Origin of the sequence: Caballeronia sp. LjRoot29, from assembly GCF_964252755.1 — a bacterium.
GTDB lineage: Bacteria > Pseudomonadota > Gammaproteobacteria > Burkholderiales > Burkholderiaceae > Caballeronia.
Window position 1 is genome coordinate 170,731 of record NZ_CAXUPU020000004.1, and the last position, 115,343, is coordinate 286,073.

Sequence of the window (115,343 nt, forward strand, 5' to 3'; positions counted from 1 at the left end):
CTTGCTCAGGAACGGCGTGACGCCCGCTGCGGCCGCACGATACAGATAGTCATACTCACAACCGTCAATGCACACGATAACCGTCGGCTGGCGCGGCAAGTCATAGCTTCGGCCATTGACCGCAATGCTGGAGAGTGGATTCATGTCGAAGGTCCTTTACGGTCTTTTATAGTCATTTAGGAAAGCGAATGATTAGAACGTGCGCCGGATGAAGTACGTGCAGACAGCGCTGAGCAGCCCCACACAGGCGATGTACAGCGCAATCCACCATGGCTGCAGGTTGCCGTAGTGCAGAAGCGCCATGGCGACGAGCGGCGTGATCGAACTGGAGACAATGCCCGACACCTGGTACACGATGGAGATGCCGCTATAGCGAACCCGCGTATCGAACAATTCGCAGAACATCGCGGCCTCCGGTCCGTAGACAAACGGATAGATCACTCCGAGTACGATCACGATCGTGGCGGTCACGGCGATGAGACTGCTCGTGTAGTGAAAAACCGCGAAAGCCGGCCACGCGCTCAGGCCACAGACCACTGCGCCCCAGCCGAACACCTTGCGGCGGCCGATCCGGTCGGACAGGCGCGAAGCGACCGGAATCATGAACATCAGCACCAATGCGGCAAGCGTCACGGCGACGAGCACCGCCGACTTCGCGTAATGCTGGATGCCAACGAGGTAGCTCAGCGCGAACACGGCGTAAGTATTGAAAATCACGCCATCGATATAACGTGCGCCCCAACCCAGGAACACGTTCTTGCGGTAGTCGGTAAATACCTCTCGCGCCGGCACCTTCGCAACCGCGTGAGTGTCGCGAATCTTCGCAAACGCGGGTGTTTCGACAATGCGCAACCGGATGAACATGCCCACGCCAACGAGGAGGATGCTGGCCATGAAAGCGGCCCGCCAGCCCCATTGCAGGAAGGCCTCGGGAGTCAGCCAGGTCGTGAGTACCGCCACCGCGCCGCTGCTCAGGCACAGGCCAATTGCAAGCCCGATCTGCGGATACGATGCATAGAGGCCGCGATGTTCGCGAGGCGCATACTCAAAAGCCATCAACACGGCGCCGCCCCACTCGCCTCCCAGACCAATGCCCTGCAGCAGCCGCAACAACAGCAGGCAAGCAGGAGCCCAGATGCCGATCGAGGCGTAGGTTGGCAGGACGCCGATCAGGAACGTGGACACGCCCATGATGGAAAGCGTAAGCACCAGCAAAGGCTTGCGTCCGAACCGGTCGCCGAAATGGCCGAAGATCACACCGCCAAGCGGACGGGTGACGAAACCGACCGCGTAGACCGTATAAGCCAGCATGGTGGAAACGAATGCGTTCCCGGTTGGGAAGAACAGCTTGTCGAATACGAGTCCGGTAATCGTGCCGTAGAGGAAGAAGTCATACCACTCGACGGTCGTGCCGATCAGACTGGCTAGGGCAACTGACTTCACAGACCGGACACTGACGGCAGCCGGCATGTCTCCTGCGATTTCCACTGCTTCCATGGCTTGTCTCCTGATAGTTGCCGGGCCCGTGACGCCACTTGACGTCCGCTGCCTCGGCACTTGCCTTTAATGCGGCTTTTTCTTGTGTTGCAAGATGCACCGGTGCGAACCCGGCCTGTGCTTTTCTCCTCGATTTTTATACGCTGATGCTGATTCCAGCCACTGTCCTGCAGCCGCCCCGTCAAACACCCGTGGCGATGAAGTTGCGTCCCCGCGGCCCGCTCAACGCGTGAGCGATCATCCTGTCCGACTCCTCGGCAGTCACGCCATAACTCGAAAACGACGTGCGTACGCCGAGCGATTCAAGAAACCCGGTCAGGTAAGCGGCTGCATCGGCTAGCCGGCATGGGAAGATTTTCGCAAGCACTGCGTCGCGCCCGGCGTTCTTGCCTAGCGCGAGATCCAGCACCATCGGCAGCGTGAACGAACACGCGATTCCATGAGGCAGACCGTGGTGGATTGTCATCTCATACGAAATGGAATGAGCAAGCGCAGTCTTCGTGTTCGAGAATGCGAGCCCGGCTTTAAGCGCTGCTAACGAGGCCCGCTCGCGCAGTGTCCGGTCCTGCAGATTCGCGGCGAGTGCCGGCAGCGTGGCCAGCATGTCGCGCGCGGCCGACACGGCGAATTCGTCGGAGATGGGGTTCGCATTGACATTCCAGATCGCTTCGAGCGCGTGCGACAGCGCGTCGAGACCGCTTTGCACCGTGACCGAAAGCGGCAGCGAAAGCGTGAGTTCCGGATCGACGATCGCGGCCTCCGGCCACGTTTGCGGGAGCTGCAACGAATACTTGCGCTGCTTGATCGTACGGTCCCAGATCGTTGCCCACGGCGTCACTTCGCTACCGGTGCCCGAGGTGGTCGGAACCGTTATCAGCGACTTCACGCGCGGTGGCGTGAACGGCTTCCCTGTGTCGAGTAATGCCAGCAACTCCGCGAAATCGCCGCTTTCGGTGCCCACCATCAGGGTTTTCGCGGTGTCGAGCACGCTGCCGCCTCCGATCGCGACGATGACCGAGCAATGCTCATGACTCTGCCAGTCATATCTCTGCCAAAAATCGCGATACAGCCCGGCGAGATGAGTGACGTCCGGGTTCGGCTGTACATCGTCGATCACCGCGACCACGCTATCGCCGCACAACGCACGCACGCGCTGCACGAGACCGATTTGCGCCGCTTCCGGGAACGTCACGATGACGGCGCGGCGATCTCCGAGAACCTGAGGCAAGCGCTCGATACAACCGAGGCCGAAATGGACCTCTACTGGATTCAAAAAAACACCGTTCATAGTCCCCTCTCTTTTCGTGGTGCATCTGATACGGATGAATTATGGGAAACATCGATGTATAGTAAAAATACAAATATTTTTGTCGATGTATTCAACGAATCTATGCGACTCACTCAATTGCGCTCGTTCTACGCCGTCGGCAAGCACGGCAGCGTGACAGCCGCCGCGCGTGCACTGCACGTCAGCCAGCCGACTGTCACAACGCAGGTGCGGGATCTGGAGGAAAGCTACGGGGTGGAACTGTTCCATCGCAGCGGCCGGCGGATCATCCTGACCGCTGCAGGGGAAACCCTGTTTGCAATCGCCCAGCGGATGTTCGGTAACGAACAGGAGGCCATCGACTTCCTGAAGGAATCGGCGGGCCTGAGTACTGGAATCATCCGGGTGGGCGCAGTCGGTCCGCTACACGCCATGGAAATCATCGCGGCGTTTCATCTTCGCTACCCGGGATTGCATGTATCCATCCGGCTCGGTAACTCAGAGGAAACCGTGCGCGGCCTGCTGTCCTATGAAACGGATGTTGCGGTCCTGGCGCAGTACGGTACCGATACCCGGCTTCACTACGTGCCCTACCGGCAGCATCCGCTGGTTATCATCGTTCCGGCTACGCATCGGCTGGCGCGCCGCCGACGCGTTACCCTGGAAGAACTCCGCAACGAGCAGATGATCATGCGAGAGCCAGGTTCAACGACCCGCAAGGCGCTCGAAGACGCGTTCAGGCAGCACGGCATCAAGCCAAACTTCGAGCTCGAAGTAGGAAGCCGCGAGGCCGTGCGCGAAGCGGTTATTCTTGGACTTGGAATAGCGGCGGTATCTGAGCGCGAGCATGTCGACGACTCGCGTCTGCGCAAGCTTTCGATCGACGGCGAGAGGGTCTTGACTCACGCGCATGTGGCCTGCCTCGCCGAGCGGAAGGCTGCACGACTCGTGCAAGCGTTCCTCGACGTAGTCAACCGGATATTGATCGAAAAAGACGCAGGAGCTGCGGCCGGCTGAGCGGAGACTGGGTCGGCGGATAACCGTTCCACAACGAACAGCGTTCAGCCGAACTCAGCATCCCGCTTTTCTCGAAAGGCTCTCACACCTTCCAGGGCGTCGGGCGTGGCTTTACATACAGACGCGGCGAATTCATGCGCAAGCTCGGCCTGCCCTGATTCGACAATGCGCAATAGCCGCTTGCCGACGGAAAGAGACGCACTGGACCGACGTTGAAGCAGAGCGCAGATTTCGGCCACACGCGCATCAAGCTGCTCTCGCGGCAATGCCTCAGTGACCATCCCCCACACAGCGGCTCGCGCGGCCGTAATCGGCTCACCGAGCAATACGAGCTCTCGCGAACGGCCGGCGCCGACCAGGTCGGAAAGTCGCTGGCATCCCATCCAGCCTGGAATCGCACCGACGGACGCTTCTGGAAATCCGAGCATCGCACTGGTGGACGCGTATCTAAAGTCACACGACAGCGCGAGCTCCAATCCACCGCCAAGCGCACTGCCGGAAAGCACCGAGATAGTCGGGATGTCGAGCTCCGCAATACGCCGGAAGACGCGGTTCCCGGCCCGGATGAAACGGCTCCCCATTCCTTCGGGGTCGATATCCCCCCACTCTTCGATATCGGCGCCGCTGCAAAAAAAGCGCGGACTGGTCGAGCGAAATACTGCCACGCGTACGTCTCTCGCATTCTCGATCTTGGCGAGCGCAAGATCGACATCTGCGAGCATCGCCATCGTCAGAGCGTTGTGCCGTGCCCCGCGGTCAAGCGTGATTGTCGCGACGTGACGGTCAATGCTCAAGAGGATGTTGGAACTGGACATGAGAACGAGCCTTCGGGCCGACGAGTCATAGGGAGATTTTGCCGCGGCGCTAAAACATGCTCGCTAAATCCGACTGTTGCAGCCCTCACCGGGATTGACCACAGCGGCGTCCGCAAGATGAAAGCCGCTCAAAAATCCGAGCGGACGTTGTTATTCGCTGTCCTCATGCGGAAGCCCGAGTTTTGCGTAATCCTGGCCAAGCAATGCGCATAACGCCTCGACGATCAGCTCGTGATCATCGCGCTGCGCCAAACCGGAGACCGTGATCGAACCAATGACTCCGGCGCCTTGCACAGTCAGAGGAAAACCGCCGCCGTGTGAGGCGTAGTCAGCGTTGGACAAGCCAAACTTGTCGGCGAGCGTCGAATTGGACTCTGTCAGACGCAGGCCAACCGCGTATGAGCTGCATCGAAACTGCGCGACGCTGTTACTTTTTCGGCGTACCCAGTCTGCATTGTCAGGAGTCGCGCCGGCGAGAGCACTATAGAAAATAGAATGACCGAAAGTGCGCACGTCGATCGCAATCGGGAGTCCTCGATCTATTGCGAGTTCGTGCAAGTGCGCTCCAACTTCCCAACCGGAATCGGCGTCAAAGCGCGGAACGACGAGCAGCTTTTCCTGTTGTGCGATCTGCTGAAGGTCTCGGGTGATGTCCATATCGATTTAGACGGCGCGCGTCCATCCTCATGTGAAAAGTTAATGGGAAAGCACCGAGGATATCGGGCTTGATCCGCCTGAAGAACACGGGCCGCATAGAGGCCAACAACTGATGCGGCTTGCAATATCGTGCGGGCCATACCGTTGCATAGGAATAGAAGCCGTGGCGCCATATGGCGATCAGTCGATCAGCGGGACGAACTTAAGGATATGTTCGGCGACGCAAACCAGTTCACCGGCTTGATTGACCACCTCCAGCTTGGACACGGCACGTCGCCTCTCCAGATCGACGCTCTGCACGCGATACGTATAAGTCAGCGTGTCACCGATAAGCGCAGCCTTGAGAAAGCGAACCCGGTCATATCCAAGTGAGACGGGCGTCTCGCCTGCGTCGCGCAGTCCCGATAGCCGCTCCACTACCTCTGTCGAGCAATGCGACATCCACGCGACGAGCAGGGCCCCGTGCGCGATACGCGTTTTGTAGGGCGATCTGGACATGATCTCCATGCTCATGTGAGCCGGAGAGAAGTCGCCGCTCAGTCGCGCAAAGTCGTCGATGGCACCCGCCGTGACCTCTTTCGTCAAAACGACTTCGTCACCTACTTCCAGATAAAAAATACTGCCCAAGGAATTGCTCCGATAGAGGCCGATTGATGTTTTTAGAACGCAGCAACAGCCTCGTGTGCCGCGGAATAATTTCCTCCGGCGTCAACTCGATATATCAACCGAAAATTCGACGAAGTCCGCCCCTTCCTTGAGGATCGAATTGTTAGGCGGCTTGCGGCGCCCAAAGGGTTGGGCCTCCCGCCTCTTCATATCCCAGTGGGCCGCTTCGGCTCACCACCTCGAGGAACTGCCCCCACGGAGCGCGCAGGTAAACCCACGTAAGCCCTTTCATCGGTCCGGACTCGACGTACGTCGGCCCCTCCAGCACGTCCACACCTATCTCTCTCAAGTTGTCCGCAGCAGCCACGGCATCGTCGACCTGGAAGGCCATGTGAAATCCGCCCACTTCGCTATTGCGCTTGAGCGCGGATTGCTGCGTCTCACCGGAGTATTCAAAAAGCTCGAGGTTTGCGCCGCTTCCACAGCGCAGCACCTTGATGTTTTCGATGCGGCAATGCTCGGGAACACCCAGGCGCCGAGCCATATACGCGTTATCCGCAACGACCGGGCCCGTTTCCAGGATAGTGACTGCCCCAAAAGCCTTCTCAAAGAAACGGACCGCCTCGTCCAGGTTGGGGACCGTAAAGCCTACGTGCTCCATGCCATATGATTTCATCTCGCATTTCCGTTTGCCGACACCAGTTTGAAGGTCGATCAATTCGACGTCCCTGCTACAAAAGCAGCGCGTAAGTCCCAGGGTCCGAAACTAAAACGCTGGCTTGACCGTGTCGACGTTCTCCTTCGTCACGCGCACCGTCGGCAAAACAATTTTGGGCGGTACCTTTTCGCCTTTCAGAATTTTGAGCGCAACGGCCATGCCTTCAGTGCCGGCCGGCGGATACAGCCATGTCGCCGATTCATCTCCCGCCCGGATTGCGTCGAACTCCTCTTTCTGCCCGTCGAGCCCGGTTACCTTGATCTCCTTGGACCGCCCGCTCTCCTTGATCGCCTGGATCGCGCCAAGCGCCATCTCACCGTTCGCGGCGAACACCATGTCGATCGTGCCTTGCGGATGCGCCTGAAGGATGTTTTGCATGACCTCATACGCTTTGGGCCTGCGGTAATCGCCAGGCTGCGACGCAACGATCTTGATGTCGGGATATTTCTTCACGACGGACAAAAAGCCGCCGACCCGATTAAGTGATGTCTCGTCCCCGGGAATGCCTTCAATAACCACGACATTACCTTTGGGCTTGCCGTACTTCTGAGTCAGGCTGTCGACAAAGAATTGCCCGGCGTCGGCACCCAGCCCGCGGTTATCTCCCGAGACCATGGTGATTGCGCCAGCATTTTCGATTGGCTTGCCAACGAACATGTACGGAATGCCGCGTTCTTTCAGACTCTGCAACTCCTGACGCAGGCCCTCCGCCTTGCCCGCCTGAACCAGCAGCAGCTTGATCCCCTTCGACTGCATATCCTCAATGCCGGCGATCTGAGTCGCGACATTTCCCTGTCCGTCAGTGGCAAGAAGCCTGACGCCAGCAGTATTAGAAGCTGCTTCGATCTGCTTGCGCTGATTTGCGAGCCAGGGGTGGTCCAGACTCTCCTGCGACAGCCCTATTGTGTCCGGCGCGGCCCACGCCGCACCCATGGCACTGAACGAGAGTGTCGCCGCAGTCAAGGCATGCGCAATGGTTGAGTGTTTCATTTCGTCTCCTGTGTGTCGGGTACCTATCGGCCCCTGGAACGGCTGAGCTGAGCGTGAATCAGGACGGCTATCACGATGATTGCGCCCTTCACGATCAACTGTGTGTAAGCCGGGATGTTAAGAAGGTTGAGCAAGTTGTTGAGCACGCCGATCAGCAGCACACCGATGATCGTCCCGCCAATCCCGCCCGCGCCGCCGGCAAGACTCGTCCCGCCAACGACGACCGCCGCGATTGCGTCGAGTTCGAGGCCTTTGCCGAGATTGGCCTCCCCAATGTTCAATTGCGCCGCCATGACGATGCCGCCGAGTCCGGCGAAGAACCCGGACAAGCAGTACGCGATCACCCGTACCCGATCAACGGCGACACCCGAGAGGCGCGCCGCTTCAACGTTGCCGCCCACTGCGTAGACATGCCGCCCGTAGCGTGTCTTCTTCAGGATCACGACCGAGGCCAGCGCCATCAGGATGAACAGGATGGCTTGCACCGGAATACCGCCGAGCCGGCCGCGGCCAATCCATCCGAGTGAAACAGGCACGCCGATCACCGGTTGGCCATCGGAATAAGCCAGACCGACACCAACGAGCGCCGTCATCATGCCGAGGGTGACAATGAACGGCTGGATGCGTCCTTTGGTCGTGATGAAACCGTTCAGCCAGCCGCAGGCCAGAGCGACAGCAAGTCCGCCGGCAAGCGATGCAACAGGCCCGTACGGTTTAAGGCCCGCAACAGCAAGCGTCGTCAACGCGAGGATCGACCCGACCGACAGGTCGATGCCAGCGGTGAGGATGACGAATGTCATGCCCAGGGCAGTCAGACCAACTACCGACACTTGTCTCACTACGTTTAGCAGATTGTCAGGAGTAAGAAAGAACGGTGACGACAACGATGCTGCGACGCAGAGCAACAGAAAAATTGCCAGGATGCCGTACCGCTGAAACAGTTCGATACGATGGTATGCGTTGTTGGAGAAACGCTCGCTGGAATTAACATTCGGTAGTGATTTGGCCAGGGCCATGATTACCTCGCAATCATTTGTAGAACGGACTCTTCGGTTGATCCGAGCGCCATGGCCTCACCCGTGACCACGCCGTCGCGGACGCCGACAATGCGATCCGCCATACCGATCAATTCCGGCAATTCAGAAGAAATCAGGAGTACTGCTTTACCTGATCGTGCAATTTCATCAATGAGCCGATAAAACTCGGTCTTCGCGCCCACGTCTACGCCGCGTGTTGGCTCATCCAGAATCAGCAGCGAAAAGGAACTCGCCATCCATTTGCCGAAGACCACTTTTTGCTGGTTGCCACCGGAAAGCGTCACGACCGGCACTTCCACGCTCGAGGCCGATACCGCTAGTTGCTTGCAGACTTTTGCGACCCGTTCCCGTTCCCTGCGGCTTTCGACAAAACCTAACCGGCAGATGCTGCGCAACGTGGGCAAGATGGCGTTCTCGCGAATGCTCAAGCCCAGCACGAGTCCTTGCAACTTGCGATCTTCCGGAACAAGCGCAATGCCCGCCGCGATAGCCTGCGACGGAGATTGCGGCCGATGGCTTTGGCCCCGGAACGAGATGCGGCCGGCGGCGATGTTCTCGAGGCCGAAGATTGCTCTGGCAACCTCTGTCCTGCCTGCACCAACGAGTCCGGCAAGACCCACCACTTCCCCCGCACGGACGCTAAAGGTCATGTCCCGCACCCGTTCTTCCAGACGCAGACCCTCGACCTCAAGCACGATCTCGCCGGTCGTTACCGGCCGCTTTTCTGGAAAGCGTGTATCGAGTTCACGACCCACCATGAGCCGGATCAACGACTCCCGGTTAAGTTCTGCGACGGGCCGCGTGCACACGGAGCGCCCGTCCTTCATCACCGTGCAGGTGTCACAGAGGTCGAAGATTTCATCCAGCCGATGCGAAACATAGATGATTGTCACGCCCTCGCTAGAGAGCTTTCTGACCACGTTATAAAGCAATGTCATTTCGTGGTCGGATAGCGTTGCCGATGGTTCGTCCATGATCAGCACACGCGCGGAAACGGCTAACGACTTGGCGATTTCCACAAGCTGCTGCTCGGCGACAGACAAGGTACCGACACGCCGGCGGACATCGATTGGCGCGCCAATACGCTCCAGCAGCGCCTGTGCTTCGTGGCGCATGGACTTGCTCTCAAGCAGTCCGCCTCCGACGCGCTCGCGCCCCAGGAAGATGTTTTCTGCGACGTTCAATCCGGGTATCAGATTGAACTCCTGGTAGATGGTCGATACGCCTGCTGCGGCCGCTTTACCAGGTGACTCCGGCGCATAGGGTTCTCCGTCCAGCAGCAATTCACCTTCATCTGGAGCAATGGCGCTACTCAGGATCTTGATGAGCGTCGATTTGCCTGCCCCGTTCTCACCGACCAGTGCATGGACCGACCCCTTGCTGCACGCGAAGGCAATCTGATCAAGGGCGCGGACACCGGGGTAAGCCTTGCTGATTCCTCTTACTTCAAGTGCATTCATGGCGCCCCTCTTGAGTTGGCAACGCGAGAAGATAGGTCGCTCAGGCGACTTGCAACTGGATCTTCAGCACGCTCTTGTCTTCCGCGAGACGTGCGAATGCGTGTTCGACATCGTCGAGCCGATAGATCGTAGTGAGAAACGGCGCTACGTCGATACGCTTGTAGCCGAGTAGAGTCGCTGCCTCGTGCATGTCGTCGCCCATTCCTGCCACACTTGCCTGCACGCCCTGCTCACGCAGAACGAAATCAAGCGCTGAAATTCGGAACGTGTGGCCCGGCTTGGCCAAACCGAATGCGATCACACGCCCGCCCGGGCGGATCAACGCCAGCGCCCTTTCATAGAGATCAGTCGAACCGACGCTCTCAATCGCGACGTCGACACCGCGGCCATCAGTTGCGGCCCGCACGGCGGTTTCCAGTTGCGCAGCGTCGGCCACGACAAAATCCGCGCCGAGGTCTTTCGCGAGTTGCGCGCGCTGCGCGTTAGGCTCGGCCACGATGATCGGTGCCGCGCCCGAACGCAGCGCCAGTTGCAAATGCATCTGGCCGATCGGCCCTGCACCGATGACGAGCACGCTTTCTCCCAGCCGCAAATGACTCTTGCGAAACGCACGCACGATGCATGAGAGCGGTTCGACCATCGCGCCCTCTTCGATCGACATCGCAGCCGGCAACGGAACGACGGCATAGGCCGGCACCCGCACGTATTCAGCCATGCCGCCGTTCACGTGAATACCGAGTTGAACCATCTGCGGACAATTGAGAATTTCATTCTTGCGGCAGTAAAAGCAGCTGCGGCAACCGAGGTTGATATCGGCCGTTACCGGCTGGCCGACGCGCAGTCCTTGCACATCTGAACCCATCTCCGCGATCGTCCCCGAAAATTCATGGCCCGGAATCAATGGCAGGCGATCAGCAGAGTAGTTGCCGTGATAGATGTGCAGGTCGGTGCCGCAGATACCGCAGCGCTCTACCTTGATCAACACATCGGACGCGCCGCATTCAGGAATCGGCACGTCACGCAACTCGAACTGCTTCGGCGCAACGAGTACAGCAGCTTTCATGACTTTCTCTCTGTCGATAAACGCAAGGACGACATCGCCTCTGCCGCATGGCGAACCGCGGCGGTGAGGCTGGAAGGCGGGTGGCGAGCCGGACAGTTCGTTCCAGCCCGGCCAGGTTCTTCAGTCAGGTCTGCTGAGGAGTCGGGGCGTCCTGGCGGATCAGTTCGCGGCGCTTCAGCTCGGCCCAGAACGCGGGTGGAATGTCAGCCCTGAAGGTTTGGAGGTTGTCTTCCAGCTGCGCGACCGTTCGCACGCCGGGAATGTTGGTCGGGATCGCAGGATGACCCAAAACGAATTGCAGCGCCGCCGCTTTGAGCGGCACCGAGTATTCGTGACAAACCTGCTCCATCTTGCGCACGCGTTCGAGGATCGCTTCAGGCGCAGGTGCATAGTTGTACTTCGCACCTGCCACCGCACCCGTTGCCAGAATGCCGCTGTTATAACCGCCCCCGAGAATCACCGAGACTTGCCGCTCCTCGCACAGGGGCAGGAAACCGTCCAGCGCATCCTGTTCGAGCAAGGTGTAGCGGCCCGCCAGCAGCAGGCAGTCGAAATCTTGCCGGCGGATCGCTTCGTGCGCGACTTGCCACTCGTTGACACCAAGACCCACCGCTTTCACGACGCCTTCGTCCCGAAGCTTTAGCAGTGCTTTCGAGGCACCAGCCATGGCAGCCTCGAACATCTCAGGCTGACGCTTGCCATGTGTAAATACGTCGATGTCGTGAATCAGCGCAATGTCGATATGTTCCAGCGCGAGCCGCTGCAGGCTGTCTTCGATCGACCGCATCGTGCCGTCATAGCTGTAGTCGAAAACAGGTTCGAACGGCAACCCGTCAACCCACGGAGCGAAGTTGATCTCGGCGCGCTTGCGCGGCTTCAGAATGCGTCCAACCTTGGTCGACAGTACAAACTCTTCACGCGGATACCAGCGCAGTCCCTGCCCGCAGCGCGCTTCGCTTAGACCGTGGCCGTACATGGGGGCGGTGTCGAAGTAGCGCACGCCTGCGTCCCACGCTGCCTTGAGCAAGGCGGCCGAATCCTCTTCACTGATCGGCCTGAAGATATTGCCGATCGGCGCAGCGCCAAAACCCATCGCAGTGGTTTCGAGCCCTGAGCGCGGCCATTTACGTTTTGCTACTGGATCCATTCCTTGTCTCCTGTGTCGACCAGAGCTGGCGCTTGCCCGGCCTGTGCGAAGTAGTTGTTTCCATGAGTTCAGTTGCCCATCCGATCCAAACTTTAGTAACTCACCAGATGGTTACTTAGAAATGATATTAGGCCGCTGCGAAACATCTATCAAGCGGGTTTTCCCTGACTTCCTGCGGCTTTGTGCAACTTTCGATCAGGTACTCACAGTTGCGTTATTGCAGCGGCCCTGGCGCGTACATGATCAGGGCATAAGCCGCAGAAAAGCGGCCATCACGTCCACCGAGCTTTCGAGTAGATGACGGCCCGGATGCGTAGCGAGGCCGCGCGCCGAGGCGTCTTCAAGCAGGCGCGTTTGTGCGGGTTTCATGATGAGGTCCGCCACCACTGCGTTCGGACTCGCTCCAGTCAAATCGATCGGTAGCGGATCGCTCGTGCGCATCCCGCATGGCGTCGCGTTGACGATCAGATCGTGTGTCGCCTGCGCGACCGGAGCGCTTCGGCGGATCAGCGTAGACGTGCGACGCGAGCGCAGTGCATCTTCCAGGCGTTGCAGCGATTGGGTGTTGCTATCGAACAGATCAAGCGACGCGACTCCCGCATCGACCAGGGCGTGTGCGACTCCCGCGCCTGCGCCGCCGGTTCCAACAAGCAGCACCGACTTGTCGCGCACCACATGGTTGCAGGCATGGAGTCCCTGCACAAAGCCGACGCCATCAAACATGGCGGCCGCCCACGTGTCGTCCGCTTCCCGGCGCAGACAGTTGACGCTGCCGGTCTGCCGGGCCGCCTCGGACAAGTCCGCGGCGTAAGCGGCTGCAGCAATCTTGTGCGGCACGGTAACGACCACGCCCGCCAGGTTGACGATGCTCCGCAAGCCTTCGAGTACAGCACCGAGTTTCGCGGGCGGGACCTGCAGCGGAATCAGTACGGCATTGACGTCGTGCCGCTCGAACAGCGCGTTGAACAGTTCGGGCGATTTCGCCTGCCCGATGGAGTCGCCCACGATAGCGACGATCCTTGTGTCTCCGTCGATCTGCATCAGGATGTGCCCCCGTGCCGAAGCGTGATACGTTCGATCAACCGTTGCACGCGCAGTGCGTCTTCGCCAACAATGGAAGGTGCCCGATCCTCGCGGATAGCCGCGCAAAAATCCTTGATCAACTCACGATGCGCGGTATGAGAAAAGTCCATCGGCTTCGCACTGAAGCCCGAAGAAGACGGATCACGAAATTTATCGGTGCGGCCATCCTGGAAGACCACGCGCAGAGCGCTTCCTTCGAGCACCGCCGTGCCGTTTTTGCCGGCCACTTCAATGCGTTCAGGAAAGCCGGGAAACGCAGCGGTGGTCGCAAGCACATAACCGGACGCGCCACTTTCAAATCTGAGGGCGGCGCTTGCGAAGTCCTCCGCGTCCATCGAATGCAACAAGGTCGTCGCGGTTATGCCCGTCACGGACGACACATCGCCCGCCAGCCACATCAGCAGATCCAGCGAATGGATCGCTTGCGTCATCAGTACGCCGCCGCCATCGCGAGCATAGGTGCCCCTGCCGGGTTCGTCGTAGTAAGACTGCGGACGCCACCAGCGCAGATCGAGTCCCACATAAGCGAGCGGACCGAGCGCGCCGCCGTGAACCAAAGCGGCAAGCCGCTGCACGGCAGGTCGGAAACGGTTCTGAAACACGACACCGAGACGCACGCCAGCGTCGTAGCATGCTTGCACCAGAAGTTCAGCGCGTGAAGTCGAGATGTCCAGCGGCTTTTCAAGCAACACATGTTTGCGCGCTGCCGCAGCTCGCAGGACAAGATCGAGATGCGTGTGCGGCGGCGTCAAGATCAGAACGGCGTCGACACCGGGATCTTTAAGCACACGCTCGTACGATTCACCGAGTGGGAAGCCATACTGATGCGCAAATGGCTCGAGCCGTTCACGCGAGCGGCCCACCACACTAACCACTTCTACTTGGTCGCGCAGGTCGTTGAGCGCGAGCGCGTGGGGTGTGGCGGCGAGGCCGACGCCTACGATTGCAATTCGGGTCTTGTGCATTCTGGCGTCCCTGTTGGGATTAGGGATCGCGTTAGACCGACGCGGTCAGCGCGGGCACCGTGTCGAACAGATCGCCGACAAGACCATAATCGGCAACGCTGAAGATCGGTGCTTCGTCATCCTTATTGATTGCTACGATGACCTTTGAGTCCTTCATGCCCGCCAGATGCTGGATGGCACCCGAGATTCCGATGGCAATGTACAACTGCGGCGCGACGATCTTGCCGGTCTGGCCAACCTGATAGTCGTTCGGCACGAAGCCCGCGTCGACCGCGGCGCGCGATGCCCCCAGTGCTGCGTTCAGCTTGTCGGCTAGCGGTTCCAGAACCTTCTTGTAGTTTTCGCCGTTGCCCAAACCGCGGCCACCCGAAACGATGATCTTCGCCGACGTAAGCTCCGGACGGTCCAGCTTCGTCACTTCACGGTTCACGAACCGTGACAGGCCGGTGTCTGGTGCGGCTTCGATTATCTCGATCGTTGCGCTGCCGCCTTCTGCTGCAACGGCGTCGAAACCGGTTGCGCGCACCGTGATCACCTTGATCGGATCAGTCGATTGAACTGTCGCGATCGCATTGCCTGCATAGATCGGGCGCTCGAAGGTATCGGCGCTGACCACTGCAGTAATGTCGCTGATCTGCGCGACGTCCAGCTTCGCGGCAATGCGCGGCGCGATATTCTTGCCATAGGCGGTGGCCGGCACAAGGATGTGTGTGTAGTCCCTCGCAATCCCGAGCACCGTTGCTTCGATATTTTCCGCCAGACCCGCTTCGAGTTGCGGGGCGTCGGCCAGCAGCACCTTTGAAACACCAGCGATTCTCGCTGCTGCATCCGCTGCAGCCTGCGCGTTGTGACCCGCAACCAGCACGTGAATGTCGTCACCCATCTTTTGAGCGGCTGCAATCGTGTTCAACGTTGCGGGCTTGATCGATAAACCATCGTGTTCAGCAATTACCAGATTCGTCATTTCGTCCATCTCCTCACAACACCTTGGCTTCGCTCTTTAGCTTCTCAACCAGCGTCTTTACATCCGGCACTTTCGCACCAGCCGCGCGTTGCGGCGGCTCGACAACCTTCAGGATCTTCAGGCGCGGTATCACATCAACACCCAGTTCTACGGGTTTGAACGTTTCCAGTGGCTTTTTCTTCGCTTTCATGATGTTGGGCAGCGTCACGTAACGCGGCTCATTCAGACGCAGATCCGTGGTAATCACGGCTGGCAAGCTCAGGGACAGCGTTTCCGACCCGCCATCGACTTCACGCGAAATGATTGCCCGGCCGTCGGCCACCACCACCTTTGACGCAAAGGTGGCTTGTGGCAATCCAGCAAGCGCCGCCAGCATCTGGCCCGTCTGGTTCGAATCGTCGTCAATGGCCTGCTTGCCGAGGATAATCAGCGATGGCTGTTCCTTGTCGATCAGCGCCTTCAGAAGTTTTGCCACCGCGAGCGGCTGCAACTCTTCTGATGACTCGATCAGGATTGCGCGATCCGCGCCGATCGCCAGCGCCGTGCGCAGCGTTTCCTGGCATTGCGTCACGCCGCAAGACACGACAATGACCTCCAACGCTACCCCCGCTTCCTTCAGACGTACCGCCTCTTCCACCGCGATCTCATCGAATGGATTCATGGACATCTTCACGTTCGCGACATCCACGCCGCTACCATCTGATTTCACGCGTACCTTCACGTTGTAGTCAACCACACGCTTGACTGGCACCAGAATTTTCATCTGCAACAACTCCCTCAATAAAAACCGGCTAGAAGCAACCGGATCAGAATTCACTTGATGATCAGTACCTTCGAGCGGTCGAAGGCAACAGTCACTGCAATGATCAGGATCACCCCGAACACGATCTGCTGCGCAAACACGCTGATACCCACAAAGGTCATGCCAACTCGCGCAACCGATACCAGCAACGCGCCGACCAGCGTTCGCGCAATGCCTCCCGATCCGCCGGTTAGCGCAGTCCCGCCGACAATCACCGCGGCAATGGCGGGCAGCAGGAACTGGTTCGCCAGCGTGGGCGATCCGCTACCCAGGCGTCCGGCCATCACAACGCCAGCGAGCCCGGCAAAAAACGACGACGTGGCGAACACCAGGCACTTGGTCCGCGGCACACGCAAGCCCGACGCGATAGCCGCAGGCTCGCCCGCGCCTATGGCATCAACGTGCCGCCCGAACACGGTCGAGCGATGCAGGAACAGGCAAAATGCGAACACCGCGACGCCGAGCAGGATCTCGTGCGGCACGCCGAACGAGGAACCAGTGGTCCAGCCAAGCGACGCGTTGCGCATCTCGTCGCTGATCCCGATCGAGCGCGTACCCGATAGCGTCAGCGCAGCCGCTGATGCGATCCCGCCCACGGCGAGCGTCGCAATAAATGAAGGAATCCTTAGCACGGTCTGTATCACACCGCTCAGCAAGCCAATCCCAAACGACGCGGCGAGCGCAATCACTGCCGCCACGGCGCCATAACGCGGCAGCAACATGGCGACGATCACGCTCGAGAGCGACGCGACCGCCTGCAATGACAGGTCGATGCTGCCGAGCAGCACCACGAACGTCGTGCCGGCCGCCATGATGAACAACGTGGAACTGTCGGCCAGCAAGCCTAGCTGCGTCGACGGCGCAAGGAAACTTGGCTGCGCTATTTCAATCAGCAAATACAGTGCGACCAGGGCGACGAAAGGCGCGTTTTCGCCGAGCTTCGCTTTGAGAGTTGCGTTCAGATGTGGCATGTTGACCTCAGACCATGTGTTCTACGATTTCGACCTGCGAGGGCTTTTGCCCGACAACGCACGGCAGGATGGTTTGGGCGCGCCCGTCGCGCATCACCATCACGCGGTGGCTGAGACCGAGAATTTCTTCGAGGGTGTCGCCGGTGAGCACAACGGCAACGCCCTCCGCGCTCAATTCGCGGATGAGCTGATAGACCTCCTCCTTCGCACCAACATCCAGGCCGCGCGTGGGGTGATCGAGCACGAGAATCCGGCTGCCCGCAAAGCGCCATTTCGCCAGCACCACCTTCTGCTGATTGCCGCCTGACAAGTTGCGGCAGGACGCGTCAGGGCCTGGCGTCTTGATCCGCAGACGTTGGATCCACTCGGCCGCAATCAAGCGTTCGCCCGCCTTCTGCACAATACCGGCGCGGCTGACTGCGCCCAGACGCGGCAACGTGAGGTTTTGAGCCACGCTCATCTGGGTCACGAGCCCTTCCACCTTTCGCTCGCGCGGGACGTATCCGATCCCGAGCGCGACGGCATGAGTCGCCTGCGGCCTGAGACGAGTCGTGCCCACGATCACCTCTCCGCTGTCTAGTTTTTCGAGCCCCGCGATCACGCGGCAGAGTTCTTCGCGACCTGAACCGACCACCCCCGCCACGCCGAACACCTCGCCGTTACAGACCTCGAACGACACATCGTTCAACGCGTGACCAAGCGATGCGTGGCTCACCGAAAGCGCCACCTCGCGGCGACAGGGTTTTTGCAGGTTCTCGCGGTAGTACTCGCCGTGCATCGAACGGCCCACCATCAATTCGTGCAGCTGCGCCACTGACGCACTGGCCGCCGGCATTTCGGCGACCACCTTGCCGTCCTTCATCACGTACACGCGGTCGCTAAGCGACAAGAGTTCGTCCAGCCGATGCGAGACAAACACGAACGAAGCGCGCGACTTGAGTTCGCCCACGAGCCGAAACAGAATCTCGATCTCTGCGGCCTCGAGTACCGAGGTGGGTTCATCGAGAAGAATGACCGGCGTGCCGCCGGTCCGGCTCGCGAGCGAAAGGGCTCGCGCCAGCTCCACCATCTGGCGCTGACCAAACGACAGGTCCTCGCACAGCGTCAGCGGATCGACGTCCAGATGCACCGTCGCAAGCTCTTTGCGCGCAGCGCGCTTGAGCTTCGTCCAGTTCAGGCGCCCGAAGCTAACAAAGTCCTCTTCGCGACCCAGGAACAGATTCTCGGCAACGGTCAGGTTGGGCAGGATCGACTGTTCCTGGTACACCATCGCGATGCCCTTCGAAGTGGCGTCGCGCGGGTTTCGAATCACAAGCGGCTGGCCGTTGAGCATGATCTCGCCGGTGTCCTGGTGGTACGCGCCCGTGAGCAGTTTCATGAGCGTGGACTTGCCCGCGCCGTTCTCGCCGATCAGGCCAACAATCTCGTTCGGCCTGATTTCGATGGATACATCGTCCAGGGCAAGCACGCCGGGAAAGCGTTTGGTGACGTTCTTCAGTACAAGCATGTCTATTCTCCGGCACTTACTTGACGATGCGCCGACGCGAGCGATTAAGCGCTAACGTAACGGCGACGATAATCAGGACTCCCTGGATCCCCTGCTGAACATAGGGAGGCACGCCGAGCAGAACCATGCCGTTGGCGAGCACCACCACCACGAGCGTGCCGATCAGCGTGTTCATCGGACTGCCGTTGCCGCCGGCGAGCGATGTTCCGCCTACGACGATTGCCGTGATGGCGACGAACAATTGACCATTGGCTATGAGCGCATGACCCTGGCCGTATTGCGCGACGGAGAGAATGCCTGCCACCCCGTAAAAGGCGCCGGCCAGCGCGAATATGGCGATGCGCACACGGCTGACCCTCACGCCGCTCAGGCGAGCGAGATCCTCTCCGCCGCCAATAGCCAGGGTGTGACGACCCAACAGCGTATGCCGGTAGATGAACCACGCCACGCCAAGCGACAGCACCGCGATCCACACGGATAACGGCAGGCCGAAGTAGCGCGTGATCGAGATCGAACGCAGCGCCGTGTCGCTGACGCGGATCGTATTGCCTGACAACCATGCCGTTCCGATCCCCGACGCGACAAAACCGACCGCCAGCGTGGTGATGAACGACGGGATGCGCAGGAACACATGCAGCACGCCGTTGGTAAGCCCCAGGACCGCCCCCGCGGCAATCGCCACCGCCAGCACCCACAGCCCGAAGTGATTGTCGTTGTACGAGTTCTCAACGAGCATCGACACGGTAATGGCCGAGACCGCCACAATGCCTTCCGCCGACAAATCAATGCTGCCGAGCTGAATGACGAAGGTTCCACCCAGTGCGATGGTGAGCGGGATAGCGGCGGCGATCGCGATTCTCGACAGGTTCATCGGGTCGAAAAAATCGTGATTGAACGCGCCGATGCATACGCCAAGCGCCAGGAGAACCAGTAGCGGCGAAAATCGTCGTACCAGTGCGCGCGTCGAAACGAACCGGGTCCCGGTTGTTGGTAAGCGTATGGCCTGCCGGGTAGGCGCTGCGGTGAGCTTGTTCATCGATACACCACGGGTCCCGCCACTCGGGCATAAAGGTTGGTCCAGTCAATGCTTGGCGCCGACTCGCGGGCAATCACCGTCTGAACATTGAGCTTCGTCACGAGCGTCGCCTTGCAGAACGACTCGCGCTGGTCCTTGGGCAAGGTCGCGACATCGACCTTTTTGCTCTTCGCCTGAAGACCCATCGACAGGCCAATGCCGCCCAGCCAATAAGGGTCCCAGTCGACCGTTGTCACGAGTTCCCCCACCTTGACGGCCGCGAGGCCGGGCGTGGTGCCATCCATTCCGGACACCGGCAACTGACCCGCGAGTCCTTCGGCACGGAGCGCTTCGATCGCGCCGAGCGCCATGTCGTCGTTGGCTGCCCACACGCCCTTCACCTTCGAGTTGAAGCGAGTCAGCCAGGCCTGCATGATCGGGAAAGCCTTTTGCGAATCCCAGTCGGCAACCTGGAAATCCAGCAACTCGATACCCGGAAACTTCTTCAACGCGGCCATCAGCCCTGCCTTGCGTTCAATGGCCGGCACGTTGCTGAAAATACCGCCGAGCGCCACGACACCGCCCTTGCCGCCCATGGCCTTGAACAGTTCGGTCGCGGTCGCCTCGCCGTATGCCACGCCATCGAATGAAAGATGCGCGACGTAGTTCGGGTTGAAGTCCCACGGATGAAGGTCTTTTGGCTTGTTCCAGATCGTTGTCACGTACGCGCCGGCCTTCTGGCATGTCTCGACGATGACCCTTGCGTCCGCGGAATCGTTCGGGTCGATATTGAGGACGAGATTGCCGCCTGTCTTCTGCAGCAGTGCACGAATGTCAGCAATACCTTTTTCCGAGCTGCCTTCCGTGGTGAGCGGCACATAGGGCAGCCCAACGCTTTTGGCAAAGTTCTGGGCGCCCTTGTTGAATGCGGTGTAGTAGGGGTTGGTCAGTGAGCGAAACGAACAGGCGAGCGTGGTCTGCTCTGCACCGAACGAAAGACCCGACACCCCGCCACCAGCCACGGCGATGGCGGCGCCTGCGCCGAGTTTGATGAAGTCGCGTCGTGAAACGCCTGCGCGCTGGTCTTGTTTGAACATGATGTCTCCTCCGAGCAAAAAACCCTGTCATCAGGGATGGATAAATAACCAGATATTTACTGGAAACGGGAAGGCTGCACTGTGTGCGAGCCTCCTTGTTCCTGTGTGGTGACCGTGTTCAGGCGGCCGCTGTTTCATGCTTCTTGTGACCTGCGGTGCTCGCGAGCCGCCCCGACACGTGGGACGGTTGCGCCACCCGGCCGCGGACCAGGTCAGCGGCCTTCTCGGCAATCATCAACGTGGGAGCGTTCGTGTTCGAGCTGACAATACGCGGCATGACTGACGAATCCGCGATTCGCAAACCCACGATGCCATGTACGCGCAGTTGCGGATCAACGACCGATGCTTCATCGACGCCCATCTTGCACGTACCCACGGGGTGATAGCCGGTGCGCCCGTACTGCTTCGCATACAACTCGTACTCAGCCTGCGAACGAACCTTGCCTCCGGGGAAGTGCTCGCTCTTGATGTACTTGCGCAACGCGCCCTGACTCATGATTTCGCGGCTCTGACGGATACCCTCGACGGCGACCTTGAGATCATAAGGATCACGAATGTAAGCAGGATCGATCACCGGTGCATCGGCCGGATCAGCACTGTGCAACGTGACGCTGCCCCGGCTGTGCGGCCGCAGGAAATATGAATTGAGCGTGCAGCCCGAACCTGACGGCACCGGCGGCACGCCGGCCTCGACACCCGCCCCCGGCAGGAAATGAAACTGCAGATCCGGTGTCGGCACGCTGCTGTCCGAATACCAGAACGCGCCACCTTCAGCTATGTTCGACGTGACCGGCCCTTTGTTGAACAGTTTGTACTCCAGGCCGGCAAGCAGCATCATGTGCTTCTTCGCGTACTTGTCGAGGCTATAAGGACCGTTGAGTTCGTAGACAATATCGATGTCAAAGTGATCTTGCAGATTCTGACCGACACCGCTCAACGCATGCACGGGCTTGATGCCCGCCCGCTCCAGATCCTCCGGACGGCCGATGCCGGAGAGCATCAGCAGCTTCGGCGAACCTATCGCGCCGGCAGTGACGATCACCTCACGTTCGGCGCGCGCGATTTCCACGTTCGCGCGTTCGCCGCGCGGCGCAAACTCAACACCCACTGCGCGGCTGTTCTCGATCACCACGCGTGACACAAGGCAGTCGGTGCGAATCGTGAGATTGGGTCTTGGGCGCGCATCGCGCAGATAGCCCACTGCCGCGCTGCAGCGTTTGCCATTGCGTTGCGTCACCTGATATACGCCGACGCCTGCCTGCTGCGCACCGTTGAAGTCACTGTTGTGCGGCATGCCTGCTTCCTGCCCGGCGAGGACAAAAGCCTTCGTCAACTCGTTGACCGTGATCAGATCCGACACACCGAGCGGGCCGCCCACGCCGTGATACTCGTTACACAAGCGCTCGTTGTCTTCCATGCGGCGCAAGTACGGAAGAACGCCGTCGCGAAAGCCCCAACCGGCGCAGCCATCGCGCTCCCAGCCGTCATAGTCGGCAGCTTGGCCGCGCGTATAGACCATCGCATTGATCGAACCGCCGCCCCCGAGCACGCGGCCCTGGGCGAAGGGAATCTGCCGCTTCTGTGTTTCCGCCACCGCCGCAGTGTGATAACCCCATGTCAACGGGCCGCTGGTCATCTTGAAGAACCCCACCGGCATATGGATGTACGGGTCGGTGTCGGCCGGGCCGGCCTCAAGCAGCAGCACCCGGATGTTTGCGTCCTCGCTCAGGCGAGCCGCCAACGCGCAACCCGCAGCGCCGCCACCTACGATCACATAGTCATACATTGCTGTCTCCGATACTGTATTTTGTGGCCACGCGCTTGTAACGCGGCACTCACGTTTCGCGCGGCTCTGCGCGGCCGCCCGGGTTCAGGCACCACCAGACGGCTCACGCATTTCACGCAATCCAGCGCGGGCGATTGCCGAGCTGGATATGCACCGACTTTAGTTCGGTGTATTCCTCGACGCCGTAACGCCCCGTTTCGCGCCCGATGCCCGACTGCTTGACACCGCCGATCGGCATTTCCGGGCCGCCCGTGATGGTGCAATTCACCCAGATCCGGCCCGCCTGTACCTCACGGAAGCTCTTGATTGCACCTTGCAAGTCGCGCGTCCAGATGCTGGCAGCCAAGCCGAAGGCCACGCCGTTCGCAAGGTGGATTGCGTGCTCGAAAGTGTCGAACGGCGTGACCGCCAGTATCGGCCCGAAAATTTCTTCCTGTGCGAGCGCGCTGCCGGGTTGCACGTTACGAAACACCGTGGGCTGGATAAATAGCTTATCGCCCTCATTGCTGCTGGTGCCCCCGCAAACAAGTTGCGCGCCGTCGCGCCGGCCGGCGTCGATATAGCCACGGATCTTGTCAAACTGGCGTGCTTCGACAATCGCGCCGACATGATTGGACGCGTCGAGCGGATCGCCCACCTTCACCTTTTCGAGCACCGCCTTCACGCGTTCGACGAGTTCCTCTTCAACCGAGCGGTGCACGACGAGACGGCTGCCCGACACACAGCATTGCCCTGCGTTGAAGGAGATTCCGAAGGCAATCGCGTCCGCGGCGTCGTCGAGATCGGCATCGGCGAATACGATCTGCGGATTCTTGCCGCCCAACTCGAGCCCCACCTTTTTCATGTTGCCGCCGGCCGCGGTGAGGACCGAACGTCCTACCGGCGTCGAGCCGGTGAACGAAATCATGTCCACATCCATGTGCTCCGCGAGTGCCTGCCCAATCACCGGCCCCAGCCCCGTTACAACGTTGACCACGCCATCGGGCAGGCCTGCTTCGGTGAGCAAGGCGGCGAGCTTGAGCGTCGTCGTTGGAGTCAGTTCGGCGGGTTTGACCACCACGGTGCAGCCAGCCGCCAGTGCGAACGGCAGACGTTCGGAAAGAATGAAAAATGGGAAATTCCATGGCGTGATGATGCCCACCACGCCGACCGGTTGCCGCACGACAAGACCGAACAGATCGTTTCCCAGCGTGTCATGCGAATCGCCGTGCACGACACGCGCGAGGCCCGCCGCATATTCCCAAATACCCGCAGCTGCGGTGACCTCGCCGCGCGACTGTCCGATCGGCTTACCGCTTTCGAGCGTCTCAAGATAAGCCAGCGTCTCTACGTTCTCACGGATCAGGCTCGCCGTTTTCAACAGTACCGCTGCACGTTGCTCGCCGGACAGCCGGGACCAGCGGCCATCGTCGAAGGCGCGCCGTGCGGCCGCGACGGCCATGTCCAGGTCTCCGCTGGAGGCCCGCGACGTGGCGGTGACCGGCACGCCGTGCCCTGGGCTCTTGCGCGACACCCATTCGCCAGTCGCGCCTGCATAGTCCTTGCCGTCTATGAACATCGGCGTACGGACCGGTTCGGACGGTAAGCGCAGCGAGGCTGCCAGTTCGCTCAAATCTCTCATTCCTGCCTCCAAGTGTGAAATTCCTTCAGTGCCGCTCTAACCATCTCGGATCGACGACAGCGGCGTCGCGCTGTTACCGTCCTGTCGCTGGCCTGATTCGCTCTGTCATTGGCCTGATTTTGCACCATCCGGTTACTTCCTAGCAACCCGCTTCTGGTTTATAGTCACCCCAGATGACGTCAACCGGCAGTCGCCCCGCCCTTCCTACTTTCACGACCCTATGACCGCTGAAACCATCACTCAACGTCGCGCTTCGAAACCTGCTACAGCGACTGTCGAGCGCCAGCCCAGGCAGCGAGATCCGGAGGTCACGCGAGCACGCATTCTCGAAGCCGCGAAAATGGAGTTCGCGAAACTTGGCCTGGCCGGCGCTCGCGTCGAAGCCATCGCGACGCGCTCGAAGGCCAACAAGCGGATGATCTACCACTACTTCGGAAGCAAGGAAGAGCTGTTCGTGGCCGTGCTCGAAGACGCCTATGCCGACATCCGCATGGCGGAACTCAAGCTCGACCTCGATCATCTTTCGCCCCAGGATGCGATCGTCGCGCTCACCACGCATACTTGGAACTACTACCTGAAGCATCCTGAGTTCATGACGCTCGTGAACAGCGAGAACCTTCACAAGGCACGCCATGTGAAGAAGTCCGAACGGTTCAAGGAACTGCATCATGATTTCATTTCCATGTTGCAACGCATACTCGATCGCGGTATTGAAGCCGGAGTCTTTCGCAGCGGTGTCGACGTCCGGCAACTCCACATCACCATGGCTGCAGTCGGTTATTACTACCTGACCAATCGTTACACGAGCGGCCTGATCTTTGACTTCGACTTCATGAGTAAGGACGCATTGAAAGCGAGGCTCGACTTCAACATCGAGACGGTGCTCCGGCTGCTCCGCCCGTGACACACCGCGCCGGACCGGATCGAATCGTGGCGGCGATCACTTTCCTCATCCGGCCTCAAGCCACCTTTGCCACCTTCGACTGCTTCGACTGCTTCGACTGCAAGAGCAGCGCGTCGTCCACCAGCGGACGAAACGCCATGCGCGCGAGCACATCGCGCTCAACATCAATTCCCGGCGCTACTTCAATCAGCCGCACCCCCGCCGCTTCCAGGCGAAACACAGCACGCTCCGTTACATAAAGGACTTCCTGGCCGGCGATGCGCGCCTGTTCACCGCTGAACGTAATGTGCTGCACGCGATCGACGAGTTTGGGCACACTGCCGGGCGACAGGATACTCAGGCGCTCTCCCGCCTGCTCGACCTGAAGGCCTTTTGCCTCGAACGTGCCGCAAAAGACGATCTTTCGTGCGCCCTGAGTAATGTCGATGAAGCCGCCCGGGCCTACCACCGTTGCCCCGAGCTTCGATACGTTGATATTGCCTTGACCATCCATCTCGCCCATGCCGAGAAACGAGATGTCCACTCCGCCGCCACTGTAGAAATCGAACTGATCGACACTCGACAGGATCGCTTCTGCGTTGCGTGCAGAGCCGAACATCGGGCCGTCGAGCATTGCGCCGTTGTGGATGCCCTGCTCAACCGATCCCCAGAATGTGCCAAGCCGCCCCTGTTGCGCCATCAAGCCCGGGATTCCGCCGGGAATGCCGAAACCAAAGTTCGCTGAATGGCCCTCGTGCAGTTCCAGCGCTGCGCGCGCGGCAATGATGCGACGAATACCCGTAGGCACTTCATAGAAGCCGTCGGCGATACTTCCGAGCGATTCGCCACTTAGCGTGGGGTCGTAATCGGCGACGGCGCACTGCGCCTGCGCCGGCGTCTCGACGAGCGTATCGACGAGGATGCCCGGAATGCGAACCAGCCGCGCAGGCACATACCCGGCCGGCTCGCGTTCCCTGACCTGAACGATCACGCGGCCACCGCTGTTGTGCGCCGCCAGCGCTGCAGCGTAGACGTCGAGATCGGCCGGCTCGCGACGCAACGTGACGTTGCCGCCCGCATCCGCGGATGAACCGCGCAAAATCGCAAAGTCGACTTTGAAAGGCTTGTAGCGCAGGTATTCGCGGCCATCAAGCTCGATCAGTTCGACGAGATCTTCCGTCGCGCGCGCATTGATCTTGCCGCCATCGATCCGCGGATCGACGAAGGTACGCAGGCCGACGTGGGTGACCAGGCCCGGACGGCCCGCGCCAATTTCCCGCAACAGGGTGGAAATTGCTCCGGCGGGGAAGCTATAGGCTTCGAACGCGTTGTCCTTTGCCATTTGCTGCATGGCCGGCGACCAGCTCCAGTGGCCGCCGATAACGCGCCGAACCATACCGGGGTGCGCGAAACGTCCCAAGCCGCTGCCCTTGCCGTCGCCAATTCCAAGCGCGTGGACCACCGTCAGATCGCGCGGATGGCCGGTCGCGAGAAACCGTTGCTCGAGTTTCGCGAGCACGGCGTCCGGTTCGAGCAAACCGCCGCCGTTACTGGCCAGCGCAATCGTCGCCCCATCGAAGATCTGTTCAACCGCGTCTTCGGCTTGCATCCAGTTTTTCAATCTACCCTCCAATCAATTCGGACCAAAGCTCGTCGATGCAATCATCTGCCGAACTTAAATAACTATCCAGATGGTTACTTGTTGTCAATGTTGGCACAGGAAATCGTGGAATTCAAGAAGATATGCCTGACGCTCGGGTTTACCTTCACGAGCCGGAACCCGGGATGAAACGGGTCAAGGAATTCGGCCTTAAAGCTCGTTGACATCACTCGTTCATTGGTTTTAAATAACCATCCAGATGGTTACTTGATTCGAATGTTTGCACAGGAAATCACGTAATTCAAGCGGCGTGCGCGACGCGCGGCCTACCTGCGACAGTAGCGCACACCACGCACAAACACGTATCGATCATGAAGACGGAGACAGCATGAGACTCTCAGAAACCCACCAACAGATTCGCGAGACCACCCGACGGTTCGCGCAAGAGGTGATTCGCCCGCTGGCCGAAGCGCTTGATCGCGAAGAGCGCTTCCCCGCAGAGATCTATAGGCAGATGGGCGAACTAGGTCTTTTCGGCATCACGGTGCCCGAGGACTTCGGTGGTGCCGGACTCGACGTCACCGCGTACGCGCTCGTAATGGAAGAGCTCTCGCGAGGCTATGCGTCGGTGGCAGATCAGTGCGGCTTGCTCGAACTGGTCGGCACGCTGCTGAGCGTGCACGGCACCGAAGCCCAGCGCGCGCAGTACATGGCGCCATTGCTGCGCGCCCAGCTCAGACCCGCGTACTGCATCACGGAATCCGATGCAGGCACCGACGTGTCCGGCATTCGTACCACCGCCACGCGCACGGCCGAAGGCTGGGAACTGAGTGGCGCCAAGCTCTGGATCCACAACGCGCCGGTCGCTGACCTGGCGTTCGTGCTGGCACGCACCGATCCATCGGCGGGCAAGCGCGGCATGAGCATCTTTATCGTCGATTGCCATCTGGCGGGTGTTTCGAAAGGCCCGAAGGAACACAAGATGGGCCAGCGCGCCTCACAGGTGGGTGAACTGCATTTCGAGCGCGTAACGCTCCCGCACGATGCGTTGCTCGGGCAGGAAGGCCGCGGCTTTCACATCATGATGAGCGTGCTCGACAAGGGGCGTGTGGGCATTGCCGCGCTCGCCGTCGGCATCGCGCAGGCGGGACTCGAGGCCGCGCTTGACTACGCCCAGACACGCAAGCAGTTCGGCAGCCACATCGCCGACTTTCAGGGAATCCAGTGGATGCTCGCCGACATGGCGAAAGATATTCAAGCCGCGCGCCTGCTGGTGCTCGATGCCGCTGAACGACTCGAAACCGGCGACCGGGCGAGCATCGCCTGCTCGATGGCCAAGTGTTTTGCCGGCGACACGGCGGTCAAGCACAGCGCCAACGCGGTGCAGATTTTTGGCGGCAGCGGCTACATTCGCGGCTATGAAGTCGAACGTCTGTATCGGGACGCCAAAATCACGCAGATCTACGAGGGCACGAACCAGATTCAGCGCACCATCATTGCCCGCGACCTGATCGCCAACGGAGCCTCGATATGAGCGCACGCCCTATCGCATTGGTCACGGGCAGCCGGCGCGGCATCGGCCGGGCGATTGCGATCGAACTTGGCCGCGCCGGATTTGATGTCGCGCTCACCGATGTCGTGGCATCCGATGAACTCGACCAGGCCGTCGCCGAGGTCAGACGGACCGGCGCTCAGGCGATTCCCGTTGTCTCCGATCTCGCCGACATCGGCTCGCATCAGGCCACGCTGCTGGATATTGAAGCGCGGCTCGCCGGTCCGATCGATTGCCTCGTCAATAACGCGGGCGTATCGGTCATGTCGCGCGGCGACCTGCTCGACGTGACGCCCGAGAGCTTCGACCGCTGCATCGCCGTGAACACGCGCGGCACCTTCTTCCTGACCCAGGCATTCGCGAAACACCTGCTGGCCCGCTCGATAACCGGCGTCGCGCCTCATCCAAGCGTCATCACGATCACCTCGTCAAATGCAGTCGCCGCTTCGCCTCTGCGCGGCGAGTATTGCGTGTCAAAGGCGGGGTTGTCGATGGCAAACACGCTGTTCTCATTGCGCCTCGCGGAGCACGGCGTAAGCGTCTACGAAGTACAGCCTGGTCTGATCGAAACCGAAATGACTGCACCATCACGTGCACGCTATGACGCGCAAATCGACCAGGGCCTCACCGCGATCAAACGCTGGGGCACGCCGCAGGAAGTGGCGACCACCGTGCGCACGCTTGCGACCGGCGGCCTCCCCTACAGCGTTGGACAGGCCATCCGTATCGACGGTGGTCTGCTTGTGACCAAATACTGATCCGCACATGAACCTCACACTCAAACTTCCCACTGCGCCCGGCACGATGGAAACGTATCGTGTTGAAGGCGTGCCGCTCGACGTGCGTGCACCCGCGCGGCCTTTCACCCGCATTGCTTATTCGGCTGCCCATGTGGTGGCAGATCCGTTGCGCGCCGGCGAACTGAATGCTGCGCCCGCGATCGACTGGGAGCGCACGCTTGAATACCGGCGTTACCTGTTGCAACAAGGTCTTGGCATTGCTGAAGCCATGGATACCGCGCAACGCGGCATGGGCCTGCCCTGGAGCACCGCACTCGAACTGATCACACGCAGCATTGAAGGAACACGGGACATTCCTGGCGCGTTGATCACATCAGGCTGCGGCACCGATCACGTAGCGCTTGAATCCGTCACGAACTGCGATCAGGTGATCCGGGCATACGCCGATCAACTCGAAGCGGTGCAACGCCTGGGAGGACGCGTCATCCTGATGGCGAGCCGCGCGCTTTCGAGAGTAGCACGTTCTCCTGACGATTATCTTCGCGTATATCGTGAAGTGCTCGCAATGTGCGATCAACCGGTGATCCTGCACTGGCTCGGAGAGATGTTCGACCCTGAGCTTGCGGGCTACTGGGGCACGCCGGACTACGAAAGCGCGGCACAGGTCTGTCTGGACGTGATCGGCGGCAGTGTCGACCACGTCGACGGCATCAAGATCTCGCTGCTCGACGACGCAAAAGAAATCAGCTTCCGGCGAGCCCTGCCTTCCAGCGTGAAGATGTACACCGGCGACGACTTCAACTACCCGGCCCTGATCGCAGGCGACGAGGCCGGCTATTCGCATGCGCTACTTGGCATCTTCGATGCCATCGCGCCCGCCGCATCGCAAGCGCTGGCCGCGCTCGCCGATAACGACCTCGAGACCTACAACGCCTTGCTTGCGCCGACCGTTCCGTTGTCGCGACATATCTTCCGACCGCCAACGCAGTACTACAAAACGGGCGTGGTTTTCCTCGCGTACCTGAACGGCTTCCAGGATCACTTCTTCATGCCGGGCGGTCACCACGGTATGCGTCCGCCGGCTTACCTGGCCGACGTATTCCGCCTGGCCGACCAAGCCGGCCTGCTGTGCGATCCGGACGATGCGATCACTCGCATTCGAAAAGTCATGGCGCCGCTAGGATGCGGAGACTGACAATGGCTCGATCCGGAGGGCCAGTACGGCATATGGTGTTTTGCCGGTTCCGCAGCGAAGTGACGCCGGAACGCCGCCTCGCGTTCTTCGAGCAAATCCGGCGGCTGACGGAAGTGCCTGGGATTGCCTTCACCAATTTCCAGTGCGGACCCAACGTATCGCCGGAAGGCTATGGCATGACGTTCTCTGACGGCTTCACGATGGATTTCGCGAGCCGCGACGACTGCTTCGCTTATCTGGCACATCCGACGCATCAAGCCATTGGGGCCCGCCTTCTTGAGGCACTGGAAGACGGCATGCAAGGGCTGTTCGTCTTCGATATCGATCTGGAAACTCATGAGAAACCTGCAGGGAAGACTCGACCTGTGCTCCATCAATACCGCAACACTGGGCCATCGGGAGCCACTCAGCCATACGATTGACCGCATCGCCCGGGCGGGCTTTGGCGGAATCGCGCCGTGGCGCCGGGAAGTCGAGGGAGGCGACGTCCCGCGGCTTGCCCGCCAGATCAGGGCGCTCGACCTGAGCGTGACAGGCTATTGCCGCTCGACTTATCTACCAGCAGCAACGTCGGCCGAATTCAGCGCGAACGTCGAAGCAAACCGGGCCGCATTGCGCGATGCGGCTGTGCTCGGAGCTCGCTGTTTCGTGTTGGTGGTTGGTGGACTTGTATCCGGTAGCCGCGATCTGGAAGGCGCGCGATCCCAAGCGGCCGATGGGATCTCGATGCTGTTGGAAACCGCACGCGAGTACGGTGTGCCCCTTGCACTTGAGCCGCTTCATCCGATGTATGCAGCAAACCGTGCCGTGGTCAACACCCTCGCGCAGGCATTAAGCATGTGCGAAACGGTGGACCCGGAGCGCTCGGGTTTTATCGGCGTCGCCGTTGATGTTTACCACTGCTGGTGGGATCCGGAATTGACGGCATCCATTGCAAAAACCGGGCTGGCGGACCGCATCCTGGCGTATCACGTGTGCGACTGGCTCCACGAAACAAATGACATGCTGCTCGATCGCGGAATGATGGGCGACGGTGTCATCGACCTGCCGGCAGTGCGGTCATGCGTCGAGCGTGCCGGCTACGACGGCTTGGTGGAAGTCGAGATTTTTTCGGCGCAAAACTGGTGGCAACGCGAGCCGGATGAAGTGCTCGCACTCTGCGCTGATCGTCTGCAGACCGTCTGCTGATGGTGCAGCGTTAAACGACCAAAAACACGGATACAGCAATGACTGACAGGATTCGCTGGGGCATATTAGGCGCTGCAAAAATTGCCGACAACGCTGTAGCACCGGCTATGCAACGCTCGTCGAACGGCCGGGTAACCGTAGTTGCGAGCCGCGACCAGGCCCGCGCACAGGCTTTCGCGACAAGGCATGGAATCGACCGCGTCTTGACCAGTTACGATGAGGTGATCGAGAGCAGCGACGTGGACGCGATCTATATCCCCTTGCCAACGGCCAGCCATGTCGAATGGTGCAAGAAGGCCTTGCTCGGGGGCAAGCATGTGCTGTGCGAGAAACCGATTGCAATGAACGCCAAGGAGGTGCTCGAATTGATCGCCTTGCGCGACCAAACCGGGCTTGTATGCGGTGAAGCATTCATGGTGGCGCATCATCCGCAATGGATTTTTGTTCGCGACAGCCTTGCTCAGGGAATGATCGGTGAACTCACGCTGATTGAAGGATCGTTCACTTACTTCAACGACGATCCCAACGCGCTCAAGAACAATCTTGCGCTAGGCGGAGGTGGAGTTCGCGACATTGGTGTCTACCCGGTCGTGACCACGCGGCTTGCAACGGGCCTCGAACCTTCTCGTGTTCATGCCGAGATTCTGCTCGATCCTCGCTTCGGCACAGACCGGTTCGCCCGTTGCACCGCCCAGTTCCCCGGATTCTCAATGACGTTCTACTGCGGCACACAAATGTCGCGCCGCCAGCACATGATTTTTCACGGAACAAAAGGATGGTTGAGTGTAGATGCCCCCTTCAATCCGGGAATCTACGGTCCTGCACACATTCGCCATCGTTCCGATGAAACAGGTCAGACACACACCATGGAATTTGGCGACGTTGACCAATATCAATTGATGGTGGAGGACTTTGCCGCAACGGTGTTGGGACAAAAGGCAAATCTGGCCTTCGCACTTGAAAATTCGCTCGGCAATCAGCGGGTCATCGATCAAATAGTTCCTGACGGGCAAAGTGTTGGGCGAGGAAGTCATCGAAACGGACAGAACAGCGGCCGATGACACGCCCACCCTGACGTTCGGCTCCAATTCGCTTATAAGCTCGACCCGACGCTGGTCGATCCGCTCACCGTGCTGCCGCCTGGCGTGGCCGGCTCGGGCGCAACAAGCGAAGCGAAGACGCTCGTACACGACAAGCTGGCGGATCCGGACCGTCCTTCCCTCGCGTTGCTGAATCTGCTGCGCGGTAACGCCTACCAGCTCTTGAACGGCCAGACCGTGGCCAAGAAGCTCCAGGCACACGGAAAGGGTCAAGGGCCGCTTGCCGTTGACAGACTTGTCGTCCGGGTAGAAACGGACCAACGGCCGGACAACGATACCGATCCCGCGTCGCAGGCGTTCTAATGGACGCCCATCGATCCCGGCCTTCAGCAGGACACGCCGCTCTGGTTCCATGTTCTGGCCGAAGCGCAGGCGCCCATTCTCGATACTGTGACCGGCGGAGGGGGCCGCATTTTTTCCGAGAACGATCTGCTCAACGGCCCGGGGGCGCTGACTCAGCTCGGCTGGGTCGGCGGACGCATCGTCGCCGAAGTCATTTATGGCATCCTCGACTCGGACACGCAGTCCTTCGTGCGCAGCGCGAAAGGACCGGGCTGGAACCCGCGCTTCGCGGGAAGCGGTCCTGTTCACATGAAAGCTATGCTGGACTTTGTTGTGACGGCCTAGGCGGACAAGCACTCGCTCAATGTGCGGGAGAGTGGACTCATCACGAGAGTGAACCAGGCTGTGGGCGACCATTTTCGTCTACTTGACTGGCGTCCCATCTACCCTACCGTCAGGCCGCCAAGCTGCTTCGAGGCTTTGCAGTTGCTGGCGCTAAGCTGCGGCTTAGCGGTGCATTCTGGGCCCGGATCAGCGGTCTAAATGATTACTTAGGCATGGCCGGATACTTGATCATTGGCGCGTTCCTAATGACGTGGTTCTTGTACGCTGCGGTCTATAGAAGGAAGGGTTCCAATGAAATGGAAATCGCCACGCGTCCGGTGTAACGCCTCACGGACAGCCGCCAACCGAGGCATCGCCGGGTGATTCGATAGGTCCATGGACGGCTCCGCTCAAGGGCGTCCAAATCAAGCGACGCGACATCCGCAAAAGCCGATGGTGTGGCGAGCAGGCGACGACTGTGGCGCCGAACCCTACAACCTTGTGCAAAAGCGGGGCCATAATACCCGCCGCCAAGCGCTTCTTTAGCCGTGTACTAAATATAGCGGGTGTACATTCCTCGAGTCTCGCTAAGAGGACGCAGGCTAACCTCGAAAATAAACACGTGCCCGCTGTTGTCAATAGCGACAATCGATTTCTGCAACCGCGAAGCCAAGGATAACGAAAGCCACCGCCATATGACCAGCCAAGACAATCCGGACAGCAACGCAAGCAACCAAAGCAACGCAAGCAACCTGAAGGCCGCCTTCCTGCCGCACGACGAAACCTCTGCCGCGCCCGCCCGGATTTTCGGCGACGACGACAGCGGCGTCTACCGGACGCTGCTCGAATCCACCAAAGCGATCCCGTGGAAAATCGACTGGGCGACGATGAAATTTGCGTACATCGGCCCGCAGATCGAATCGCTGCTAGGCTGGCCGCCGTCGAGCTGGAAGGACGTCAACGACTGGGCTGAACGCATGCATCCGGATGACCGTGCATCGGTTGTCGACTTCTGCGTCACGCAATCCAAGGCCGGCACCGATCACGAAGCCGATTATCGCGCGCTCACACGCGACGGCGGTTACGTGTGGCTGCGCGACGTCGTGCATGTGGTACGCAACGCGGACGGCGAAGTCGACTCACTGGTCGGATTCATGTTCGATATCAGCGAACGCAAGCGCACCGAAGAAAAGCTCGCGGAGTTGCAAAAGGAACTGGAAAGACTGTCATTCCACGATAGCCTCACAGACGCAGGCAACCGCCGCATGTTCGACGGCGTCATGGCACGTGAATGGGCCGCAGCGAAAGCTTCGGGCACGCCACTTTCCCTGATCATGGTCGACATAGATTTCTTCAAGTCCTACAACGACTACTACGGCCATCTGCAAGGCGACACATGCTTGAAACACGTCGCGCGCATACTGGGCGAAGCGGCAGGATCGGACAGCTTTCTTGCGCGTTTCGGCGGCGAGGAGTTCATTCTGGTCCTCCCCAACACCCCTGCTGAAAACGCCGTGAGAATCGCCGAACGCTGCCGCGCGCTGATAGCGGAAGAAGCCATTGCGCATGTACGTTCGCCGCATAACCAATGCGTGACAGCAAGCTTTGGTGTCGGCACGATCGTGCCAACCGAAAGAATGGACGCAACGGCGTTCATCAATCTCGTCGATGCCCAGTTGTATCAGGCGAAAGATAATGGCCGCAACCGCATTGCAGCGGTCGATCACGCTGGCATCGGCGGCGAGGCGTTCAAGTCGCACTCGCGGTAAAACACCGCACGGAATTCGCGTCGTCGCCATGACGAATGACGACGCGTCGTTCTTATAGATCAGCGAATCTGCTGCGATCGGCAACTGGCTTCTATCCGCAACTCGGACCAAAAAATAGACCAGGACTTGAGCGCAGTAAAATGCTTCCAGGAACGCGGTGCCCTTACTCGCGGCATTCCGCGGACGCCATTTTGCTAAATAATCCTAATTAATTCCGTCAATGAGCCCCCTTAGCGGTTAGCGCGCTGCTTCTTTCGCGGCTGACTGGCATAATGCGCCTTTTCACGGATTGCCTTTCCCCGGATTCATTCCAATTACCGGGTCCGTTAAGTAAAAGGCGCCATGAAGCACTGATCCAATGCAGCAGCTTCCTCCACACTCGTATGCTTTGTACCGCAGCCACGAACCGCACGTGTAGCAACATGGCATTTTGTCTCTCTTATCATTGCCTGACCGGCACATAAACCCTCGATGACCAAAGCGCCGTACCTGCGCCCTGTCGCCGCCTATGCAATCATTGCGCTGACGCTTGGCGTCGTTGCGGGTTCGTTCGCATGGGTTGCCGGCTGGATCTACTGGCCATTCGTTCCTCCTCCGCTGACGGCCGCGCGAATGATAGACGTGTTCGAATCGACAACGCGCAAACACCCCGGCTTCCGGCGCAATCATGCAAAAGGGTTATGCGTGAGCGGCCACTTCGACAGCAACGGCGGGGGCGCGCAACTTTCGCGCGCGAGTGTCTTCAAGCGCGGCTCTTTTCCCTTTATAGGCCGGCTGTCAGCGCCCGGGAGCGATCCGACCCAAGAGGATGCCGATGCGCCGGTCCGCAGCTTCGCACTGAAAATGTCCTTGCCCCAAGGCGAAGAATGGCGCACCGCGATGAACTCCGTGCCAATCTTCGCCGTCAGCACACCCGACGCGCTGTATCAGCAATTGGCCGCATTGCAGCCCGACGCCGCCAGCGGCCGCGTGGACCCGGCGAAGATGGAGAGGTTTCTGGAAAAACATCCTGAAACAAGGGCTTTTCACGAATGGCTGGCGAAACACCCGGCGTCATCGAATTTTTATAACGCGAGTTATTTCAGCATCAACGCGTTCAGGTTCACCGACGCCCAAGGCAACACCCGTTTCGTCCGATGGAGCGTCGTGCCCGAAGCGGCCTACCAGCCTGTCACTGCAATCGACACGCGCGATCCGGACTTCCTTGCGCACGATTTGAGCAAGCGTCTCGTGCGCGGTCCCGTGCGCTGGCACCTGATGATCACGCCGGCCGCGCCCGGCGATCCGACCGCCGACGCCACCCGCCTCTGGCCGCAAGAGCGGGAGCTGCATCGCGTGGATGCGGGCGTGGTGGTGATCGACCAGGCAGAATCGCAGATCGATGGAGCCTGCCGCGATATCAACTTCGATCCGCTGGTGTTGCCGGCTGGAATCGAACCGTCGGACGATCCGCTGCTGGCCGCGCGCTCATCGGCGTATGCTGTTTCTTTCAATCGCCGTACACGCGAAGAAGCGCAGGCAGCGCAGCCAGGAAATTCCCGGCGATAAAACCGTGCGGCATGCCGAACGAGTCTGCGGCGAAATGCCCGATTGCAAGTTAAACTATGCGGTTCGTTTCACGCAGATCTCGCGTGCATGCTGCTGGCAGCATTCGGACAGGACACTGGTACCAGGAGATATTCGTTCGATGAACGGTGCAGACTTACCGAGCATGCTTCCCGACATGCTGCCGCGCTTGTGGGCCTTTGCGCTGCGCATATCGGGCGACCGGCACGACGCCGAGGATCTCGTGCAGCGCGCGTGTTTGCGCGCGCTGGAACGGGCGCACCAGCTGCAGCCCGATACGGCCCCGTTAAGCTGGATGTTTTCGATCGTGCATTCCACCTGGATCAACGAATTGCGGGCGCGAAGCGTGCGCAAACGTTCCAGCATGGAGTGGGACGACGATTTCCTGGAAAACATCGCCGACCCCGTGGATAAAGGCCCGGAAACGCAACTCATGCACGGCCAGATCATCAGCGCCGTGGAACGCCTGCCCGAGCCGCAGCGCGTTGTCATGCTGCTGGTCGCGGTCGAAGGCCTGAGTTATCAGGAAGCTGCAGATGTACTCGAGGTTCCTATCGGAACCGTCATGAGCCGCTTATCGCGCGCCCGGCAAGCCGTCGGCGCGCAGTTCAGCTCGCACGAACCGAAGCCAAAAGCCCCGGCGACGCGAAAGGACTCAATTGCATGAAAACCGATGAAGTAACGTTAATGGCGTATGTCGACGGCGAACTTCCGCCCGGCCAGCGCCACGAGGTCGAGGAACACATACGCGCGTCGGCCGAAGCGGCTGAGCTGGTCGAGATGCTGAAGGCGTCGCGCGTGGATTATCGGGGCGCATTCGCTGCGCAGGATTTGCCGCCCGTGCCTGATTCGCTGACGCAAAAGATTGAAGCCATGGCGCGTGCGCACGCCGCTGCACCCGCAGTCAATGACAATGCCGTGCCCTCACCAGCCGGCGCGCCGGTTCGCTCGCGCATGCGTTCCGTTCCCGCATGGCTCGCTGCTGCGTGCGTGGCGGGTGCGTTTTTCGGCGGAATGTTCCTGCGCCCCGGACCCTTGCTGAACCACGGCGAGTCCAGTTCGATGGCTGCAAGCAACCTGTCGCCGTGGGTGCAGGCCGCCACGGGCTACCAGAAGCTCTACACGCGCGACACGCTGGCCTACGTGAACGAGACGACGGAAACATCGTCGAAAACGGTGGACGACATCCGCCGCGAAGACGGTCTCGCGTTGCGGATTCCGGATTTGCACAGCGCCGGCCTGACGTTCAAGACCGTGCAGCGCCTGCGTTTCAACAACAAGCCGCTGGTGCAGATCGTTTATCAGCCTGAAAAAGGCGAGCCCGTTGCGCTCTGCGTGATGAAGGACGTGAAACCGGACCAAGGGGTTGCAAGTCAGGATGTCGATTCCATGCGTGTGGTGACCTGGCGTCAGGCTGAATTGAGCTATGCGCTGATCGGCAAACCCGATGGCGTGGACATGAATGCGCTCGGCAAACAGATCTCGAACCGCGAGGTGGAGCAGCTTTTCAGCGATGCGGCTTCTGTGATGCATCCCGAACCATTGGCTGGTTGAGTCTCTGCGGTTCACAAGATGTGGTGAGCAAGAAACACCGTAAGAAACATCCATTAAGCGTCTGCCCGAGATCACAGTTACACTTGTTACAGGTCTGTTCTGCGCGATAAAACGCGACGCTCACCAACGTTGATTTAGATGCGGCAGATATGGAATTTCGTTGCTGCCTTGGGTGTTCTTCAATTAGTACCGGTGTAATTTGATGCGCCCAGCTCCTCGCCGGGCTTTGCGGCGAGCGCAACGGGTGGTTGTGCTGGTTGTACGGGTGACCTGACTTGTTTTATAAATTGGCCCTTGGAAACTGTGAAGATTAGTAGAGTCCTCAAAGGTCGATTGCCATTCCAAATGAAAAATTTTCGTTCATTTGGAAAATGCAATTCAGGGCACGAGAGAAATAAAAACATAAATCATCAGCGAAAGCGAACTGCTTAAGTCTTATGAAATCGGACGATATCCTGCTGATGGCTTACGTCGACGGCGAACTGCCGTTGCACGAACGCGAGGAAGTCGAGCGCGAACTGCGCACCTCTCCCGACGTGGCCGAGCGCGTCGCGCTCTTGCAGGCTTCGCGGTTGCCTTATCGCGATGCATTTGCCGGGCAGACATTGCCGCCGGTTCCCGCCAGTCTCACGGCAAAGATCGAGGAAATGGCGCGAGCAGCCAAGGCCAGATCCGACAGCCAGACGACCCATCCCGATGTCAGCGTCAATGATCCCGTAGTGGAACGTGCGCCCGGAAGCCCTGCGTCATCGGCCATTCGTTCACGGCTGCGCATTGCACCAGCGTGGCTTGCCGTGGCGTTTCTTGGCGGCGCATTCGCGTGCGGACTCGTGTTGCGCCTCGGACCGAGTGCAGGGCCCGCATCGAATATGGGGGCTTCCATTGCATCGGTAGGAACGGGCGTGTCGCCATGGGTCACGGCTGCGGCGAGTTACCAGCAACTGTATTCACGCGAGACGGTGGCCAACGTCACCAGCGATACCGACCTGTCCATCAAGACCGTCAACGAAATCCATCAGGACGACGGCCTCGCGCTGCGCATTCCCGATTTGAGCGCGGCAGGGCTGACGTTCAAACGCGTGCAGCGGTTGCGCTTCAATAACAAGCCGCTCGTGCAGATCGTGTATTTGCCCAAGGAAGGCGCCCCCATTGCGCTGTGCGTGATGAAAGAGGTCAAGCCGGACGCTGCGGTGGCAGATCAAAAAGTGGCATCGATGACCGTGGTCACCTGGCGCCAGGCCGAACTCGGCTATGCGCTGATCGGGCAGCCGCAAGGCGTCGACCTGGCCGCGCTCGGCAAGCAGATCGCAAGCAGCCAGTCCCCGGCGCTGTTCAGCCGTGACGACTCGCGCGCTGAGCGCTTCGCTTTTGGCATCGGCGAAAACCTTCTTCGGCAGCCGCCCCGCTATCTGACAGGCGCGCCTGACAAGCCCGTCTAACAAGCGCGGAATAATTTCGTCGCTTCGCTGTTGTGTTTAATGCGCCGGCCATTTCCTGGCTCGCGGCGCATTAACGCACAGCGGAGCGCATGAGATATCGCCTCGAATACTTCCTGTTTCTGTTGCTCTCCCGTCGGCTGGTCAAACGCGTGCTGCGTGGTGTATTGACGTGCGGGTGTTTGCTCGCGGCCTCGCAAGCGCAAGCCGCCTGGACGATCACCAACGCCGACGCACCCGCCACCGTCATTCGCGCAGCCAACGTCTATCAGTTGGGCGTGGGCGAAGCGCTGCGTGACGATGACCTGATCGCATCCCCGCCGCGCGGTGTCGTCCAGCTTCAGGACGATGCAGGCAACCTGCTCGCGCTCGGCGCACAAACGCGCGTGTTGCTGCAGGCGGGCCCGCGCGTAGCCCTGCTCGATGGTTGGCTGAAGGTCGCCCATCCGTGCGCGGCTGCGCCCTGCAAGGCGCTCGATATCGATACCGAACGAGGTTCAATCGAGCTTGGTACGAACACGACGGCGAGCGCCGCGGTTGTGGTTGCAGCGCTGCCCGGCACGGATCGCGACAAGTCGACCATCGCCGTATTCAGCGAAAGCGGCACGCAAACGTTGGCCGTCTCCGCGCGTAAAAGCATGATCACGCCCGGGAGCTTTGCCTATGTGACCGTGAGCGCGCCGCCGCAGATTGCGCCGCGTCCATCGAGCGCTTTTCTCACCGATATGCCCGTCGCTTTCCGCGATGCCCTGCAGCGCCTGCCCGTCGCGCCGGCCGCGCACGACAGTCCCGTCAAGCCGCTGCGCGCCGTTACCTACGACGATGTTTCCGCGTGGCTCGCCAGCGACTTGCCGGCACGTAAGCGCTTCCCCGCGCGTTTTCGCTCGCGCCTGACGGACCAGGCGTTCCGCCGTGCCGTCGATCAAAACCTCAAGGCGCTGCCCGAGTGGCGCGTGCTGCTGTATCCCCCGCCCCCTCGCCCCGATGCCCGCCAACGCGCCTTGCAAGCCCTTCGCGTCAACACCGCCGCGCTGCCTGCGAACTCACTGTATCAACATCCATGAAACGCAAACTCTCTCTTAGCGCCAAGTTCAACCTCGTCTTCCTGATCGTCTTCGCAATCGGCCTGAGCGCGGCGGGCGTGGTCGCGGACCGGCTGTTGCAAAAGCAGGCGCTCGATGAAACCGTCCACGACGCCAACGTGCTGATCAGCGCGGCCGCATCGATGCAAAGCTACACCGCAACCCACGTCACACCGCTGCTCGCCACGCAGATCAAGTACCGGTTCGTGCCCGAGTCCATTCCGGCGTTTTCGGCTATCGAAATGCTGAACCTGCTGCAAAAGGATTTCCCCAATTTTTCGTACAAGTCGACCATGCTCAACCCGACCAATCCGCGTGACCGGCCGACCGACTGGGAGACCGATGTCATCACGCATCTGCACGATCATCCCGACCTGAAACAGATGACAGGTCAGCGTATTTCGTCGGGCAACCCGACGTTGTTCCTCGCGCGGCCGAGCCGCATCACGGACGTTGCGTGCATGCAATGCCACAGCACGCCGAGCGCGGCGCCCGCCACCATGATCGATAAATACGGCTCGGCGAACGGCTTCGGCTGGACCATGAACGATGTGATCGGCGCGGAGGTCGTCTCCGTGCCGATGACCCAACCCATAGAACGTGGCCGCGCTGTCTGGCGCACGTTCATGCTGTCGCTGACGGCTGTGTTCGCCGTGGTGCTGATCGTGATGAACGTGATGGTGAACATCCTGATCACGCGGCCGATCCAGTCACTCTCGCGCGCCGCCCACGAAATGAGTCTCGGCAAGCTCGCCGAAACACCCTTGCCCACCGGCGGATCGGATGAGATTGCTTCGCTGGCGGTATCGTTTGGACGCATGAGGACGAGTTTGATTGAAGCATTCAAGATCCTCGATGAAGGGGCGCACTGATCATGAGCGCATCCGCCGGCACGCCATCCGAACTCGGCCGATACCGCATCGAGCGTGTACTTGGACGCGGCGCGATGGGCGTGGTTTATCTGGCGTTCGATCCGCAGATCGAGCGCCATGTCGCGCTTAAAACCATCCGCAACGAATTGCTGCCGGCGGGTTCCGAAGGCGGATCGATACACGACCTGACCGCGCGATTCCTGAACGAAGCGCGCGCGGCCGGCCGTCTTGCCCATCCGAACATTGTGTCGGTGTACGACTATGGCGAAGCCGGCGATACGGCATACATCACGATGGAATACGTGCGTGGCGAGAGCCTCGCCGCGCGCCTCGCGCAGCATGCCAGAACACAAACCCGCATTGAACCGGCGCGTGCTCTGGGGTGCTTCCTGCAACTGCTCGACGGGCTCGATTACGCGCATCAGGAAGGCGTGATTCATCGCGACATCAAGCCGGCCAACCTGTTGATCACGCAACGCGGCGAATGCAAGATCACGGACTTCGGCATTGCACGGATTGAAGCTTCGCATCTCACGCAACTCGGCACGGTGATCGGCACGCCCAGCTACATGTCGCCGGAACAGTTCACGGGCGAGACTATCGATGCGCGCGCGGATCTTTTCTCCGCAGCGGTCGTGCTCTACGAAATGCTCACCGGTGTGTGCCCGTTCGCGGGTACGCCGACCGTGGTCATGCGCCAAGTGCTGAGCGAGACGCCGATGCTGCCATCGGAACGCGTGCCGGACTTGCCTTGTTATATCGATGCGATGTTGATGAAGGCGCTTTCCAAGCGGCCCGAAGACCGTTACGCCTCAGCACGAGAATGGCGCGATGTGCTGATGGGCGCACTCGGCGCAGCGCAATCCGACGACAGCGACCAGACGGTGATTGCATTTGCAAAACCGGTTGCGTTGCTCGAAGCGCCCGTGTTCACCGAGCCTTCAATGGCGTGGCCGCCTGAATTGATTGCACAACTCGAAGAGCGGCTGGCGAGCCATGTTGGACCGGTCGCGACGATCCTGTTGCGTCGTGCGACGGCGAAATCGTCGGACTTCAATGCGTTGCGCGAGCGGCTTGCCGCGCATTTTCCAACGGAGGCGGCCCGCCGCGATTTCAACGCGTTGTTGACACGGCTGGAAACGCCGGGGGAAGGGTCGCGGGTTGCATCGAGTATCAAACGGACGTCGACGACCGGGAACCAGGCGGCAGTTCAGGTGAGCCTTTCGCCCGAGATATTGCAGGACGCCACGCTCAAGCTCGCCGCTTACCTTGGGCCGATCGCACGGGTCATCGTCGCGCGCGCCGCCTTGAACGTGCCTGATACCGGCACGTTTTACGAGCGTTTGCTCAACGCCGTGCAAGATCCGAAAGACAGTCATGCATTACAGCGCGAATTCGGCATCTCTTCCGATTAACCTTCGAGCAGGCGCAGGAACAGTGCGGCATCAAGCGCTCCTTCATGCTTGTGCTGTCCCTGCGAGCTCGTCCACCAAACGCTTGCCGCACCCTCTTCGCTCAAGAACCGCTTGAACGTATCGCGCCAGACGAGCGTCTCGGCGCCGCTGCCAAGTTGTTCCAGTCCGGCCTCGAACTCCGTCAGCGAGAACGTCGCCTTCAACGTCGATAACGCCAGTCCCGCCGCCTGTTCGTACCAGACCGAACTGCTGCGCAACCAGTCGTGGAAGACGCCATGATCCATCGGCCGCGCAACGACAAATGGAAAATATCGCCCGACTGCGTCGATACCCGGCATCACCACGCCGGCGTATGCAGCGTCATCGATCACGCCTGGTTTCATCGCGAAGCACCATAACGGCATGCCAAGGAAGTCTTGCAACCATGCATCGCCGCGCTGCTTTTGTGCCTTCAACAGCCCGTGTTGCAGCCACGTATCCCACTGCATGACAAACCCGCGGGACAAGCCGCGGCCCACGAAGTCGCCATGCGTGCGCACTTTTCCGTAGAAGCCCGTGCCGGCTTCTTCAGGTTTCCTCATAGTTGCGCCGGGCAACGAAAGCGGTCGAGCACGCCCGCACGAAACGGATTGACCATGCTGCTTGCCGTGAGGTCGACCGAGACCAAACCGTTGTCGAAGACCGCCTTGAAACGGTCCGGCTGACCTGCGGGCGCGATGCGAGCAGTATCTAGCAGATGGAACAACGCCCACGGACCATCCGCGTGCGGCGCTGCAGCCGATGACGGATCGAGCTCCACGTGCGCCTGTCCGGTCCCCTTGCCGCTCGGCCACTGGAACGCGGCGGTCGCGCCCGGCGTGCTATCGGTCGCGACCAGTTGGACGCCGTCTATATCGAGGACGAACCGCTTGACGGATGGATCGATGGAAGCGAGCTTCGCCGAAAACCGCACCGATACATCATGGCCGCCGTCGCGAAACAACGCATCGCGGATCTGCGCGGCGTTCTGAAACTGTGCAAGGACGTCATCGGGAATACCGAGCGAGCGCGCTTCCGGACGCCAGCGCCACACCGCGCCCGACGTATCCACGCGATTCTGCAAGTTCTTCTGGAAGAAGTCATCGATCAGGCCGCCGGGCGCGAGGATGCGGCCGAAGTCATCGGGCGCGGCATCACGCGTGGAGGTGCGCACGAGCGGATAGCGGCCATCGAGCGCTTGCCGGCAAGCCGGCGCGACCGTCGATGCCCACAGTGCCCGAAGCTGGGCCCGCTGGCTTTGAACCTGCACGGTATCGGCGTTATCGGCCACGCCTTGCAGCACCGCGCCCAGCGGCGCGGGTGCGCCTTGCGCGAGCAGTTTCAAGCGGTCAAGCGAACTCGTGGGCGGCAGGGGTAGCGATTGTTTGCGCGCAGAATCGACCGCTTGCAGCGTGGCAGCGGCTTCCTTTAATGCACCGATAGAGTCATCGATCGGCGCACCCGATGTTGCCCCCGGCTTACCCGCCAGATCATGCAGCGCCTGGAAATGCGTGTTGACGAGCGCAGCGTTGTCGGTGCTTGCAACGGGTTGCGTTCGCTCTCCTGCGCCACCCAGGCTCTTGCGTAAAGCATCGAACTTGCCGGCGCCGGCGTCCGTGCCTGCGACAGGCGCGACGAACGTGGTCTCGCTCGACGCCGCTTCAATCAGCGCACGCAAAGGCGAATTCTGCGAGCCCATCAGGTTCGCCACGCGTGCGCCCTGATCGGGTGCGGAGAACGAGACGACACCCACATCGCCGAGCAGCCCGTCCCACTGCCGGATGCTTTCCTCGCAGTACAAACGCGTGAGAGCCGTGCGCAGTTCATCGACACCCGCAGCATCCGGTCTCGTTTCAGCGCGTCCCAGGACCCAGTCGTCTTTCGCGATACTGGCGAGCGTCATCTCCCGCAAGCGCAGGAACTGGGTGAAGCCGGCTTGCGTATAAGCGCCATCGATACCCTGCGTCAACGGCGTCCCGCTCTTGCGCACGAACACCAGCAGACCGCTCGGCCCCGCGGCCTTGGCGATGGAAAAATCCGCCAGATGCAATTGCGTAAGCTGCTGCTGGATGCGGCTGTTCAAGCGCTGCGCAAGCGGCACGCGGCTCAACGTTGCGCGCGCCTGGGCGATGAGGTTTTGATCCAGCGGCAGGTTTGAATCGAACTGTCCCCGGCGGAAGAGCGCCTCGAGATGCTGGTCGATACTCGCGCGTTGCGCGTCGCTTGCGGTTTTCAACGGACCGCGTTGCCAGTCGCGCATGGCCCAGCTTCTCAATGCGTCGGGATCGTAGTGCGCCGGGTCGCCAAGCATCAGGTACGCACGCAGCACTTCATATTGCAGCGCGGCGTTGTTCGCATCGCCTCGGCGCAACTCTTCTTCCATGCGCTGCACGACAATCGGCAACAAGGTCTGGCGCAACAAGCGCTGATAGACACGCTGCGCTTCGGCGCCGAGTTTCTCGCGTTGATCGAGACCGAGTTTCGCCCACCAGACGTCGCCGCGGGTCTCGCGTTCGGCTTCGCCGCCGGGCAGGTCACGGGCGGCATCGATTACGGGGAGGACCGTGAGCGGATCGTCGCCGAGCGTGGTCTGTTGCACTCGCTGCTGAAGCGCTGCGATCTGCTGACGGCTCTCTTCAACGAAACGGCGATTCGCACGATCGCTGACAAACAGTCCGATCAACCCGGCAATCAACACAGCGCCCACCACGCCAATGGCAATCCGCTGGAACCGTGCACGCCTGCGTTCGACACGCGCGTTGCCCCCCGCAAGACCCGCTTCCTCGAAGATCACGTCGCGCAGCAAGCGCTTCACAAAATACGCGCGTCCACTCGATGTATCGGCGAGCAGCACTTCGCGTTGCAACCCGAGCGCCGCGGCCATCGAACTCATCATGCGATCAAGCGGACGGCCGCTCTGCGTGCCGCTTGTGAAGTACACGCCGCGCAGCAAGGCGGCGCGATCAAAGCGCGATTCACTGAAGGCATCGTCGAGAAAACGCTGCAACGGCCCTTCGATACCCGCGAACTGCTGCGGGAACGAATAGATCAACGCGCGACGGCGCACATCGGTTTCCTGCTGCATGCGTTGCAGCACGCGATCCTGAAGCTGCCGATGCAGCAGACGGAATTCGCCGGGGAAACGCTGGAGCGGTTGCTCTCTGTTTTCCGCAGTTTCCGTCTCGTCTTCGGGCGAATGCGGGAAGGTCACGCCCCAGACCTGCTCGCGCTCGTCGCGGCCGAGGTCATCGAAGAATTCGGAGAAACCAGAGAGCATGTCGCTCTTCGTGACCACCACGTACACCGGAAAACGCATGCCAAGCTGCTTGTTCAACTCGCTCAGGCGTTCACGTACCGATGCCGCGTGCGCGGCACGCCGAGCGTCGGTCTGCTGCAGCAAGTCCGCCGCCGATACCACCACCATGACGCCATTGAGCGGCCGGCGCGGACGGTATTTACGCAGCATCGCAAGAAAGCCGAGCCATGCGCCGCGATCCGCTTCGGCGTGACTGTCTTGCGTGGTGAAGCGGCCCGCCGTGTCCAGAAGCACCGCGTCGTCGGTGAACCACCAGTCGCAATGCCGCGTGCCGCCGACGCCGCCAATCGCCTGCGCGCCGAGCCGGTCAGCCAGCGGAAAACGCAAGCCGGAATGAACCAGCGCAGTCGTTTTTCCCGCACCCGGCGCACCCACGAACATGTACCACGGCAAGTCGTAAATGGTCTGGCCGCGCGCGCCGAGCCAGGATTTCCAGCCTTTGTTGCCCTTGCCCGTTGCGCTGGTCCGAAGCGTCTTCAACGCTTCCTCGAAGCGCGTGCGCAGGATGGCGAGATCGGCGTCTGCCGCCTTGCGCGCTTCGCTCGGTTCGCGGTTGGCCGGATTGACCGAATCCGCAATCAGACTGCGCACGAAGTTCGAGCTCGCGAGCCGCGCCTTCAAGGCACGCGCGCTGAAATACGCGGCCCAGCATGCGAACATGAGCGCAATCAGGATCCATCGGCTGGTTGCACTTCCTAGCGGCTCGCTGCCGTTGAAAGCAAGCAACGGTCCTTCGAACCACACGATAAATGCCAGCGCCATCACGCCAAGAAACGACGTGACCACCGGCTTTCTGAATCCGCTTGACCACTTCATGACGCGGCTCCTGGCGAAAGAATCACAATGGCGACGCGACGATTTTTCGCGCGCCCCGCGGGGGTATCGTTTGATGCGATCGGCTCGGTGTCGCCCCGCCCTTCCGCACTCAGGCGTGATGGCGAATTGATACGCGCGGCGATGATCGCGCGCACGGTATCGGCGCGCGCCTGGGAGAGCGCCACGTTCGATGGAAACCGCGCCGAGATGATGCGCTGGTTGTCCGTGTGCCCGATCACGACCACGTTGCCCGGCTTGTCCTGCAATGCGTCCGCGATGCGCTGCATCAGCGGGGCAAAATGAGGATCGAGATCGGCGCTGCCCGATGCAAACAATTGCGTGCCCGTCGCGGTGTTGTTGAGGGTGACCGTCGTGCGGTCCGCCGAATCGCCGACCGTCACCAGCCCTTGCGCAATTTCAGGCGCGAGGAAACCGGCGAGCGTGGCGGCAAGCTTGGGCGCTGCATCGACTTTCGCTGCGAGCACGGGTGCCGGCGCCACGCGTATCGAACGCATGGAGGCAAACACCGGGTCCGAAAAGTCGTTGATGCGAATGCTCAATACAAGGCTTGCGGTGACGAGCACGAACGCAGCAAGCGCAAGCGCGACCCACAACGGCACGAACTGCAGCAAGCGCTTGCGTTCGCGCGGCGCGGGTTGCCAGTGCGGCGACAACGCGCGTTCAACCGGCGTGCGCTGCGCGCGGATCATCTGTTCGAGCCGTTCGCGGATCACGTCGAGTTGCGTCTTGCCGCCTTCCATCAGGCGGTATCGTCCGTCGAAACCTAGTGCGAGCATCACGTAGATCAGCTCGAGCAGATCGATATCGACAGCCGGGGATTGCGCAAGACGCTGCAGGATCACGAACAGGCGCTCGCCGCCCGATGCTTCGTTATGAAACGTCACCAGCAGGCTGCGCCGGCCCCACACGCCCGCGCCCCATGGCGTGGCGGCAATCGATTCATCGATAAACGTGCACAGGCAATAGCGCGCCGGGCCAAGCTGCGCATCGGGCACGCCGAACGCACGGCCGTTGGTTTCGAATGTGCGCACCATCTGGATCAATTGCGTGCGCAGCGCTTCCAGGTCCGGATGGCTCGTGAGGCGTCGCAGCGGCAACGCCAGTTCAAGCAGCGGGTTCGCGGCGCGCAGGAGCGGATTGCGGCCATCGAGCGTGGCGTCGAGCTGCGCCAGCGCCGGCGTTGCAGCGGCGGCCTTCGCCGCGGCCGGGCGCTCGCGCCTGAGGCCGGGTGTCGGCATCATGATCGTGCGCGCGGCGTCGAGGAAATCCGAGTCGTCGAGTGTCGGGTCCGTGTCGTTAGTCATTGCAGTGTCCTTGTTTCATCGACGGATGGCCCAGCATTCCATGGTCAGGCCCGGGAACTCGCCGGCAACGTGCAGCGCCATTCCCGCCGATGCATTGAGCGCTTGCCAGCCGTCGTTTTTGTCGTCGAGTTCGAAGTAAGTGAAGCCCGCATGGAACGGCAACTGGCGCGGCGCGACCGGCAGCGCGCGCAAACCGATGCCCGGCAATTGCAGGTTGACGAGGTCGCGAATCTTTTCGACCGCGCCGATCTTCACCTGACTGCCGAACGCGGACAGCAGCGTTTCGATAGAGACCCGCGCGCGCACCGCAAGCACGAAGGTCGCGTTCGCGAAGAGCGAGCGATCGGCGACCAGGGCAACGCGCAGGCCGTACTTGCGCTCCTCCAGCGGTATCGAAACAACACCCGGATCCGCAACGCGGCTCAATGCAAGACGCAACGCTTCGATCACCGGCGTGAACGTTTCCTTCAACCTGTCGTGTCTGTATACGGGGAAAATCGGCGGCCGGCGATTAGCCTGACTGAAGGTCGCAAGCTCTCCCGCGAGTTGCACAGTGGCCTGGAAAAGGGCCTCGGGATGCAGTCCGGTCATCGATCCAAAATGCGCGACCAAAGGCTGCGCACGATTGACGATCTGCAGCAGCAGGAAGTCGGATATCTCGGCCATACCTGCGGCTTCCGGTTGCGATAAGCGGCCCGCCAGCGCTTCGCCGCGTTGCTGGAGCAAACCGTTGACCTCGGTCGAAAATCGCGCGAGCTTGCCTGCAACAGTGAAGTCCAGGCACGGCGCGCAATACTCTTCGTCCAGCACTACACGCGAATCGCTCAGGCGTTCGATCACGCGCGCCACGCCCACATATGCATGCGCATGCGCGACGTCCGGTTCGAGCGCGAGTTTCAATCGCAGCTTGCCGACTTGCAGCAGCGTGGTGACGGCGTCGGGATCGTTACTGTCGTGGACGTCGAATTCTTCTGCCCGATACCGCGCGAGGTTATCCGCACGCTCGGGTCCGCCCGACTCGGTTGCGCCCGGCCGACGCACCGGTACCGCGAGCACGACGAGCAGGTTCGCCGTGCCTTCGGGGATATCGAGCGGCTCGGGGAGGTCGTCGTCGGCGGGAAGATTGAACGGCGTGCCGTCGGGTAAAACGCCCGCAGCAAAACGCAGCGCGAGCTTGCCGAGCTTGAGCAGCGCTTCATCGATTTCCACCGATGTGAATCCCCATCCGTAAGCACGCAAGCTTGCAACGCGTGCTTCGAGTTGCGTCTGCACGTGGCGATCGTGTTGCTGCAGATGCTGGGGCTGCAGGAACATGCCTTCGGACCATATGACTTTGTTATTCCAGTACATGGCGTTATTCGCTTGGGGTTGGACGGGTGAATGCGGAGCCTGTGAGCGCATCGAGTTGCGCCTGATACGCGCGGCTGAATGGCTCGCCGAAAGTGCGCTGGAAATCGTCGCCAGCGTCACGCGCCACGTGTTCCCATGTGTCGACAAAACGCTGCCAGAGACGCGCGCGGCGATTGCCGAGCAGCGCATCGATACCCTTGGCCTGGTCGACCGATTTGTCGATGGTCACCGGATCGATGCGCGACATCGCGTGTTCAAGCGCCGCGCGCATGCCCGCGACCACGGCGAGTTCATGCGCCTGGATATCGTGAAATGCTTCACGCAACGCGTCCTCGGGCGCGAGATAACCTGCGCCGCGCGCGCCGAGCATTTGCGTGAGCGCCATGTCGACATCGGGGAAGAACTTGAGCGGGTTGTTATCGCGTTCTTCGATCAGCGTCATGGCAATACGCGTCTCGCGTTTTGCCATCGAGCGTGAGCGCAGCGCGGTCATCGTGCCTTGTACTGACACACGCAGCATGCCGCCGACCAGACGCGCGAGGTCATCTGCGGGAATGTGGCGGACGGTGCTTGCGTCGATGCCGAGGCCTTCGAGTAGCGCCGTCAGGGTGGCGTTTTCGCCGGCTGGTTCGATGGGCTTTGGCCGAGGCGCTGGCTTCGTTAGAAACTCCGTCTCCGGGATCAACGGGGCTGTCTCGTCCAATAGTTCGTCATCCTTCATATCAACCGGTGCAATGAACGAGTCGAAGTCCTCGGGCATGAGCGGCGTCGAAGGTTCGTTCGCAACCGGCAACGTAGGCACCGAAGACATCGCGCGTTCCGGCGATACATGCTCGAAACCCTTGCTCGATCCCGACACCGCAAACGGCGATACCGCGTGTCTGGCAGGACCGATTCCAAGCGGACTGTCGCCCGCACCGAGTGCATCGATCAGTTCCTGATTCGCGTTCACGCCGAAACGCGCGGGTTCACGCAAAAGCGGCGTGGCCGCAAGTGGATCGGGCGTGAAAGGGGTATCGGCGCGGCTCTCCTTCGATGCCTCGTGCGGCGCATTCCAGTCATCCGGAATCAATGCTGCGGCGGGCTTCACGTCCCAGTCCGGTTTCTCCGGCAACGGCACGGATGGCGCGGCCATGTCGGGGCGCGTCATCATGGTCATGTCCTGCAGATCGTGTTCGATCGACACGTCAAGCGTGTACGGGCCGATCCGCAAACGATCGCCCTCATGAAGCTGCGTCTCTCGCGAGCCATCGAGGATCTGGTCATTGAGCAACGTGGGATTGCTGCCGGCATCGATCAGGATAAAAGCGCCATCTCGCCAATCGATGCGCGCTTGTACGCGCGAGATCGCGCGTTGCGTGTCAGGGAGGACGACGGTGCATTCAGGCGCACGGCCGAGCGTGCCGCCGGCGGTATCGAATTCGATAACCTGCTTCGTGGCCGTCTCGCCACCGCTCAGCGTCAGCTTCAGTTTCGCTGCGTTGGGATCATTCAATAACATGCGATCTCCTTATTTGGCGACCTTGCGCGAGCCGTCGTCGGCATCGCGGGGCGGGGTCGGCGGCGGTGGCGGCACGCTCACCGGAACGGGCGGAATGCCGGGGCCGATGGGTATCGGGAAGCTCGACATCTCGATGGTGTCGGGACCGATCAGGATGTACGACGCTCCTGCGCGCAACGCGATGGAGGCGGTCGCCTCGATCTCCACGGCCATGCCCGCCTTGATCTGCACGGCCATGCCCGCATTCAGCGAATACGCCTCGCCCACGAACTGGTTATGCGTCGTCATGGTCGCGGCCGTCACGCCGCCCAGCACGTTCGACTTGCTGCTGCCCATCACCGTGTCGTTACGCGTGCCGGTCGTCTTGATGAACTCGCTGCCGCTCACGCTCAAATGCCGGTCGTTCCTGACGTTCATCAATGCGTCGTGCTTGACCCAGGTTTCGTGATCGCGTTCGGCATGGAAGAACAATTGTTCGTCCCCTTTGCGGTCATCGAGCCGCACCTCGTTGTAACCGCTGCCGCCTTTGGTCGAGTTGCTCTTGAGCGTGGAGATGGCCGCGTTCGCAGGCAGTTCGTACGGCGGCATGTTAGTCGAGTTGTAGACCGCGCCCGTGATCACCGGACGATCCGGATCGCCTTCGATGAACTCGACCAGCACCTCTTGCCCGATGCGCGGCAGCTGCATCGATCCCCAGCGTTTGTTCGCCCAGCTCTGCGATACACGTACCCAACATCGATCAAGCTTTTGCGCGCCCGATGAAGCGCCAAGTTGTTCCCAATGAAACTGGACCTTCACGCGGCCGTATTGGTCGGTGAGGATCTCGTCGCCATCGGGACCGACGACCACGGCTGTTTGCGGACCACCCACGCGCGGTTGCGGCGTGGTGCGTGCGGTGCGAAATGTGTTGTCGGCACGGATCGCAGTGAAGCTGCAGTCGAAGAGCGGCAACGTGCCGTCGCTCGTCGATACATACGCGTCAGAGACAATCTCCGCGCGGGTCTGCGTGATCAGGTACTGACGATCCTGCGCGGTCGCGGGGGAAACGCGCAAACGGATCAGGCCGCCCGGAATGAGCCCGCGCGATGTGCTGCGTGCATCGATGGAATCGTTTTGCGTCTGATGGATTTCGACGTTCACCCGTGCAAGGCGATCGCCATCCGCGGCCTTGACGTGGCCCGTCAGATGTTCCTGCATCACGTAACGCGCGGGATCGAAGGGCGCGGCGCGCGTCGCACGTGCCACGAGACCGTGGTTATTGCTCACCGATGCCTTCTCGAAGTCGTACTCGTTGACTTCATACCGGCCGGTCTGCAAGGTCGCGCCCGATACCCAGCGGTACACGCATTCTTCATCCTGCTGCGGCGTGTCCCATGCCTGATACGGAATGGTCTCGTACTGCGCAATGGGCCGGTGTTCGCTATTCGAATCAGTCAGCACGAGCGTATGTTTGCGGCCCGCGTACTCGAAAAAATAGTGAATGCCTTCACGCTCGAGCAAGCGGCTCACGAAGTCGAAATCAGTTTCCCGATACTGCACGCAATGGTCGAGCGCCGGATAACTCGCGCTGCACGCATTGCGAAAATCGATATCGAAGGGTTCGAACACAGCGCTCACGATCTGCGGCACGGTCTTCTGATAGAAGAACCGCCGATGTGACGACTGCGTCAGCAACCACAAGCGCGGGTGCACGACGGCCTCATACCGTGCCATGCGGTTATGGGTGGTATCGCCGGGAACGATCAGCCGCAATGTCGTGACGATGCCATTGAACTGGCGTTCGCCGCCAGCCGGATAATCGAGCGTGACCGAGAGGGTCTGGCCGACCACATCGGCTGGATCGATGTCGTTGCTCGGGCTCAGAAACGCAAGCTGAAATTCACTCATCCGGCCGAGCTCTTCCGTTGTCGACATGCGCATGAACACGGCTGTATCGCCGAGCGCGGCGCATTCCATGCGGACGTGGCGAGTGCTAGTCGAAGGCATAGGTGAACTCCTCCGCTTCAACGCCAACGTGCACCCGTGCAAGCGCTTTTCCATCGATCACGCGCGTCAGGAATTCGGTGCTGATGCGTGGAAGAAGACTGTTCGTCAGGATGGCGTCGATCATGCGTCCGCCGCTTTCAAGCCGCGTGCAGCGCACGGCGATCTGGCCGACCACGTCTTCATCAAAAGTGAACGGCACTTGATGCGTACGCGTGACACGCTGCGCCACACGTCCCAGTTGCAGGCGAATGATCGCGCGCAGCATCTCGTTGCTGAGCGGGTAATACGGGATCGTCACCATCCGGCCCAGCAATGCCGGCGGGAACGTATGCAACAGTTCCGCATGCAATTGCTCCTCGATAATTTCCATCGCAGGCATGTTCTCCGGATCGCGGCACAGATGCGCAATGCATTCCGTTCCCGCGTTCGTGGTGAGCAGGATCAGCGTGTTGCGGAAATCGACGGAGCGCCCTTCGCTATCTTCCATCCAGCCTTTATCGAAGACTTGAAAGAAGAGTTCGTGCACATCGGGATGCGCCTTTTCCACTTCATCGAGCAGCACGACGCTATGCGGTCTCCGACGCACCGCTTCGGTCAACACGCCGCCTTCGCCAAAGCCGACATAACCGGGAGGCGCACCTTTTAGCAGCGAGACCGTATGCGCTTCCTGGTACTCGCTCATGTTGATCGTGATGAGGTTCTGTTCGCCGCCATAAAGCAGTTCGGCAAGCGCGAGCGCGGTCTCGGTCTTGCCCACGCCCGACGTTCCCGCGAGCATGAAGACGCCAAGCGGCTTGTCCGGGTTGTCGAGCCCCGCACGCGATGTGCGAATGCGCCGCGCGATCATCTCGGTCGCATGGCCCTGACCGATGATGCGACGGTCCAACAGTTCGCCAAGGCGCAGCACGGTGTCGATATCGTTCTTCACCATCTTGAGCACGGGCACGCCGGTCCAGTCCTGAACCACCGCTGCCACCGCCTGACGATCCACGCCCGGCAGGATCAACGGCGCATCGCCCTGATGCCCGGCGAGCACTGCCTGTTGGGTCCTGAGGGCGGCGAGGTCTGCGCCCGGTGCGCCATCACGTAGTTGCGCACGGCGCGCAAGGATGTCCTTCACCAGTTCGCTTTCAATGTTCCAGCGGGCCGTGAGGTCCGTCAGCCTCGTGGTCTCTTCTTCAAGCGCCTTTGATGCCACCTCGTGACGTGTGGTTGTATCGATACCGATCAGGCTTTCACGCGCGATCACTTCCAGTTCCGTCTTCAACGCGGCAATGCGCTTCTGCGCGTCGTCCACCGCTGGCGGCGTCGCGTGCTGACTCACTGCGACGCGGGCGCATGCGGTATCGAGCAGGCTGACGGATTTGTCGGGCAACTGACGCGCCGGGATGTATCGATGCGACAAGCGCACGGCCGCTTCTATGGCTTCGTCAAGCACCTGCACGCCGTGATGCTGCTCCAGCGCGCCAGCGATGCCGCGCATCATGGTAATGGCGCGCGCCTCGTCGGGCTCGCGCACTTGCACGACCTGGAAGCGCCTCGTCAGCGCAGGATCTTTTTCGATGTGCCGGCGGTACTCCGACCATGTGGTTGCTGCGATTGTGCGCACCGTGCCGCGCGCCAGCGCGGGTTTCAGCAGGTTCGCGGCGTCGCCGGTTCCGGCCGCGCCGCCCGCACCTACAAGCGTATGCGCTTCATCGATGAAAAGAATCACCGGGTGTTCCGCCGACTGCACTTCTTCAAGCACCTGGCGCAGCCGGGTTTCGAACTCGCCCTTTACGCCGGCGCCTGCCTGGAGCAATGCAACATCGAGCGTGCGCAGCGTGACGCCGCGCAGCATGGGCGGAACGTCGCCGGCCACGATGCGCTGCGCGAGGCCCTCAACAACGGCTGTCTTTCCCACGCCCGCTTCACCCGTCAACAGCGGATTGTTCTGGCGGCGGCGCATCAGAATATCGATCACCTGGCGAATCTCTTCGTCGCGGCCGACGATTGCATCGAGCTTGCCCGAGCGCGCTTGTTCCGTGAGGTCGACGGTGAAGCGTTGCAACGCATCCTGATTGGCCGCAGGCGTAACGACTGCGGTTGACGGTGCATTAGAGACGTCACTATTCTCCGGCGACTCCGCAAGCACAACGTCGAAGTCATCCACGAGGTCATCGAGTTTCACGCGATCGAACTCGCGCGAAATCCCGCGCAGCGCGTTGCGCAATGCTGGCGTCTTCAACGCGCCGACAATCAAATGCGCGCTGCGCACTTTGGGTGCATCGAACAGCAATGAGCCGTACACCCAGCCACGCTCGACGGCTTCTTCCAGTTGCGACGAGATATCCGTGATCGAGGTTGACCCGCGCGGCAAACGATCCAGCGCTTCTGTCAGATCACGCGCAAGCGCGGAAGGCTCCACGCCAAAATGCTTGATGATCCGATGCAGATCCGAGTCGGGTAGATTGAGCAGCTGATGCAGCCAGTGCGTGAGTTCCACATACGGATTGCCCCGCAGACGACAGAACGTCGTGGCACTTTCCATCGCGCGGTAACTGAGTGTGTCGAGTTTGCCGAACATCACGGCGCGGCTGATTTCTGCCATGGTTAATCCTGTGCGAGAGTCTTGACGCGGCCGTTCTGGCCGAGCGGTTTGAGTAGGAGTTGCCTGGCGTCCGATGCAGCGGGACGCGATAACAACCAGGTCGTGTAACCAAGACGCTGCTCGCGTCCGAGAGCGAGACGAGGAACTTCTGCACGTCGTAGTTGGAGGTTCAGATCCCATTCGAGCGGATCGCGCACGTAGTTTCGGATCCAGTCGGCGAGGCGCACGAGGCTCGTGCCGCCGGGCAGGAATCGCTGATAGTCGGCCATCGAAAGCGGACCCAGCGCGACGCGAAACTTGTGCTGCCGGTCCCACGCGCGCGCGCCGAGCATCGTGCCAATTCCCAGACGGCCACTTTCATCAGCGGCGCCAAGACGGCTCAGCGATCGTGCCGGCAAGCCGATCCAATGACCGACGTTCTCCTCCACGTCGACTGGAACGTTGAAAAAGCGCATCAGCACCAGACGCAAGCCGGCCGCGTGACGTGTGGGACCGCTGAGCACGCCGGCAAAGTGAAGCTTCGCGAAATCAGGAATGCTGTCGCGATTGCGCAGCGCCGGTTCGCCAAGGCCGAACGTGCTGCCTACGTACGCTGAAAAACGGTCGCCGTTATTGCGGTCCAGGCTGACCGCCGGTTGCGCCACCGCCCATGATCGATAAAACAGCGACGTCATGCGGTGATGGAACACATCCAGGAAACGCGCGAAGGTCGGGTCGTTTGCGTGACGCATGCGGTCGCGGATATATTCGGTGAGATGTGTCGGCATCGGACCATTCGGGCCCAGCAGTCCGAAGAAATTCACGACCAGCTTCGGCGCTTTCCCACCCTCTGCGTTCAAGCTGAAATTGCGCAGCGTTGTCGGAAAAAAGATGAGGTCGGGATCCTGGCCAAAACGCACGGCATCGTCCCGCGCGCGCAACGACGAACCCACACGCGGCAGTCCCGGATACGCACATTCGAGCAGGCGCACGGCCTGAAAAAAGTCGAAGCTTTTTGCATCGGCCGCGAGCCGGTCGAGAATGGTCACAGCGTTTTGCATAACCCGCTCCCCGGCGCCCAGCGCATGATTTCGCCACGCGTGGCGCTCGTGACCACCGTCTCCGTGAACGAATTAAGCGACACGTATTGCGTGAAAAAGCGCGCGAGCACAGCGCCGAACAGAAACGCGCTTGCACCTTCAAAGCCGGTTTCATCGATCAGCAGGTTGATCTCCAGACCCCGGCCGAACACGATCGGACCGCGTGACGGCAAACGACGCGTCACGGGCTGTGTACTGATCGAACGAAGACCGTCGACTTGCCGCGCCGCGGCAACGTCGCCGGCTGGTGCATAAAGGCCGAGCAGGTCACGCATGGCGCGCGCGCCCTGACCGTCGTCACTGTCCACGAGCGACGCATAGTTCAACGACAAATGACTCAGCAAGCGCCACGCAACCGGACCCTCCGCATACGATGGCAACGGCCGGCTCGGACCGCCGATACACCGCGCGCTGAGCACGGGCACTTCGAGATCGACGGTGAAGTCGGTTGCCGAATTACCTAGCGGCATAGTCAGCGTCAAGTCGCGGTTGGTGCACAACACGCTTAATCCGAGTTGATGCAATTCGCCGGGATACGGCGCGTCCGTTGTATCGACGAGCGCGATGAAGGTCTCGCTGCCAAGGTAGTTGGAGCGCACGCCGCGTTCGCTTTGCCGCGATGACGGCAGACGTTTCTCGCGGCGAACCTGATAGAACGCTCCGTCGACGGCATCGGGAAGACCCATGTCGCGCGCGCGATAAAACGGCTGGAACGGCAACTCGGCACCGCCGCCCGCGCGATATCCGGTCACGCCTTGAATCTGGTAGACCTCGAAGTCCATCGGCCGCGTGCGGTCCACCACGACGTGATGCTCGAACTGTTCGCCGGTCACCGTGATGCGATCCGTCCGGCGCGGAAACAAATTGATGCACGGCGTGCAATGAAGCGCGAAGTGCGATGCATCGACGAGTTGTTCAAGCGTCTGGTCCGCTCGCGAGAGCAACAGGATCAACTCGATTTCATCGCTTGCACAACGGGCCATGTGCGGCTTGAGTCCATCGATTGACACAAACATGAAGCGTTGTGCGAACGCGAAATACTCTTGCAGCAAGCGATATCCGGGAAACGACTGACTGCTGACCGGGAGCAAGGCCTCGTTGTCGGAAAAGCCGAGTGGCCGGATTGAGGAAGCCGGCATCAGCCTGCCTCCTGCAACCACGCCAAGCGTTGAGCCAAGCAAGAGCTCATATAAACGCGCCGGCAATCCTTCACCGCCGCGCAGATGAAGCGCGAGGTTATCGAGCGAAATGTCGCTGATCTTCTGGTTGTTCAGCGCGCGCAAACGCAGACGCAGGCCCGCTTTCACGCCGCGTGGCAAGGACACGTCCACGCCTGCCAGCGTGCCCGTGTGGGTGAACAAGCGCGCTTCCATCAGCTCGATCGGCCACATCGTCATGGCGTGCGCGGTGCGGAATTCACAACGCGTGGAACTGTCGCCATCCAGACGTCCATGCAGGGCCGTGCCGCGCGGAACCTGCACGCCCTCTGCAAGTGACGGATGGGTCATATCCGGCTGCACTTCCACGATCGCCATGGCCGGCGTCGGCGCAAGATAATGCGGATAAACAAGCTCTGCAAGATGCTGCGTGAAGCGCGGAAATTCCGCATCGATCTTCATCTGCACGCGCGCCGAGAGGAAGCTGAAGCCTTCCAGCAAGCGTTCGACATAAGGGTCGGCGCATTCGAAACTTTCAAGCCCGAGCCGTCCCGCGACCTTCGGGAATTCCTTCGCGAATTCCCCGCCCATCTCGCGGACGTGCTGAAGCTCCTGGCTGTAGTACTCGATCAGTTTTGGATTCATGGTTGGGGTCTTGTAGAAAACGTCGCGGATGTTGGGTCAGTCCTCGAGTCAGCCTTCAGCTCGCCCTCGCTTGTTCACTCGCTTGCTCAGATACGTTGACGGTTCCTGCTTCGAGATCGAGTTCGGTCCGCAGATAAAGGCGTTCCGGGACGGGATGCGCATGCAGATCCCCTTCCACAATGAACGCAATGGCGTTGTGCTGACCCGTTGTTTCTCCAGACTGCACGGCACGTACGCGCAATGTTCCGGGAAGAATTCGCGGCTCGAACGCGCGAATGGTGTCGACCATCAGGCGTTCGATCTGCACCACATCCACGTTCGATGCGCTCTTGCCCGCAAGATCGGAGAAGCCCAGATTCAGCACTGAGTCCGCAACATGCGGGTATCGGCGGACGTCTTGCGACGATGAGATACCTCGCGCATTCAGGAGCCAGCCGAGATCGCGCATCACGCTCTGCCGCAACGCACGCGCAGAACTCGTGCGTTGCTCCCGCACCTCGCGGGTGGCCTCGCGGTCGTGATCGGTCAGCCGTTCGAGCAGCGAGGGCTGGATGCGCCCTGCGTTGCGCGCGATCGTCGGCGGCTTCGTCACGATCAGGCCTCCGCGTTAGCGGGGATGTTCCATTTGCTCTCGACCACGCCGCCGAGTGCCGAACCGGAGGTCGGATCTTGCTGCTGATAGCTAACGTGAAATTTTTCGAAGTTGAGCGTCACGGTTTCCGTGAAACGGTCTTCGCCATCCGAACCACCGGTCGAATAATTCGTGACGAGTACCTTTTCCATTTCGATGATGTAGTACTCGAGCGGCTTCGTTCCGCCGGCCTTGCGTACGGTGAGCTTGCCTGTCGGATAGTGCTTGCCGGTCGTGCATGCCGTGACAATGGAAGGTGTCGCGCGGTCGGTGTATTTGGTGACCGACAGGTCATGAACCGCGACTTTGCCGCCGCCACCGCCCGTGCCGAGGTGCATGGTGCCGGACTGGCTCAAGCCCCAGCTCCACGAGAGAATATCGATTTCGTCCTTATGCACCGAGTCCAGCGATTCGCCTTTGACTGTACCGAGATCCAAGAAAATATCGACTGCCATGATTTGGGTTCCTAAATAGATTATTGCGATTGACAAACGTTCGGGTTGAGTCCGGGAACTAAAGAAACTTACGCGGCTTTTGCTGAAGGCAGCTTCGAGACAAGACGCAACGAAACCGTGAGGCCTTCGAGTTGATAGTGCGGACGCAGGAAGAACTTCGATGTGTAGTAACCCGGGTTGCCTTCAACCTCTTCGACCACCACTTCAGCAGCGGCAAGCGGCCTGCGTGCCTTCGTCAACTCCGACGAATTCTCGGGGTCCCCATCCACGTATTGAAGAATCCAGTCCTGCAGCCAGCGCTGCATGTCGTCCTTCTCCTTGAAGCTGCCAACCTTGTCGCGCGCAATGCACTTCAGGTAATGCGCGAAACGGCTGCAAGCGAAGAGGTACGGCAAGCGCGCTGCGAGATTCGCGTTGGCCGTTGCATCCGGATCTTCATATTCGACCGGCTTGTTCAGCGACTGCGCACCAATGAACGCGGCAAAGTCGGAGTTCTTCTTGTGCACGAGCGGCATGAAACCATTCTTCGCGAGTTCGGCTTCGCGACGATCGCTGATCGCAATTTCTGTCGGGCACTTCATGTCGACGCCGCCGTCATCGGTTGGAAAGGCGTGAACCGGCAGGTTCTCCACCGCACCGCCTGACTCAATGCCGCGAATCCGCGAGCACCATCCATAGGTCTTGAACGAACGATTGATGTTCACCGCCATGGCGTAGGCCGCGTTCGCCCATGCATATTTCGATGCATCCGCGCCGGCTGTATCTTCTTCGAAATCGAACTCTTCGACCGGGCTGGTCTTTGCGCCATAGGGCGTGCGCGCAAGGAAACGCGGCATTGCAAGACCGATATAACGCGAGTCGTCCGAGTCACGCAGCGAACGCCATGCAGCATGTTCCGGGGTCTGGAAAATCTTCGTCAGGTCACGCGGGTTGGCAAGCTCTTGCCACGAGTCCATCAGCATCACGGCGGGGTCGGCGCCGGCGATAAACGGTGCATGCGCCGCTGCCGAAATCTTGCCTATCTGCGTGAGGAAATCGACGTCCGGTCCGCTGTTATCGAAGTAATAATCGGCTACCAGTGCGCCATACGGCTCGCCGCCGAACTGGCCATATTCCTCTTCGTAGAGCTTCTTGAAGAGCGGGCTTTGATCCCACGCTACGCCCCTGTATTTACGCAATGAACGATGCAGGTCGTTCTTCGAGATATTGAGTACGCGCAGCTTGAGCGTCTCGTCGCTTTCCGTGTTCGTCACGAGATAATGCAGACCGCGCCATGCGCTTTCGAGCTGCTGGAACTGCTCGGTATGCAGGATCACGTTCACTTGCGCGCTGAGCTTTTCATCGATCTTCGCAATCAGCGATTCGATGGTCGCGAGGGCGTCATCGGACACGAGATGCGTGTCTTGCAACACTTGTTCCGCGAGCGTGCGCACCGCGCTTTCCACGGCTTCCTTGGCTTTGTCGGTGCGCGGCTTGAATGCTTTCTGCAGGAGCCGGCCGAACTCGCCTGGCGCGTCTACTTCAGTTGTTTCCGCTTCTTCCGGGTGGGTCGTTTGCTGCTGTATGTTGTCGCTGGCATCTGCCATGATCGTTCCTCTTGGCTTGCGGGTTGATAGGGAATAGGCGGGCTTCAGGCGTGCAGGATCACGCTTGCGGCTTGGGCGCAGACGCCAGCGCGCTGAGAAGAGCCGGATCTTCCAGCAGCTTGCTGACCAGCTTCTCCGCGTCGGTCTTGCCGTCCATATAGGTCAGCAGGTTCTGCAACTGGCCGCGTGCTTCCAGCAACTTTGCAAGCGGCTCGACCTTGCGGGCGATCGCCGCCGGCGAGAAGTCGTCCATGCTTTCGAACGTCATGTCCACGCCCATCTTGCCGTTGCCCGTCAGCGTGTTCTCGACCTGCATGGCAACACGCGGTTTCATGGAACGCAGGCGTTCGTCAAAATTGTCGATGTCGATTTCGAGGAACTTGCGATCCGCCACCGGCTGCAGCGACTCTTCGGGCGTTCCCGAGAGATCGGATAAAACGCCCATCACGAAGGGCAGATTGACCTTCTTCTCCGAGCCGTAAACTTCGACGTCATATTCAATCTGTACGCGCGGTGCACGATTGCGTGCGATGAATTTCTGACTGCTTTCCTTGGCCATCTTCCTCTTCTCCAGTGAATGAATCGAACGAGCTATTCGGGTGCCGACATGCCGGCCGTTCCAACTACGCTGGTCAGTTGAGCCAGCCCTTCGGGCGCAAGGTCCTTCAGCAAATCGACGAACGACTTGTCGACAAGACCACGCGCGCGATGCAACAACAGCGGCACTGGACTCGATGGTTCGTGGCGCGCGTAGTAGTCGCACAGCCGGTCGAGCGTCGCGATCACGTCGGCCCGCGTGGCAAGTTGGTTCGTTGCCGGCGCAGGGGTGTCGGTCACGAACGATGCTTGCGTGATCGCGAGCGCATCGGGTTCCAGCGTTTTACCAATGCCCAATTTTTCCAGGCAATCGCCAATGAGCGTTTCCCCTCTTCGCAACGGCGCCTTCAACGCAGCGAGGTCCAGCGCCCGCGCCATGCCAACGCGCTCCGCCAGCACGACTTCAATCCGTTCCGCATGCGCCAACGCCGCACTAAATGCAGCCTTCAGCGATACCGCGCGATCAACCGAGGCTGCAATCGCCGCTTCGATTTCCGCAAGGCTCATGACGGCGCGTGCGGCGAGCGGCGGCGTATCGCCGTTGGCGTAGAACCATTCGCGCAACGTGAGCGCCAACGTTTGCGATGGAAGCTGCGGTAACAATGGGGTGTCGAGCAATTCCGCCAGCACGCCCGATGTATCCACGAACGCCGCGAGCGCATTGATACGTGCCGTAGGATCGTTGCCATCGTTGGCATCGAGTTGCGGATGCACGTGACTCCAATGACGTTCAAGCAGGCTATCGGCAAGCGCGAGTGCGTCGGCAAATCCAGCGACGCCTTCGATGGCAAGACGCGCCCGCGACAGGTAGGCAACCACTCTCAAGTCGCGGCTGCACGACATCAACTCGACGCACAACGTATTCGCCGCGATCCAGTCGGGCGGCACGGCAGCGACTACAGTCTTGCCGTATTCCGCTTCGGGCTTCCCGTCGACCGCTTCTTCCAACAGCCGGAAAGAGGCGTCGTATTCGAGATCCGCGCCGCAAACAAGCTCTGGGGAGATGTCCTCGAACCAGGCGGCCCATTCTGTGTGGGTGATGAATTCACTTGTCATTTTGGAACTTCAAAACGGCTCGGTTAGATAACGGGTTCAGACGCATTCGGACATTGATTAACGCGTCTCTTACCCAACACAACATCCTGAAAGCGGGTTTATTCCGTTTTGTTTTCACTGGTTTTCACGCGCCGCACACTAAAGATGTTTCTGAATGAAACAAGCGTCCCATGTTTATCTGGATTCAGCGAACGCCGCTCGATAACTGGAAACGCCATCGGTCGAGATTCTGCGGATGGTCCACCGTCGCCTTCTGTATGTCGCCTCGAATCAGGTGGCAAATGGTGAGTTGCCCCTTGAACGTCTCCAGGATCTGCACAAGCTTGACGCGCTCCGCGTGGCCTGAAAATCCTAAATCGAAATAGATGACGCGACGCCGCGTGTCCCCGGTCACGAGACTGTCGCCACCGCCGCCGCCCGAGCCGCCGGCGATTCCCATTGCGGGCACGTCGCGAATGGCCAGGTTCCATGAGAAGCCGTTCTCCGCAATCCACTTCTTCGCCTCTTCATCGCTTTTCATCGCTTTGAGCGCGGCGGGCGGACGGTTGGTATCGTCCGTCGCCATCAGATGCCGGTAGGAATGCCAGATCCTGAAGGTGTTCGAGGCAGGCTTGAACGCATACATGTCCTTCTCGACTTCACCGACAAACTCCCACTGCCGGGTTTCATCGTCGTAGCGGAACCATTCAATGCGCTCGTTCCATTGCAGCACCGGGCTCTCGATGTCCGTGCCCGACAACTTGCCTAACTTGCGCGGCGTCACGTTCACGCGAAAGCTCAGGTCGAAGTGATGACCTGCAGGATCGCTCGATAGGCGCCCTCCTACCGTCGTAATTCTCTCGTAGGGAATCGACAAGTTGTCGATGGTCATTCTTGCTTTCATCGCATCTCCGGGTAGCGGCTGTTCATGCGCCAAGGAACAGCCGGGCGATGCGTCTTATTCCATCGGTAGCCGCGAGGGGATTTCATTGCGACGTGGAATAGATCGCAACGGTGAACTGTTGAATCAGCAGGGCTTTAATAGCCGGGAAGGAAAAATGCAACAACGCGCAATACACATTCAACCGAAAGGACGAACCTATGCTTGCAAGTCGTATATCAGTCGGAACCAAGCTCGTTGGTCTTGCAGACCTGCTTGACGGTGGGGGTATTGTTGGAGGTGACGCGGCCGAGCTGGACAGAGGCATTCGCGGCACTTACAGGATGTCCGGGACACAGATCATCTTTTTCAGCGATGAGACCGGGGACGAACGGGTGAACATTTTGCCCTACGTTGCGGGCGCTATCAGCTACGCGGTCATGCAGGGACGCCAGACGATCAGCGGGCCATTCACCGGATGCACCATGGCTGTCTACAACAACCAGGGTACTACGCGGGTTTGCCATGTGGATACCGCTCAGACCAGTACGGGCGACGCGCCGAGCAAAACGCGATGGAACGAAATGAAGGATGCACCCGGGTTCCAACTTGCCGACGAATTAGTCACAAAAGGGATGATCGGCAATTTCCTTGATCACGCGTCCGGAAACCTCTCTCAGTACAGCACGCTGTGCGTTCTCGCTGTCGCAACGCCCGTACAAGGAATCACACATTATTACGCTATCCGAAGTAATAGGGATTATGTGATCGTGCCATCGCCTTGAACGCCTGGCGAATTCATTCTTGTAGCGAGTTATCTTAACCCTGCATAGGGCGGCACGCGATTGTACGAGGCGCAACATCATGCTTAAGCGAAGAGCGGATATATGTTCACGAACCAAAGCGAAGAAGAAGGCGCCGTCAATGCCTGGCGGGTTTTTCAATCCGCGCCGGCCGGCGCCCTGACAAATAGATCGCTGATCTTCAGGCAATTGGGTGCGTCGAACCTCGGCGGCCCTTGTATTGTGGGAGGCGGACGTCACTACGATGCGCTAGGGCTCACGGGTGAACGTAACATTACAACGAAGCTTGACTATGAGCACTCTACTGCGGTCTCGGCTCTGACAGTGACACCGGGTGGTAATGGCAACACATACTGGTACCCTTACATTCCGGGAGCTGTCGGCGAATGCGACGTTGACTATGACGTACCTGTGGGAACCATAGCGCTGACCGCCGGCATGAATGGATGCTCCCTGCGGATCTACGCCAATCCTCCTGCAAAAACAATCAAGTTCTGTCACGACGCCAATGGAATGTATGCCAATGACGCGGCCTACGCGAGAACAGGATTTCAGCATCTCCAGAGCATCAACGCCGATAAGAGAACGCGCGGGGAACCGGAGCAAAATATCAATGATTACTGGGACCCCGCGCTTTTTACACACCCGGCGTCGGGCCTCTATTTTATCTGCCGAAAAACTGCAGCCATGGAGTGGACTATCTTTAAGTCTGTCGTCGTTAACGATGGAATCGATAAAGTGTTCAATAAGCGTTGGGATGGCCGGTCGGCGGATGTATGGACATACAAATTTTCCGGCCAGCAGCGAACTAACGGTGAAGTGGCGAGAGTCAAAATCCCGTCATTGGCAGTACTGCGGCCACGTGCAGCAACGATCTAAGGTGTGCCTGATAACGCCAACGTAAAGCCAACGCCGACGCTGGCGGGCACGCTCCGCATGCGTTCGGCAACGGTCAACGATCTTCCGCCTGGCACCGATCTGAAAGGGACTCCGTCGCCGAAGTAACGCTAACGCGCCTTGGTTCCGGGCGTGGCAACTCACTCCACGCGCCCCTCAACTCAAGGTTAGCGTTTGCCGCTGCCACCAGCGGGTTTGCCAGCCGGCTTACGTGAATCCGCAACTGGCTTGCTAGTCGGTTTGCTGCGTGGCTTCTGCACGTTGAATGGGCTACCGCTGGCGAAGCTCGAGCCTTTATCCTCAGCCGCAGCGCGTTGAACCGCAGGCTTGCGTTTGTTTTCGCCACTTTGCGGGCGTGGTTTATCGCTGGGCACCTGCACGGCGCCCGGCACTTTCGGCTTCTTTGGCTTTTTGGGTTTCTTGATAATCTGGCCTGTCGCACTGGTTTGCGGCACGCGGTGTTCCGCTTCGAAACCCGGCTCTTCTTCACGGGGCAGCGTTTGCCGGATCAGCGCTTCGATCGCGGCCAGTTGCGGCGCTTCATCGGCACACACAAGGGACACCGCTACACCGCTCGCGCCCGCGCGACCGGTACGGCCAATACGATGCACATAGTCTTGCGCCACGATCGGCAGATCAACGTTGATCACCAGCGGCAAGTCGTCGATATCCAGCCCGCGCGAAGCGACATCGGTGGCTACCAGCATATGTACCTCACCCCTCTTGAAGCGTTCCAGCGCACGCAGGCGCGCGGGCTGCGGTTTGTCGCCGTGGATGGTGTCAACCGAATAACCCGCTTCATCCAGCATGGCCGCCAGGTAATCCACGCCAATGCGGGTTTTGACGAACACCAGCGCATGCTCCCAGTTGTTCTGAGCCACCAGGTGCATAAAGAGGTCAGGCTTGTTTTTTTTATCGACCGTCACTACCCATTGCTTGATCTTGCTGGCCGTGGCATTGGGCGAGCCGACGCTGATGTTGACCGGGCTGCGCAGAATGGCCGCCGCCATGGCGCGGATATCGTCGGTAAAGGTAGCGGAGAACAGCAGGGTCTGGCGCTGAGTGGGCAACGCGGCAAAGACGGCGTTGAGTTCGCGCGAAAAGCCGAGATCCAGCATGCGGTCGGCTTCATCCAGCACCAGCGTTTGTACTTGATCCAACTGCACTGCGTTCTGGCGATTGAGATCCAGCAAACGGCCCGGCGTGGCAACGAGCACATCCACGCCTTTGCGCAACGTCATCATCTGCGGGTTGATACTCACACCGCCATAGGCGGCCAGAAATCGTAAGCCGAGGCCTTTGCCGTAGTCGATAAAACTTTGCAGCACTTGTTCGGCCAGTTCACGCGTAGGCACCAGCACCAGGACGCGCGCACGGTTGCTGGACACCGCCGGGCCGTGTTGCACCAGCCGTTGCAATAGCGGCAACGCAAAGCCCGCCGTTTTGCCCGTGCCGGTCTGTGCCGCGGCCATGACGTCGCGGCCACTGAGCACGGCAGGAATCGCCTCAGCCTGCACCGGCGTAGGTGTCTGATAATTAAGGTCCTGCAGAGTACGCAGCAAGGGATCAATCAGGCCGAGCGAGGCAAAAGACATTGGCGTATTCCGGGCTAAAGCCGCAATTTTAGCGTTACCGCCTGGAGCGAAGGACTGAAATACCATTGCCATCTTTCGACGCCGCACTTCACGCAATTCGGGGTCGACATCGGGGCGATATCGCGACCTTCAAGGACCACCTTGCCCGAAGTCGGCTCGATCAGGCGGTTAAGGAGACGCACGCGTGTCGATTTTCCGGAGCCGGAAAGTCCCATGATCACGAAGATTTCGCCCGCCCGAACGCCGAGACTAACGTTATCGACCGCGACCATGCTGCCCGTCTGCTCGAAAATCTCATTCCTTCCACGACCTTGCCGAAGCATCTCGGCTGCCCGCTCAATCTTTTGCCCGAAAATCCTGGACAGATTTTGAGCGGTGAGAATTTCGTCTATGGCGCCTGGATTCAGCGCAGCCGGAAAGTTGCGCCGATAGCTATCCGCAAGCGAAATAGAATCACGGATGGACGAATAAAAATCGAATTGTTGGGCTAACTGCGAAATCAGTCACCGTCGGTTTCGGATTCGTCATTCTTTGTGCGTTGAAAATAGAGTAACCCGCCAATTAGAGTCAACCAGCCACATTTTCTGTACCCTTTGCCCTGCTTTTGGTAATGGATAGCGACGACGGACGAACCGGGTAATGACCTCGGACCAAGGCGATCGCAAGCGTAGTAACGTCTCGCGCCGCCTGACCAGTTATTGGCCGGTGCGTCAGTAAAGTACTTTGGTAGGGAAAGTTCCAAGCAGGGATGCGAAATCGAAGTTGGCTGTACCGGACAAAATTCCGGCAAGCCGCAAAGTGGTCTTCGGATGACAAGCAGGAGACTTCTGTTCAGCCTCTGCACAACGCCGATAGAATGGAAGCTGTCTCACACTAATCCGCGGCCGCACTCTTTTCTTTATAAGGATGTTTGGCCGGCGCCTGCAGAGAAATTCTGCGTAGCGATGCGAGCGGTGATTTCGACAAAGCTGCGGCGCGACCTAGGCCCACCGTCGAGGAGTGCACTGACGAGAACAGCGTTGAATCCCGTGACTAGCGCCTACAAACACGCGCGTCCTTGCAACGGTCGTTTAGGGGAAAGAATCGATGACTACTGCGCCTGACTTGGCCAGCGGTGCGCACGACGACTCGCCAGAGTCGCTGCTGACGTTCGCTAAATACTTCGAACGCTCGCTCGACGAGGGAATGAGCATCGTCATGCGGCGAGAGAGCGGCATCGTTTCAATTCTCATGGGCGAGGCCGCGGGTGAGTGGAACGACTTGAAGAACTGCGGAACTATCACGACCGCCTTGGCTGATGAGATTCTTGCCTTGACGAAGTCCGGTGCGAATCAGATAACAGTCGGCGAACTTCAGTACCGGTTCTTTCGAAGCTTCACGCATATCGAGGGTGCGGGGGCTGTGGTGTTCGCACCCGCTTGAGTGAACGCGTCACTTCCTTTTTTGAAGACAACAAGCGCGTTAAACGCTTCGCGGGCGTCCTTTGGCGCTTACATCGCGGCCAAGAAACGAGCTAGCTGCAGCAATGATGCCGGCTGTGTGTTGTGTGGGAAATAGTCAAGGCCTCGCCCGAAGGTCGGAGCTTCCGGTTAGTGTCGGACTTCACCCTTCAAGTCTTCTACCTTCCCACGAGGCCATCGCATTTTGCAGTATGTGTTCACGGGGACGTGAGGTTATCACTGCCGGTTTCGGCTTCGCCAGTAATAACGTAAATGGTATGACGTTCACCGCACCCAAGCACGACGTCACGGACGTCGTTGGGTGGATGGACCAATGGCGAAAGCCTAGCGAGCGATCAGGGATTTTACTTGCCGCAGGCCTTTCATCGCGGCGAGCTTGGAGCGGTCAGCGAGTTGCGAAGTCCCCGGCGGCCGAGGCTTCAGCCCAAGCTTGCGAAGATGATGGTTGGCACGGTAAGTATCCCCATAGTGATGCGGGAATTCCATGTTGAGGCTGAGCGAGATAGATACGTTGTCGTGGTTTTGCACCCAATGCGCAGCGTGGGTCGGGATATGCACTGCATCGCCGGGTTGAAGCGTGAATTGCCGGGCGACCGTCTCGGCGTGCGGTTTGTAAGTACCCGCAGTAATCGAGACCGAATAATATTGCTCTATCTCTTCTTCAGTGGTCACACTGCGGTCCATCGGATCGCACACCCAAAGGTCCTTGGACCCCTGTAGCTGCACCAGGAAATTGACCTCGGAATCGAAATGATAAGGCGTCTTGCGCCGCGGCGATGTGATGAACACCAGCATTTCGGCGTTGCTCAGGAGTCTTGAGCCTTCCGGTCCGGCAATCTCGCGCACGAAGGCCTCGTATTCTTCGAGCAGCGCTTTATAGGCCGGATTGGCCTCGACATGTTTCATCACGAGCCATGCGCCCGCGGTGTCGATGCGGTCGATGATCTCGGGGATCGTCATGTTGGGACTGGGCGTTGTTCCCCATTTGTCAGCAAGCGAGAGATCGCCGGCATCGACATAGATGTCGTCCCTGCGCTTGGCCGCCTCTTCAGCCACTTTTGTCAGCGACTCAATGGAAAATAGCGGATGGCCGGCGAGCGGATGACGCGCTGCGAACGCCTCTTTATGAAGCGCACGTCGACATTCCGCGAGGGGATCGACGGTACTCCATTGCTTCGTAGCCTGAACAGAGGAGGAACCGGTCAACATGGATTTGCTCCGCACACTTGAGATTAGCGCAGGAAAACACAAGCGGTGTAAAACGGACCCGTTGAACTCCGAGGACCATAGCTTCGCGCCGCCCGGCCCGAAAAACCATCCGAATACTACTTGATGAGAAACGGGGCAACTGTGCGCAATACCACTAACGGTTTGCGACTGTGTCTTCCGAAAAATGCTTTCTGAAGTAAGCGGGCGGTGAACGCGTCTGAATCGACACAGCATCCTTGGGATGCATCGTGTCCACTGGACGTTATATACATTTCGCTTTCAGCGGCACCGTTTCGCTAGTAGCTGACTTGAATTTTCGACCGGGTGTGCCTTATTTGCAGCCGCTCACCATCGTCAGGAAAGCGCCGCGCGTGAGGCGGCTTGCGCTAATACGACCCGATTGCCGCCGAGCGACTTCGCGTTGTATAACGCCGCATCGGCCGCTGCCAGCAGGTCGGCAAGCGTGGGAGCTTCGGCACCGAGTTGTGCGAGCCCAATGCTGACCGTTGCTTGTATCGCGACGCCGTCAATCCTGTGCGGGATCGTCTCAGCGAATCGTTTAACGACAGTCTCGCCCACGTCTTTGGCGCGAAGGCTGTCATGGCGAGGAAGCAGCGCAGCGAACTCTTCTCCGCCGATGCGCGCAAGAATGGCATCCGGACCCACCACGCTCCGGGCAACGTCGCCAAATACTTTCAGTACCTCGTCACCCGTCTTATGACCGTATCGATCATTAATGGTCTTGAAAAGATCGAGATCGAATGCGAGGAGAGAGATCGGCCGACGTGGTTCTGCATCGAGGATCACGCGCGCGCCCTCTTCGAAAAACCATCGGCGATTGCCAAGACGGGTCAGGTAGTCCGTTTGAGAGTCTCGCAGAAGCTCGCCATGAGTCTCCTCGCGGATCAACTTCAGCAGGGTCATCGGCAGAACAACCGAATACAGGACGCCCTCGTACATCGTAACGTTGCTGGCGACCGACACCACGTCTCGCCCGTACCGTGTCGCCAGCAACGGCAAGATGAACGCTCTGGCAGCATAAAGGAGCGTATGGATACCCGTCACCAACACCGCGATGTGCCGCGATGGCATCAATTTCATGCCCTCGCATCGCAGCAGCTCGAAAGACGTCACGCCACTGGCCAACGCGATCGGTATCGCGCTTGCGTAGTACCACACTGAGTCCGCCCAGCGCGCGCCGGCCACGGCCCATGTGAGCGCCAGCAAGATGAGCAAAGCGATGGAGCTGTTACGGTATTGCCGGCCGCTTAAGGATGCAACGCCTTGCAGGACCAATAGATAGCCGGTGACGATAACGAGGTTGCTCAAGGCGGAGCCCGTCGCACCGGGCAACTTGGTGCGAACCGTTACCGCCGCACATCCGATGGCAAGCGTGGCGTAGCCTGCTGCGAGTATTTTCAATTCCTTGCTGCGTCTGGGATGCGTTCGATGCTCCCAGAGCGTCATCCCGGAACTGGCGAAAAGTGTCCCGATGATGAGGAAATAGAGGGTCAGAAGGTCAAAGTGCATTGCTGTGGAGAAAGGCCTGCGCCGGTGCATCGCGGCGGCGATTCTACGCAAAAAATTTGGTAATGGTTAATAGAACGGTTAACCGTCGAGGCAGGCCCTGGATGCACAAAGCGTAACGCCGAGAGGGTTTCGATTACCGCTGGGCATCGGCTCATTCGGCCGAGCACGGTTCGACAGCTTGCCGAAAAATGCCTGCTTGTTGACGAATCGCCCGTGACCTAAACGAAGCGCGTCGAATCGCAGGCTTTGAATCGAGCGCTGGATTTCGGCAACCACTGTAGTTATCGGCCAATTGCGGGAATACTGAAGGCTTGCTGCGAAAAACATCGCTAAGGCGTAGCGGCCGAGTAATCGGTTACGACGTCAACAGCTCTTCAAGGCGGTCGAATTCAAGGGGCTTCAATACGTAACCATTGAAGTCGCCGAGACTGACGCCTTGCTCCAATCCAACTTGCCCTGTCATCGCGACAATTTGAGAATCCCTTGAAGAGCCTTCGCGCCGTATGTCTGCGCAAACGTCTCGCCCATCTGCCTCTCCAAGCTGGATGTCCAGGAGGATCAAATCGAAAGTCGTGCTGCGCGCAAGGGCAATGGCTGCCTGACTATCGTACGCAACGGATGCTTCGTGTCCCAACGCCGCCGCGAGCGTGGCCAGCGCATCGGCCGAAGCAGGATTGTCGTCAACAAACAAGACGTTCAAGGCTTTACTCCCAGGTCTCAGTTTGGATTGTTCTCAGCCATATACGTTTGTGATTTCGTTTATTGGAGTGGCTGGAACGCGTGACTGATTACACTTGCTGCCGGCGAGCGACGCAGGTGCGATCGCCGTCAATTCTACCCGGCAACTCGAATCCTGCCACGGGAGCGAACGATGGTTCACGATGCGATACGCCCAACATGCCGAATTTCGACTGGAGCCAGTACCCGATCTTGCATTTCTTTTCGGCGCCGAAATTGCTTGATATCCGCACTTGGGATAACGGGTAGCGGCATTCCAGAAGATGCGCTACGCGCCTGACACGGAAGGTTTCTCCCGCATGAAGTGGCTCTCATTGCCGCGGAGACAGCCCGTTTTGCGTTTGAACAGCGCGCGGAAATGTAGGCGTGACGATTTTCAACGACCGGGCTTAAAGGGTCGAATAATCTATTGAGCCGCTATGCGGCGGACCCCGTGCTTCTTATAGCTTACGCCGTTCACGAATGAGCTGACGCTGAACGCTGAGCGGCCGGTCCGTCGAACCGGCCATCTGCAAAAAACGCGTTTATTCTTAATTAAGGCGCTTCAACTGACCATCGTCGGCATACCAGTCGACCGTGACGCCGCTCGTGTTGACGGTCACGGCGCGCGGCTCGCTGAACTGATCGAACGACTCGATTCCGGTTTCACGTCCCACGCCGCTATTCTTGAAGCCGCCCCAGGGCGAAGCCGGATCCAGCCGATGATGATCGTTGATCCACACCATGCCGAACACCAGTTTGCTCGCCACGCGATGTGCACGCGCTACGTCGAGCGTCCACACGGACGCCGCGAGACCGAACTGGGTATCGTTGGCAATGCGAAGCGCATCCGCTTCGTCCTTGAACGGCATGATCACCGTGACAGGACCAAACACCTCGCCCTGGCCGAGTTCCGATTTCGGATCGACATGGTAAAACGCGGTGGGTTGCAGGTAGAAACCTTCGCTCAAATGCGGGGGAATGCCGCCGCCCGCGAGCAATTTCGCGCCGTCCGCAATGCCGCGTTCCAGCATGCCGAGAATGCGCGTACGCGAACGCGCGGAAATAACCGGTCCCAATTGCGTGTTCAGATCGGCGGGATTCCCGACGCGAATCGCCTCGACCTTCGCGCGGAATTTCTCCAGGAATTTTTCGTAGATGGTCTCCTGCACCAGCAACCGCGCGCCGCATACGCAAGTCTGCCCTGCCCCGATAAACGCCGCGAACGCCGCGCCGTTCACCGCGCGATCGATATCCATGTCATCGAACAGGATCACCGCCCCCTTGCCGCCCAGTTCGAGCGTCGTCAGCGCGAAGGTCTGCGCGGCCGCTTCGCCAATTGAGCGGCCGACTTCGGTGCCGCCGGTAAACACAACCTTCGCGATCAGCGGATGGCGCGCGAGCGCCGCGCCCGCCTCCTTGCCCTCACCGTTGATCACATTCACCACGCCGTCAGGAACGCCCGCCTGCTGCAACAATGCGACGAGACGCACGGTCGTGAGAGGCGTTTGTTCCGATGCCTTGATCACGACGCTATTGCCCGTCGCGAGCGCGGGGGCGAGGCTCTTCGACAAGATCATCAACGGATGATTGAACGATGTCATCAACGCACACACGCCGAGCGGCACGCGCTGCGTATAACAAAGATACGGGCCTTCGATAGGAATCACATCGCTGCGTCGCGTGAGCGCAAGCGCGGCGAAGTATCGGTAAAACTGCGGCAAGCGCGAAATCTGCGCGCGCGTTTCAACGATTGGGCGGCCGTTGTTGAGCGTCTCGAGCTTGTAGAAGTTCTCGAGGTCGGCTTCGAACAGATCGGCGAAACGGTTCAGCACGCGCGCGCGTTGCTGGAACGGCATGTCGCGCCAGACGCCGCTTTCAAACGCGTTGTGCGCGCATTGCACCGCGCGGTCGACGTCTTGCGCCGACGCCTTCGACAACGTGCCGATCGCGGCGCCATCGGCGGGATTGATAATGTCCATGATCTCGCCTGACCCGGCATCGATGAACTTTCCGTCGATGAACAATTGCGCGCTCAGGAACTGCTTATTCACTGCATCCATCTTGCTTTCTCCATTTACTTGAGCGGGGATACCCGCGTATCGGCGCCGACATTGAGGCGCGCGGGCGCGTCCGTCGGCTGAATATCTTCCAGGCGCTGGCCAGTCGGTTCCACACCGAGCCACGCCACCACCACGATCTGAATGGCAAGCAGGCCGATCATCAACGCAAGCACGCCGACCACCCCGTAATGCCCGAAGAGCGCGACGACAATGAACGGCGTGACGATGGTCGCACCTCGGCCGAGCGTGTTGCAGATACCCGATGCACGCAGGCGCACTTCAGTCGGAAACAACTCGGGCACATAGATCGCGAACAGCAACGCCACGAGCACATAAATAGGGATCACGAGCAGCAAGCCGACAACCGGCAACATGATCGGGTTGCTCACGAACGGATAGATCGCGCCGAAGATGATCGCCAGAACCGACGCGCCGATTATCGTCGGCTTGCGCCCCCATCTGTCAGCGGTCAATGCACCGATGCCCGAACCAATAGGCGCGCCGATAGACATCACCAGCGCATATCCAAACGACTTGGCAATGCTGAACCCCTGATGCACGAAGAACGTCGGCAGCCACGTAACAAATCCGTACAGCAAGGTGTTGATCACCACCAGCGTCACGCATCCAACGATCATGCGCGGCAGCATCGCGCCGGTAAACAGCGAGCCGAGCGCACGCGATGGCGCAACGGAAGGCTTGGGCGATGGCGCCGGCAACGTGCCGCCATGTTCGGCCATCACCTCGGTTTCGATCTTCGAAAGGATTGCTTCGGCATCCTGATTTCGCCCGACCGACTCCAGCCAACGCGGCGATTCAGGCAACGATTTACGCGCATACCACACGCCGATTGCGCCGATTCCGCCCAGCACGAACATCGCCCGCCACCCCATTGCGGGGATCAGGAAGAGTCCGATCAAGCCCGCCACCGGCAATCCGGAAACGACGAATACGGCCATCAGTCCCTGCATTTTTCCACGCGATGCAGGCGGTGCGAACTCTGTCAGCGTCGAATAGCCGACGACATTTTCCGCGCCGAGCCCCAGGCCCATCACGAATCGAAACGCGATCAGCACCATCATGTTCGGCGCCAGCGCTGCGCCTAGCGACGCAATGCCGAAGACCATCAGGTTGGTTTGATAGGTGAAACGGCGGCCAAAACGATCACCCAGAAAACCGGTCGCGAGCGAGCCGATCATCATGCCGAGGAACGTCAGCGATACAAACAGCGCATTCTGGCCGAGCGTTGAAAAGCCGCTTTGCAGCGTGGCGCCAAGGACCGTCGACGCCACGTAGATATCGAAGCCATCGAAGAACATGCCGATCCCGATCAGCCACATGATGCGCTTGTGAAAACCCGATACCGGCAGCCGGTCCAGGCGTGCGCCTGCATTCACATTCATTTCCGTCTCCTGCAAACCATCGAGGGTTTGTCGTAATACATGGCCGGTTACTTCGATGCCATCAGACGCAACGCCGATACCGTCAGCGTTTCAGTCGCGCATCGGAAGTTGTGTTCGAGCGAGCTTTCCTCGGCGTTCTGGAAGAAGGACTTGCACTGGCGCGCGCCGGCGTCGTCGAGTGCGAGGATCCGGTCCGTGAGCGCATCAGCTTCCGCTTGCAGCGTGTCGCGCGCGCAGACGCGCGTCACAAGACCGGCATTGAGTGCGGCGTCGGGCGTGACCGGATCGCCGAAAAGAACCATCGGGAACACGTGCTTGGGGAGTGCGTACCGGCCGAGATACGCCATGATCGCGGCGGGCGGCAAGCCCTTGCGCATCTCGGGAAAGGCCAGTTTCGCGCCGCCGGAAACCAGCGTGAAGTCGCAAAGAATGGCGAGGCCGAAGCCGAAACCGAGCGCATCGCCCTGTACTTCGGCGATCGAAATCATCGGCGATGCTCGCAATAGCCGCTTCAATTCGATCAGCCGGGATACCTCTCGATGGATCGACGCCGCGTCGGTTCCGGCGCGCTCGCGCCCTGTGCAAAACACATCGCCGCGTGCTCGAATACGCAGCACACGGGCTGCGGGCAGCGTTGCTTCGCTACGCAGCGCAGCGATCATGGCGTCGAACATGGGCCCGGTGACTTCGTTGCCGGCAGCCGTATTGTTCAGCGTAAACGTTAAAACTTCGCCCAATCGATCGATCACGACCGGGTCCCGCAAGCGCGCGTGGTCCAAGCAGCCTCCTGTTGTATAATCACCCTGTATAAGCTGTATACAGCGTATTCATCGAACAACGGAAAGTCAATGGTCCCTGCAATGAAACTCGCCAACGCGGACAATCCCGCCAATGTGCCCGAGCAAGCGCTCGAAGCGATCGGCCGCAAATATCACTCGAAAATGCGCATGATCGACGCGTCCGGCGACTCGCTGAGCGATGGCGTAGTGGTGCCTGCGTTGCGCGAAGCGATCGTGGAAGGCGTGCTGGCGCCGGGAAGCCGGCTGTCGGAGGTACAGGTCGCGAAGCAGCTGAACGTCAGCCGCACGCCCATGCGCGAGGCGTTTGCGCAGCTTGAACGCGAGGGTCTGGTGACGGTTGTCGCGCGCGTCGGGGCGTTCGTGCGGTCGGTGACGCTGCGCGACGTGGCGGAGATTTATACGGTGCGCGCCGCGCTTGAGTGCCTCGCGGTTCAGCTTTGCGCGGAAAATATCACGACGCTCGGGCGCGCCCAGCTGGAAGACGTGATCGGCGAGATGCGCGCTAATGTCAGCGCCAATGACCCTGCGGCCTACGTCGATGCGCTCGACCGTTTCTATTCGATCGTGATGACCTTAGCCGATAACCGCACGCTTCAGGTCACGCACGCGAGCCTGATGGGTCCGGTACGCCGCCTGCGACGAATCGCAATGGCGCGTGGCGGCCGGATGCTTGCGTCGTTTGAACAAGCCGTGAAGATCAAGGACGCGATTTCCACTGGCGATAAATGCGTGCAAGACCTGATGCGCGAACAATTGCGCGGCGCGTGCGAAGCGGCGACGGCAGTATTGAAGGAAACGGATGGCTGAACATTTCTCGCAACGCTTGGCGCATTCGCGGGTTCCCTTATGGGTCGCCGCTGCGCGCCTTATTTTCCAGGTAAGCGGAGAGCGCGTTCAGCTTCCAGGGCGTCTGCACAGTCCGCTCGCAATCACACGATCACAGCCGCCGCAATCCAGTTCCTCAATGCGCCGATGCCGACTTGCGCCGCAATTGGCCTACCGATAACCACACGGCGGAGACAAGGAAATAGATCGCGCCGACCCCTGCATATCCGGCCACTTTGATAATTGCAGGCGGCACCGATGCATGGGCCTGCGCGATAAAAAACACGCCCGCAAGCGCCGACTGCCCGCCGCTCAAAATCATTGCCCATTGCGCACCAAAACGCTTCCAGCGACGAACGGCGGTGGCAAGCTGAAGTAATCCGGATAGCACGGCCCAGGCTCCGAATACATCGAGGACCAGGCTTGTGTCAGCGTTCAATACAACAATCACCGCAACCGCTATCGCTGCGCTAACGAAGACGTTAAAAGCTTGGGTAAGGTTCTTGCGCATCCCGCCGCTACGCGACATGTCGACGTAGTTGGCCGCCGCATCCCATAAGGGATAGACGATGAGCAGTGCTGCTCCGATCATCGCGGCATGCTGCCCGATAGTGAACACGAGCGCGACCCACACGACAGAAAACGCCGCACGGGCAAAATAGTATTGCTTGAGCCACCGCTCATCTTGAATGCGGGTGGTGTCAGTTGAATGAGTAGCCATTTAAATTCCTTTGAGATTGGGTCGACCGCGTCTGGACAGTGATAGGGATGATGGCATTCGATCTTCCTTGACGGCATCGGTCAAATGACCGATCCGCTTCAGGACGTTGGGTGAAACGCCGCTGCCAAAGCTCTGAGCGAAGCAGCGCCCGAGCAGGGAATGCGCATTGCTGTAGCGACGGTATCCGCCACTTTTCCCTGGAGCATCCCATGGCCGCAACTGTTGGCGACTTCCTCGTCGATCGTCTCTATTCGTGGGGCGTACGCCGCATCTTTGGTTACCCCGGGGACGGCATCAACGGCGTGTTCGGCGCACTTAATCGCGCTGATGGAAAAATTGAATTTATCCAGGCCCGTCATGAAGAAATGGCAGCATTCATGGCAGCGGCGCACGCAAAATTTACAGGCGAGCTCGGCGTCTGTATTGCGACGTCAGGACCTGGCGCGTCTCACTTGATCACGGGCCTTTACGACGCACGAATGGATCACATGCCAGTGCTGGCAATCGTAGGCCAGCAAGCCCGTGCGTCGCTTGGCGGGCACTACCAGCAGGAACTGGATCTCGCATCTTTATTCAAGGACGTGGCCGGCGCATTCGTGCAGCAAGCGAGCGTTCCTTCGCAGGTCCGCCACCTTGTCGATCGCGCCGTGCGCGTGGCACTTGCCGAGCGTACCGTCACCGCGCTCATCCTTCCAAACGATTTGCAGGATCTCGAGTACGAGGCGCCCGCTCGAAAGCATGGAACAGTGCATTCAGGCGTGGGCTACCGTGGCCCGAAGACGATCCCCTATGCCGACGACTTGCAACAAGCGGCGGATGTACTCAACGCGGGCAAGAAGGTGGCGATTCTCGTCGGTGCGGGTGCATTGAAAGCGACCGATGAAGTGATCGCCGTAGCGGACAAACTCGGGGCCGGCGTCGCCAAGGCGCTCTTGGGCAAAGCCGTGCTTCCGGACGACCTGCCGTGGGTCACGGGCTCCATCGGACTGCTTGGTACCAAGCCGAGTTATGAGTTGATGACTCATTGCGACACGCTGCTCATGATCGGCTCGGGCTTTCCCTATGCGGAGTTCTTGCCGAAAGAAGGCGCGGCGCGTGGCGTTCAGATCGATCTCAAAGCCGATATGCTGAGCCTGCGTTATCCCATGGAAGTGAACCTCGTGGGCGACAGTGCTGAGACCCTGCGTGCCTTATTGCCGCTTCTTGAAGAAAAGCAGGACCGCGGCTGGCGCAAGACGATTGAAGGCTGGACCGCGGACTGGTGGCAAACGCTCGACCGGCGAGCACACGAAGCGGCCAAAGGCGGCGTCAATCCGCAGCGCACCGTGTGGGAGCTTTCGCCGCGCATACCTTCCAATGCGATTGTCACGAGCGATTCGGGCTCGTGCGCCAACTGGTATGCACGCGACCTGAAGGTCCAGCGCGGCATGATGTGTTCGTTATCGGGCGGACTTGCATCGATGGGCGCTGCTGTCCCCTACGCCATCGCGGCGAAATTTGCGCATCCGGAGCGGCCCGTGATCGCCATCGTTGGCGACGGCGCCATGCAGATGAATAACATGGCCGAACTGATCACCGTGGCGAAATACTGGAAGCAATGGGCGAATCCGCGCTGGATTTGCATGGTGCTGAACAACGAGGACCTGAATCAGGTGACGTGGGAACAGCGCGTCATGGAAGGCGACCCAAAGTTCGAGGCATCTCAGGCCATTCCATCTGTCGCGTATCACAAGTTTGCCGAGCTGATCGGCTTGAAAGGAATTTTCGTAGACGACGCCGACAAGATGGGCACCGCCTGGGACGAGGCGCTCGCCTCGGATTGCCCTGTCGTCATCGAAGTGAAGACCGATCCGAACGTGGCCCCTTTGCCGCCGCATATCACGCTCGCGCAGGCCAAGGCATTCGCATCGACATTGATGAAGGGCGACCCGGACCAGGGCAACGTGATCATCGATACCGCCAAGCAGGTTCTAGGCGCAGTGCTTCCCGGTCATAAAAACCGGCCATAAAAACCAATAGCACTCCGCGCCCGGCAAACCATCCGGGCACGTGACCCCGTCGTGGGGTTAAGTGCCTAAGCCCTAGCCGCCGGTTTTTGTCACGCGCCAGACGGTATTGCCCACGTCGTCGGCAATGATGAGCGCGCCGCCTTTGTCCTGCGCCAGCCCGACCGGTGCGCCGTGCAATTCTTTTTCGTCATCGGACGCGAAGCCGGTGACGACAGGCTTTGGTGCACCCACAGGATTGCCATTCTCGAACGCGACATAAGTGACCGCATAACCGCTTAACGGCGAACGATTCCAACTGCCGTGTTCACCGATGAAAGCCCCGCCGCGATACTGCGCCGGCAGGTCGCTACCGGTATAGAACAGCAGCCCGAGCGGTGCGACGTGGGACCCAATGGCATAGTCCGGCTTGATCGCCTTGGCGACCAGGTCGGGGCGCTGCGGCTGGACCCGCCGGTCTACGTGCTGGCCGTAGTAACTGTACGGCCAGCCGTAAAAACCACCGTCTTTCACCGAGGTCAGATAGTCCGGCACCAGATCCGCGCCGATCTCGTCACGTTCATTCGCTACTGCCCAAAGCTGTCCCGTTTTCGGCTCCCATTGCAGCCCGGTCGGGTTGCGTATCCCGGCCGCAAAAATGCGGCTGGCGCCTGTCGCAACATCGACTTCCAGTACGTTTGCGCGCCGGTATTCGACGTCGAGACCATTCTCGGTGACATTGCTGTTCGAGCCCACGCCAACATACAGCTTCTTGCCGTCGGGGCTCGCGAGAAGCGCCTTGGTCCAGTGATGGTTGACCTTGTCCGGAAGGTCGGCAAGTTCAACGCCGGGAGACGACATGCTGGTCTCGCCAGATTTGTACGGATACTTAAGTATTGCGTCCGTGTCGGCCACGTAAAGCGTGTCGCCAATCAGCTGCATGCCAAACGGCGAATGCAAGTGATCGATGAACACATGTTTGTCCCATTCTCCACTGCCGTCAGTGCGCTTGCGCAGCAACGTGATGCGATTGCCGCCCTTCCCTTTTTTGCCCGAGCGCCCTGTTACCAGCCCGGCAATCAACTGCTTCGGCGAGGTAACAGGCTCCGCATCCGGGCTGTTCGATTCAGCCACCAGGATGTCGCCATTGGGAAGACAGTAGACCTGGCGCGGATGTTCGAGTCCGGAGGCGATGCTCTGGATCTTCAGGCCGTCCGCAACCTTAGGCGTTTCTCCGTTCTGCCAACCGACGTACTTCGGTACTTGCATTGGCGGCGTGAAGAAGCTCTTCGCGCTCGGCAAGGGCGGATTGGCTCCGGCCTGCGCCATATCGTTATATTTGGCCCGTTCACTGCATCCGCTAATCAAGGTGGCGCCGGTGATCGCGATAACGCTGCACAAGATGACCTTATTCACGAGCCGCCTCCTTGAAACGGAACTTATCGAATGCGAGCGCAATGTGTCCAACGCTGAGTAGTACCACCGTGATCACCGAGAGAATCACGTTCTCCGGAACTATTCCGTACGCATCACGGCTATGAACAAATGCGTTAAGAATTGCCGCGACGATGCCCAGCAGGTTCAACCAGAAGTCGAGCCTCTCTATGCGCGTTACCGAGTAGCGCGGTCCAATCCAGACGTGGCCAAGATTGATCAGCCGTGGGACGATCGCAAAGAAAAGTCCTACGGTAACGAGCCACGCCGCCCCTTTCGCCCAGAAAACATTGTCAGTGTTTGCGTAAAGAATGTCGAAGATCAGGGTGCCTACGAAGAGACCGTAAGGGATCGGGTTGAGCAGATCGAACACCGCCGTGGCCCATCTTGACCGGTATCTCGGGCTGGTTGGAGTCATGGGAAAGTCCTCTTTTAAAGACTTCAGGCGAATGCAGTTAGCGGTAATCTTTCTAGTCAGCTGCCACGCCCTTCTGTTGCGCAAGCTTCTGTGCCATCTGATAGTGCTTCTGGATCGTCGGGAGTGCCTTCTGCGCGGCCTGCTTCAGGTCGGCGTTCTGCCCATCCGACACTTCCTTCTGAAACGCGTCCACCGCTTGCTTGTGGCCTTCCAGCCCAACCTTGCTGATGTAAGCGTTGTCAAAATCCTTGCCCTTCAGCGGCTTGAGCGAGTCGAGCAATGCTGTGTCGGAATTGTCCTTCGGTACGACCACGCCCTTGGGCGCCGCCATCTTCAGCTGCACCGTCAACTTGGTATGGTCCATCATCATATGACGGGCAAACGACTTGACGTCCTTGTCGCTGGACCGGGTCATGGCAAGCTTGCTCGCGTCAATTTCGGTCGACGAGGAACTCGACGCCGCTTGAACAAAGGCTTTATCGGCGTCCGAAAGAGGATTGGCCGCTGTGGTCGAAGCCGCTTCAGTAGCGTTTTGGGCTTGAGCCAAGGGCGCCCCTACGATCAGGCAGCTGGCAAGCAGCGCGGCTAATGGTGTTGTCTTCATTTACTTCTCCAGAATCGGTTATCAGGATCTCGTACGCTGGAGTTGCAGCAACTGCCGTTCCACACGCTGTGCATTCGCGTTGAGCGTGGCGACCTCAACCCTTCAATGGGCAAAAAGCGTAACCGAGGTGGCAAGCCGCAACGGTGCCTGTCCCTTTTGGCAATAAGCGTCGAACTCGTGGCCTACGATGTGTTGCTGTACCTCGGCTTCGTCGAATGCGGTGAATGCAACGATGGCAACCTCTCTCGTACGCACGTCATCTCTTAACGCGAGCGCCGCTTGATAGCCGTCGAATTCCGGCATGGAGATATCCATGATGATCACATGCGGGTTGAATTGCGCGGCGACGGGCTGCCGCGGCAATCGGGCCGAGACAAACAAGGCCGCATCCTCCTCAAGCTCCAAGTGCGCCCAAAGACCCTGGCGGACCCGACATCGCACCGGCGATGACCGTTCCAAGTGGCCACGTCCCAATGCAGACAGTGACCAAGCCCATCATGCGACTGCCAGCTGCTCGAGCCGAAGCATCGCTTTTGCGACACCGCCGGCAATCCAGAACTCCTTGAAGCGAGACGCCGCGAAGAGCGGTGCTGTCGCCGGTCGATCCATATTCTTGTCTCAATGCCAGTGAGAACACAGACGGTTGCTAAGCGGATCGTTGCCTCTCGCACCGCTCGCAAATCATCGGGGCTGGGGCATATCAATTGCTTCGACAAACTCCGCACTTGATATGCGGGCACTTCTTGATGTGCTCCGCCTTTGATCTAGAAGCAATTGAGATATCGCCATACGCGGACGTTGCGGCACTTGCGGCACAAACTGGCGCGGCCGGTCTCACCCCGCCAGCGCATGGTCGGGCTGCTTCGGTAATCGAACACGGAAAATCGCAAATTTACCCTTGCGGGGATAACCGTTGGAAAAATTGAGTTCATGCAGATGGGAATCCGCAATGTACAAGTAGCCGTTTTGTATGGCAAACCCGTCGGCCCACGAAAGCTGCGGATGCTTATCCACGAACGTACTTTGGGTAAGTGCCGGTATGCCGTCTCGCTCGATCACATTGAACGCGACCACGGTACGATTCTCAAGGTCCCCACCGTATAACACTCCCGCTCCGCTCATGATCAGCCCTCCAGTCAGCGCGCCGTCTCCGAGGAACTGCGTGCGCTGGGAAAGGTCTTTCGCAGACAGCGATTTGTCGATCAATGCAGCTGTGGGGATGCGCCAATAATGGTGGTCCGTCAGGGGCCGATAGTAGACCCACTCGCGATCTGGAGAAATCGCGATGCCGTCGGTTTGCAGTGTAAGCACCCCGCCGTCGAGCTTGCGCGCAATACGGTCGCCGAACATCAGGTGCTGCGCCGGGTCCGACACGCTCGACCGGTCTCCGGCGAGCAAAAGACGCGACTCACCGCTTTTCAGGTCTGTGACTACGATGCCGCCCGCATTGCCTGCGTTGCTGATGTAGGCATAGCCGTGCTTGAGGTCGATGCGAATGTCGTTGAGCGAATCCTTAGGTGTGGCGACATGTTCGTAGTCGAACTGGCGGACGACCTTGCGCGTGGCGAGATCGAATTCGACCAGCTTGGGTGGTTGACGACTCTGGTCCACCGACGGCAAAGACGAATCCAGCGCCCACAGGTGGTCCTGTTCATCGACCCATAGCGCCTGCACCGAAATCCATTGATGCGCGCCATCTTCATCAGGTTTGAAGTCGTTCCAGCTTTCGTCGGGAAAGGGTGTAAGGGCACCGGTTGCCGGATCGACTTCGACCATGCTATAGCGGGAACGCTTGACCGATGCCGGCGCGGTGGCGAAGACGCGTCCGTGCCTGGAAACCCCTATACCGACGAGCCGGAAGTCGTCGCCGAAGGTGGCGACGGTTTCGAGACGCGGAGTATGACTGGCGGATGCCCGGATCGAAGACAAGGCGGCGCTTGCCGCAGTGCCCATGAAGAGGGTGCCGAGGAATCCAGCGCCAATGGATGCGAGGACCAGCCGCCGCATCCGCCTTGGGGAATAGTCTTGCGTCATTAGCTATTTTCCTTACGATCTCGATCAAGCGTGTTCGAGCAGGCAAACTTTGAGCGCGCTGAAACGCGTGGGCTTATTATTTTTATATGTAATTACTCAACGTTATATGACTCATGGTAGGCACGCGGCAAAGGCCTGTCAATGGAGTCGCACCTTTGACGAGATTAGTTTCCTGTCCTTAACAACCTTAAAAAAATCATGGTTCTCCAAGGCACGTCGATTGCTAAGGGATTGATCCATCCCACTCGACAATGCCGCCCGGAGTTACCCGATGTCACATTCCCGCCGCCACGTTTGCGTCCCTTTGTCCTCAGCTATGACCAAGCTGAGTTGAGATGCCGCTCGCCGGGGTGGCATCTCAGGTGCCCGTGAGCGATGGCGCACCGCTCAATTATTTCATCCACGCGGCCGGGCCTGCCGCCGGACCCACGCTCCGGCTCGACTGGATTTTCACGGCAATCTGCGTGGCGGTGTGCGTGATTGTCGGCGGCTTGCTGAGCGCCGCTATCCTGCGGCGGCGTCCCGACGCCCCTTTGCAGCAACTCGCTCACGGCGCGAACGGATTGCGCTGGATCGTGATCGGCGTAGGTGTCTCCGTACCCGTGCTGATTGCCATGCTGGTCTATGCGCTATTCACGCTTGACCAGGTCGCATCACCGGCGGAAACACCCGCGCTGACGATCACGGTGACCGCCTACGATTGGTGGTGGAAAGTAGCCTATGACGATGCGCCCGATGCTTCCGCGCGTTTCGTCACCGCTAACGAAATCCATATCCCCACCGGCGAGCCCGTGCGGTTCAAGCTCAAAAGCGCCGACGTGATCCACACGTTCTGGGTACCCAGGCTTGCCGGCAAGACCCAGGCGATTCCTGGCCAGACCAACGAGCAATGGCTACAAGCCGATGCCCCGGGCGTGTATCGCGGGCAATGTTCGCAGTTTTGCGGTGCACAGCATGCGCACATGGCGTTTGAAGTAATCGCCGAGAGCCGCGCCGATTTCGCCGCATGGAGCGCACAACAAGCGCAACAAGCGCGCGTACCGGACATGCAGGCCGATGCCGCGGTGACCGCAGGCAAAACCCTCTTCCTCGATAAATGCGCGGGCTGTCATGCGATCCGCGGCACGGACGCACAAGGCGCGCAGGCGCCGGATCTGACACACCTGAACTCACGCCGGCTGATTGCGGCCGGAACGCTTTCAAACACCGTACAGAATCAGCTCACGTGGATCACGGAAGCCCAGCGCATCAAGCCCGACTCGTTGATGCCCTCCATTGCGTTGAAACGCGACGAGGCGGCGAGTTTGTCCGCGTATCTCGCGACACTCAAATAGTCATCGAGGAGCGACGCTTCATGAGCCACCTGCCTGCCGACGCCCGTGTTCCAGAGAGCGGCCGCGTGCCCTTCGGAAGCGCCCGGCAAAAGCGCCTCGCGGAGATTTGGGAAGCACCACCGGGCTGGCGAGGATGGCTGTCGACGGTCGATCACAAGAGCATCGGCCTGCGGTACCTGGTGACCGCCTTCGTGTTCCTGCTGATGGGCGGCGTGGAAGCGTTGATTATGCGTGTGCAACTCGCGCGCCCCGACGCCGCCGTGCTCACACCCGAGCAATACAGCCAGCTATTCACCATGCACGGCGTGACGATGATCTTCCTCTACGCGCTGCCCGTGCTGTCCGGATTTTCCAATTATTTGTGGCCACTCATTCTTGGCGCGCGCGACATGGCGTTCCCGCGCCTCAATGCGCTTTCGTACTGGCTGTTCCTGTTCGCCGGCATCTTCCTGTATTCGAGTTTTCCGTTTGGACAGGCACCCAACGCGGGCTGGTTCAACTACGTGCCGCTCTCAGGGCTCGAATACAACACCGGGCCGAACATTGATGTCTACGCGCTCGGCATGGTCTTGCTCGGCGCGTCGACTACCGTGGGCTCGGCGAACTTCGTGGTTACGCTTATCCGCATGCGCGCGCCGGGCATGTCGATAGACCGCGTGCCCGTGCTCGTATGGGGGACGCTCACGGCATCCGGCGGCAACCTGCTCGCGGTACCCGCGGTGAGCCTTGCGTTTTTCCTGCTCTGGCTCGACCGCCAGTTCGGCACGCATTTCTTCGATGTGCTTAACGGCGGCCGGCCGCTGCTCTGGCAACATCTGTTCTGGATGTTCGCGCATCCGTGGGTCTATGCCGTCGTCCTGCCTGCCATGGGCATTGTTTCGGATGCGCTGCCCGTCTTTTGCCGCCGGCCTCTTGTTGGCTACACGCCGGTCGCGCTGTCGACTGTCGCCACCATGGTGATCGGTTTCATCGTGTGGATTCATCACATGTTCGCGACCGGCATTCCCGCGCTGGCGCTTGCGTTCTTCGGCTCCGCAAGCATGGTGATCGCGATCCCCAGTGCGGTCGCCACTTTCGCATGGATCGCGACGATCTGGACCGGCCGTCCCGTGTTCAAAGTGCCCTTTCTTTATTTCGCGGGTTTTGTGTTGCTGTTCGTGATTGGTGGAGTGTCGGGTGTGATGACGGCGGCCGTGCCGCTGGACTGGCAACTCAACGATACTTATTTCGTCGTCGCGCACCTGCATTACGTGCTGCTCGGGATCAACGTGTTTCCGGTGATCGGCGGCGTGGTTTTCTGGTTTCCCAAATTCACCGGTCGCCTGATGAGCGAGCGCTTCGGCAAGCTCACGTTCTGGGTCTTGTTCATCGGCTTCAACCTCGCCTTCTTTCCGATGCACATAGCGGGGCTGCTCGGCATGCCGCGGCGCATCTATACGTATTCCGGCGACATGGGCTGGAACACGGTCAATATGATCACGTCGATAGGCTCGTTTGTGTTCGCGGCCGGCGTGCTGATGTTTCTCGCGGACCTCGTATGGAGCTACAAGCGTGGCCCCGTAGCCGGTGACAATCCGTGGGATGCCCCAACGCTTGAATGGTCCGTTTCGTCACCGCCGCCCCCCTACAACTTCGCGACCATTCCGGTCGTGGAAAGCGGGCATCCGCTGTGGGAGGAGCGGCTCTTTCTCGACGATCGATCGCGGCCGCGAACGCAACTCGACGAAGGTTTGATTCTTGATCACGGTCGCGAAGCGCTGGCCACCCGCGCGCTGGATGGACGTCCCGACGCCATTCTCAAGATGCCCGGCGACTCGTACGCGCCGTTCCTGCTCGGCTTGTTCTCCACGCTGATCTTTGCCGCGATGCTGCTGCACGTGTGGTGGCTCGCGCTGGCGATGCTGGCGGGTTTCGCCATCTCGCTAGCCGCGTGGATGTGGCCTGAAGCGCCGCTTCGACAACGTGAACCCGGTCAACCTGGAGGAGAGACGCTTGGCTGATGTCATCGACATGGAGTGTCCCTTGCCGGTTGGCGGTCAAGGACGCAACGCGGGCGGTTGGTGGGGCATGTGGACGCTGATCGGGACCGAGGCCGCGCTGTTTGCTTACCTGATCTTCAGCTACCTTTACCTGCACTCGCAAGGCAGCGGCAAGTGGCCGCCCGACGGTTTGCCGAAGACGGGACCCGCGCTATTCAACACGTGCGTGTTACTGGCCAGCAGCGTGTTTGTGGTGTTGTCGGAGCGTGCGGTCAAGCGGGAGCGACGCAACGTGGCGGTCCGGTGGATGAGCGTGGCGATCGTGCTGGGGGTGCTCTTCGTCGGCGTACAACTCAAGGAGTGGCACGACCATCCGTACGGACCGTCGGCGCACCTCTATGGCTCGCTCTATTTCACCATCACGGGTTTCCACATGCTGCATGTGGTCGCCGGACTCGTCGTACTAATCCTGTTGCTCGCCTGGACCGCACTCGGTTATTTCGATGATCGCCGTCATACCGTCCTGAGCATAGGCGGCATGTACTGGCATTTCGTGGATATCGTCTGGCTGTTTATTTTTACGACGCTTTATATCAGCCCTTACGTTCTCTAGGAGACACGCCGTGCCGGCACGCCGCGAACGCATCCTGGATGCCCTGCAGCAGCTCTACGCGCTACTCGGTGCACCGCTCGCGTGGATCGTGCAGATCTGCACGTGCGAAGCGCTCGCGGCGCAGGCTTGTTACCCGGCCCAAAACCCGCTCGCGTATCCGGACCTGCATGCGCTGAACGCTTACATTGGCGCGGTGAGCCTGCTATGTCTGGCGGTCGCACTGGGCGGCCTCACAGCCGCGTGGCGGGGCTGGCGGGGTCTGCCTCAGGGTGGTGGAGGCACTGACCCTGACCGCCGGGCTGCGAGGTTCCTGTTTCGCGTCGCCATCCTGTCGAGTCCGATGTTCGTTCTCGGACTGCTCGTGACCGCCATGGCAGCGTTGATCGTCTCGCCATGCAAACCGTGGTGATGCCGATGAAACGCGCCGCCGCCCTGCTCGCTTGCCTCGTCTTATTGACAGAGAACTCACACGCACAGACTGTCGATCAAACCCTGATCGCACGCGGCGAATACCTCGCACGCGCCGGCGATTGCGCCGGTTGCCATACCGCACCTCAAGGCGGCGCACCGTTCGCGGGCGGCTTAGGCATGGCGTCGCCGTTCGGCACGATTGTCAGCAGCAACATCACCCCCGACAAGCAATATGGAATTGGCGACTACACCTACGCAGACTTCGCCCGGACTCTGCGCAAAGGGGTCGCGCGCGGCGGCAAGCACTTGTATCCAGCGATGCCATACCCCTCCTTTTCGAAGATCGATGACAACGACATGCAAGCGCTTTACGTCTACTTCATGCATGGCGTACAACCGGTCTCGAAAGCGCCGCCGCCCACCCGCCTGCCGTTTCCTTTTAACCAGCGCTGGGCGCTCGCGTTCTGGAACCTCGCCTTCGCACCGGACGAAACGTATGCAACGCATCCGGAGCATGACGCCCAATGGAACCGCGGTGCTTATCTCGTGCAGTCGCTTGGGCACTGCGGCGCATGCCACACGCCGCGCGGTCCTGCGTTTGACGAACGCGGTTATACGGAGTCGTCGGAGAAATATCTGACTGGCGGCGTGAACGATCACTGGTTCGCGCCGAACCTGACTGGCGACACCGGCTCGGGTCTCGGCCGCGTGCACGAGACGGAAATCGCGGCGTTCCTCAAGTCGGGGCATGGCGGCGGACTGGTTACGTTCGGCAGCATGGTCCAGGTGGTGGAAGACAGCACGCAATACATGAACGACGACGATCTCAACGCAATCGCCCATTACCTGAAGAGCTTGCCGCCTCAGCGAGCATCGGGCGCTTACGTGCCGCAATCCCTCGCGGCACGCCAGACTTCCGCCTCCGCGCGCACGGGCAACATCGAACGTCCCGGTGCTGGCATTTATCTTTCGTTTTGCGCGAAGTGCCATGGCACGGAGGGCGAAGGCAAGCCGCAAAAATATCCGAAACTCGCGGGCAATTCCGCCGTGCTGGGCGCCGATACCACCTCGTTAATGCGCTTGATGGTCGAAGGCGGCAATTCCCCCGACACACAACAAGGGCCACCGCGCGAGAACATGCCAGCCTACGCCGGCAAGCTGACCAACACGGAAATCGCGCAGGTGCTGACGTTCATCCGGACGACGTGGGGCAACAACGCATTACCCGTTACAACACGCGACGTAAGCCAACTAAGAGCCGATATTCACAAGTAGCGGCTGCGGTCCGGCCTCAGCGGGTCCTCGCAGGCTTCCGCATTTTTGCACTGCAAAATAGAAATTCGAAGAGAGGCCAGCCAATCGGCGTAATATTTTCAAAAATATAGCGTCATTAATCGGAAGGATAGACACCATGCGCACCATGAAAGCGATTGAGGTGAAACAGGCCGGCGGGCCGCTCGAACTGGTCGAGCGCGATGTACCCGAACCGGGCGAAGGCCATGTGCTCATCAAGATCCAGGCCTGCGGCATCTGTCACAGCGACGTCCTGACGAAAGATGGCTTGTGGCCGGGTCTGCAATACCCACGGGTGCCTGGACATGAAATCGCGGGAGTGATCGATTCGCTGGGTGCGGGCGTCGAAGGTTGGCAGGCCGGCCAGCGCGTAGGGGTCGGCTGGCACGGCGGACACTGCGGCAAGTGTGAACCTTGCCGCCGGGGTGACTTCGTGGCGTGCCAGCGCGCACAGGTGCCCGGCATCAGCTACGACGGCGGCTACGCCGAGTACATGGTCGCGCCGGTCGAAGCATTGGCGCGTATTCCAGACGATCTGTCCGATGTCGACGCCGCGCCCCTGCTATGCGCCGGCATTACGACTTTCAACGCGTTGCGCAACAGCGGTGCGCGCGCCGGCGACGTGGTCGCGATCCTCGGCATCGGCGGCCTCGGCCATCTTGGCGTGCAATTCGCGCAGAAAATGGGCTTTCGCACCGTTGCCATCGCCCGCGGCCAGGACAAGGCGGCGCTGGCGAAGCAGCTCGGCGCGCATCACTATATCGACAGCAAGGTTGAAAACGTGGCCGGGGCACTGCAGGCGCTCGGAGGCGCCCGCGTGATTCTCGCGACCGTCACGAGCGGCAAGGCAATGAGCGCCGCGGCCGGTGGTCTGGGTCTCAATGGCAAGCTCATCATGGTCGGAATTTCCGAGGAGCCTGTTGAAGTGCCCGTCGCACAATTCATCATGGGGCGCAATTCGGTGCAGGGCTGGCCGTCGGGCACGTCAGCCGATTCACAGGACACGCTGGCTTTCAGCGCGCTCGCCGGTATCAAACCAATGATCGAAGAGTTCCCGCTCGCCCGTGCGGCCGAAGCGTATGACCGCATGATGAGCGGCGCCGCGCGCTTCAGGGTGGTGCTGAAGACCGGCTAGGCGAAGTGAGGGCGCTGCCCGGGCAACGGACCGATCACGTGGATTCTCCGCAGTGACCTTCGCTATATCTCGCCATATATTTCGAGCGATCCCGACGTTCACCACGCGGTCCGGATACGCCTTCATTAACGCGCCAATTTTCGAGGTCGATGTTGCGTCGGCAACCACGACGATGATGTCCTGGCCCGCCTCGGTCAGACGACTGATCGCGCCCACCGCGCCGTCGCGCAAATCTCCTTACTTACGCATCTTCAAGCGCCCGCAACGCTTGCTTCAATTGATCTTCGTCCGGGAACTTGCGATGCCATGCCTTCAAGTTTCTTGTTGTTTCGCTCGAAAGCCAATGAAAAACGCAAGTAATCGGGGAAACACTGACGCTGGCTTTCAGTTCGGAGGGTTGAGGCACAATACGCGGGTCGACGCAGCGCGTGTCTCAGGCGGCTTCGCAGGGAAAGCAGACATGGATCAGCGGACTAGAACAGAAAAAATCTTCGAGATGGTGCAGGCCATGAAACTGGTGAAGTTATCGGAGCTTTCCAGTGAATTGGGCGTCTCGATGCCCATGATCCGCAAGGACGTCGATGAATTGCAGAAAGGCGGCCGCGTCGAGCGCGTGCATGGCAACGTGCGTCTGGCGTCACGCCAGCCCAAGGCACTGCTCGACGCCTATAACACAGGGAACGCCGGGATACTTCCGACCAGTGAAGAAAAGGCGCGAATCGGCCGCAAGGCGGCGGGGTTCATATCGAACGGTGACTCGGTCATTCTCGACTGCGGCGCCACGACCACGGAACTGGCGAGGACTTTGTCGGAGCGGCAGAACCTGCGCATTGTCACGACCGCGCTCAACATCGCCATCATCCTCGGCGGCGAGCCGACGAACCGGGTCATGCTCACGGACGGCATTTTCAAGGCCGAGACCATTGCGGTATCGGGCGAGAAAAGCGTCGGCGTTTTTTGAAGGCATGTTCGTCGACAAACTGTTTCTCGCCGCCGGCGGTGTCTCGATAGAAGCGGGTATTTCATACCCGGACTTCATCGACCTGCATGTGAAGCGCGCGATGATCGACGCGGCCAAGTCTGTTTATTTGCTCGCTGATTCAAAGAATTCGGCAAGCGTGAGTTCGCTACGTTCGGCGCTATCGAGAAGATCGATCACCCGATCACCGATACCGGGCTGGAACAGAAATACGTCGACTGGGTGACGGGAAACGGGATCGAGATTATTTATGCCTGAGACTGATTCTCGTCGCGATAGCCTCGGTCTCGTGAATGAAAGCCATTATTGAAATTCATCCGTCTCGTTCAAGCTCCTTGAGCTCAACGCTGCCTGTAACACGTACACGCATTAGCGTGGCGCGTTAATCGTCCGGGTTCGTCATTTCGGACACGATGGAACCATGATTAATGATCGCCACGAGCGAGATGCCCCCAATCATGTTGCCGAGCAAGGTGGGCAGAAAAAAACCACGCAGGTAATCCAATACGCTTGCAGCGCCCACCATCACGCTGTAACTCGCTTCCACCGAGCCCGCGATGATATGCGACAGCTTGCTCATCCCGACTATATAAGTGATCAAAAGAATCGTCACGAGCCGAGCTGAACGCGCACTTGGCAGCAACCAGACCATCAACGCGATCAGCCAACCGGCGAACACCGCACGCACTGCTGTCACCATGAAGCTGCCCGAATAGGGTTGCCGCGCTAAAGCTCCTAGCGCCTTGACGACCTCATCGGAAAAGACACCCGGGATCTGGAGCATGGCCGCGAATATCAATGTGCCGGCGACGTTCCCGAGCAGCACAAGTACCCAAAGCCGCCCTGTTTTCGCAACGGTTTTCACGTCGCGATGCGTCAGGATCGGGAGGACAGCGCTTAACGTGCTTTCCGTGAAAAGCTGTTGCTGCCCAAGAATGACAATGACAAACCCGACCGTGTAGCCAAATGACGCGACGAGCGGCCGCCAGGATGTATCGGGTAACGAACTTTCAATAATGGCCTGCGCCAAGAACGAAAATCCCATTGACAGACCGGCGGCCAGCGCGGACATGATGAGCGCACCGGCCGTTCGCTCCATCGCGGCTTCGCCCTCCTCCCTGACCACTTCATGAATAACAAGGGCACGCGGGGAAGTGTGTTGAGCCGCCTGTTTCTGTTCTCCGTCATCGAGATGAGGGGAGCTGGCGCCAGCGTTGGGACCGGGCATGATTTGCATTCCTTGGGAAAATTATTCGTCACCAGGCGTCGATATTTCCCGTGGGACTTATGCACGTCCTCGCACGATAAATGCCTGCACCCTAACGCTGATGCCTTGGGTGTTGTCGACATAGTTCGTCTCCTGGTGGCACACCGATTGCACTAACTTCTCCGCGTCCCTTTACTTCCCTTGGCTCAAGCCGCGTTCCTTGAACTGAATCCGCATCCCTCGTGTGTCGCGCTAACTCACGGCTGAACCTACTACTGCATATTTGGAGACCGTTATGTCGAACTCATTTACCGAAGACGATATCCGTACCAAGGCCTACGAATTGTGGCAACAAGCAGGTTGTCCCGACGGCGGCGCCGAAATTTATTGGGCCCAGGCTCAAACGATTTTGGGCGGCGGAGAAAACGCGTTTCCGTCCGGTTCTCCCGCGAGTTTTGATTCGTCTGAGGAGCGCCCGGTTAAAAATGATGCGGCGAGTGAAACCCCTCGTTAGCGCTCATCCTCGCCATCGTGAAGGGTTGACCCCAGGGCCAATGTGAACCTATCCCCTCCGAAGATCGGAATCCTGACGCACATAAAAATCCGATTCGCGGGCGCCCTCGAAGCATTCACCTACAGATGGCCGGCACGTCGACGCGCGACGAGACCGCGTCGGCCTGATGTCGACAGTGTGCGCATAATCTCCGGCCTTCACGCCCCCTTCGCACTGCGCTTGCGCTTAGCTGGACCCAGTTCAACCCAGGTTGGCGCGTGATCGCTGGCGTGCGCTTGTCCACGCACCCATTTGCTGACGTCGGCGGCTTTCAGGCGTGCCGCTATATCGGGGCTCAATAACAAGTGATCGATCCGTAGACCGGAGTTGGTTTGCCAATGCTGCCGAAAATAATCCCAGAAGGTATAGACCCGTTCGTCGCCGTAGACATGCCGAAGCGCATCGGTCCAGCCCTGGCTCAACAGGCGCTCGAAACATTCGCGGCTTTCCGGCTGCAGCAACGCATCCTTTAACCAGGAGCGCGGATTGTAGATGTCTTCATCGGTAGGAACGACGTTGAAATCGCCTGCGAGGATGACGGGATGTTTGCTCTCGAGCAACGCTGCCGAATACTCGATCAGCCGCTCGAACCACGCGAGTTTGTACTCGAATTTTGGACCCGGCTGCGGATTGCCATTCGGCAAATAGAGGCAACCAATGACCATGCCGTCGATGGCCGCTTCAATGTAGCGGCTTTGTTTATCGTCTTTATCGCCGGGCAAGCCTCTGCGGCTTTCGAGCGGATCAGCGCCCTTCTGCAGTATCGCGACGCCATTCCATGAAGTCTGGCCGTGCCAGATTGCACCGTACCCTGCCCCGTTGATTTCCTTCACAGGAAATCCGGCATCCGCCGCCTTGAGTTCCTGCAGGCAAACTACGTCGGGCTTTTCCTTAGCCAGCCATTCCAGCAATCCGGATAGCCGCGAACGAATCCCGTTGACGTTGAAGGTCGCTATTTTCATTTGCCTAAGCTTCCCGGAAGAAATTGCAAGGTCCCGGCCTCCCAGCAAAAAACGTGCTGCGCCGATTCCAGACGCAACTCGACCAAAACGGGAGCCTTTAACTTAAAGGAAAATACAGAAAATAACCGCCATTTTCTTTAAGGCGTTAGGATAGTCAAGGCTCGCTCGCTTAGTTCCAGCAGCGCAAGCGTTACTCGCAAAAATGCAATCGGTGGACCATGAATCCTGACAGCGTCGATACGCTAAGCCCGTTTCACCTATCCGAATCGCCAACGCTTGTTACTACGCGGCGCTTTGTGTTCCTGCTGGTGGAAGGGCTGTCCATGATGAGCCTGTCATCCGCGATCGAACCCTTGCGCTCGGCTAATCGCCTCGCGGCGCAGCCGCTCTATGCATGGGACATGGCAAGTCTCGACGGAGCGCCGGTACAGGCCTCGAACGGAATTGAACTGCAGGCTCGCCCGCTCGCCGAGGCCATGCGTCACGCGGATTATCTTTTCGTGTGCGGCGGCCTGCGGCTCGACCCCGAACTCGAACCCCGCTATCTGCGCGCACTGCGCACTGCGGCGAGCAGCAAGGCAGTGATCGGGTCCCTGTCCACAGGCAGTTATCTGCTGGCTCGCGCGGGGTTGCTCGATGGTTATCAATGCACCATTCACTGGGAAAACCTGCCGGCGTTCACGGAGGAGTTTCGCGACCTGCTGTGCTCGGGAAAGATCTACGAGATCGATAGAAACCGGATGACATGCTCAGGCGGCATCGCGGCAATGGACATGATGCTGCACCTGATCTCCGAGCAGCACGGCGCGGAGCTTGCGGTGCGCGTGGCAAACCAGTTTCACCATGAACGCATCCGCGATGGCCGCGACGATCAGCGCGGCTGGCGCGACCACAATCACGCCAGCCTGCCAAGAGGCATCCGGCGAGCGATCGACCTGATGCGGGCGAACGTTGAAGCCCCTCTGCCGATTGCGCAGATAGGGACGACCATCGGCATGACATCGCGACAACTTGAACGCCTGTTCCTGCGTCACCTGAATGCCACGCCCGCACGCTATTACGTGCAGCTGCGGCTTGAACGCGCGCACGAATTGCTGGCCTATTCAAGCGTTCCGGTCGCCGACGTTGCGCTCGCTACCGGCTTTGCTTCGCCCTCGCATCTGGCGCGCTGGGTGCGTCGTGTGTATCAGGCGAGTCCGTCCGATCTGCGAGGCGCTCAGTCACGCTCCTAGCGTTGCGAGCAGGTCTTGCGAGGTTGGCTGTGAGGCGGGCTCCGAAGCCAGCGGCAGCCATCCCTGCAACGCTCGCCAGTCCGGTTCAAGATTCGCAAATCGCGCAAGCGCAAAGCTCGACAGATCCGCAAAGCTGCATCTGCCGTCAGTCACGAGATCGCAAATAGCGTGACCGCTCGCCGGCGACAACCCGAAGCCGACGCTCGATAACGTCGCCAGGGTGAGGTTATCGAACTGGCCAGGCTGGTCGATAATCGGCCGCCCGTCCGGCGTATTCTCGATAAAACCCGCCCAGCTCCGGATCACACGCGCATGCGCGACCTTCGGAAACAAGCCCGCCACGCGGGCCGCGATACTGCATTGCAAAGGGGTGGAATGAGGCCGCTGGCGGTTCGCATCGGCGAGATCGATCCACTCGTGCGGACCGCCGCCATAGGCGAGATTACCGCGCAGTGTCTGCCGTCCATACAGGCCGTTGCCGTCGACGCCGCCTATGTTCATGGGCGGCAGCGGTTCCGTCACGATCATCTCGGCACGCGCGCTCGCAAGCGGGACATCCACGCCAAGTTGCGCGGCAAGTTCGCCCGTGTGCAGTCCCGCAGCAAGGACCAGGTGATCACACGCGATGTGGCCGCGATTCGTGTTGACGCCAGTGATGTGTCCGTTATTCGTCGTGAAGCCGGTCACGTTCGTATGCTGCAACAAGCGCCCGCCGTGATCCTGCATTGCCCATGCGTAGGCTTGCAGCGTGCGGTGCGGATTCGCATGGCCGCCAAAGTGATAGAAGTATCCGCCGAAGACGTTGTCGCCCGCGAAGGGCACGAGTTCGCGGACCTGCGCGGGGTCGAGGATGTCGGAGCGCAAGCCATGAAACGCGCCGTTATCGAGTGCCCGGCGATATAGCTGGAACTGATGCTCGTCGAGCGCGATACGAATTCGGCTGGGCCGGAATTCCGTAGGATAACCGAGTAACTCGTCCATCATCGGCCAGAGCCGCTGCTCTTCCAGGAACAATGGACTGTGATGATGCGAGCAGCCGCCGCCGTTGCGCCCGGATGCGCCCCAGCCGATCAGGCCTGCATCGAGTACAAGCACGTCCACGCCTGCGCGGGCTAGCCACCATCCGGCGCTCAGGCCCGTGACGCCTCCGCCAACGATGACGACCGCGGCACCCTTCTGTGCGTCGTTATTGGAGACGGGATGCTCTGTCTGGCGCTGTTGCGCTGTCATGGTTTGCTTGTCCTCGTGCTTGCGCGTATGCGTAAATTAAATTGAAACCTATTCGCTCGCTACGACCGCGCCGCGCTCGCGTCCTGCCGCCGTATACAGCGGCACGGGCCGCCAGAATGGCACCCATTGGGAGGCCATTCCAAACCAGCTGTCCCAGTGCTTGCCGAGTTCGGGCGCTTCTTCCAGCGCCGCAAGCTGCCGCAGCGGCAGCGGGCGCACTGGCGAACGGAATGTGGCAAGCGGGATGGCAGCCAGCTCAGTGCCCGAGCCGATCGACAACAGCGCCGCCACTTGCTCGCGGCATCGGCGTCCCTGGCACGGCCCCATGCAAGCGCGCGTGAGCCGTTTGACGATGTCGGGGTTTGGCGGACCATCGCCGGCAAGTTGTGCGAGCGTGTGTGGGTGCTCGTTGCCCTTCTTGCTTTCCCAGCCGATGTAACGCGGAGGGCGCACCTGCAGAATCTCGGCCGCCGTGACTTCCTCGCATTGGCAGACGTAGGGCTCGCCAACCGCTTCGATCACCGACGCCCGCACCCACGCGCAACGCTCGCCTGCGGGATCGATGTAAGACGTGTCAGGAACCACGGGCACTTCATCGGCGAGCTTCTGGCCATTCACACCTAAAGCGCTCAATGCGGCGGCCGCCGCGATCCGTCCTTCGCGTCTAGCGATCGATGGCGCGACGCTTTTAGCCGCCCACGTCCCCGCGCAATCGCCTGCAGCGAAAATAAACGGCAACGACGTCCGCTGTGCTTCATCGATCCTTGCGACATGTCCGCCGCGCTCCGCAATGAACGCGGTCTCGCAGCCGGCTGCCTCAAGCAATTCAATCGCGGGTGCTGTCGCGACTCCCAGCAGCACCGTGTCGCAAGCAAGGCGCTTCAACTCATCCTTCCGATGCCGCCCGTTTGCGTCGACTGCCGCGACCAATACAGACTCGACATCGCCCGATCCAGTAGCGCCCTCGGCCCGTTCGATCACATGGCGAGTCAGCACCTGCGCTCCCTTTGCAACCAACTGTGCGAGTAGCGCGGCGTCGCCCGTCACGGCTTCACCTTGCTCGATAATCGCTGCTATACGCACGCCTTTATCGGAGAGCGCATTCGCTATTTGCAACGCTGCAGTACTGCTGCCCACCATCACGGCCACGCGCGCGTTAAGCGCGTCATAAGTCATTGCAAGCCGATACGCCGCGCCCGCGCCCATCACGCCTGGCAATTCCCATCCCGGGAATGCAAGCCCCATGTCACGGCTACCGGACGCAACAATCACCTGTTTGAAACGCAGCAAATAGGCACGGTCTTCGTCCGCGAGACCCGCGACGCAGCCGTCGATCCACGCAGCTGTGGGACGTTGCGGAAACAAGCCCCATGCAACGGTCCCAAGAAGCACATTCACGCCGGCTTCCAGCGCATCGGCAAGCTCAGGCGTGCTTTCCAGCAGCGCTTCGAGCATCGCGTTCCGGTTTGCCACGACCGTCCCCATGCGGCTGCCGAAATGCAGCGGAATCTCTTCGCCCATCGTTTCGATAGGCACCGGGTTTTCGTCGATCAACGTCACCCGCACACCTCGATTCGATGCAGCCAGCGCAGCGGCGAGCCCCGCCGGTCCCGCGCCGATCACGAGCAGATCGGTTTCATCGGCGATGGGCGGTTGCTTGCCTGCGACCGACGCCGGATCGTATTCCACAGGGCCGGAAGGTTCGGCAGGATGCCGCACGGGTTGGTCCACGAGTAATCCTTGAGCGATGAAGGGGTGTCCGATTATCAGGTGACGAGCACTGCGCTCGGGATCACAAAACCGACCTGATCGCTTCCGCGGGCGACGTTTCCGGCGCGCTCAGCACGAGATCAAGAAGCGGGCTCAGGGCGTGCGCAGGTTCAGTCAGGTTGAACACCTCACGCTCCGCGGCCGCCGCCCGTTCAGGGTCCATTTGCGCATTGGCGAATGCGCGAAACTTCGCACGCAGCGCATCGCGCGGCAATGGACGTTCCGGGTCGCCTTGCGATTGCATCGGACCGGAATCAAGCGTCCTGCCGTCGCGTGTATGCACGATGACCCGGGCCCAACGTTGCGCGGGAAACAGCGCGCTGAATGCAGCGGAATCCTGCAGACGAAGGCGCGGAATCAGATAGTGCAAACGCGCGTCGGCAAGACCATCCGGTCCTATCGTTTCCGCATCCACGCGTCCATCCAGAAGCGCGGCCGCGACAGGAAACAGAACGCCGTACTGTGCTTCCTCGGTCGTGACCGGAACCGACGCGCACAGCCGGGTGGCCTCGTGAAACGTCTCTATCTCGACGCTTTCAATGGCATCCGCCACGAATACTTCAGTCTCGCGCAAACGCAGTGCGCAAGTGATTGCCGGATGCGCCCAGCGGCACACGGGAAACGGTTTGAAATACTGTTCGAGAATGATCCAGCGTTGCCCGAGATCTGACCATAACCCCTCTTCATCATGCGCTTCGATTGTCAACGCGGGCGCTCCGGAGAAATGACGCTCGGCGAGGAAAGCAGCGCTCACGCCCGCCATGCAACCCCAGCCTGAGCCATCCTTGAGCATTGTCGGAAAGTCGATGCAGCGCATCATGTCGCTGCGGGGCCCGTGATATTCCGCGATACCTAACGCATGTCGCGTGCGCTCTATATCGAGCTTCAGCCCTCGCGCGATAACTGCTGCCGCGGCCAGGGCGTTCCACGCGCCGGACGTGTGATATTCGCTGCTGGTCGCATGCAACGCGATGCCTGCACGTGTCCCAATTTCGTAGCCGAGCACCAGGCTTGTGAGGAACGAGCGGCCGTCCATGGACGGGTCCAGCTCCGCCATTGCCAGCAACGCAGGCAACGCGGCCACGCCGACGTGACCCTTGGTTAGCGAATGGCCGTCGTGACCATCGAAGCTGTCGATCGTCATCGCGCCGGCCAATGCTGCACCCAGTGGGCTCGCAATACGTCCGTCGAACAGCAGCCGGGTGCGCATGCTGCCCGCGCCGAAAAATTCAGCGGCATGATCGCAGGCTATCCGTGCGAGTTGCGTGCTGCTGCCCGCTGCCGCGACGCCGAGCAGATCGAGTAAGCAGTATTGCGCCTGCTCGATCACGGCATTGGGCAGGTCTTCGAAACGAAGCGAATGGATGAATGGTCCGACGTGATCGTTCATTGCGTGTGGTCTGCCGGAGAGTGGTTAGAAGTCGAGCGTCACATCGGATAACGGCCGGCTCGAACAGGCAAGAATGAAACCGTTCGCTTCGTCTTGCGGCGAGAGACCGCCTTGATGGCGCATGTCAATCATGCCCGAGCGTTTGTGCAGCTTGCAGGTTCCGCAGATGCCACTCGCGCAACCGCAGGGAATGACGACCTGCTGTCGCGATGCAGCCATCAAGATCGTTTCACCTGCACGTGCAGTGAAGCGCCTGTCGCCAAGGGTGATATTGAATCTCGTATCTGTGTCCAGATCCGCGCTGGCTACCGGGGATGTCGAGACCACCTCCGTCACTGCGCCGAAATGCTCCACATGAAAACGCGCATGCCGGGCGCCATCGGCGGCATGAATGCGGCGGACGTCGTCCATGAACGACGTCGGGCCGCAGCAATAAACTTCCCGCGTGAAAAAATCGGGCATGGCCGCTGCAATCAGCCGTCGCGATACGCGCCCACGCAAACCGAACCAGCCGGGTCCGGGCTGACTCAGCGTGATGCTCGCTTGCAGCTTGGGCATGTGCGTTTGCAGCGTAGCGATCTCGTCGGCGAACAAGATATCTTCCGCACGGCGAGCCGCATGAAACCAACCAATATCCTGCCCAGGCGCATGGCGCGCGAGAGTACGCAGCATCGACATCAACGGCGACGCGCCCGATCCTGCCGAGACCAACGCGATCGGTCCTGGCGGTATGGCATCGAGACGAAACATGCCTAGCGGGTAACGCGAACGCACGCGCATGCCCGGTTTCAGTTCATCGTGTAACCAGCGCGTGACGCGGCCTGTACGTTGCCGTTTAAGCGTGAGTTCGAGCGTGTTGTTACCGGTATTGATACCGGGCGCCGATGCTATCGAAAAAGTCCGGTCCACGCGCTCGCCGTCCATATCGAGCGTCAGCAGCATCGCCTGACCGGCGACGAAACGAGGTCCGTCAGGCTCTGTATCGCGGAACACAAACGTCTTCACATCCGGCGATTCGCACCGCACGCCGATGCATTCCAGCACGCGATCCGCGGGCGCATCCGGGGTGCCCGGGAACAGCGCTTCGAGCGCGTCGATACTGCCAAGGCCGTTAGCCATTGGACACCTGCAATGCAATCGTCCTGGGCTTCGAACCCACGCGCTCAACATACGCGGCAAGTTTGTCCGCGTACCAGTTCGTGAAGTTGCGCAACATGAACTCGGAAGGCGCGTACGGTCCCGGCACATAGGCTTTCGATGCAATACCTAAATGGTTGTTCGCCGCCAGCCTCGCGTCCTGGTCGTTGGTCGCACGCCAGACCGACGTGAGCGTTTCGACGTCGTAATCCACCCCTTCCACCGCGTCTTCGTGAACGAGCCACGTCGTGCGCAACTCGGTCCGGTTTGCCGAGAGCGGCAGGATGCGAAAGTGCATGATGTGGTCGGAGAGGAAATGATTCCAGTTGTTAGGAACCCGGAACATCCTCACTGAGCCGAGATCCGGTTCGGTCAATTCACCAAGCAGTTTGCTACAGGCCGGCGACCCGTCGGCCGTGAACGACACCGCGCCGCGATGAAACGGCAAGCGGATGCAACGGAACTCGTTGCCCCCGTCGGCGGGCAGATGCGGCAGGCTCAAGCTGTCCCACTGGCGCGCTTTGTCATCCATCAACCGGCGAAAATCCTGCGAGCCGTGCGGATCATCTGGCAGAGCGAATTCCACCAGCGTAGCGAGCAGTTCGGGATGATTGCCCGAGCAGTGATAACACTCGCGATTGTTCTCGATCACGAGCTTCCAGTTCGCGTTCTCGACGATGGTCATGGAACACGCCACCTTCGTCCGCTCCGGCTGATGCGGTGCGATGTACGGCGTCACCGCGCGGCGAAAACGCGACAGGTCGGGCGTGATCGAGTGGGGATCGGAAGGATCAGCAAGGCAGATATAGACCATGCCGCAGATCACTTCCACCTGCACCGGCGCGAGTCCATAACCGTCCCGTTCGAAATCAGGCGGCATCTGGCGTGCGTGCAACAACGAGCCGTCCAGGTCATAGACCCACTGATGATAAGGACAGACCAGCCGATGCACATGCCCCTGCGGTTCCATGCAAATACGCGATCCGCGATGCCGGCAGGTATTGAAGAATGCCTTGATCTCACCGTGCGGATCGCGCAACACGACAACCGGCGTCTCGCCCACTTCCAGCGTCTGATAATCGCCGGGCTGCGGAATCTCGCAGGCGTTCAGCGCGAACAGCCAGTCGTTCATGAAGACCGCATCGAGATCCAGCGCATGAAACGATTCGTCTATATAAAACGGCTGCGCCAGACTGAAGCCTTCGCGCCGGCTGGCTAGTAGAGCGTGAACCTGTGCTGCGTCCCACATCGTCATGTCCGTCCAAGAAACATTCATGTGAAGCTATTGTCTGCCGCCGTTTTGCCGCGTGAGCGCAGGTTCACGACCAAGCCCATCACGAATCCGACACGATGCGCCCCGATGCAACAGCCGGATTCATCTTCAGCGCATTGGCGTCGCGAATGGTGGGTAAGGCGAACCGCGCGCGGCGCACGGCGTCGTAGTCAAGGCTCGCGATCACCAGTTCTTCGCGCGCCTGTTCGCTTTGAGCAATGACGTGACCGTCGGGGCCGACAATGCGCGAACCGCCCCAGAAATGCAGGTCGCCCTCGCGTCCTACGCGGTTCGCCATCACGACCGGCGTCCCGTAGACCAGCGCATAAAAACGCAAGGCGAGATCCCATCCGCGCGGGTTGTCGAAGTCCTGCCCGACGGCTTCTATCGCCGAGCTGACCGGCGCCGCGAACAAGGTCGTGCCCGCACGCGCCGAGGCATGCACAAGCGCCGGATTCCACAGGTCAGCGCAAATCGGCGTGGCGACGCGCCAGCGCGTATCAAGATCGAAACCGCCGAGTGCATCGCCCGGCGCGAAATACTTGCCGTCATCGAGCTGGCCGTAAGTCGCCAATGCGATTTTCCGATGCACATGGATCACGCGGCCTTGCGCCAGCGTGGCCACGCTGTTGTAGAACTGCGCGCCCGGTGCTTCCTCTATGAAGCCGACTACTGCATGCATGCCATTGCATGCAGCCGCTATGCGCAGCAGCACGGGGTCATTGGCGGGCATGGCGAGGCGCAGCGTTTCCCTCCCCGCGCCGTGACCGACCAGTGACAACTCTGGAAATACCAGCAGTTGTACGTTCGCCGCCGCGGCGGCTGTCAGCATCGAGAGATGTTTGTCGACATTCGAAGCAGTCGCACCCGGCACGCTTTCCATCTGTGCGGCCGCCACCACGAGTTCATAGGTCATGTTTGCGCCAGAGCCTGTTTTAAATCAGTCCCGACGACTTCAGGAACCCTGCGGCGACGTCGTCCACCGACTTCTTCGACACATCCACTTCGGCGTTCAGGCGCGCCATGGTCTGATCGTCGAGTTTCGCGGAAAGCGCGTTGAGAATGCCCGCGAGCTTCGGGTTTGCGTCGAGCGTTTCTTTACGGATAACCGGTGTCAGCGCGTAGGCCGGGAAGAAACCCTTGTCGTCGCGCAGCACGACGAAGTTGAATGCGGGCACGCGGCCATCGGTCATGAACACCAGCGCGAGATCGACCTGCCGGTCCTTCAACGCCTGATACGTGAGGCCCGAATCCATCCGCTTGACCTGCGACGGCGAGAAGCTGAAACCATACGCTTGCTGCAGCGGCTTGAGCCCGTCAGGCCGCGCATAGAACTCCGAATTGCACGCAAACGTCAGTTCCTTGCCGCCCTTGAGAACTCTCGACAAATCGCTCAGGGAGACAATGCCAAGCTTCGCGGCTTCGTCACGATTCATCGCCAGGCCATAGGTGTTGTTTGCCTTCGATGGATCGAGCCACACCAGTCCCTTCTTCGCGTCCAGCTCTTTCACGCGCTGATAGGTCTGCGCGGGATCCAGATGGTCCGTGACCTTGTTGTAGGTGATCAGCGAGGTGCCCGTGTATTCCCAGTACACATCGATCTGACCATTTTCCTGCGCCTCGCGCAGCACGCTGCTGCCCATGCCGTCCTTCTTCACGACGGTGAATCCCTTGGCCTCCAGCAAGGCGGTTGTCATCTGCGCCATCAGGACTTGCTCGGTGAAATTCTTGCCGCCGACCGTGATCGTGGCCGCGCTGGCGGACGTCGACGCAAACGCTGCGGCGATACAAAAACCTAGCGCAAAAATGAATGCGCGGGAAATCAAGCGGGAGAGCCGAGTGTGCATGGAAGGTCCGAAATGTGGTTAAGGGACAAAGGGACTTGGCAACGGGTTTGGCAAATGAGACAAACAAAAATAAACCGCTCAGCGCTGTGGATTCACGCCACGTGGCACGAGCCGAAGCTGCATCTGCGCGACCAGCATGTCTGTGGCAATGGCGAGCGCTGCCGTTGGAATTGCGCCGGCCAGCAGCATCGTGAAATCGTTCAGGTCGATGCCGGTAAAGATCAGTTCGCCCAGCCCGCCGCCGCCCACCAGAAACGCCAGTGGCGCGGTGCCGACGGTAATCGCCAAAGCGGTCCTGAGTCCCGCGAAAATGACGTACATCGCGTTGGGCATTTCCACCCGCCACAAGATTTGTTGCTTGGTCATGCCAATGCCGGTCGCGGCGTCGATCAGCAGCGGCGGCACGGCGCGCAAACCTTCATAGGTATTCATCGCGATCGGCAAAAGGGTCGCCACCCACAAGCCGAAGATGGCCGGCTTCGCGCCAATGCCAAGCAAGCTCATGGCCAGCGCAAGCAGCGCGAGTTTCGGCACGGCTTGTCCCGCGTTGAGCGCGAGCAGCACAAGATGCGCGGCACGGCCGCGTCCGGGACGGCTGAGCCAGATGCCCGTGGGAATCGCGACCACGATGGCCGCCAGACCGGCGATGGCAACCATGAGCATCTGCTGACCCGCCTGATAGACGATGTCCGCGCGATACTGCGCGAGCGACGAGAACCAGTTGCCGGCATGCGCGTCGGCGCAAGTGGCGAGCATCATGAGCGCGGCGATTAAACACCGACCGCGCATGCGATGAACCGTGCAATGAACCGTGCGATGAACCGTGCGATGAACATTAGGCGCGTTCATGTTCATGCGCCCTCTTCCGCACGTGTGAGCGCGTTCGGATCTTCCTGGGCAGCAAGTGGAACAAACCCCGTGGCGTTATCGGTGAACACGCTCAAGCCGGCTTGAGCGCATGCGTTCGGATCTCCCGCGCGCGCGAGTGCCGCGATTGCTGCATAGCTGACATAACCGGCGAAGCGGCCGGCATCGTCGAGCACAGCGAACCATGAGACACCGTGCGCAAGCATGGCGGACACTACGCTGCGCAAGTCATCGCCTGCGCGAGCGGTCGCGGGAAGCGGCATTGCAAGCGATGCATCCAGCCGGTCGTCCCCGTTCGCGCCCGCAGCGTCCAGACACGCAGTGCTGAGATAACCGCACGGCGTGCCATTCCCATCGACCACGACAACTTCGCCGCCGGGATGCGAGCTCAATGCAACGCGTACAGTGCGGTGCGTTTCTCCCACGCGCGCAACGGCTCTCGAAGCCATCAACGCGTCGCTTGCGCACAGCAGGCGCAAGCGCTTCAACGCGCGATCCGAGCCGACGAAATTCGCAATGAACGCGCTCGCCGGCCGTGCCAATAATTCTTCAGGCGGTCCATATTGCTCGAGCTTGCCGTCGCGGAAGATCGCGATCTTATCGGCCATCTTCACGGCTTCATCAATATCGTGGCTCACGAACACCACGGTCTTGTTCAGGCGCCGCTGGATCTTGCGGAACTCGTCCTGGATCGCCGTGCGATTGATCGGATCGATAGCCCCGAACGGTTCATCCATCAGCATCACCGGAGGATCGGCGGCCAGTGCACGCGCCACGCCCACGCGTTGTTGCTGACCACCCGACAGATCGCGCGGATAACAGCGCATGAACACTGCGGGATCAAGCGCGACGAGTTCAAGCAACTCCTCCACGCGCTTGCGTGTGCGCGCCTTGTCCCAACCGAGCATCTGCGGCACGAGCGCGATGTTGCCTTCCACTGTCATGTTGGGGAACAGGCCGACCTGCTGGATCACATAACCAATGCGGCGACGCAACTCGACCACGTCGAAGCTTGCGGTATCTTCTCCGCCAATCAGGATCTTGCCCGACGTGGGTTGCACCAGCCGGTTGATCATCTTGAGCGTGGTGGTCTTGCCGCAACCCGAAGGTCCGAGCAGCACGCATAACTCCCCTTCGCCGATATCCATCGTGAGGTCATCGACCACCGCTTGCGACTGGCGCGATTCGAAGCGCTTGGTGAGGTTCTGGAGCTTGATCATCGGCTCTCCGCAATGGTGATGGGGTCGACTGCGCGGACATCGGCTGAGATATTGGCGGAGTTAATGACTGAGATATCGGCTGAAACACCGCGACGGCCCAGTGCCAGGAGAGGCAGGCGTGGCGGGCGCAGGCCGGCTGGCGTGAGGCGGCGTTGCAGGCATGCCAGCCCGAAATCCGCCACGATCGCCAGCGCGCCCACGATCACGGCGCCCGCTATCAGTTGCCGCGGGTCCGACTGCGAGATCCCGCGGCTGATCAGCTTGCCGAGCCCGCCCGCGCCAATATAGGTAGCGATCGCCGCGATGCCGATGTTGATCACCACAGCCATCCTGATGCCGGCCATGATGATGGGCACGGCAATAGGCAGTTCGACGCGAAAGAGCCGCTGCTTCGTGGTCATGCCCATGCCGCGCGCCGCTTCTCGCATGGCAGGGTCGAGATTACGGATCGCCGTGTAGGTGTTGCGCACGATCGGCAACTGCGAATAGAGAAACAGCGCGATCACCGCCGGCAGGAAACCAATGCCTTGCCCGATCAGCGACAGGACCGGAATCAACAAGCCGAACAAAGCCACCGATGGCACCGTCATGAGGATGGCGGCTACATAGAGCACCACGCGCGCCACGCGTTCGTTGAGGCTGATGGCGATGCCAAGCGGCACGCCAGTGAGGATGGCGAAGCCGACGCCCACCGCGACAATCTGCAGATGCTCCACGAGCATGTGCAGGATCGAAGGACCGTTGGTCCAGATGAAAGCGAGCGTTTCCAAGCGTCCTCCGGAAGAGTGGCGCAGCCGATGATGTCTATTGCACCGCGGGACTAGGGTTTGTCGGTATAGGGGGGCGTGTCAGCGCACCTTGCCGCCAGTGAACTGTAGCGGCTCAAAATGCCCGGCAGCACAACGTTTTCGACATCAACTGTCACCGAGGCGACGCCCCCGGGTTTTCGCTTGGGAGATTGCGCCGGTATTGCTTCGCCGCGACGCACAGGGGGAAAGGTGGTTCGAGTCAGCAGCTTGCGGCGCCATGCCAAACTTTATCCACAGCCTTTTCAACAAAGTCTGTGGACAATTTTGCCCCGCGACGCACAAGGTCCACAAACATCTATCCTGTTTGAATTCAACCAATTGGTTGTTGGCACACAGTCTCCGGTTGTCCGTAGAACCAGGACGCCGCAGGTGTTTTGTAGGAAATATCGTGGAAACGTTCGCGAGCCATCAGCCCAGCGCAAGCTGGTCGCAGACAAGCTGAAGGTCGGGAAAGCGCAGGTTGTCCAGCAGCAGGAACGAGGCGGTGCGGGCGAACCGCGCAACGGCGCTGCAGGTCAAGGAGATTTACCGTTGTCTGCAGCGCTGGGCAGGACTCGGTAAGGGGATCGCACGCGACCAGGCACGGCGTGCGCTCGTCCAGGTTGAGAATGATGAATCAGGGGTGCGGTGGTACGAGGCGGGGAGAAACAACACATAGGCTGACTGCGGTTATGGAAGGCAGCACTAACATCAACGCTAGCAGTCTGCTGGCTTCAGGGTGACGGTCCGCCCTTTTCTTTTTGCGGTCGCTTAGCGCTTTTAGAATTTTTCGTATCGCAGTTCAACGTACACAGTTCATACGGTGGCACCGCGTCGTCTCGACGTCATTTCTCGGTAGCCAGCGTTGACCTTCCTCGCTCGGCGCACCGGTTGCCTTAGCCCGCCTCGTGCGGGCTTTTTTTTTGCCCGTTCGGACCAAGCGCCTTACGCTAGGGTCATAGGAAACGTGACAAGTGACTTGAAAAAAAATCGAGTTTTTGAGATGAAAGTCTGGCCTACGATACTGAACGTGTTGTGCCTCTCAGCCGCACTCTCGGTTCAGGGTGCCCACTGATCCCCCTGTTTTTCAGTAGCAAGCCGTCCGTTTAGATTATTCGGATAACGTATAAAAATGACAAAATATGACGCTGTTTTCGCGTTCGATCCATTTCATTCGGCTACGAAATTCGTTACGGTTCTGCCTGAAAATTTTATTACCTGGCAGGAGGGGACTTGGATCAAAAAGCAGTTTTCAAGCATTGGCACTATCGTCTCGATATGCCACAGACCCGCAGCGCCGACCTGGCCGACATCCTTGAATTCGAGGGCGAGCGGGCTATCGGCGAATCTTCCCGTTATGTCATTCGTTTCACGCATCCGCAGCCGGACTTGTCGCACACCGACTACCTGAACAGGCCTGCGACGCTCGTGATCCAGACGCCGTTCAATCCGCTCGCGATGGCCAAGCCCGAACCCGAACGACGCGTGCAGGGAGTGCTCACGGGCTTCAGTCATCGCGGCAGCAATCGCGACGAAACCACTTATGAGGTTGTGCTGGAGTCACGCTTGTCGTTGCTGCGTAACGTGCCGAAGTGCCGGTTCTTCCTGAATCAGAGTTTCCCGGAAACCATCGAGCAAATCCTGCGCGAACACGGCTTCGACAGGATACATGGCGGCTTCGAGTTCAACCTGTATCGCGAGTATCGTAAGCGCGATTTCGTGATGCAGTGGAATGAAGACGACCTGAGCTTCATCACGCGTCTATGCCGCCGCTCCGGTATCTGGTTCGTCTGCGAGGAAGGCAAGCGTTGCGAGAACGTGCGGTTCGGTGACGACTTCACCCACTACCGCCGTGACCTTCGCCTGGAGGTGCCCTATCGCGCGTACAGCGGCTTGGAAAGCTCGGGCGCCGAATCGGTCAATTCGCTCAAAATGAATGCGACCACCTTGGCGGCGAGCTATAAGGTGCGCACGTTCAGCACCGAGAATCAGCTATCAGAACCGATTGAAGCGGCCAGTGAGATCACGCAAGACGGCACTACTTATGGCGAGGCGTATACGTGGGGCACGCCGGACCTGAACCAGAGTGACGCGGCGGAAGAAGCGTTGCTGCGGCAGGAGGCGGCTATAGCCGCTCAGGTGGAGTATCAGGGCACTTGCACCATACTGGACCTTGCGCCAGGTTGCATCCTGAAGCTCTCGAATCGGGAACTGCCCGATGCCAAGTACGGCATGCTTGCCGTTCGGGTGAAATGCAGCGCATCGCGCAAGCAAGCCTATCGCGCCGAATTCACTGCGATTCCATCCACCCTGCAACTCCAGCTACCCCGCCAGTACCGGCTGCCCCTGCTTGAATCCACGTGGCCCAGAATAGAAGGAGTCATCACCGGCACGATCGCTTCGCCCAGTGGCTACAAAAATCCGTATCTGGACAAGCAGGGCTCCTATATCGTGCACCTCCATGCGGATCAGGACAAGCGCACGCCAGGGCTGCAAAGCTGCCCGATGCGACTAGCGAAGCCATTCGCGGGTGCGGGCCAGACCGGTTTCCATTTTGGTCTGGTCGAGGGGACCATCGTGACCGTGGGCTTCCTGTGGGGTTGCCCAGACCTTCCCTTCATCAGCCAGGTACTGCATACCGCGCAGCATACCGACCCGGTTAATTCAACCTACCCTTGGGGCACGCGCAACACGCTGCGCACCCGCTCCAACAACACCCTCCAGATGGAGGATGGTCAAGGCCGTGAGCACATCAAGCTCGCAACCGAGCATAGCAAGAGCCAATTGAACCTTGGGCATAGCGTTGACCGCAGCCAGAGCGAGCGCGGTCACGGTGCCGAGCTGCGAACGGACATGCAGGCGATAGTCCGGGGCGGCGCGGGTGCGATGGTGACGGCTTATGCGCGCTCGGGCGGTGGCGGGCATCAGCTCGACATGCAGGAGACCATCGCGCAGCTTAAGGACATGCTGGCGCTGGCCCAGACGCTGGCGCAGTCCGCTGAAGCCTCGAAGGCATCCCCAGCAGATACTGGCGCGCAGAAAGCAATCAACGACGCCTTGGACAAGCTGAAACAGCCGGTCGTGCTTGTGACCGCACCGGGGCCGGTCGGCGTTGTGTCGGGTGATGGCGTGCAGCTTGCCGCCGACGGCTCGATCATCGCGACGGCGAAGAAAGGCGTGCACTTCAGCACGCTCAAGCGGTTCACCGTGGCGGCGCGCGACATGGTGTCGCTTTTCACGCAGAAGGGCATGAGCCTGATCGCGGCGGCAGGCAATGTCGTCGTGCAGGCCCAGCGTGGCCGCATGCAGCTTGCCTCGCAGGAGGACATGTCTGTCGAGTCGGTCAACGGCGTGGTTCACGTGAAGGCGGCGAAGGAAATCATCCTGAACGTGGACGGCACCTACGTGAAGATCAGCGGGGGCGGCGTCGAGATCGGTTCGCGCGGCGGCGTGCTGTACCGCACGGCTGGCGTGAAGGGAACCGGGCCTGCCCAGATGGATCTGAGTGGTGCGGCTTTCTCGCCGCGGTTCGTGCCGTACACGACAGCGTGTGAAGTGTGGCGCACCAACCCGGCTTTCGTTCCTCCGCCTGCACCTGCCCCCGAGATGGGCGCTGCGGAGAACATGGTCGCGCCTGCGCCTGATGCGGGCGGGGTGGCGCCGACTCTGCTTGGTGACTTTTTCTCGCGTAAAACCAGCGGTGGTGTGCCAGCGGGTGCGTCTGCTTTTTCGCCGTTTGACGCGAAGCCGTCAAATGTGGATTCAGGGGTGCCCAAAGCCAAGGTCACATTGAGCAGTCCTGGCGATCAGCAGCCAGCGTACGTTGCGCCTGATCCCATCAAGCTGGTGAACGCTGTTCCCTGCGACTGGAAAATATCGGACCTGAAGGCTGACGTACAGCAGCATATCGAAGCCAAGTCTTATTGGGGCATGCTGGATAACCGAACTCCATGGATGAACGACGATAAAACGGTGCAATACCGGGGTGGTGGTTCGAGAGACTCGAATTATGAATTTGCATACAGCGAACAGGACAAGGCAATTACCTGTACCGTTCGCGTCATGACGATTCCAATGGACCTGTTTCCCGTCAATCTGAAAGGCGAGCGTGACACATCGGTGCCTGCTGACGAAGCAACGATTCCATACGAGTTTTCCGCGCATTCGCAGATGACACCAGGAATAGTGAGGCAGGGTGCAAAAATGGACTACCGCGATGCGGTTGGACCTAAATTTGATGTTAGGGCGTTAATCAGCCGTATCGAGGCGGTGCTGAATCAGGGCGGCTACAAGCTGATCCTGGACGGTTGTTCAAAGGGTGCTGCATGCGGATGCCGGGTGAAGGTCAATTTCAAGGTCGATCTTCGTGTGTCGATCAAGGGCACGCCTATTGATGGATTCAGCCCGCACGTATCGCTTAAGCTGTTTCCGTTCGTGCTTCGGGCCGATACGGGGTCCTGGGGGGAGAAGCATAAATATAAACAAGACAGGAAAATTCTCGATTACCCGGATGCGAATGTGGAGGCACATGAATGTGGGCACTATTTCAATTTTCCTGATGAATACTACGGCCAGGGGGGCTGGCTGCACGAGTCGTATATCAAGAACGAGCAAATCGATTTTTCGCTGGTCGATGCGAAAGCGGGTGCAATGGTGTGGCAAGGGCATTCACAAACCGATGCAACATACGTCGGTGCCAATGTCATGGGTGACGGTGCTAATGCGGCATTACAGGGTGGCCGCGTCACGGCGGCTATCAAACCATATTATCTGGAATATGTGCGTCGCCAGTTTTCGCTCGCGACGAATAAGCTGTGGAGGGTTGGCTATGACTCGTAAGTCATGGATCGCACACTTTGGGTATGCGGCCCTTTTCCTGTTCGTGCTTGGAAGCAATGCACGCGCTGAAACTGTGAATGCAGAGAGTCAATTAATGAAATTTAGCTATACGACAAATGGCGGTGCAGATGGCAGCATCAATAAATATGGAAACAACGAAGTATCCGTTTCGGGGGATGTGCTTCGGGTTCAGATCGGTGATTCTGACGGAAACAGGAATATCAGCGGTGTTGGGATATATAAGCTGAAGCTGAACGGTGAAAATCTGGAATCGGCCAGGCAGATGGCCGAACTGCTCTGTTCTCCGAAAGACCCCAAAAGCGATGTAACGCTGCCTGATCTTTACATTGCGAAGTGTGGCGGAGAGATGCGGAGCAGCTATATGACGGATTTCAGCCGCCCTGTTGCGATCAAGATAGGTGATTTGGTGGACAAGCTTACCAATGCAGGGGTTCTGGATGGCCGGCAAATTGTGAAACTCGACGTTTCACTGGTATCGATTGATCGTGCCAAGGATGGATTTCTGGTGTCTGTCAGATTCACGAATGGCGGCGATTACCCGATCAGGTTCAAGACGCCCGATAAATGGGACGCCAGAATGGGTAAGGACAGCTTGGGTGTAAGTGACACGAAGAGCGGCTTCTCAGCAAAATTCGGCCTTGGTCTGGCGGGGCAGACTCTAGCCGATCCGGCACAGTTTCCCGATGGCGAGGTCAATCTTGCACCCCATAGTGCCGTGGTTTTGAAGATGAAAACGAACAACATCGATAAATTCTCCGCTGGGAGCTACGACTTATATGCCGGTGCATTCATGAGCATGGAAGTCACCGGAATCCAGTCCAGTCTGCTTTATGTTGATTTTCACTCGGACTACAAGAATCCCACCCGTATCACGTTCGATCGCGATTATCCCTCGACACCCGAGGAACGCGAGCAGTGGGAAGCGATGCGCCGTGCCGAAATGTCGTTTCAGCCAGTCAAGCCTAGCGAGACGTTCGCAGAGGATGGCCTGTACCGCGCGGTAACACTGCTTCACGGTGTCCGCTACCGCAGCCTTCAGGTAAAGCCGTTCAAGGCCGGGGACGTGGCGACCACGGAAAACGTGAAGATGCCGATGGAGAACGGTAACGGCATCAACATCAACCGGCCGGTGCAATGGGAGTGGGAAGCCACCGCGCCGACGCCTGTCAAGCAGTACTCGTTCGACATCATTGATGACACCCGGCAGTTTTGCGCGCCGCGTTCGACGTGTCCGCGCAGTGGGCGCTGGATTGCCCGCATGAATGCGGCGTCGAATTCCCTGTACCCGGAATACCGCCACGACCTGACGAACCTCGTGACGCTGCGGCGCGGCCAGCCGATGCCCTCCATCCGTGATGCGGGCAACCGGGGCGATTGGGAATGGGTGGGGGCCTGAGATGGGAGCACGCGCCCATATTTACGAAGGCGACCACACCACCGCGCGCGGGACGGTGGCCGACGGCATCGAAGGCACCGGCTACAACGGACGCCGGATGAGCTATATCGGCGCACCCGTGACCTGTCCCGCCTGTGGCACCACCGGCAGGATTGGCCGCAACGGCGAGCGGTTCGAACAGGACTGGTACGGCAAAGTGCCCGCGCTGGAGGATGACTTCTGCCTGTGCGCCTGCAATCCGAAACCCCGGCTGCTTGCCTCGCAGCACGAATGGACAGTTGACTGACAGGAGGCTGGATGAGTTTTCGCTGGAACCCGCAGTTCCCGTCTGAGCGGTTGGCCTATGAGCCGCTGCCCCTCTGGTTCTATCTCCTGCTGTACATGATTGTCGAGGGATTCGCCCTCGCCCTGGTGGTGCCCGGCCTGCCGAAGTACGGCTCCGTACCTTGGGACAGAGTCCTGCATTACGCGGTCGCGGTGCCGTTTTGCTGCTGGCTGACACTGAGTTGTATTGTGTACTGGTTTGCGTATGACATCCCGGCGACGCAGGCCGCAGAACATAACTCGGCGCGCTGGCACCAGATAACCGGCTGGCAGCAGCAAAGCCGCTCGGGCATGGCAGTGCTCGACAGCGTAATCCTCACGCCTGAGCCTGACTTGGCTGAGCGCATGTTGGCACTCGAAGGCACACCACCCGAGAATCCCGGCAAGGTAATGGCGCTGGGAAGCATCGATGCGGCGGATGAAGGCTCGCGTCTGATCCGCCTGCTGGATGCGCTGCTCACGCCGCTGGCCGCGAGGCTCGCGCAGGCGGCCAAAGGCGGATCATTCGAGATCGTGATGCAGTGCGACCACGAGGCGCTGTCCAGCGAGGTTCTGACAGCCTGGGGCAAGCTGAAGCTACCGGATAAACCGGTCGTACGGTGGCTCGATAACAGCCGCGATGTTGGCTTTGCGGACACGTGGTTCGAGGACGAGACTCGCCGCTATGGCTGGTACGTACAGGACAGGAGACCGAAGTATCGTCTCCTGTTGGCCTGGCATCTGAACAAGGTCGGTCCGGACGCCGTACACACGGACTCGGAAGCGGCGGTGGCCCTGCTGCTTGGTATGCCTGTACTCATGTACGAGAAGCCGGACATCAAGCGCCAGGCGTGGCTGCTGCGCCAGATTAGCGGCGACGCCGACCAGGCGGACAGACTGCTTGCCTCGCTGCTCAAGGCCGAACAGGTGCCCAGCGAGCGTATCCGTCACTTCTGGCACAGCGGACTCAAGGGGCTGACACAGCATGCGACGCTTGGCGCTGTGAGGGAGTCCGGCCTGAAGGTGGAAGCGCACGCGCTCGATCCGGCCATTGGTCCGCAGGCCCCCGTGGCGCGCTGGGTGATCCAGGCGCTGGCCGCGAAGATGGCGCATTTCGGCCAGGGGCCACAGCTCATTGCACTGCCCCACGAGCAGGGTGTCGCGCTGAATCTGGTGGCGAAGGAACCGGCTCCGGTGAACGTGCCATGGAAGGAGGAATACGGCTACAAGCGGGTGCTGGGTCCTGAATTCGGCGCACTCATATCGTTCTGGATGGTCAGCATGCTGCTGTCACCGGACAAGGGCTGGAGTACAACGAACATGCTCGTTACGTGTCTCACCGTCGTTCTCATGCTGGTGTTTTTCATCATCCGTCATCCTGGACCTGTTGCACGGGCGGCGGAATCGACCGTGGACTTTGTGGCGGGCTTTATTGGATGACAAAAAGGGAGGGGAC

Annotated in this window: 100 protein-coding genes and 1 pseudogene (1 of these 101 running past the window's edge); 37 read left to right on the forward strand and 64 right to left on the reverse strand. The window is 59.9% G+C overall.

The window, feature by feature from the left end:
* The 3 genes from phnA to psrA form a co-directional block, all read right to left on the reverse strand.
* Positions 1-144: the 5' portion of a phosphonoacetate hydrolase gene (gene phnA / locus ACSQ83_RS06555; RefSeq protein ID WP_436227571.1), read on the reverse strand. Its footprint begins 1,152 nt before the window's first position; 144 of the gene's 1,296 nt are visible here — the first part of the coding sequence; the start codon lies at positions 142-144; its stop codon lies off the left edge, out of view.
* Positions 145-192: 48 nt separating this feature from the next.
* Positions 193-1,497: an MFS transporter gene (locus ACSQ83_RS06560; protein ID WP_436227572.1), complete on the reverse strand. Its 1,305-nt coding sequence runs from the start codon at positions 1,495-1,497 to the stop codon at positions 193-195.
* 181 nt (positions 1,498-1,678) lie between these two features.
* Positions 1,679-2,785 carry an iron-containing alcohol dehydrogenase PsrA gene (gene psrA / locus ACSQ83_RS06565; RefSeq protein ID WP_414950666.1) on the reverse strand — a complete coding sequence of 369 codons (1,107 nt, stop codon included), beginning with the start codon at positions 2,783-2,785 and terminating at the stop codon, positions 1,679-1,681.
* On the opposite strand from psrA, the gene ACSQ83_RS06570 reads away from it, so the two are divergent.
* Positions 2,750-3,781 (forward strand): LysR substrate-binding domain-containing protein, encoded by a 1,032-nt coding sequence (locus ACSQ83_RS06570; protein WP_436227573.1) that lies wholly within the window; start codon positions 2,750-2,752, stop codon positions 3,779-3,781. The genes psrA and ACSQ83_RS06570 overlap by 36 nt on opposite strands.
* A gap of 44 nt (positions 3,782-3,825) precedes the next feature.
* Here the strand turns inward: ACSQ83_RS06570 and ACSQ83_RS06575 are convergent, their stop codons facing one another.
* From ACSQ83_RS06575 to ACSQ83_RS06665, 19 genes are all read right to left on the reverse strand, one after another.
* Positions 3,826-4,596: an enoyl-CoA hydratase/isomerase family protein gene (locus ACSQ83_RS06575; RefSeq protein WP_436227574.1), complete on the reverse strand. Its 771-nt coding sequence runs from the start codon at positions 4,594-4,596 to the stop codon at positions 3,826-3,828.
* 150 nt (positions 4,597-4,746) lie between these two features.
* Positions 4,747-5,253, reverse strand: a complete 507-nt coding sequence (locus ACSQ83_RS06580; RefSeq protein ID WP_436227575.1) for a heme-degrading domain-containing protein — start codon at positions 5,251-5,253, stop codon at positions 4,747-4,749.
* 180 nt (positions 5,254-5,433) lie between these two features.
* Positions 5,434-5,880, reverse strand: a complete 447-nt coding sequence (locus ACSQ83_RS06585; protein WP_414950661.1) for a MaoC family dehydratase — start codon at positions 5,878-5,880, stop codon at positions 5,434-5,436.
* 142 nt (positions 5,881-6,022) lie between these two features.
* Positions 6,023-6,535 (reverse strand): VOC family protein, encoded by a 513-nt coding sequence (locus ACSQ83_RS06590; protein WP_414966653.1) that lies wholly within the window; start codon positions 6,533-6,535, stop codon positions 6,023-6,025.
* A gap of 90 nt (positions 6,536-6,625) precedes the next feature.
* A complete protein-coding gene (locus ACSQ83_RS06595; protein WP_436227576.1) occupies positions 6,626-7,567 on the reverse strand; it encodes a substrate-binding domain-containing protein in 942 nt (313 codons plus the stop codon).
* A 23-nt stretch (positions 7,568-7,590) separates the two neighbouring features.
* Positions 7,591-8,583, reverse strand: coding sequence for an ABC transporter permease (locus ACSQ83_RS06600; RefSeq protein ID WP_414950658.1), 993 nt, complete (start codon positions 8,581-8,583; stop codon positions 7,591-7,593).
* 2 nt (positions 8,584-8,585) lie between these two features.
* Complete coding sequence (locus ACSQ83_RS06605) at positions 8,586-10,064, reverse strand: sugar ABC transporter ATP-binding protein (protein ID WP_436227577.1); 1,479 nt, start codon at positions 10,062-10,064, stop codon at positions 8,586-8,588.
* A gap of 40 nt (positions 10,065-10,104) precedes the next feature.
* Positions 10,105-11,127 (reverse strand): zinc-dependent alcohol dehydrogenase, encoded by a 1,023-nt coding sequence (locus tag ACSQ83_RS06610; RefSeq protein WP_414950656.1) that lies wholly within the window; start codon positions 11,125-11,127, stop codon positions 10,105-10,107.
* A 124-nt stretch (positions 11,128-11,251) separates the two neighbouring features.
* The gene (locus ACSQ83_RS06615; protein WP_436227578.1) at positions 11,252-12,274 is read right to left on the reverse strand and encodes an aldo/keto reductase; all 1,023 of its coding nucleotides are present in this window, start codon (positions 12,272-12,274) and stop codon (positions 11,252-11,254) included.
* A gap of 243 nt (positions 12,275-12,517) precedes the next feature.
* Positions 12,518-13,315 carry a shikimate dehydrogenase family protein gene (locus ACSQ83_RS06620; protein WP_436227579.1) on the reverse strand — a complete coding sequence of 266 codons (798 nt, stop codon included), beginning with the start codon at positions 13,313-13,315 and terminating at the stop codon, positions 12,518-12,520.
* A complete protein-coding gene (locus ACSQ83_RS06625; protein ID WP_436227580.1) occupies positions 13,315-14,322 on the reverse strand; it encodes a Gfo/Idh/MocA family protein in 1,008 nt (335 codons plus the stop codon). Before ACSQ83_RS06625 ends, ACSQ83_RS06620 begins: the two co-directional genes overlap by 1 nt.
* Before the next feature lie 31 nt (positions 14,323-14,353).
* Positions 14,354-15,286, reverse strand: coding sequence for an electron transfer flavoprotein subunit alpha/FixB family protein (locus tag ACSQ83_RS06630; RefSeq protein ID WP_436227581.1), 933 nt, complete (start codon positions 15,284-15,286; stop codon positions 14,354-14,356).
* Between the two features lie 13 nt (positions 15,287-15,299).
* Positions 15,300-16,049, reverse strand: coding sequence for an electron transfer flavoprotein subunit beta/FixA family protein (locus ACSQ83_RS06635; protein ID WP_436227582.1), 750 nt, complete (start codon positions 16,047-16,049; stop codon positions 15,300-15,302).
* A 50-nt stretch (positions 16,050-16,099) separates the two neighbouring features.
* On the reverse strand, positions 16,100-17,059 hold the full coding sequence (locus ACSQ83_RS06640) for an ABC transporter permease (protein WP_436227583.1): 960 nt from the start codon (positions 17,057-17,059) through the stop codon (positions 16,100-16,102).
* A 7-nt stretch (positions 17,060-17,066) separates the two neighbouring features.
* A complete protein-coding gene (locus ACSQ83_RS06645; protein ID WP_436227584.1) occupies positions 17,067-18,566 on the reverse strand; it encodes a sugar ABC transporter ATP-binding protein in 1,500 nt (499 codons plus the stop codon).
* 16 nt (positions 18,567-18,582) lie between these two features.
* Positions 18,583-19,602: an ABC transporter permease gene (locus ACSQ83_RS06650; RefSeq protein WP_414950648.1), complete on the reverse strand. Its 1,020-nt coding sequence runs from the start codon at positions 19,600-19,602 to the stop codon at positions 18,583-18,585.
* Positions 19,599-20,678, reverse strand: a complete 1,080-nt coding sequence (locus ACSQ83_RS06655) for a sugar ABC transporter substrate-binding protein (protein ID WP_414950647.1) — start codon at positions 20,676-20,678, stop codon at positions 19,599-19,601. Before ACSQ83_RS06655 ends, ACSQ83_RS06650 begins: the two co-directional genes overlap by 4 nt.
* 118 nt (positions 20,679-20,796) lie before the next feature.
* Positions 20,797-22,464 (reverse strand): GMC family oxidoreductase, encoded by a 1,668-nt coding sequence (locus ACSQ83_RS06660; RefSeq protein WP_436227585.1) that lies wholly within the window; start codon positions 22,462-22,464, stop codon positions 20,797-20,799.
* A gap of 112 nt (positions 22,465-22,576) precedes the next feature.
* Positions 22,577-24,085: an aldehyde dehydrogenase family protein gene (locus tag ACSQ83_RS06665; RefSeq protein ID WP_436227586.1), complete on the reverse strand. Its 1,509-nt coding sequence runs from the start codon at positions 24,083-24,085 to the stop codon at positions 22,577-22,579.
* 220 nt (positions 24,086-24,305) lie between these two features.
* On the opposite strand from ACSQ83_RS06665, the gene ACSQ83_RS06670 reads away from it, so the two are divergent.
* Positions 24,306-24,989: a TetR/AcrR family transcriptional regulator gene (locus ACSQ83_RS06670; RefSeq protein ID WP_414950644.1), complete on the forward strand. Its 684-nt coding sequence runs from the start codon at positions 24,306-24,308 to the stop codon at positions 24,987-24,989.
* A 55-nt stretch (positions 24,990-25,044) separates the two neighbouring features.
* Here the strand turns inward: ACSQ83_RS06670 and ACSQ83_RS06675 are convergent, their stop codons facing one another.
* Entirely contained in the window at positions 25,045-26,577 is a 1,533-nt protein-coding gene (locus ACSQ83_RS06675; RefSeq protein ID WP_436227690.1) for an acyl CoA:acetate/3-ketoacid CoA transferase, read from the reverse strand.
* Positions 26,578-26,956: 379 nt separating this feature from the next.
* Here ACSQ83_RS06675 and ACSQ83_RS06680 point away from each other — a divergent pair, with 379 nt between their 5' ends.
* The 16 genes from ACSQ83_RS06680 (at position 26,957) to ACSQ83_RS06755 (ending at position 42,643) form a co-directional block, all read left to right on the forward strand.
* Positions 26,957-28,102 carry an acyl-CoA dehydrogenase family protein gene (locus ACSQ83_RS06680; protein WP_436227587.1) on the forward strand — a complete coding sequence of 382 codons (1,146 nt, stop codon included), beginning with the start codon at positions 26,957-26,959 and terminating at the stop codon, positions 28,100-28,102.
* Positions 28,099-28,878, forward strand: coding sequence for a 3-ketoacyl-ACP reductase (locus ACSQ83_RS06685; protein ID WP_436227588.1), 780 nt, complete (start codon positions 28,099-28,101; stop codon positions 28,876-28,878). The genes ACSQ83_RS06680 and ACSQ83_RS06685 overlap by 4 nt, the downstream gene beginning before the upstream one ends.
* 7 nt (positions 28,879-28,885) lie before the next feature.
* Positions 28,886-30,055, forward strand: coding sequence for a dihydrodipicolinate synthase family protein (locus ACSQ83_RS06690; protein WP_436227589.1), 1,170 nt, complete (start codon positions 28,886-28,888; stop codon positions 30,053-30,055).
* A gap of 2 nt (positions 30,056-30,057) precedes the next feature.
* Complete coding sequence (locus ACSQ83_RS06695; protein WP_436227590.1) at positions 30,058-30,477, forward strand: Dabb family protein; 420 nt, start codon at positions 30,058-30,060, stop codon at positions 30,475-30,477.
* Positions 30,392-31,243 carry a sugar phosphate isomerase/epimerase family protein gene (locus ACSQ83_RS06700; protein ID WP_436227591.1) on the forward strand — a complete coding sequence of 284 codons (852 nt, stop codon included), beginning with the start codon at positions 30,392-30,394 and terminating at the stop codon, positions 31,241-31,243. Before ACSQ83_RS06695 ends, ACSQ83_RS06700 begins: the two co-directional genes overlap by 86 nt.
* A 38-nt stretch (positions 31,244-31,281) precedes the next feature.
* A complete protein-coding gene (locus tag ACSQ83_RS06705; protein WP_436227592.1) occupies positions 31,282-32,304 on the forward strand; it encodes a Gfo/Idh/MocA family protein in 1,023 nt (340 codons plus the stop codon).
* 69 nt (positions 32,305-32,373) lie between these two features.
* Positions 32,374-32,646, forward strand: coding sequence for a hypothetical protein (locus tag ACSQ83_RS06710; RefSeq protein WP_436227593.1), 273 nt, complete (start codon positions 32,374-32,376; stop codon positions 32,644-32,646).
* A gap of 87 nt (positions 32,647-32,733) precedes the next feature.
* The gene (locus ACSQ83_RS06715; RefSeq protein ID WP_436227594.1) at positions 32,734-32,970 is read left to right on the forward strand and encodes a hypothetical protein; all 237 of its coding nucleotides are present in this window, start codon (positions 32,734-32,736) and stop codon (positions 32,968-32,970) included.
* 674 nt (positions 32,971-33,644) lie between these two features.
* On the forward strand, positions 33,645-34,718 hold the full coding sequence (locus tag ACSQ83_RS06720; protein ID WP_436227595.1) for a sensor domain-containing diguanylate cyclase: 1,074 nt from the start codon (positions 33,645-33,647) through the stop codon (positions 34,716-34,718).
* Positions 34,719-35,189: 471 nt separating this feature from the next.
* Positions 35,190-36,266: a catalase family peroxidase gene (locus ACSQ83_RS06725; RefSeq protein ID WP_436227596.1), complete on the forward strand. Its 1,077-nt coding sequence runs from the start codon at positions 35,190-35,192 to the stop codon at positions 36,264-36,266.
* A gap of 139 nt (positions 36,267-36,405) precedes the next feature.
* On the forward strand, positions 36,406-36,951 hold the full coding sequence (locus ACSQ83_RS06730) for an RNA polymerase sigma factor (RefSeq protein ID WP_436227597.1): 546 nt from the start codon (positions 36,406-36,408) through the stop codon (positions 36,949-36,951).
* Entirely contained in the window at positions 36,948-37,838 is an 891-nt protein-coding gene (locus ACSQ83_RS06735) for an anti-sigma factor family protein (RefSeq protein ID WP_414950632.1), read from the forward strand. The genes ACSQ83_RS06730 and ACSQ83_RS06735 overlap by 4 nt, the downstream gene beginning before the upstream one ends.
* Before the next feature lie 437 nt (positions 37,839-38,275).
* Positions 38,276-39,277 (forward strand): anti-sigma factor family protein, encoded by a 1,002-nt coding sequence (locus ACSQ83_RS06740; protein ID WP_436227598.1) that lies wholly within the window; start codon positions 38,276-38,278, stop codon positions 39,275-39,277.
* A gap of 89 nt (positions 39,278-39,366) precedes the next feature.
* Positions 39,367-40,338, forward strand: coding sequence for a hypothetical protein (locus ACSQ83_RS06745; RefSeq protein WP_436227599.1), 972 nt, complete (start codon positions 39,367-39,369; stop codon positions 40,336-40,338).
* Positions 40,335-41,228 (forward strand): c-type heme family protein, encoded by an 894-nt coding sequence (locus tag ACSQ83_RS06750; protein ID WP_414950629.1) that lies wholly within the window; start codon positions 40,335-40,337, stop codon positions 41,226-41,228. The genes ACSQ83_RS06745 and ACSQ83_RS06750 overlap by 4 nt, the downstream gene beginning before the upstream one ends.
* A 2-nt stretch (positions 41,229-41,230) precedes the next feature.
* On the forward strand, positions 41,231-42,643 hold the full coding sequence (locus ACSQ83_RS06755) for a serine/threonine-protein kinase (RefSeq protein WP_436227600.1): 1,413 nt from the start codon (positions 41,231-41,233) through the stop codon (positions 42,641-42,643).
* Here the strand turns inward: ACSQ83_RS06755 and tagF are convergent.
* The 15 genes from tagF to ACSQ83_RS06830 all read right to left on the reverse strand — a co-directional run bounded on the left by tagF (position 42,640) and on the right by ACSQ83_RS06830 (position 63,634).
* Positions 42,640-43,224, reverse strand: coding sequence for a type VI secretion system-associated protein TagF (tagF, locus tag ACSQ83_RS06760; protein WP_436227601.1), 585 nt, complete (start codon positions 43,222-43,224; stop codon positions 42,640-42,642). The two genes, ACSQ83_RS06755 and tagF, sit on opposite strands and share 4 nt — an antisense overlap.
* Positions 43,221-46,793 carry a type VI secretion system membrane subunit TssM gene (gene tssM / locus ACSQ83_RS06765; RefSeq protein ID WP_436227602.1) on the reverse strand — a complete coding sequence of 1,191 codons (3,573 nt, stop codon included), beginning with the start codon at positions 46,791-46,793 and terminating at the stop codon, positions 43,221-43,223. The genes tagF and tssM overlap by 4 nt, the downstream gene beginning before the upstream one ends.
* A complete protein-coding gene (gene tssL / locus ACSQ83_RS06770; RefSeq protein WP_436227603.1) occupies positions 46,790-48,118 on the reverse strand; it encodes a type VI secretion system protein TssL, long form in 1,329 nt (442 codons plus the stop codon). Before tssL ends, tssM begins: the two co-directional genes overlap by 4 nt.
* Positions 48,119-48,133: 15 nt before the next feature.
* Positions 48,134-49,468 (reverse strand): type VI secretion system baseplate subunit TssK, encoded by a 1,335-nt coding sequence (gene tssK, locus ACSQ83_RS06775; protein ID WP_436227604.1) that lies wholly within the window; start codon positions 49,466-49,468, stop codon positions 48,134-48,136.
* 4 nt (positions 49,469-49,472) lie between these two features.
* The gene (gene tagH, locus ACSQ83_RS06780) at positions 49,473-50,969 is read right to left on the reverse strand and encodes a type VI secretion system-associated FHA domain protein TagH (protein WP_436227605.1); all 1,497 of its coding nucleotides are present in this window, start codon (positions 50,967-50,969) and stop codon (positions 49,473-49,475) included.
* Between the two features lie 9 nt (positions 50,970-50,978).
* On the reverse strand, positions 50,979-52,955 hold the full coding sequence (locus ACSQ83_RS06785; protein WP_436227606.1) for a type VI secretion system Vgr family protein: 1,977 nt from the start codon (positions 52,953-52,955) through the stop codon (positions 50,979-50,981).
* The gene (gene tssH, locus ACSQ83_RS06790) at positions 52,942-55,545 is read right to left on the reverse strand and encodes a type VI secretion system ATPase TssH (protein WP_436227607.1); all 2,604 of its coding nucleotides are present in this window, start codon (positions 55,543-55,545) and stop codon (positions 52,942-52,944) included. The genes ACSQ83_RS06785 and tssH overlap by 14 nt, the downstream gene beginning before the upstream one ends.
* A 2-nt stretch (positions 55,546-55,547) precedes the next feature.
* Positions 55,548-56,585 (reverse strand): type VI secretion system baseplate subunit TssG, encoded by a 1,038-nt coding sequence (tssG, locus tag ACSQ83_RS06795; protein WP_436227608.1) that lies wholly within the window; start codon positions 56,583-56,585, stop codon positions 55,548-55,550.
* Positions 56,570-58,426: a type VI secretion system baseplate subunit TssF gene (gene tssF, locus ACSQ83_RS06800; protein WP_436227609.1), complete on the reverse strand. Its 1,857-nt coding sequence runs from the start codon at positions 58,424-58,426 to the stop codon at positions 56,570-56,572. Before tssF ends, tssG begins: the two co-directional genes overlap by 16 nt.
* Positions 58,427-58,481: 55 nt before the next feature.
* Complete coding sequence (tssE, locus tag ACSQ83_RS06805; RefSeq protein WP_436227610.1) at positions 58,482-59,018, reverse strand: type VI secretion system baseplate subunit TssE; 537 nt, start codon at positions 59,016-59,018, stop codon at positions 58,482-58,484.
* Between the two features lie 2 nt (positions 59,019-59,020).
* Positions 59,021-59,512: an Hcp family type VI secretion system effector gene (locus tag ACSQ83_RS06810; RefSeq protein WP_414950617.1), complete on the reverse strand. Its 492-nt coding sequence runs from the start codon at positions 59,510-59,512 to the stop codon at positions 59,021-59,023.
* 68 nt (positions 59,513-59,580) lie between these two features.
* Positions 59,581-61,098, reverse strand: a complete 1,518-nt coding sequence (gene tssC, locus ACSQ83_RS06815) for a type VI secretion system contractile sheath large subunit (RefSeq protein ID WP_436227611.1) — start codon at positions 61,096-61,098, stop codon at positions 59,581-59,583.
* A 58-nt stretch (positions 61,099-61,156) separates the two neighbouring features.
* The gene (gene tssB, locus ACSQ83_RS06820) at positions 61,157-61,657 is read right to left on the reverse strand and encodes a type VI secretion system contractile sheath small subunit (protein ID WP_414950615.1); all 501 of its coding nucleotides are present in this window, start codon (positions 61,655-61,657) and stop codon (positions 61,157-61,159) included.
* A gap of 32 nt (positions 61,658-61,689) precedes the next feature.
* Positions 61,690-62,751 carry a type VI secretion system protein TssA gene (gene tssA, locus ACSQ83_RS06825; protein WP_436227612.1) on the reverse strand — a complete coding sequence of 354 codons (1,062 nt, stop codon included), beginning with the start codon at positions 62,749-62,751 and terminating at the stop codon, positions 61,690-61,692.
* A gap of 184 nt (positions 62,752-62,935) precedes the next feature.
* On the reverse strand, positions 62,936-63,634 hold the full coding sequence (locus tag ACSQ83_RS06830) for a hypothetical protein (protein WP_436227613.1): 699 nt from the start codon (positions 63,632-63,634) through the stop codon (positions 62,936-62,938).
* A 197-nt stretch (positions 63,635-63,831) separates the two neighbouring features.
* Here ACSQ83_RS06830 and ACSQ83_RS06835 point away from each other — a divergent pair, with 197 nt between their 5' ends.
* Complete coding sequence (locus ACSQ83_RS06835; protein ID WP_414966647.1) at positions 63,832-64,395, forward strand: hypothetical protein; 564 nt, start codon at positions 63,832-63,834, stop codon at positions 64,393-64,395.
* A gap of 102 nt (positions 64,396-64,497) precedes the next feature.
* Complete coding sequence (locus tag ACSQ83_RS06840) at positions 64,498-65,292, forward strand: hypothetical protein (protein WP_436227614.1); 795 nt, start codon at positions 64,498-64,500, stop codon at positions 65,290-65,292.
* Between the two features lie 185 nt (positions 65,293-65,477).
* On the opposite strand, the gene ACSQ83_RS06845 is transcribed toward ACSQ83_RS06840, so the two are convergent.
* Complete coding sequence (locus ACSQ83_RS06845; protein WP_414950695.1) at positions 65,478-66,905, reverse strand: DEAD/DEAH box helicase; 1,428 nt, start codon at positions 66,903-66,905, stop codon at positions 65,478-65,480.
* A 45-nt stretch (positions 66,906-66,950) separates the two neighbouring features.
* Positions 66,951-67,291 (reverse strand): annotated as a pseudogene (locus ACSQ83_RS06850) (ATP-binding cassette domain-containing protein); the annotation flags it as partial.
* A 700-nt stretch (positions 67,292-67,991) separates the two neighbouring features.
* Between ACSQ83_RS06850 and ACSQ83_RS06855 the strand changes: the two are divergent.
* Entirely contained in the window at positions 67,992-68,327 is a 336-nt protein-coding gene (locus ACSQ83_RS06855) for a hypothetical protein (RefSeq protein WP_414966645.1), read from the forward strand.
* Between the two features lie 362 nt (positions 68,328-68,689).
* On the opposite strand, the gene ACSQ83_RS06860 is transcribed toward ACSQ83_RS06855, so the two are convergent.
* The 6 genes from ACSQ83_RS06860 to ACSQ83_RS06885 form a co-directional block, all read right to left on the reverse strand.
* On the reverse strand, positions 68,690-69,574 hold the full coding sequence (locus ACSQ83_RS06860) for a cupin-like domain-containing protein (RefSeq protein ID WP_436227615.1): 885 nt from the start codon (positions 69,572-69,574) through the stop codon (positions 68,690-68,692).
* A gap of 354 nt (positions 69,575-69,928) precedes the next feature.
* Positions 69,929-71,104, reverse strand: coding sequence for a GGDEF domain-containing protein (locus tag ACSQ83_RS06865; protein WP_414966643.1), 1,176 nt, complete (start codon positions 71,102-71,104; stop codon positions 69,929-69,931).
* 355 nt (positions 71,105-71,459) lie between these two features.
* Complete coding sequence (locus ACSQ83_RS06870; RefSeq protein ID WP_436227616.1) at positions 71,460-71,804, reverse strand: response regulator; 345 nt, start codon at positions 71,802-71,804, stop codon at positions 71,460-71,462.
* Between the two features lie 568 nt (positions 71,805-72,372).
* Positions 72,373-73,884, reverse strand: coding sequence for an aldehyde dehydrogenase (locus ACSQ83_RS06875; protein WP_436227617.1), 1,512 nt, complete (start codon positions 73,882-73,884; stop codon positions 72,373-72,375).
* A 14-nt stretch (positions 73,885-73,898) separates the two neighbouring features.
* On the reverse strand, positions 73,899-75,287 hold the full coding sequence (locus tag ACSQ83_RS06880) for an MFS transporter (RefSeq protein ID WP_436227618.1): 1,389 nt from the start codon (positions 75,285-75,287) through the stop codon (positions 73,899-73,901).
* 47 nt (positions 75,288-75,334) lie between these two features.
* Positions 75,335-76,066 carry an enoyl-CoA hydratase/isomerase family protein gene (locus tag ACSQ83_RS06885; RefSeq protein ID WP_436227619.1) on the reverse strand — a complete coding sequence of 244 codons (732 nt, stop codon included), beginning with the start codon at positions 76,064-76,066 and terminating at the stop codon, positions 75,335-75,337.
* A gap of 81 nt (positions 76,067-76,147) precedes the next feature.
* Here ACSQ83_RS06885 and ACSQ83_RS06890 point away from each other — a divergent pair, with 81 nt between their 5' ends.
* On the forward strand, positions 76,148-76,894 hold the full coding sequence (locus tag ACSQ83_RS06890; RefSeq protein ID WP_414966638.1) for a GntR family transcriptional regulator: 747 nt from the start codon (positions 76,148-76,150) through the stop codon (positions 76,892-76,894).
* A gap of 154 nt (positions 76,895-77,048) precedes the next feature.
* On the opposite strand, the gene ACSQ83_RS06895 is transcribed toward ACSQ83_RS06890, so the two are convergent.
* Positions 77,049-77,633 carry a DUF308 domain-containing protein gene (locus ACSQ83_RS06895; RefSeq protein WP_414966637.1) on the reverse strand — a complete coding sequence of 195 codons (585 nt, stop codon included), beginning with the start codon at positions 77,631-77,633 and terminating at the stop codon, positions 77,049-77,051.
* A gap of 209 nt (positions 77,634-77,842) precedes the next feature.
* On the opposite strand from ACSQ83_RS06895, the gene ACSQ83_RS06900 reads away from it, so the two are divergent.
* Positions 77,843-79,642, forward strand: coding sequence for a thiamine pyrophosphate-requiring protein (locus tag ACSQ83_RS06900; protein WP_436227620.1), 1,800 nt, complete (start codon positions 77,843-77,845; stop codon positions 79,640-79,642).
* Between the two features lie 72 nt (positions 79,643-79,714).
* Here the strand turns inward: ACSQ83_RS06900 and ACSQ83_RS06905 are convergent, their stop codons facing one another.
* The 5 genes from ACSQ83_RS06905 to ACSQ83_RS06925 form a co-directional block, all read right to left on the reverse strand.
* On the reverse strand, positions 79,715-80,947 hold the full coding sequence (locus ACSQ83_RS06905; RefSeq protein WP_436227691.1) for a PQQ-dependent sugar dehydrogenase: 1,233 nt from the start codon (positions 80,945-80,947) through the stop codon (positions 79,715-79,717).
* 79 nt (positions 80,948-81,026) lie between these two features.
* Positions 81,027-81,470, reverse strand: a complete 444-nt coding sequence (locus ACSQ83_RS06910; protein WP_436227621.1) for a DUF2231 domain-containing protein — start codon at positions 81,468-81,470, stop codon at positions 81,027-81,029.
* Positions 81,471-81,522: 52 nt separating this feature from the next.
* The gene (locus tag ACSQ83_RS06915) at positions 81,523-82,074 is read right to left on the reverse strand and encodes a DUF4142 domain-containing protein (RefSeq protein ID WP_414966634.1); all 552 of its coding nucleotides are present in this window, start codon (positions 82,072-82,074) and stop codon (positions 81,523-81,525) included.
* A gap of 102 nt (positions 82,075-82,176) precedes the next feature.
* A complete protein-coding gene (locus ACSQ83_RS06920; RefSeq protein ID WP_436227622.1) occupies positions 82,177-82,533 on the reverse strand; it encodes a response regulator in 357 nt (118 codons plus the stop codon).
* Between the two features lie 375 nt (positions 82,534-82,908).
* A complete protein-coding gene (locus tag ACSQ83_RS06925; RefSeq protein WP_436227623.1) occupies positions 82,909-84,108 on the reverse strand; it encodes an L-dopachrome tautomerase-related protein in 1,200 nt (399 codons plus the stop codon).
* A gap of 335 nt (positions 84,109-84,443) precedes the next feature.
* Here ACSQ83_RS06925 and coxB point away from each other — a divergent pair, with 335 nt between their 5' ends.
* The 8 genes from coxB to ACSQ83_RS06965 all read left to right on the forward strand — a co-directional run bounded on the left by coxB (position 84,444) and on the right by ACSQ83_RS06965 (position 92,078).
* The gene (gene coxB / locus ACSQ83_RS06930; protein WP_436227624.1) at positions 84,444-85,442 is read left to right on the forward strand and encodes a cytochrome c oxidase subunit II; all 999 of its coding nucleotides are present in this window, start codon (positions 84,444-84,446) and stop codon (positions 85,440-85,442) included.
* A gap of 20 nt (positions 85,443-85,462) precedes the next feature.
* A complete protein-coding gene (ctaD, locus tag ACSQ83_RS06935; protein WP_436227625.1) occupies positions 85,463-87,442 on the forward strand; it encodes a cytochrome c oxidase subunit I in 1,980 nt (659 codons plus the stop codon).
* A 10-nt stretch (positions 87,443-87,452) separates the two neighbouring features.
* The gene (locus ACSQ83_RS06940) at positions 87,453-88,034 is read left to right on the forward strand and encodes a cytochrome c oxidase subunit 3 (RefSeq protein WP_436227692.1); all 582 of its coding nucleotides are present in this window, start codon (positions 87,453-87,455) and stop codon (positions 88,032-88,034) included.
* Between the two features lie 10 nt (positions 88,035-88,044).
* Positions 88,045-88,443, forward strand: a complete 399-nt coding sequence (locus ACSQ83_RS06945; protein WP_414966630.1) for a hypothetical protein — start codon at positions 88,045-88,047, stop codon at positions 88,441-88,443.
* 5 nt (positions 88,444-88,448) lie between these two features.
* On the forward strand, positions 88,449-89,720 hold the full coding sequence (locus ACSQ83_RS06950) for a c-type cytochrome (RefSeq protein WP_436227626.1): 1,272 nt from the start codon (positions 88,449-88,451) through the stop codon (positions 89,718-89,720).
* A gap of 136 nt (positions 89,721-89,856) precedes the next feature.
* On the forward strand, positions 89,857-90,873 hold the full coding sequence (locus ACSQ83_RS06955) for an alcohol dehydrogenase (protein WP_436227627.1): 1,017 nt from the start codon (positions 89,857-89,859) through the stop codon (positions 90,871-90,873).
* A gap of 460 nt (positions 90,874-91,333) precedes the next feature.
* On the forward strand, positions 91,334-91,834 hold the full coding sequence (locus ACSQ83_RS06960; RefSeq protein WP_436227628.1) for a DeoR/GlpR family DNA-binding transcription regulator: 501 nt from the start codon (positions 91,334-91,336) through the stop codon (positions 91,832-91,834).
* A gap of 4 nt (positions 91,835-91,838) precedes the next feature.
* Entirely contained in the window at positions 91,839-92,078 is a 240-nt protein-coding gene (locus ACSQ83_RS06965; RefSeq protein WP_436227629.1) for a hypothetical protein, read from the forward strand.
* Positions 92,079-92,234: 156 nt separating this feature from the next.
* Here ACSQ83_RS06965 and ACSQ83_RS06970 read toward each other — a convergent pair whose 3' ends face one another.
* Positions 92,235-93,080 (reverse strand): formate/nitrite transporter family protein, encoded by an 846-nt coding sequence (locus ACSQ83_RS06970; RefSeq protein WP_414950589.1) that lies wholly within the window; start codon positions 93,078-93,080, stop codon positions 92,235-92,237.
* Between the two features lie 274 nt (positions 93,081-93,354).
* Here ACSQ83_RS06970 and ACSQ83_RS06975 point away from each other — a divergent pair, with 274 nt between their 5' ends.
* Positions 93,355-93,573: a DUF2934 domain-containing protein gene (locus ACSQ83_RS06975; protein ID WP_414950588.1), complete on the forward strand. Its 219-nt coding sequence runs from the start codon at positions 93,355-93,357 to the stop codon at positions 93,571-93,573.
* 197 nt (positions 93,574-93,770) lie between these two features.
* On the opposite strand, the gene xth is transcribed toward ACSQ83_RS06975, so the two are convergent.
* A complete protein-coding gene (gene xth / locus ACSQ83_RS06980) occupies positions 93,771-94,574 on the reverse strand; it encodes an exodeoxyribonuclease III (protein WP_436227630.1) in 804 nt (267 codons plus the stop codon).
* A gap of 218 nt (positions 94,575-94,792) precedes the next feature.
* Here xth and ACSQ83_RS06985 point away from each other — a divergent pair, with 218 nt between their 5' ends.
* Positions 94,793-95,806 carry a GlxA family transcriptional regulator gene (locus ACSQ83_RS06985; protein WP_414950586.1) on the forward strand — a complete coding sequence of 338 codons (1,014 nt, stop codon included), beginning with the start codon at positions 94,793-94,795 and terminating at the stop codon, positions 95,804-95,806.
* Here ACSQ83_RS06985 and ACSQ83_RS06990 read toward each other — a convergent pair.
* From ACSQ83_RS06990 to ACSQ83_RS07035, 10 genes are all read right to left on the reverse strand, one after another.
* On the reverse strand, positions 95,795-97,036 hold the full coding sequence (locus ACSQ83_RS06990) for an NAD(P)/FAD-dependent oxidoreductase (protein ID WP_414950585.1): 1,242 nt from the start codon (positions 97,034-97,036) through the stop codon (positions 95,795-95,797). The two genes, ACSQ83_RS06985 and ACSQ83_RS06990, sit on opposite strands and share 12 nt — an antisense overlap.
* A gap of 48 nt (positions 97,037-97,084) precedes the next feature.
* Positions 97,085-98,767, reverse strand: coding sequence for an NAD(P)/FAD-dependent oxidoreductase (locus ACSQ83_RS06995; RefSeq protein WP_436227631.1), 1,683 nt, complete (start codon positions 98,765-98,767; stop codon positions 97,085-97,087).
* 61 nt (positions 98,768-98,828) lie between these two features.
* Positions 98,829-100,196, reverse strand: coding sequence for an MmgE/PrpD family protein (locus ACSQ83_RS07000; RefSeq protein ID WP_436227632.1), 1,368 nt, complete (start codon positions 100,194-100,196; stop codon positions 98,829-98,831).
* A 24-nt stretch (positions 100,197-100,220) separates the two neighbouring features.
* Complete coding sequence (locus tag ACSQ83_RS07005; protein WP_436227633.1) at positions 100,221-101,315, reverse strand: 2Fe-2S iron-sulfur cluster-binding protein; 1,095 nt, start codon at positions 101,313-101,315, stop codon at positions 100,221-100,223.
* Positions 101,308-102,582: an aromatic ring-hydroxylating oxygenase subunit alpha gene (locus ACSQ83_RS07010; protein WP_414966618.1), complete on the reverse strand. Its 1,275-nt coding sequence runs from the start codon at positions 102,580-102,582 to the stop codon at positions 101,308-101,310. Before ACSQ83_RS07010 ends, ACSQ83_RS07005 begins: the two co-directional genes overlap by 8 nt.
* 85 nt (positions 102,583-102,667) lie before the next feature.
* Entirely contained in the window at positions 102,668-103,522 is an 855-nt protein-coding gene (locus ACSQ83_RS07015) for a nitrilase-related carbon-nitrogen hydrolase (RefSeq protein WP_436227634.1), read from the reverse strand.
* 19 nt (positions 103,523-103,541) lie between these two features.
* Complete coding sequence (locus ACSQ83_RS07020) at positions 103,542-104,453, reverse strand: glycine betaine ABC transporter substrate-binding protein (RefSeq protein WP_414950579.1); 912 nt, start codon at positions 104,451-104,453, stop codon at positions 103,542-103,544.
* Positions 104,454-104,531: 78 nt separating this feature from the next.
* Positions 104,532-105,302 (reverse strand): ABC transporter permease, encoded by a 771-nt coding sequence (locus ACSQ83_RS07025; protein WP_436227635.1) that lies wholly within the window; start codon positions 105,300-105,302, stop codon positions 104,532-104,534.
* A gap of 2 nt (positions 105,303-105,304) precedes the next feature.
* A complete protein-coding gene (locus ACSQ83_RS07030) occupies positions 105,305-106,540 on the reverse strand; it encodes an ABC transporter ATP-binding protein (protein ID WP_414966615.1) in 1,236 nt (411 codons plus the stop codon).
* On the reverse strand, positions 106,537-107,310 hold the full coding sequence (locus ACSQ83_RS07035) for an ABC transporter permease (RefSeq protein ID WP_414950576.1): 774 nt from the start codon (positions 107,308-107,310) through the stop codon (positions 106,537-106,539). Before ACSQ83_RS07035 ends, ACSQ83_RS07030 begins: the two co-directional genes overlap by 4 nt.
* Positions 107,311-108,561: 1,251 nt before the next feature.
* On the opposite strand from ACSQ83_RS07035, the gene ACSQ83_RS07040 reads away from it, so the two are divergent.
* From ACSQ83_RS07040 to ACSQ83_RS07055, 4 genes are read left to right on the forward strand one after another with little or no spacing between them, the layout of a single operon-like run.
* Entirely contained in the window at positions 108,562-112,167 is a 3,606-nt protein-coding gene (locus ACSQ83_RS07040) for a type VI secretion system Vgr family protein (RefSeq protein ID WP_436227636.1), read from the forward strand.
* Positions 112,157-113,584: a hypothetical protein gene (locus ACSQ83_RS07045; protein WP_436227637.1), complete on the forward strand. Its 1,428-nt coding sequence runs from the start codon at positions 112,157-112,159 to the stop codon at positions 113,582-113,584. Before ACSQ83_RS07040 ends, ACSQ83_RS07045 begins: the two co-directional genes overlap by 11 nt.
* 1 nt (position 113,585) lies before the next feature.
* Entirely contained in the window at positions 113,586-113,870 is a 285-nt protein-coding gene (locus ACSQ83_RS07050) for a PAAR domain-containing protein (protein ID WP_436227638.1), read from the forward strand.
* An 11-nt stretch (positions 113,871-113,881) separates the two neighbouring features.
* A complete protein-coding gene (locus ACSQ83_RS07055) occupies positions 113,882-115,327 on the forward strand; it encodes a hypothetical protein (protein WP_436227639.1) in 1,446 nt (481 codons plus the stop codon).
* Positions 115,328-115,343 lie beyond the last annotated feature (16 nt).

Coding starts and splice junctions, on each gene's coding strand:
- ACSQ83_RS06560 (WP_436227572.1), bottom strand. CDS start 1,497: ATGGAAGCAGTGGAAATCGCAGGAGACATGCCGGCTGCCGTCAGTGTC.
- ACSQ83_RS06570 (WP_436227573.1), top strand. CDS start 2,750: ATGGACCTCTACTGGATTCAAAAAAACACCGTTCATAGTCCCCTCTCT.
- psrA (WP_414950666.1), bottom strand. CDS start 2,785: ATGAACGGTGTTTTTTTGAATCCAGTAGAGGTCCATTTCGGCCTCGGT.
- ACSQ83_RS06575 (WP_436227574.1), bottom strand. CDS start 4,596: ATGTCCAGTTCCAACATCCTCTTGAGCATTGACCGTCACGTCGCGACA.
- ACSQ83_RS06580 (WP_436227575.1), bottom strand. CDS start 5,253: ATGGACATCACCCGAGACCTTCAGCAGATCGCACAACAGGAAAAGCTG.
- ACSQ83_RS06590 (WP_414966653.1), bottom strand. CDS start 6,535: ATGAAATCATATGGCATGGAGCACGTAGGCTTTACGGTCCCCAACCTG.
- ACSQ83_RS06595 (WP_436227576.1), bottom strand. CDS start 7,567: ATGAAACACTCAACCATTGCGCATGCCTTGACTGCGGCGACACTCTCG.
- ACSQ83_RS06600 (WP_414950658.1), bottom strand. CDS start 8,583: ATGGCCCTGGCCAAATCACTACCGAATGTTAATTCCAGCGAGCGTTTC.
- ACSQ83_RS06605 (WP_436227577.1), bottom strand. CDS start 10,064: ATGAATGCACTTGAAGTAAGAGGAATCAGCAAGGCTTACCCCGGTGTC.
- ACSQ83_RS06610 (WP_414950656.1), bottom strand. CDS start 11,127: ATGAAAGCTGCTGTACTCGTTGCGCCGAAGCAGTTCGAGTTGCGTGAC.
- ACSQ83_RS06615 (WP_436227578.1), bottom strand. CDS start 12,274: ATGGATCCAGTAGCAAAACGTAAATGGCCGCGCTCAGGGCTCGAAACC.
- ACSQ83_RS06620 (WP_436227579.1), bottom strand. CDS start 13,315: ATGCAGATCGACGGAGACACAAGGATCGTCGCTATCGTGGGCGACTCC.
- ACSQ83_RS06625 (WP_436227580.1), bottom strand. CDS start 14,322: ATGCACAAGACCCGAATTGCAATCGTAGGCGTCGGCCTCGCCGCCACA.
- ACSQ83_RS06630 (WP_436227581.1), bottom strand. CDS start 15,286: ATGACGAATCTGGTAATTGCTGAACACGATGGTTTATCGATCAAGCCC.
- ACSQ83_RS06635 (WP_436227582.1), bottom strand. CDS start 16,049: ATGAAAATTCTGGTGCCAGTCAAGCGTGTGGTTGACTACAACGTGAAG.
- ACSQ83_RS06640 (WP_436227583.1), bottom strand. CDS start 17,059: ATGCCACATCTGAACGCAACTCTCAAAGCGAAGCTCGGCGAAAACGCG.
- ACSQ83_RS06645 (WP_436227584.1), bottom strand. CDS start 18,566: ATGCTTGTACTGAAGAACGTCACCAAACGCTTTCCCGGCGTGCTTGCC.
- ACSQ83_RS06650 (WP_414950648.1), bottom strand. CDS start 19,602: ATGAACAAGCTCACCGCAGCGCCTACCCGGCAGGCCATACGCTTACCA.
- ACSQ83_RS06655 (WP_414950647.1), bottom strand. CDS start 20,678: ATGTTCAAACAAGACCAGCGCGCAGGCGTTTCACGACGCGACTTCATC.
- ACSQ83_RS06660 (WP_436227585.1), bottom strand. CDS start 22,464: ATGTATGACTATGTGATCGTAGGTGGCGGCGCTGCGGGTTGCGCGTTG.
- ACSQ83_RS06665 (WP_436227586.1), bottom strand. CDS start 24,085: ATGAGAGATTTGAGCGAACTGGCAGCCTCGCTGCGCTTACCGTCCGAA.
- ACSQ83_RS06670 (WP_414950644.1), top strand. CDS start 24,306: ATGACCGCTGAAACCATCACTCAACGTCGCGCTTCGAAACCTGCTACA.
- ACSQ83_RS06675 (WP_436227690.1), bottom strand. CDS start 26,577: ATGCAAGCCGAAGACGCGGTTGAACAGATCTTCGATGGGGCGACGATT.
- ACSQ83_RS06680 (WP_436227587.1), top strand. CDS start 26,957: ATGAGACTCTCAGAAACCCACCAACAGATTCGCGAGACCACCCGACGG.
- ACSQ83_RS06685 (WP_436227588.1), top strand. CDS start 28,099: ATGAGCGCACGCCCTATCGCATTGGTCACGGGCAGCCGGCGCGGCATC.
- ACSQ83_RS06690 (WP_436227589.1), top strand. CDS start 28,886: ATGAACCTCACACTCAAACTTCCCACTGCGCCCGGCACGATGGAAACG.
- ACSQ83_RS06695 (WP_436227590.1), top strand. CDS start 30,058: ATGGCTCGATCCGGAGGGCCAGTACGGCATATGGTGTTTTGCCGGTTC.
- ACSQ83_RS06700 (WP_436227591.1), top strand. CDS start 30,392: ATGAGAAACCTGCAGGGAAGACTCGACCTGTGCTCCATCAATACCGCA.
- ACSQ83_RS06705 (WP_436227592.1), top strand. CDS start 31,282: ATGACTGACAGGATTCGCTGGGGCATATTAGGCGCTGCAAAAATTGCC.
- ACSQ83_RS06720 (WP_436227595.1), top strand. CDS start 33,645: ATGACCAGCCAAGACAATCCGGACAGCAACGCAAGCAACCAAAGCAAC.
- ACSQ83_RS06725 (WP_436227596.1), top strand. CDS start 35,190: ATGACCAAAGCGCCGTACCTGCGCCCTGTCGCCGCCTATGCAATCATT.
- ACSQ83_RS06730 (WP_436227597.1), top strand. CDS start 36,406: ATGAACGGTGCAGACTTACCGAGCATGCTTCCCGACATGCTGCCGCGC.
- ACSQ83_RS06735 (WP_414950632.1), top strand. CDS start 36,948: ATGAAAACCGATGAAGTAACGTTAATGGCGTATGTCGACGGCGAACTT.
- ACSQ83_RS06740 (WP_436227598.1), top strand. CDS start 38,276: ATGAAATCGGACGATATCCTGCTGATGGCTTACGTCGACGGCGAACTG.
- ACSQ83_RS06745 (WP_436227599.1), top strand. CDS start 39,367: ATGAGATATCGCCTCGAATACTTCCTGTTTCTGTTGCTCTCCCGTCGG.
- ACSQ83_RS06750 (WP_414950629.1), top strand. CDS start 40,335: ATGAAACGCAAACTCTCTCTTAGCGCCAAGTTCAACCTCGTCTTCCTG.
- ACSQ83_RS06755 (WP_436227600.1), top strand. CDS start 41,231: ATGAGCGCATCCGCCGGCACGCCATCCGAACTCGGCCGATACCGCATC.
- tagF (WP_436227601.1), bottom strand. CDS start 43,224: ATGAGGAAACCTGAAGAAGCCGGCACGGGCTTCTACGGAAAAGTGCGC.
- tssM (WP_436227602.1), bottom strand. CDS start 46,793: ATGAAGTGGTCAAGCGGATTCAGAAAGCCGGTGGTCACGTCGTTTCTT.
- tssL (WP_436227603.1), bottom strand. CDS start 48,118: ATGACTAACGACACGGACCCGACACTCGACGACTCGGATTTCCTCGAC.
- tssK (WP_436227604.1), bottom strand. CDS start 49,468: ATGTACTGGAATAACAAAGTCATATGGTCCGAAGGCATGTTCCTGCAG.
- tagH (WP_436227605.1), bottom strand. CDS start 50,969: ATGTTATTGAATGATCCCAACGCAGCGAAACTGAAGCTGACGCTGAGC.
- ACSQ83_RS06785 (WP_436227606.1), bottom strand. CDS start 52,955: ATGCCTTCGACTAGCACTCGCCACGTCCGCATGGAATGCGCCGCGCTC.
- tssH (WP_436227607.1), bottom strand. CDS start 55,545: ATGGCAGAAATCAGCCGCGCCGTGATGTTCGGCAAACTCGACACACTC.
- tssG (WP_436227608.1), bottom strand. CDS start 56,585: ATGCAAAACGCTGTGACCATTCTCGACCGGCTCGCGGCCGATGCAAAA.
- tssF (WP_436227609.1), bottom strand. CDS start 58,426: ATGAATCCAAAACTGATCGAGTACTACAGCCAGGAGCTTCAGCACGTC.
- ACSQ83_RS06810 (WP_414950617.1), bottom strand. CDS start 59,512: ATGGCAGTCGATATTTTCTTGGATCTCGGTACAGTCAAAGGCGAATCG.
- tssC (WP_436227611.1), bottom strand. CDS start 61,098: ATGGCAGATGCCAGCGACAACATACAGCAGCAAACGACCCACCCGGAA.
- tssB (WP_414950615.1), bottom strand. CDS start 61,657: ATGGCCAAGGAAAGCAGTCAGAAATTCATCGCACGCAATCGTGCACCG.
- tssA (WP_436227612.1), bottom strand. CDS start 62,751: ATGACAAGTGAATTCATCACCCACACAGAATGGGCCGCCTGGTTCGAG.
- ACSQ83_RS06830 (WP_436227613.1), bottom strand. CDS start 63,634: ATGAAAGCAAGAATGACCATCGACAACTTGTCGATTCCCTACGAGAGA.
- ACSQ83_RS06835 (WP_414966647.1), top strand. CDS start 63,832: ATGCTTGCAAGTCGTATATCAGTCGGAACCAAGCTCGTTGGTCTTGCA.
- ACSQ83_RS06840 (WP_436227614.1), top strand. CDS start 64,498: ATGTTCACGAACCAAAGCGAAGAAGAAGGCGCCGTCAATGCCTGGCGG.
- ACSQ83_RS06845 (WP_414950695.1), bottom strand. CDS start 66,905: ATGTCTTTTGCCTCGCTCGGCCTGATTGATCCCTTGCTGCGTACTCTG.
- ACSQ83_RS06855 (WP_414966645.1), top strand. CDS start 67,992: ATGACTACTGCGCCTGACTTGGCCAGCGGTGCGCACGACGACTCGCCA.
- ACSQ83_RS06860 (WP_436227615.1), bottom strand. CDS start 69,574: ATGTTGACCGGTTCCTCCTCTGTTCAGGCTACGAAGCAATGGAGTACC.
- ACSQ83_RS06865 (WP_414966643.1), bottom strand. CDS start 71,104: ATGCACTTTGACCTTCTGACCCTCTATTTCCTCATCATCGGGACACTT.
- ACSQ83_RS06875 (WP_436227617.1), bottom strand. CDS start 73,884: ATGGATGCAGTGAATAAGCAGTTCCTGAGCGCGCAATTGTTCATCGAC.
- ACSQ83_RS06880 (WP_436227618.1), bottom strand. CDS start 75,287: ATGAATGTGAATGCAGGCGCACGCCTGGACCGGCTGCCGGTATCGGGT.
- ACSQ83_RS06890 (WP_414966638.1), top strand. CDS start 76,148: ATGAAACTCGCCAACGCGGACAATCCCGCCAATGTGCCCGAGCAAGCG.
- ACSQ83_RS06895 (WP_414966637.1), bottom strand. CDS start 77,633: ATGGCTACTCATTCAACTGACACCACCCGCATTCAAGATGAGCGGTGG.
- ACSQ83_RS06900 (WP_436227620.1), top strand. CDS start 77,843: ATGGCCGCAACTGTTGGCGACTTCCTCGTCGATCGTCTCTATTCGTGG.
- ACSQ83_RS06905 (WP_436227691.1), bottom strand. CDS start 80,947: ATGGCGCAGGCCGGAGCCAATCCGCCCTTGCCGAGCGCGAAGAGCTTC.
- ACSQ83_RS06910 (WP_436227621.1), bottom strand. CDS start 81,470: ATGACTCCAACCAGCCCGAGATACCGGTCAAGATGGGCCACGGCGGTG.
- ACSQ83_RS06915 (WP_414966634.1), bottom strand. CDS start 82,074: ATGAAGACAACACCATTAGCCGCGCTGCTTGCCAGCTGCCTGATCGTA.
- ACSQ83_RS06925 (WP_436227623.1), bottom strand. CDS start 84,108: ATGACGCAAGACTATTCCCCAAGGCGGATGCGGCGGCTGGTCCTCGCA.
- coxB (WP_436227624.1), top strand. CDS start 84,444: ATGCCGCTCGCCGGGGTGGCATCTCAGGTGCCCGTGAGCGATGGCGCA.
- ctaD (WP_436227625.1), top strand. CDS start 85,463: ATGAGCCACCTGCCTGCCGACGCCCGTGTTCCAGAGAGCGGCCGCGTG.
- ACSQ83_RS06940 (WP_436227692.1), top strand. CDS start 87,453: ATGGAGTGTCCCTTGCCGGTTGGCGGTCAAGGACGCAACGCGGGCGGT.
- ACSQ83_RS06950 (WP_436227626.1), top strand. CDS start 88,449: ATGAAACGCGCCGCCGCCCTGCTCGCTTGCCTCGTCTTATTGACAGAG.
- ACSQ83_RS06955 (WP_436227627.1), top strand. CDS start 89,857: ATGCGCACCATGAAAGCGATTGAGGTGAAACAGGCCGGCGGGCCGCTC.
- ACSQ83_RS06960 (WP_436227628.1), top strand. CDS start 91,334: ATGGATCAGCGGACTAGAACAGAAAAAATCTTCGAGATGGTGCAGGCC.
- ACSQ83_RS06965 (WP_436227629.1), top strand. CDS start 91,839: ATGTTCGTCGACAAACTGTTTCTCGCCGCCGGCGGTGTCTCGATAGAA.
- ACSQ83_RS06970 (WP_414950589.1), bottom strand. CDS start 93,080: ATGCCCGGTCCCAACGCTGGCGCCAGCTCCCCTCATCTCGATGACGGA.
- ACSQ83_RS06975 (WP_414950588.1), top strand. CDS start 93,355: ATGTCGAACTCATTTACCGAAGACGATATCCGTACCAAGGCCTACGAA.
- xth (WP_436227630.1), bottom strand. CDS start 94,574: ATGAAAATAGCGACCTTCAACGTCAACGGGATTCGTTCGCGGCTATCC.
- ACSQ83_RS06985 (WP_414950586.1), top strand. CDS start 94,793: ATGAATCCTGACAGCGTCGATACGCTAAGCCCGTTTCACCTATCCGAA.
- ACSQ83_RS06990 (WP_414950585.1), bottom strand. CDS start 97,036: ATGACAGCGCAACAGCGCCAGACAGAGCATCCCGTCTCCAATAACGAC.
- ACSQ83_RS07000 (WP_436227632.1), bottom strand. CDS start 100,196: ATGAACGATCACGTCGGACCATTCATCCATTCGCTTCGTTTCGAAGAC.
- ACSQ83_RS07005 (WP_436227633.1), bottom strand. CDS start 101,315: ATGGCTAACGGCCTTGGCAGTATCGACGCGCTCGAAGCGCTGTTCCCG.
- ACSQ83_RS07010 (WP_414966618.1), bottom strand. CDS start 102,582: ATGTGGGACGCAGCACAGGTTCACGCTCTACTAGCCAGCCGGCGCGAA.
- ACSQ83_RS07015 (WP_436227634.1), bottom strand. CDS start 103,522: ATGACCTATGAACTCGTGGTGGCGGCCGCACAGATGGAAAGCGTGCCG.
- ACSQ83_RS07020 (WP_414950579.1), bottom strand. CDS start 104,453: ATGCACACTCGGCTCTCCCGCTTGATTTCCCGCGCATTCATTTTTGCG.
- ACSQ83_RS07025 (WP_436227635.1), bottom strand. CDS start 105,302: ATGAACGCGCCTAATGTTCATCGCACGGTTCATCGCACGGTTCATTGC.
- ACSQ83_RS07030 (WP_414966615.1), bottom strand. CDS start 106,540: ATGATCAAGCTCCAGAACCTCACCAAGCGCTTCGAATCGCGCCAGTCG.
- ACSQ83_RS07045 (WP_436227637.1), top strand. CDS start 112,157: ATGACTCGTAAGTCATGGATCGCACACTTTGGGTATGCGGCCCTTTTC.
- ACSQ83_RS07050 (WP_436227638.1), top strand. CDS start 113,586: ATGGGAGCACGCGCCCATATTTACGAAGGCGACCACACCACCGCGCGC.
- ACSQ83_RS07055 (WP_436227639.1), top strand. CDS start 113,882: ATGAGTTTTCGCTGGAACCCGCAGTTCCCGTCTGAGCGGTTGGCCTAT.